Raw genomic sequence first — 108,656 nt, forward strand, 5'->3', positions numbered from 1 at the left:
CAGCCAGTCGGCCTCGGAACGCGAACGCGCCGCATCGGCCAGGCCCTGCATCTGGGCTTCGGAGCGCAGCGCGCCAAAGCCATCGCGGATGGCCTGCGGTGTCATCGACTGCAGCCAGAGACGGCGCACCGGTTTGGCCAGGGGTTTGGAGCCGCCCGCGTACTGCTCGATCAGGCGGAAGATCAGTTCACCCTCGCGGCCCGCATCGCAGGCGTTGATGATGTCGGTGACGTCCTTGCGCTTGGCCTGCTTGACCACCGCGTTCAGGCGGGTTTTGGTTTTATCGACGGGTTTGAGGTCGAAATACGGTGGGATGACGGGCAGATGGGCAAAACTCCACTTGCCGCGCTTAACGTCAAATTCCTCTGGCGCCTGGATTTCCACCAAATGGCCGACCGCGCTGGTGACCACGTATTTTTCGCTCTCGAAATACTCGTCGAACTTTTCGAATTTGCCTGCCGTCGGCGTGAGTGCGCGCACGATGTCTTGCGCCACCGACGGTTTTTCTGCAATCACCAAAGTTTTTGTCATAGTTTTTTCGCTAATTTTTGAATTCTGTGGGGGGCTTTGCGGGGCGGCGGCTCTTATATAGCCAGGGCCACTTCTACAATCCGGTTCAAGCTGTGTGCAATTGCACACACTTAGGTTCCCTTATTTAAGTTAACAGAGTTTTGCCCTTGACTTCCAAAACCCCCGTTAAAGCCGCTAGAAATACCGGGCGACGCATCCAGGTCCGACGCTCCGGCGTCCATGGCAAAGGCGTGTTCGCACTGCAGGACATCGCCGCTGGCGAGGTTGTGGCCGAGTACGTGGGCGAGATCATTTCCTGGCAAGAAGCCCAGGATCGGCACCCGCACGACCCCAGCCAGCCCAACCACACCTTCTACTTCCACGTGGACGAAGACCGGGTCATCGACGCCAACTACGGTGGCAATGCCTCGCGCTGGATCAACCATGCCTGCGAGCCGAATTGCGAAACCGACGAGCAGGACGGCCGCATCTTCATCGTGGCCCTGCAGGACATCGCGGCCGGCGAAGAGCTGAATTACGACTACGGCCTGATGCTGGAAGAGCGCTACACGCCCAAGCTGAAGGCCGAATACCCGTGCTGGTGCGGCGCGCCCAGCTGCCGCGGCACCCTGCTGGCGCCCAAGCGCCGGATCAGCCGGCTGCGCAAGCCATGAACTGGCCGGCCGAGGCGATCTGGGAGGCGGTGTACCCGCTGCTGCCCGACTTTACGGTCGAGGTGCTGCCACAGATCGATTCCAGCAGCAGCGAGCTGATGCGTCGGGTCCGCGCCGGTCGCAACGAGCCGACTCTGCTGGTGGCCGAGCAGCAGACCGCCGGCCGCGGCCGCCTGGGGCGCGACTGGCATAGCCAAGTCGGCGATTCCTTGACCTTTTCGCTGGCCCTGCCGCTGGCGCCGGCCGACTGGTCGGGCCTGTCGCTGGCCGTGGGGGTCAGCGTGGTGAACAGCCTGCATGCCGATCTGCAGCTCAAATGGCCGAACGATGTGTGGCTGCACGGCCGCAAGCTGGCCGGCATCTTGATCGAAACCGCCGGTGTGGGCGATCAGCGGGTGGCCGTGGTTGGCATCGGCATCAACATCGCGCCCCGCGCGGGGGATGGCCTGTCCACTGCGCCGGCCTGGCTGCAGGAAGTGCTGCCCGGCGTGGACGCGGGCCAGGCCTTGCTGCGCATCGCCGCGCCGCTGGTGCAGGCGCTCAAGGCCTTTGAGCTCGGCGGCTTTGCCCCGTTTCAGGCGCAGTTCGACCAGCGCGATCTGCTGCGCGACCGGGCGGTGAACCTGAGCAACGGCACGGTGGGCATGGCGCGCGGCGTCGATGCCCAGGGTGGCCTGCTGCTGCAAACGCCGGACGGCCTGCAGACCGTGACCAGCGCCGAAGTCAGCGTGCGCCCGGCCGCCACCCCGGCGGGCTAAGCACATGCTGCGCGCCGTGATCCTGTTCTTGCTGCTGGCCAATGGCCTGTACTACGCCTGGTCGCAAGGCCTTCTGGCCGCCTACGGCCTGGCGCCCACGGTGGAATCCGAGCCGCAGCGCCTGCAGCAGCAGATCCACCCCGAGATGGTGGAAGTGCTGCCGCCGAACAGCGCCGACGCCGCTCCGGCTCCCGCACCAGCCGAGGCCGCCAGCGCCTCCGTTGCCGCCGCCGAGCCCACCGAATGCCTGACCGCCGGCCCGTTTGACGCGGCCCGTGGCACGGCGCTGGCCCGGTCGCTGGCAGCCCTGCCGGCCGGTTCCTGGACCCTGGACGAAGCGGTTGAACCCGGTCGCTGGATCGTCTACATGGGCCGCTACCCGAACACCGACTGGGTGGACCGCAAGAAAGCCGAGCTGCGCGGCATGCGCGTCAAATACGAGGCCCCGCCCAAGGCGCTGGAGCCCGGCTTGTCGCTGGGCGGCTTCGACAGCGAAGCCGCCGCCAATAAATCGCTGGGCGACCTGACCCAGCGTGGCGTGCGCACCGCGCGGGTGGTGCTCGAGCATCCCGAAGTGCGCGGCGTGCAGCTGCGCCTGCCGGCGGTGGACGCAGCCATCAAAACCCAGCTGGACGGACTGAAGCCGGCGCTGGCGGGCCGGCCGCTGCGCGCCTGCTGAGAGTAACTTTTAGACCGCCGCGGCGAGCCGCCACAGCGAGGTGACTTCAGCCGCCCGCGCCGCATGCAGGGCGGCGGTGGCATCCGTCGCCTTGGGGTGCAGCGGCTTGGCGTCCAGCCGGCCCAGCACCTGCAAACCATTGCGTTCAAAGGCCGCCAGCAGCTCTTCGCGGCTGCGCAAGCCCAGGTGCTCAGCAAAGTCCGACAAGATCAGCCAGCCCTCGCCACCCGGTGCCAAGTGCGCCTTCAACCCGGCCAGAAAGCCCAGCAGCATGCTGCTGTTCTCGTCATACACGGCGTGTTCGATCGGCGATCCAGGCCGGGCCGGTAGCCAGGGCGGGTTGCACACGATCAGCGTGGCCTGGCCCTCGGGGAACAGGTCGGTCTGCACCACCTGCACCTGCTTGGCCACGCCCAGCTGCGCCAGGTTGTCCCGGGCGCATGCCAGGGCGCGCGGGTCGGTATCGGTGGCCACGATCTGGGCCACACCGCGCCGCGCCAGCACCGCCGCCAGCACGCCGCTGCCGGTGCCGATGTCGAACGCCGTCCCCGCCACCGGCAAGGGGGCTTTGGCCACCAGGTCGATGTACTCGCCGCGCACCGGCGAAAACACGCCGTAGTGCGGGTGGATGCGGTTCAGCGGCGGCTCGCCCAGCGCCGGGATCTCCAGGCCCTTGCGGCGCCATTCGTGGGTGCTGGTCAGGCCTTGCAGCTCGCGCAGAGTGATGACGGCCGGGCCTTCCGCGGCATTCGCCGGGCCCCAGGCCGCTAAACAAGCGGCATGCACATTGGGCGCGCGGCGCAGCGGGATGCTGTAGTCGGCGTTGATGGGTAGCAGCAGCATGTTCAGCACCCGCGCGCGTTGGGCCTGGGCCTGGCGGTACAGGTGGAAGGCCTCGGCCGGGGCGACGGCCTCCTTGGGCGCTTTGCGCTGCTTGCGCGCCGGGGTCTGGTCGACGCGCCGGGCGATGGCTTGCAGCAGCTGACGGGCGTTGTGGAAGTCGCCACGCCACAGCAGGGCCGTACCCTCGCAGGCCAGGCGGTAGGCGGTGTCGGCCGACAAAGTGTCGTCGGCCAGCACGACGCGCTTGGGCGCGGGCGCGCCGCGCTCGGAGCGCCAGCGGGCGGACTGGGGCTGGTCGGCCTCGGTCCAATGGATGGTGGGGTGGGTGGCGGAATCGTTGGTCGGCATGGCAGGCTTTGCGCGGTGGGTAACCGGGTCTTTTAACAGACGAGGCCGATCGTCCTCCAAGTTGCGGAAAACCGCGGTAAAACATCGGTGTGTAATAGTGCTATATTTTTAGTAGCTGTTACCGCTCGTACTACCTGCGATACCGCCCATTTTCTTGTAAATTTTCCGGGTATTCCGTCGAATGTATAGTGGCCAATTCCGCCACCCTGGGGACTTTGGACCATGCGACTCCTGCTGTTGACCGTGCTGATGGCCGCGCTGGCGCCGGCTGCCGATGCCGGTGTTTTCACCACCCGCTGCCTGTTCGCCGAAGGCGCTAAAAAACCGATCCTGCTGCAGTTCAGCACCGTGGGCGACGACGCGAGTGGCTGGAGCGGCGGCTTCGTGCGCTACGGCACCAACAGCCGGCCCATCAGCCTGGTGCGCGTGCGCGAATCGCATGTGGAAACAGCACCCGGCCGGCCGTTTGCGTTCACCACTGTCTGGCTGGAGATCGTCGGCGGCCAGACGCTGGGTAGCTACGAGGTGGAAACCCAGGGCGCGCGTATCAACCGCTTCGTCTACACCCACAAGCGCAGCGGCCTGGGCACCAGCTTCGTGGAAAACCCGGGTATCGATGTCGGTGCCGACGGCGCCTGCCGCTGGACGGCCACGGGCTAGTCCAGGTTACTATCGAATGCATAGCGGCTTGCGCAGGTACTGCATGCGCTAGCGGCCCATTTCATCAGGATTTTCAGCATGCACACCAGCAGCCAACGCGGCGCCTACCGCATCAGCACCGACCCGCAGCAGCTGGACCTGGCCGCTGTCCACGCCTACCTCGCGCAGAGCTACTGGTCGCCCGGCGTCGCCCGCGAACGGGTCGAGCGTGCGGCGGCGAATTCCCTGTGTTTTGGCCTGTTCCACGGCGCGCAGCAGGTGGGTTTTGCGCGGGTCGTCACCGACAAAACCACGTTCGCCTACCTGGCCGACGTCTACATCCTCGAAGCCTACCGCGGCCAGGGTTTGTCCAAGTGGCTGATGCAAACCATCCTCGCCCATCCCGACCTGCAAGGCCTGCGCCGCTTCATGCTGGCCACGCGGGATGCGCACAGCCTGTATGCGCAGTTCGGCTTCACCGCGCTGGCCAATCCGGGGCGGCTGATGGAGATGCATCGGCCGGCGGCTTAAGTTGCGTGGTCTTCCTTTTAACTTCACCAACACCATGAAAAATAGCCCTCGTTTGTTGCTCCTGGTGCTTCTTTGCGTAGGCCTGGGCGTTGGCGTGTTGAAGGCTTACACCTTCGGTCGTATCGCCTTTGACGCGGGCAACTACAAAGCTGCCCGGTGGTGGTATGGGGTGGCCGCCAATATGGGGGACGCGAATGCCCAAAACAACCTGGCCGGGCTGTACGCGGACGGGCTGGGCGGCCCGCAGAACAACCGCCTGGCGGCAGAGTGGTTCGAGAAGGCAGCCCGTAACGGGGTTGCATCGGCAAAGTTCAATTTGTCCAATTTTTATGAAGACGGCCGAGGCGGCACGCAGGACACGCGCAAAGCGGTTGCACTGTTGGAGAGCGCTGCGTCGGAGGGCGACGTGGTTGCTGCGTTCAATCTGGGCAGCATTTATGCCACCGGGCGGGATGACTTTCCCAAAGATGCCACACAGGCCATTGCCTGGTACCAAAAAGCGGCGGACCGCGGCTATGCATCGGCCCAGTACAACCTGGGCAGCCTGTACGCACAGGGTGTGGATGTACCCCAAGATTTGAGCCAAGCCGGAAAGTTCTTTTCTCAGGCTGCGCAGCTTGGCCATGCCAAAGCCCAGATGGATCTGGGGACCATGCATGCCTTCGGCATGGGCTATGCGCAGGACACTGTCCAAGGCATGCAGTGGCTGCGCAAGGCGGCCAGTCAAGCCGTAACCGCGGCCGAGGCGATGCGGCGGATAGAGACTGTTTGCAAAGGCACGATCGACGCAGCAACTAAAGCCTTATGCCAACAGCCGCTGAGCACGCCTGCGGGCTGACCAGACCGCCCCATGAAGCCACCTCCGCTGGCCCTCACGCCCGAAGAGCAGGCCGCATTCCTGCAGTCCGTCGACCAGGTGCAGCAGGCGGCGCTGCGCGGGCTGGAGGCGCAGCCTGGCGGCTGGGCGGTTGTGGCGTTTGTCCGGCATTTGCAGCGCGGGGTGGATAGTGTGGTGGCTACCGTCCGGGACCAGGGCGTGCGGCTGGACTGCGCGGCCGGTTGCAGCCATTGCTGCCACGCCCGGGTTGAGGCGATGGCGCCCGAGATATTCCAGATTGCCGGCGAACTGGCCGCGCGGCCGCCGCTAGAGCAGGCCGAGACTGTGGCGCGGCTTGAGGCCTACCTGGCGGTGCAGACCCAGGACGCCAGCCCGCAGGATGCGCCTTGGAGCTGCCGGCCGGCGTGCCCTTTCCTCATTGACCAGCTGTGTTCCATCTACGCGGTGCGCCCGGCAGCCTGCCGCAAGGCGCATTCGCGCGATGTGGCCGCCTGCGCGAGCGATGCCGCGCTGATTCCACAGAGCCTGGAGCTGGCTGTACACGCCGAGGCGCTGCAGCTGGGCACTGCGGCTGCCTACCGCCAGCGCGGCCTGGACGCCCAGCCGCACGAGCTGGTGCAGGCCGTGCTGCTGGCGCTGCGCGACCCGTCGGCACTCAGCCGTTGGCAAGATGGCGAGCCGGTGTTCGGCGTGGACCGCTAGGTAGCGGCCGGCTTGCCAGCCTTCCTCCATTTTTGCGTGCGGACCGAATGTGTGCGGTGGCTAAGATCGGCGCGTAGGTGCTGCGGTTTTCGCGGCACGCATGGCATTCACCACCAGGAGATCCACCTTGAAGATATCGGGCGTTTTCATACGTTTTGCGGCTGCCTACATTGGCCTGGTGGTGGTCGTGCTGGTGGGGTTTGGGCTTGCGGGCGTACAGCCCAACTCCGGTGTGAACGCCGGGGTACTGGTCGGCGCGGCGTGGTGGTCCTGCCTGGCGTTTGGTGAAAAGAATGCCCGCTACTTCAGCTCGGCTGAAAAGACGCGTGTGGTGTGGGGAATGATCACTATCGATTTGCTGATTCAGCTGGCCGTCGCCATTCCTCTGCTGGGTTCCGCGGGGGCTTTTCCGGTCGGGGCGCTGCTCGCGGGGGTCGCCTTTGTGATGGCACTGCACGCTATAGGCATCTACTTTACGGTTGGCTATGCGGGCAAGATATTTGCCAAGCAGCAAGCTAAAAAGTTGGCGAAGGCCGGCGCTTAGCCCTTCGCTCCAAGCGGCGTGCAACCGCAAACCGCAGAAGGCCGCTGGGCGGCATGTGCTGCATGCCATTCGGTTTCGGGTCCAGCGTATGGCCTACTGCACCCGGTACACCCGCCCGGTCTGTGCGCCTTCCACGCTGCGCTGGTAGGCCAGGGCCGCGCGCTCGCCGGAGACCGGTTCGAAGCCTGCAAAGTAGGCACCGTAGGCGGCCATGGACTCGGTCAGCACCGTGGGGCTGACGGCGTTGATGCGCAGGCCGCGTGGCAGCTCGAGGGCGGCGGCGGCGACGAAGGCCTCAATGGCGCCGTTCACTGCCGAGGCGCTGGCGCCATAGCGGATCGGATCGGTGGACAGGATGCCGCTGGTCAGCGTCACCGAGCCGCCGTCGTTCAGGTAGCGCTGGGCCAGCAGGGCCAGCTGCACCTGACCGAGCAGCTTGTCCTGCAGGCCGATGTTGAACTGCTCGGCCGTCATCTCGCCCAGCGGGCCGAAGTGCACATTGCCGGCGGCGCTGACGATGGCGTCGACCTTGCCGACTTTTTCAAACAGCGCCGCCAGGCTGGCCGGCTGGGCCAGGTCGGCCCGGTAGTCGCCGCTGTTGCGGCCTACGCTGACGATGCTGTGGCGGGCTGCCAGATTGGCCTGGACGGCTTGGCCGAGGGTGCCGTGGGCGCCGATCAAGAGGATTTTCATACGCTGTTCCTGGGTGAGAAGTGGTGAAGCTCCGATTGTTTTGCAAATTCAGAAGCGCATAAAGTAGTTGATACTTCTTTATCTACTAACCAATGGTTCTGAATAGCGATGGATAAATTCCGCAACATGGAGGTCATGGTGGCCGTGGTGGAGGGCGGCAGCTTTGCCGCTGCGGCGCGCCAGCTGAATATCTCGGCGGTGATGGTGGGCAAGCACATCCGCCTGCTGGAGGCGCACCTGGGCGCGCGGCTGGTGCAGCGCAGCACCCGCCAGCACAGCCTGACCGAGGTGGGCGCCGGGTTTTACGAGGACTGCAAGCGCGTGCTGGAGCAGGTGCGCTGGGCCGAGTCGGCGGTCGAGCGCAGCCGGGCCGCGCCGCAAGGCCTGCTGCGCGTCAGCGCGCCGACCACGCTGGGCAACCATGTGGTGGCGCCGCTGGTGGCCGACTTCCTACTGCACAACCCGCAGGTACGGGTCGAGCTGCAGCTCAGCGACAGCCTGGTGGATCTGGTCGGCGACGGGGTGGACGTGGCGGTGCGCATCGGCCCGGTGGTCGACCAGAGCCTGGTGGCGCGGCGAATGCAGCCCTACCGGATGGTGATTGCTGCCGCGCCCGCCTACCTGGAGCGGCAGGGCCGGCCGCTGCGCGCCAGCGACCTGGCGCAGCACACCTGCCTGCGCCACTCGGTCTGGAACGGGCGCACCGGGTGGCCGCTGCGCGAGGACGGCATCGCCGTGGATTGGCCCGAGCAGTCGCGCTTCACCTGCAACCTGGGCGATAGTTTGCGTACTGCCGCGCTGTGCGGCCTGGGCCTGGTGCTGCAGCCCCGGGTGCTGCTGGCCGACGACCTGGCCAGCGGCCGCCTGGTTGAGGTGTTGCAGGACTGCGCGCCCGCGCCCCGGCCGGTCAACCTGGTGTATGCGCCAGACCGGCGCCAGCTGCCCAAGCTCAGCCGCTTCGTCGCCCATGTGCTGCAGGCGCAAGGCTAAGATGCATTTCCCCCCAACCGAATAAGCCGCATGCAGACCACCATCCGCCACGCCGAACAGGACGACTACGCCGCCATCGCCCAGATCTACGCCCAGCCGCTGGCGGCGGCTGGCACCATGCAGATTCCGCTGCAGTCGCGCGAGGTGTGGAGGCAGCGGCTGGCTGGCATGGGAGCCCACGACCGCATGCTGGTGGCGGTGGTGCAGGGCGAGGTGGTCGGGCACCTGGGCATCCACCCGGTGCCGCACCCGCGCCGATCCCATGTGGCCGGCATCGGCATGGCGGTGCGCGACGACCGGCAGGGCCAGGGCCTGGGCACGGCCTTGCTGAAGGCCGCCATCGACCTGGCCGACAACTGGCTGAACCTGCTGCGCCTGGAACTCACCGTCTACGCCGACAACACCGCCGCCCAGCGCCTGTACCAGGGCCAGGGCTTTGTGCTGGAGGGCACGCACCGCGGCTACGCGCTGCGCCAGGGGCGTTATGTGGATGCGCTGGCCATGGCGCGCCTGCACCCTGTGCCGCCGGCGCTGGCATGAACAAGCATCTGCTAGCCCTGCTGCTGGCCCTGGGCTGCGGCCCGGCGCTGGCCGACTGGGTGCGCATATCCACCAGCGAGACTTCGGTGTTCTACATCGACTCGGCGATTCCGCCCAAGGTGGGTTCGAATGTGATGGTCTGGATACTGCGCGACCACAGTGCGCCGCAGGTGGGCGCGGGCGGGCCGTTTGCCTCGTCCAAGGACCAGATCGAGATCGACTGCGCGGGCAGGCGGGTGCGCCGCATCTATTCGTCCGACCACCCGCAAGCCATGGGCAAGGGCAAGATGGTGCATTCCGAGCACGGCCCCATGAGCTGGAACCTGGCCGGGCCGAACACCATCGTGAAACGCATCGTCGACATGGCCTGCCTGCAGTCCTGAGCCCGTGGCAGGCCCTACCGCATTGCTATGCAATTTGCAGCGTACCCCGCTCGTTCTGTCTGCGGTAGAGTGGCATTCTTTACAAAGCCGAAACAGACGCGCGCCGCGACTGGGAGGGCTGGCTTTTTTATCCGAGGGATGCCTATGTGGATGCGAACAAAAGTGGCGCTGGCCTGGCTGGGCCTGGTCGGGTGTGCGGCGCTGGCGCTGCCGGCCGCGGCGGCGGGCAGCACGGACCCGGCCAAGGCCGCCGCGGTGGACGACAGCCTGTTCCATCCCTGGATGTTCCCGCCGCCGCAGCGCAGCCCCAGTGCCTACTTCAGCAACCTGCAGGACGGCGCGCAGGTCGAGTCGCCGTTCGTGGCGCGCTTTGGCCTGTCGATGCGCGGCGTGGTGCCGGCCGGCCACAAGGTGGGCCTGGCCGGGCACCACCACCTGCTGCTGAACCAGGAGCTGCCGCTGGACTTCACCAAGCCCCTGCCTTTCACCGCCAACTACATCCACTTCGGCAAGGGCCAGATGGAGACGGTGCTGGACCTGCCGCCCGGCGTCTACACCCTGCGCCTGGTGCTGGCCGACCAGGGCCACATCCCGTACTTTGTCTACAGCAAGCCGCTCAAGCTCACGGTGACCCAACGCAAGCCGGGTGTGGCGCCGGCCGATGTGGTGGGGCTGCCGCGGGTGGAGATGCTGGGCGTGGCCGACGGCGCGCTGCAGCAGCCGCCGTTTCGCCTGGTGTTCCACGCCTCGGGCTTCAACATCGCGCCCGTGGCCGCGCAGCTGCCGGACACGCATTACTTCCGGCTGGTGCTGAACCGCCCGGGCGCCAAGCCCGAGGTGCTGAGCTTCAAGTCGGGCCAGACCGAGGCCTGGCTGAACCCGCCCAAGGGCGCGTACACGGCGCAACTGGAGCTGGTGCGCAACGCGACCAGCCCCGAGGCCGTGGTGGCCCGCACCCAGCCCACGGCGTTCACGGTGGGGCCTTGAAAATACCGTCAGCCGGCGAAGCGCCTTCGGTATTCCACCAGGCTCACCCCCAGCCGGCGGCCAAAGGCCCGCCTGAAGCCGTCCACATTCGCATAGCCCACCGCATCGGCCAGCCGCTTGGCGGGCAGGTCTGATTCTTCGGCCAGGCGGCGCGCTGCGTCGATGCGTGCGTTCTCGACAAACTCGGCCGGCGTTGTGCCGGCTTCGCTGCGGAAGATCCGCGCGAAGCTCCTCTCGCTCATGCCTGCGCGCGACGCCAGCGCGGGTATCGACAAATCGCCTTTCAGATTCGCCAGCACATAGTCCTGCACTTCGCGCACCTCCGAGCGCTCCGATGTCTGCGCCGCCAGGTGGGCACTGAACTGGCTTTGGCCGCCAGGGCGCTTCAGGAACATCACTAGTTCGCGCGCCACGCGCAGCGCGAGTTCGCGGCCGTGGTCTTCTTCCACCATCGCCAGGGCCAGGTCCATGCCGGCAGTCACGCCCGCGGAGGTGAACAGCTTGCCGTCTTGCACATAGATCGCGTCCGCTTCGACACAGGTACCGGGGTAGGCCGCCGCCAGGCGGGTGGCCGAATTCCAGTGGGTGGCCACCCGCTTGCCATCCAGCAGTCCGGTGGCCGCCAGCACGAAGGCGCCGGTGCATACCGAGCCATAGCGCCGAACGCTGTGCGCCTGCTTTCGGAGCCAGTCTTGCAGCTGCAGGTCGCTGGCCATGTCCTCGATGTTCGGGCTGCCTGCAATCAGCAAGGTGTCGATAGGCCCGCGCTGCGTGGCCACGGTGGCGTCGACGGCCAGGCGCAAGCCGCCGCTGCTCCTCAACATGCCTTCTTCGCTGCCGATCACCTGCACCTCGTAAGCTCGGGGCTTGCCGAGCTGGCGCGCGGCTTCGGCGAAAACGTCCGCCGGCCCGGCGACGTCCAGCAGTTGGAAACGGGGAAAAGCGAGTATGGCGATACGCATGGCAGACATTGCCCAATGATTGGCGGAAAACGCCGTAGGTTGGCAGAGACAGTGCTCGAAGTTTGGCAGAAACTACAAGATCATGCAAATCCAGCCAAAGGAGCTCGTTGTGCCAAGCCTGTCCATCAACCCGTCCGTTCCGGTTCTTTCTCCACCCAGCGTCAGCTCGGTACGCAACCTGCCCGTCAACCTGTTTGCTTCGGTCATGGGGCTGTCTGGGCTGGGCCTGGCCTGGCGGCTGGCGCACAGCAGCCTGGGAGCGCCCGCCTTGGTTGGCGAGGCCATCGGCGCGTTCGCTGTGGGTATCTTCCTTCTGCTTGCATGGGGCTATCTGGCGAAGCTCGTCAAGCATCCAGAGGTCGTGCAGGCAGAGTTTCGGCATCCTGTGGCTGGCAATTTTTTTGGCACCATCGCGATCTCGCTGCTGCTGTTGTCTGCGGTCCTCGGGCCTTACAGCCCGCCCGCTGCCCGCGCCCTCTGGTCGGTGGGTGTGCTGGCGACCTTCGTGCTCTGTTACGTCGTGGTCTCCCGCTTGCTCCAAGGCCAGGTCGACGCGTCGCATGCCGTGCCGGCCTGGATCGTCCCGTGCGTGGCCACGCTGGACATTCCGGTCACCGGCGCACAGATGCCCATGGCCTGGGTGGCGGAAATCAATCTGCTGGCCGGTGCGGTGGGTGCCGTGTTGGCGCTCGTGCTCTTCGCGATGATCGTCAGCCGGCTGGTGCACCGCGATCCGCTTTCTCCCGGCATGGCCCCGTCGCTGATGATTCTGGTGGCGCCCTTTGCGGTGGGGTGCCTCGCGTACAGCAATATCGTTGGCGGGATCGACCGCTTTGGCGCGCTGCTTTTTTACTTTGCGCTGTTCATGTTCGCGGTGGTCGCGCCGAAAGTCTTCCGCCCCAGCGTCCCGTTTTCTGCGGGCTGGTGGGCGATCAGCTTTCCGATGGCTGCGCTGGCCAATGTCGCGCTGAAGTACGCTGAGTTCCGGGCCACCGGGCTGCACTGGGTGCTGGCCATAGGACTGTTAGGCGCACTCAGCTTGGTAGTGGCGGTGTTGACGCTGCGCACCGTGCGGATCGCGCTGAACGGAGAGCTGTTGCAATCCACCAGGTAAGGCTAAGAATTTACCCGCTACACCGGTGTGGTTCAGCACGGGGCCGCACCTTTAAGCCTGCCCTAAGAAAAAGACCGGCGCGGCTGTTACAAGCTCTGCAGCGCCTGGCCACTCTCCGGCCGGCGACCCACAGAAAGCTTGTCATGGAACTGGACCCCTTGGATATCGTTGAATCCGCCAAACCCGCCCGTAAGCCCGCCAAGCGGCGCTGGCTGAACCCGGCGGTGGCCATTACCGTGGCCTTGCTGGCCACCTTTTTGGGGATCTGCAAGGTCAAGGACGACAACATCGTGCAAGCCATGCAGCAGGCCCAGGCCGACAAGCTGGACCACTGGCAGTTCTACCAGGCGCGCAATGTGCGCGAGGAAATCGCCAATGCCACCCTGGCCCAGCTGCGTCTGCAGGCCATGGCCGTGGTGGCGCCGGTCCAGCAGGCGGCCTACCAGGAACAGATCGGCAGCTATACCGCCCTGGCCCAGAAGGAAGGCCAGAAGAAGGCCGAACTCAAAACCCAGGCCGAGCAGGACCAGGCCAGCTACGACGCGCTGAACTTCCGCGACGACCAGTTTGACCTGTGCGACGCGCTGATTGCCATCGCCATTTCCATGCTGGCCGTGGCCTCGCTGACGCAGCTACCCGCCCTGTACATGCTGAGCCTGGTGCCGGCCGGCTTTGGCGTGCTGATGGGCGTGTCGGGCCTGGTGGGCCTGGGCATCCACCCGGACGCGCTGATCAAGCTGTTGAGCTGAGCTTACCCTCCGAACCACACCTCCACCCGCAGGCCGGGCGGCACCGCGGCGGTGTGCGCGTCTTCCAGCAGCACCCGTGCCTGGTGTTGCCGCGCGATCTCCTGCACGATGGACAAGCCCAGGCCTGAGCCATCGGCTTCCGTGCCCAGCGCCCGGTAGAACGGCTGGAACACCAGCTCCCGTTCGGCGGGGGGAATGCCGGGGCCGTTGTCCTCCACCTGCAGCAGCGTGCCCTGGCCGTCGGGGGCGGCCTGTATGCGCACGGTGATGATGCCCGGATGGGCGTCGGTGGACGGGGTGTAGTGCATGGCGTTTTCCACCAGATTGCGCACCAGCTCCTTCAGCAGCGTGGGGTTGCCCTGTATCTGCACGCCGGGGCTACCGGGCTCGGCGCCGTCGTAGCCCAGGTCGATGCGCTTTTCCAGCGCGCGCGGCACCGAGTCGCGCACCACCTCGATGGCCAGGCGCGCCAGGTCGCAGAGCTGCAGGCTCTGGCTGACGCCGCTGTTCTCGGCCCGGGCCAGCGCCAGCAGCTGGTTCACGGTATGGGTGGCGCGGATGCTGGAGCGGCCGATCTGCTGCAGCGAGCGCTTGAGTTCGGCGGTGTTGGTGCCCTCGCGCTGCGCCAGATCGGCCTGCATGCGCAGCCCGGCCAGCGGGGTTTTTAGCTGGTGGGCGGCGTCGGCCAGAAAGCGCTTTTGCGTGGCGATCGAATCCTTCAGCCGGGTCAGCAAGTCGTTCACCGACGACACCAGCGGCGCCACTTCCAGCGGCACGGCTTTTTCGTCCAGCGGGCTCAGGTCGTCAGGGGTGCGGGCGCGGATGCGCTCCTCCAGCTGCTTCAGCGGCTGGATGCCGCGTACCAGCGCCAGCCACACCAGCAGCACCGCCAGCGGCAGGATGACGAACTGGGGCAGCATCACGCCCTTGATAATTTCGGCCGCCAGCACCGAGCGCTTTTCGCGCGTTTCGGCCACCTGCACCAGGGCCAGCGGGTTGCCCGGCAGGTCCAGGCTGACCCACAGGTAGGCCACGCGCACGTCCAGGCCACGCATCTCGTCGTCGCGCAGGTGCACCGGGCCTTCGGCGGGTTTTTCGTCGGCCGGCGGCAGCGGCAGGTCGGTATCGCCGCTGAGCAATTCGCCATGCGCGCCACGCACCTGGTAGTAAACCTGGTCGGAGTCGTCGGCCCGCATGATTTCGCGCGCCGGCAGCGGCAGGCTGAACTGGGCCTGGTGCGGCTGCGACACCACCAGCAGCTGCGACAGCGCCTGGGCGTTGTACTCCAGCGCCCGGTCGAAGGGCTTGCCGGCGATGCCCTGAGCCACCAGCCAGGTCAGCGCCAGGCTCACCGGCCACAGCAGCAGCAGGGGCGTGAGCATCCAGTCCAGGATTTCGCCGAACAGGGAGCGTTGCTCGCGCTGGAAGATTTTCACGGTGGGTTCAGGGGCCTGTGCATGCGGCATCTTAGCCATACCACCTCCCGACTAACTTACGTGTTCACCCTGTGCCCACTCTATGCTTGAGCCAACGCATCAGGCCACCGACCATGGGTAGTTTCTCGTACAGCTCCTCGGCCGCGTCCCAGTAGTCGCGGTGCAGGGTGATGCGGCCCTGCGCGTCCAGCTGCAGGTGCGAGCCGCCGTGCACGGTTTGCGTGACACCGGGGTGGTAGTTCTTGAAGCGGAATTCGAAGTCCCAGGTCAGAAAGCACTGCGGGCCGCTGACGATACGCTCGTGCACCACAAAGCGCGGGTCGTGCAGGGCCGTGAACATGTGCTGGTAGATGCCCTGGATGGCCGGCAGGCCGCGCACATCGTTGAACGGGTCTTTGAAGCGCGCGTCGGGCGCATAGATCTCGCCGCAGCGGGCCAGGCTCTGCGGGGTCAGGGTTTCGAAGAACGAGACGATCTGTTCGACGGCTGGGGTCATAGTCCGGTCATTCTGCGGATGGCGGGGAAGTAGGCGCGGTAGGGCAGCAGCGCCAGGGCTTTCATCCACAGGGTGAAGCGCTTGGGGAAGTGGATCTCAAACTGGCCACGGCGCCAGCCGCGCAGTATGGCAAAAGCCGCTGCTTCGGGGGTGATCAGGGCCGGCATCTGGAAGTCGTTGTGCGCCGTTAGCGGGGTTTGCACAAAGCCCGGGCAGACCAGGCTGACGCCAAGGCCGCGGTCGTGCAGGTCCAGGTACAGGGTCTCGGCCAGGTTGATCAGCGCGGCCTTGGTCGGCCCGTAGGCCAGGCTCTGCGGCAGGCCGCTGTAGCCGGCCACGCTGGCCACCAGGCTGATGTGGCCATGGCCTTGCTGCAACAGCCGCGGCAGCACCGCGTCCAGCATGTGGAGCGCGCCCACGTAATTGACCTGCAGGTGCTGCTGCATCTCGGCCAGGCTGTAGGCGGTGGCGCGCTGCGGCCGGTAGTAGCCCGCGCAGTAAATCACCGCGTCCAGCCGCTCCAGCCCGTCGGCGGCGGCGCGCAGGGCTGCGGGGTCGGCGGCATCCAGCGGCAGGGCGCGCGCGCCCGGGTGCTCCGCCACAAAGCGTTCCAGCGCGTCGGCGTGGCGGGCCGACACCACCACCTGCGCGCCCTGGCCGTGCAGCAGCTGCGCCGTGGCACGGCCGATGCCGCTGGAGGCGCCGATCAGCCACACGGTCTTGCCGCGCCAGTCGGTGATGGGGGGATTCAGTGCCATGCTGTGTGCTCTGTTTTTAATAGCTGCTTGCGCTGTTGATATATGCGCCAGAGGCCGATTTGGCTTAACGTTTTGTAAAAGAGAGCGTGACTTCGCCCAGATGGATGCCCAGCTTGCTCATGCTGGCTTTGTTCAGCATCACCTTGTCGGTCACCAGGTACATCCAGTCGTCGAACTGCACGTGGTAGACCGTGCCATCGACCGGCAGCGCCAGCGTGTACTGCCAGTGGAAGGCGTTGCCGCTTTGCTCGCCCAGGGCCGCGCCCACCACGTCGTCGGCCCGGCCGCTGAAGCGGCCATCGGCGTCGCGGTGCAGCCGCCAGACGCGCTTTTGCGTCGTGCCATCGGAATAGGTAAACGACTCGTCGAGCACGCCGTCGTCGCCGCTCCAGCTGCAGACCATCAGCACGGTGAAGCGCTTGACCACCTTGCCGGACCGGTCGGTGAACACGCCGTACGCGTCCAGCGTGCCGTTGAAATAGCTGCGCAGGTCCAGCTTGGGCGTCTGGTTGGCGTAGTCGGCCACCTGGGGCCCGGCGCAGCCCACCAGCACAGCGCTGGTGGCGAGTAGGAGAAGACGGCGTTTCATAGGGAGTCCTTGGGGCGAATGATGAGCAGGTACAGCGCGCCGGCTGCAGCCAGCTTGAGCACGCAGGGCAGCAGGCAGTAGATGGCCGTCAGGGCGTGCAGCGCGGCCGCATCCTGGGCGCCGGGGGTGTAGCCCAGCCAGGCCAGCAGCGGCAGGGCCAGGCCGGCGGCCAGGGCCAGGTTCAGCTTGGTGGCGAAGTTCCACCAGCCAAAGTACAGGCCTGCGGTCTGGCTGTGGCTGCGCTGCACGATGCCGGCCAATAGCGCGCCGGGTAGGGCCAGGTCGGTGCCCAGCGCGATGCCGGACGCGGCGCAGACCAGCAGAAAGGCGACGCTGTCGCCCGCGCCCAGCAGCGCCGCACACACAAAAGCCGCCACCGCCACGCCCATGCCGACCAGCCAGGTGCGGGCCAAGCCCCAGCGCGGCACCAGCCGCAGCCAGAGCGGAATCGACACGGCGGCGCACACAAAGTAGGTGGCCAGGAACAGCGGCTGCAGCGCCTCGGCCGCCTGCAGCCGGTCTTGCACAAAGAACAGCACCAGGGTGGCGGGCACGGCGCTGGCAATGCCGTTCAGCAAAAACACCGCCAACAGCCGGCGGAACACCGGGTTGGCAAACGGCTGCCACAGCGCGGCGCGGTGCACGGCCTGGCGCTGCGGCTGCGGGCCGACGGCGCGGGTCCAGGCCAGCCAGCCCAGAGCCAGGCACAGCGCCAGCAGCAGCACGGTGGCCGGCAGGCCCAGCAGCACCGGCGCCACGCTGGCCACCACTACGCCGACCAGGCCCAGGCCTTCGCGCCAGCCGACCAGGCGGCTGCGCTGGCCCTCGTCGCCGCCCAGCAGCGCGGCCCAGGACTGGTGCAGCACGCCCAGGGTGCTGTAGGCGGTATAGGTCAGCACCAGCAGGGCGGCGGCCCATAGCAGCACATGCTGCTGGGTGGCAGGAAAGAACAGGCCCCAGAAGCCTAGCGCCATCAGCACCGCCGCCATGGCGGCCACCCCCAGCACGGCACGGGTGGAGCGAGCAAACAGCGCATCGCCCCAGCGGCCTAGCAGCGGGTCGATCAGGCCGTCGAACAGCCGCGCGCCCAGCAGAATCTGCCCCAGCACCGCCAGCGGCACGCCCAGGGTGGTGGCGTAGTGGTGCGGCAGCACCACGTACAGCGGCAGCGCCACAAAGGCCAGCGGCAGACCCATCAGGCCGTAGGCAAAGCCGTTGCGGGGGCTGAAGGCGGCAGAGCTCATGGATGGCCCGCCAGCAGCTGTTTGCGCATGGCCGGCTCCGATGTCTGGGGCGACAGCCAGATGCCGAAAAACAGGCGCGCGAAGTCTCCATCGCTGACCTCGCCGGTGGGCTGGCCGTTGGTCAGGAAGCGGGCCGTGCGGGTCTGTGGCAGGTAGATGCCCAGGATGCGGTCGTCCTTCTTCACGTCGGGAAAGGCCGATTCCAGCTTCTGCTGCCACGCCTGGGCCTGTGCGTCGGAAATCGGCGCGCTGCGGCGCATCTCGGCCAGCGAGCGGCGGGCGATGTCGGCGCGGCTGAAGTCGCGCAGATAGCGCAGCTCCAGCGCGAACGGCGTGTCGGCATAGCGCGCGGCCTGGAAGCCGGGCGCCACCCAGAGTTGGGCGTCGTAGATATCAAAGCCCCAGACCTTGAGCCGCGTGCTACCGCTGAGGCTGGCTTGCGGCACGGCAGTGGCGACTTCGCTGGGCAGCTCGGTGGCCCACAAATTCAAGCAAAACAGGCCGCTGGCGCACAGAGTACCTGCGCAGGCAGCTATTTTTTTAATAGCGTGTACTGCACAAGATTGATATTGCCCTTGTCGAAGGCGGCTTCGCAATAGGCCAGGTAGAACTCCCATAAGCGCATAAACCTTTCGTCAAAACCGAGCTGCAGCACCTGGGTGCGGGCGGCCAGAAACTTGTCGCGCCAGCGGCGCAGGGTTTCGGCGTAGTCGGGGCCGAAGGCGAACTCGTCCACCACTTCCAGCCCGGCCGCGGCGGCTTCGCGGCGGAACTCGCGCGGGCACGGCAGGCAGCCGCCGGGGAAGATGTACTGCTGGATGAAGTCGGTGCTGGTGATGTAGCGCTCGAACAGGCTGTCGTCGATCACGATGCTCTGGATGCAGGCGCGGCCGCCGGGCTTGAGCAGGCGCGCCACGGTCTGGAAGTAGGTAGGCCAGTATTCGCGGCCTACGGCTTCGACCATCTCGACCGAGCAGATCGCGTCAAACGGCGCGTCGGCGATGTCGCGGTAGTCCTGCAGGCGCAGGTCGGCGCGGCTGTCCATGCCCAGGCGCTGCATGCGGGTGTTGGCAAAGGCCAGCTGCTCGGTGCTCAGCGTCACGCCGGTCACGCTGGCCTTGAATTCGGTGGTGCCCATCTCGGCCAGCGCGCCCCAGCCGCAGCCGATCTCCAGCACCCGGTCGCCGGGCTGCACCTGGGCCATGGCCAGCGCGCGGCGCACCTTGGCGTTTTGCGCCTCGCGCAGCGGCCGGTCCAGGTCGCCCTCGAACCAGGCCGACGAGTAGTTCATGGTGTCGTCCAGCCACAGCGTGTAGAACGCGTTGCCCAGGTCGTAATGGGCGTGGATGTTCTTCTGGCTGTTGGCCTTGGTATTGCGGTTCAGCAAATGCTTGACGCGGTACCAGAGCCGGCCGATCCAGTGGCCGTAGACCACGTCTTCGATCTCCTGCCGGTTGCAGATGAACACGGTCAGCAGGTCGGTCAGATCCGGCGTGGTCCAGTCGCCGGCGATATAGGTTTCGGCCACGCCGATGTCGCCGGACTTGAGCGCGGCCGCGCAGATATTCCAGTTCTTCAGCGTCATGGCCGCGGTAGGCGCATCGCCGTGCTGCTGGTGGTTGCCGAAGACTTGCATGCTGCCGTCGGGCAGCTGCATGGTGATGCTGCCGTGGCGCAGGCGCTGCAGCAGCTTGAGCGCGGTGCGGGCCGCGGCGGGCGCGTCGGAAGGCACGCTGAAGCCGGGGGCGGTGGTGCTGGTGGTGGAGTTCATCGCGTCTCTTATCTCGTCACAAAATCTTTGGGGGGCAGCGGCTTGCGGAAGAAGCGCACGCGTTTGCGCCACAGCTGGAAGGCCTGCCAGTGGATGCGCGCGACCACGCCGAAGGTCATGGCCGGGTAGCGCCAGAGCGCGCGGCGGATGCTGGCGGCGGTGATCGGTTGCAGGCTGCCGCTGACGCTGGTGGCTATCAGCGCGCCCTGCGCGTCGTCATAGTCGACGCGGGCCACGGTCTTGTCGCCGGCGCGCATGAAGCGGAAGCGGTAGCCGCCCTCGACCGGGCAGAACGGCGACACGTGGAACACCTTGGCGGCGGTCAATTCCACGCCGTAGCGGGGCTGGTCTAGCACATAGCAATGCCGTTCGCCAAAAGTGTTGTTGACCTCGACCACGATGGCGCGCAACGATCCGTCGGCGCGCTCGCAGTACCAGAAGCTCACCGGCTTGAAGGTATGGCCGAAGACCCGCGGGTAGCAGTGCAGCCAGATCTCGCCGTCGGCGTCGGAAATGCCTTCGCGCGGCAGAAGGGCTTCTATCCAAGCCAGCGCGCTGCCCTGGCCGTCGCCGTGGTCGGCGTCATAAAAGCTCAAGGCGGCGCGGCGGTTGATAGCCAGCGGGGTGCCGGCCAGCGAGCGCATCGGCAGCATCAAGAAATACGTGGGGTAGGCAAACGCATGGCGCACCGGGCGAAGCCGCGTGTGGCGCACCTGGCCGAAGCCGATCTGTGCCCGGTTCATGCCGCGCCCTTCAGCAGCTCGGCCACGGCCAGCCCGGCTTTCAAGCCGTCTTCATGGAAGCCGTAGCCCATCCAGGCGCCGCAGAAATAGGTGTGCTGCTGGCCCTGCAGCGCGGGCATGCGCTTTTGCGCCGCGATGGCGGCCAGGTCCAGGACCGGGTGTGCGTAGTCGTAAGTGCCCATGACATGGGTACGCGCGATGTCGCGGATTGGATTCAAGGAGACGACCACCGGCTGGCTCCAGGGCAGCGGCTGCAGCTTGTTCAGCCAGTAGTGCAGGCAGACGCGGCTGGATTCGGTATCCGTGGCCGGTGCGCGCTCGTAGTTCCAGGCGGCCCAGGCGCTGGGATTGCGCGGCAGCTGCGAGGCGTCGGTGTGCAGCACGGCGCGGTTGGCGTGGTAGTGGATAGCGCCCAGGGTGGCCTGCTCGGCTGCGCTGGGGGCGGCGAGCAAGGCCAGGGCCTGGTCGGAATGGGTTGCCAGCACCACTTTGTCGAAGCGCTCGGTGCGGGCGAAGCCGTGGGTCTGGCTGGTGATCTGCACACCGTCGGCCAGACGCTCTATGCGCTGCACCGGGCTGTCCAGGCGCTTGTCGGCAATGGGGGCGGTGATCTTGTCCACATAGTGCCGCGCGCCGCCGGTGACCGTCCACCACTGGGGCCGGTTCAGTACCTGCAGCAGGCCGTGGTTGTGGCAGAAGCGCACCATGGTGGCGACCGGGAACTGCAGCATCTGCGCGGTCGGGCAGCTCCAGATGCAGCCCATCATCGGCAGAAAGTACCAGTCGCGGAAGGCGCTGCCGAAGCGGTGCTGGTCGAGGAATTCACCCAGCGGCTGGGCCAGGGCGGCATCGTGGTTGTCCAAAGCCAGCAGGGTGGTGATCCGGTTGAAGCGCAGCAGGTCGCGCAGCATGCCCCAAAAGCGTGGGCTCCACAGGTTGCTGCGCTGGGCGAAGACGCTGCCCAGCGTGCTGCCGCTCCATTCCACATAGCGCTGGTCCGGGGTGCTGGCGGGTATCTGCGCCGAGAACGACATATCGGTCTTGGCCGTGGCCACGTCCAGCTCGACCAGTAGCTGGATCAGCTGCGGGTAGGTGCGTTCGTTGAAGACCAGAAAGCCGGTGTCGACACCGTGCGTGACCAGGCCAGCGGGGGTGGGCAGGGTCAGGTCAACGGTATGGGTGTGGCCGCCAAAGTAGCTACCAGCTTCGAACAGGGTGATGTCGGCCTGGCCGCGCAGCCGGTGCGCGACCGCCAACCCGGAAATGCCCGAGCCGACGATGGCCAGTTTCAGTGGCCCGCCCATCAGGCCGCCTGGCGAAGGAAAGTGGCTGCGAAGCACCCCGATGCGAACGAGGGAGTGAGGGAGGAGGAGAACCGCCCCGGGGTATCGTGCCTGCACACAGTGTGCGGACGGCTTCGCTGCCAGAAAAAGGTGTGTACCGCAGATGCAGCAACCCGGCTATGGAGCGGCGCTGGCCGCAATAAGTTCCCGGGCCATGCCACCGCGGAGGGGTAAAGGAATGTGAAGCGGGTAGATCGCATGGGGTGATAATATACCAATCAGTCACTTTGTGACTAACAAGTTTTATTTACCGCGCCCCCCGATGTTTTCACCATCCTGCAATGTCACCCTGAACGCCTAGAATGAAGCCAGTTATGAAGGATTGCCATGCTCTACCCTGAACTTTTTAAGCAACTCGAAGCCGTGCGTTGGAATATGGAAAAAGATGTTCCATGGGCTGACTTCGATCCGAGCCTGTTGACCGACGAACAGGCGCAGACCATCAAGATGAACGCCATCACCGAATGGGCGGCTTTGCCGGCCACCGAGATGTTCTTGCGCGACAACCAGGACGACAGCGATTTCTCCGCCTTCATGTCGGTCTGGTTCTTTGAAGAGCAAAAGCATTCGCTGGTGTTGATGGAGTACCTGCGCCGCTTCCGCCCCGATCTCGTGCCCACCGAAGAAGAGCTGCACGACATCCGCTTCGAGTTTGACCCTGCGCCCGCGCTGGAGACGCTGATGCTGCATTTCTGCGGCGAGATCCGTTTGAACCATTGGTACCGCCGGGCCAGCGAGTGGCATTCCGAGCCGGTGATCAAGAACATCTACACCAAGCTCAGCCAGGACGAAGCCCGCCACGGCGGCGCCTACCTGCGCTACATGAAGCGCGCCATCAACAACGTGGGCAACGAAGCCCGCACCGCCTTCACCAAGGTTGGCGTGCTGATGGCCAGCGCCCGCCGCACGGCCCAGGCGCTGCACCCGACCAATCTGCACGTGAACGAGAGCCTGTTCCCGCGCGACACCATCCAGAGCCGCCTGCCCGACCCAGCCTGGCTGGAGCACTGGCTGGACACGCAGATCAAGTTCGACGCGGTGTGGGAGGGCAAGGTGGTCGATCGCATCCTGCACAACCTGAGCCTGCTGATGGACCGCAGCTTCAAGACCGTGCAAGAGCTGAACCGCTACCGCAAAGAGATCAGCAAAGAGCTGGCCGACAGCGCGGCCGCCACGCCGCCCACGCCAGCGGCAACCTGAGCTAGATCAGCGCCAGCAGGCGCTCCAGCTGCACCTGCACCTTGACGTCGCGGTGCGGCACGTGTGCGATGATCTTGTGGATGGCGGTATTGGTTTCGCGCACGATCATTTCGCCGGTGGGCATGCCTTCGCGGTTGATGATCACCGCCACCCGCGGCGCGGTGGTATTGGCGCTGCGGCGGATCACCACGGCGATTTCGCCATTCGCCAGCCGCACATACACCCCCGGTGAGTACACGCCCACGGCCTTGATCAGCGCCGCGCCGGCTTCGTCCACATGCCGTTTCTCGTCGAAATAGCAGGCCTGCATCGCCGCATTGGGCGGCATCGACAGGCGCCCCGCGCGCGGCGACAGCCGGGCGATAAAGGTGTCGGCCCGCTGGATCAGCCGCGCCAACCGCAATGCCACGGTCTTGCCGCCCAGTGGTCCGGGCGAGCGGTCGTGGTGGTGGCGCACCGCCAGCAGCCAGTCTTCGTTGTCCACCCCCATGGCCACCAGCATGCTGAAGGCGCGCTGCGCATGCTGCTCGACCATCTCGATCTGCTTGGCGGTCAACGCCTGGTTCTGCAGGGTCAGCTCGTCCTGCATTGCCGTCATGGCGATGTTCATGGTCAGCGCGGCCTTGCCCAGGGTGGCGTCCAGGTCGGCCGGCCAGTTCAGCACCTCGCGCGCCGCCAGGCTGCACACCACATAGACCAGCATGGCGTGGGTAGCGCTGTACATCTGCATCTCGGTGGCCGACAAATGCATCAGCGCGCACAGCGTGGCGTCCGGGTGCTGCTCGACCAGCTGGTTCAGTTCGGTGTAGAGCTTGTCCAGCCGCTGTAGAAACTGCTCGTTCTGCGGGTCGCGCAGCAGGCCGTTGGCGCGGATCTGCAGGGCGGTCCAGTCGGGGATGGCCGAGACCTCGCGCGCATCGCCTTTGTCCAGGTCGGCGGCGGCCAGCTGCATGTCGGCGATATCGCCCAGCGTGGTATCCGAGCGCACCATCTCGTACAGCTTGCCCACGTAGGCGCGGTGGTTGTCGGCGGCATCCACGTCCACGCACAGGGTCATGCCGCGGGAGGTCCAGTAGCTGATCTCTTCGCGGTCGTTGATCACATACCCCTTGTGGGCGAGCAGCACTCCATGCTCGTTACGCAGGGCAAACGGAAGCGGTTGGCCCAGGCGCAGGGTGGAAACGTTGACAGCAATAAGGTTCATGGTCGTAAAGGTTATCAGTTCAGTATCGACATATCTACTGCTTGCTTGAGCCTGCTAGCATTTATGGATGACCGACACCCTTGCCCCACCCGCTTTTCTCGCCAAAATCTGCCACCGCGAGGATGCCGCCGCCCAGCTGGCCCGCCTGCCCCGCCCCTGGGTGTTCACCAACGGAGTGTTCGACATCCTCCACCGCGGCCACGCCACCTACCTGGCCCAGGCCCGCGCGCTGGGTGGCAGCCTGGTGGTGGCGCTGAACAGCGACGCCTCGGCGCGCCGCCTGGGCAAGGGCCCGGACCGGCCGCTGAACGCCGAGACCGACCGCGCCGTGCTGATGGCCGCGCTTGAATCGGTCAGCCTGGTCACCTGGTTCGACGAAGACACGCCGCTGGAGCTGATCACCGCACTGCGCCCCGACATCCTGGTCAAGGGCGGCGATTACGACATGCAAAAGCTGGCCGAGACCGCCGTGGTGCAGGCCTATGGCGGCACTGCGCTGGCGATTCCGTTTGTCGACGGCTATTCGACCACTGCCCTCGTGCGCAAGATCAAGCAACCGCATGGCGTTTAAAACCCTGCTGGGCCGCGCCTGGCAAGGGCTGCGCAAAGACCGCTTTCTGCAAATTCTGCTGCTGGCCCTGGCCGGCCTGAGCTTGTTCAGCCGCACTCCGCTGTCCAGCTACCCGGCCCTGGTCGATTGGCCCACCATTGCCGCCCTCACCGGCTTGCTGGCCCTGACCCAGGGCGTGGAAACCAGCGGCGCGCTGCACCGTCTGGGCCACTGGCTGGTCGGCTACATGACCAGCGAACGCGCGGCCGCGCTGTGCCTGGTGACGGCCGCGGCCGTGCTGTCCACCGTGCTGACCAACGACGTGGCGCTGTTCGTCGTCGTGCCGTTGACCCTGGGCATCTGCCGCATCACCCCGCTGCCGACCACCCGGCTGGTGGTGTTCGAGGCGCTGGCGGTGAATGCCGGTTCGGCGCTGACGCCCATCGGCAACCCGCAAAACCTGTTCCTCTGGCAGCTGTCGGGCACGTCCTTTGCCCAGTTCGTCTGGCACATGCTGCCGCTGGTGGCGGTGCTGATGCTGTTGCTGTGGGCGGTGACCGCGCTGGCCTTTTCCGGCCGGCCACTGCAGGCGACCGACCCCGATGCGGACCACCCGCTTGACCGGCGCCTGCTCGTGGTGTCGCTGCTGCTGTACCCGGTATTCCTGGTGCTGACCGACCTGCACTACGCGCCCTGGGCCTTGCTGGCCGTGCTGCTGTGCCTGGGCGCCATCCGCTGGCGCGTGCTCGCCCACATCGACTGGGGGCTGCTGCTGGTGTTCGTGCTGATGTTCATCGACCTGCGCCTGCTGGTCGGCCTGGATGCCGTGCAGCATGCGCTGGCCGGCTGGGGCCTGGCCCAGCCCCTGCACCTGTTCTGGGCCGGCATCGCTACCTCGCAAATCGTCAGCAACGTGCCCGCGGCGATTGCGCTGGCCGAGTTTTCCAAGGACTGGAAAGTGCTGGCCTACGCCGTCAACATCGGCGGCTTCGGCCTGATGGTGGGCTCGCTGGCTAACCTGATCGCCCTGCGCATGGCGCCCGACAAACGCGCCTGGATCAGCTTCCACGTGTGGTCCGTGCCGTTTCTGGTGGCCGGGGCGGCCGTGGGGTGGGTGTTGCTGTTTGCTATGTAAAGAATAGCTCCTAGCGCAGGTGGAATATGCGCCAACTAACGTTTTAATGGCGCTTCCACGTCGGAATACACCAGCACGCTGTCCGGCAGGCGCGCACCCTGGATCTCTATCGCCGCAACGGCTGCATCGAGTTCGGCGAGTTCCTGCGGCGTGAAGCGCAGGGCTGCTGCGCCGATGTTTTCAAGCAGGTGCGGCATTTGTGTCGTGCCCGGAATCGGCACGATCCATGGCTTTTTGGCCATCAGCCAAGCCAGAGCGATCTGGCCCGGTGTGGCGGCCTTTCTCGCGGCCCAGCGTTTGAGCAGCTCCACCAGCGCCAGGTTGCGCGGCAGGTTCTCCGGCGCGAAGCGGGATTCGATCCTGCGGATGTCGCCATCGGCAAACCGCGTCCTTGCGTCGATAGCGCCCGTCAGGAAACCTACGCCGAGCGGGCTCCAGGGCACGAAGCCGATGCCCAGTTCCTCGCACAGGGGGAGCACCCATTTCTCGGGGCCGCGCCAGAGCATCGAATACTCGTTCTGCACGGCGGCCACAGGCAATTCCGCGTGGGCCCGGCGCAACGTGTAGGGGCCCATCTCGCACAAGCCCCAATGCAGCACCTTGCCCTGGGCCTTGAGGTCTTTGATGGCGCCGGCGACGTCCTCGATGGGCACCTGGGGGTCCACGCGGTGCTGGTACAGCAGATCGATGCGGTCGGTGCGCAAACGCTTGAGCATGCCTTCGACGGCGAGCTGGATGTGGTCGGGCCGGCTGATGAGTCCTGGAAGCCGCTGGCCGGTCTGCAGGTCGATGTTCCAGCCGAACTTCGACGTGATGGCGACCTGGTTGCGGAACGGGGCGATGCCCTCGCCAAGGATGCGCTCGACCTCGTGCGGGCCGTAGGCCTCGGCGGCGTCGAAGAAGGTCACGCCGCTATCGAAGGCGCGCCGGATGATGTTGAGCATCTCGGGCCGGCTTGGCACCGTGGTCTGGTAGGTGCGGCTCATGTTCTGCACGCCCAGGCCGATGCTGGAGACCTGGAGCGTGCCGAGCTTTCTCAACCCCAGGGGGTTGGCCGTGGCAGACGTACTGGCGCCCATGGTTTGCGCCGCAGCGGGTGTGGCCATACCGGTGGCCAACGAGCTTGCCGCGAGAGTGCCGGCCGACAGCAGAAAGCCTCGGCGGTCGGATGCGGGATGGATGTTCTTCGCCATGGCGGACGTTCTCCTGTTGTGGGGTTGGTGTGCTGGTGCCGGGTGCGCGTCAGATGTCCAGCCGCCGCTCGCTCATCCACTTGACCCTGGCCGGATCGCGGTGCGAGAAAAAGCTGCTGGTGCCGGTCTCCAAGGTGGCGATGTCGGCCATGTCCGCAGCCGACAGCGCAAAGTCGAAGACGTCCAGGTTCTCGGCCATGCGCTCCTTGCGCACCGACTTCGCCAGGGCCACGATGCCGCGCTGCACCAGCCAGCGCAGTACCACCTGCCCGACCGATTTGCCGTGCTTGTTGCCGATGGCCGTCAGCTTTTCGTGGTGGAACAGGTTGTTGCGCCCTTCGGCGAACGGTGCCCAGGCTTCGGCCTGCACGCCGTTGTCGTGCATGAAGGCGGCGCTCTCCATTTGCTGGTGGAAAGGATTGACCTCCACCTGGTTCACGGCCGGCTTGATGTCGTTGAAGGCCATGATGTCCATCAAGCGGTCGGGGTGGAAATTGCTGACGCCGATGGCCCGGAGCTTTCCGGCGCGGTAGGCCTCTTCCATCGCACGCCACGATCCGTGGACGTCGGCATACGGCTGGTGGATCAGGTAGAGATCGAGGTAATCGACCTGCAGGCGGCGCAGTGTCTTGTTAATGGCCTCACGGGTGCGCTCGAAGCCCGTGTCCTGCACCCAGAGCTTGCTGGTCACGAAAAGCTCTTCACGGGCTACGCCGCTGGCACGCAGGCCTTTGCCGACCGCTTCCTCGTTCATGTACGACGCCGCGGTGTCGATCAGGCGGTAGCCGCATGCGATGGCGTCGGCCACGCTGCGCTGGCATTCCTGGGCGTCGGGAATCTGGAAGACACCGTAGCCGAGGATGGGCATCTGCACGCCGTTGTTGAGTGTTACGTGTTGCATGTGGGTTCCTTTACCAATGGTTTGGGCCGGTTGTTCACCGAGCGCGGCATCCAGGCCAGCGTGTAGTGCGTGAGAAAGACATACAGCCCGACGATGGAGATCCAGTGAACGAAGAATCCGGCTGTCGAGGCCTCGAAGTCCCAGCCGTCCAGGCGCATCTGCATGGCCAGCCTGCCGCCCACGCCCATGACAAAAGAGCTCTTCAAGCCATAGGCAGCGATCACCACGGCAAGCAGTCGCAGCGCGAACCTGCGAAGTGGGCCGGCTTGGCGCAACTTCAGTGCGCCGCGCACGGCCAGCATCACCCGCTTCCAGCGTACACCCAGATGCACCGCCACCAGCACCACCACCCAGTAGGCGGCCAGCGTATGGATCTGCCGTGCGGTGAACCCGCCACCCAGCTGCAGGAAGGCGAAGACGCTTTGGGAAATCGAAACGCTGGTCAGCACCAGTGCCGCCATGCCGGCCAGCAGCAACAGCGTCCAAGCCCGGTCGAACCCGCCGCGCGTCTGGCGCAGCGGCTGCGCGACCTGGCCCCACCAGCGCCGGTTGAACAGGTTATGCGCCAGCAGCAGCACGAACATCGCTGTTCCAATCCACTCGTGCACCGCGTTGCCCAACCCGTAGTAGGCCAATCCAGCCACCATCAGACCGGCGGCCACGCCATCCAGCACCAGCCGCAGCAGAAAAGACTTCTTCACCACGCCCGGCCCTTTACTTGAAGCGCTTCATGTCGCTCAGCGTATACAGATGCTGATCGTCTTCGCGGCCTTGGTGGCAAGACTGGCAGCGCGCACTGTTCTCGCTCAGATTGACGGTCTTGTCCGCCTTGAAGTGCTGGAACTGCCAGTCGCCGGTGCGCCGGGCTGGGGCAAATTCCGCGCCCCAGCCGTCTTTTTTCTCCATCACGAAATACCGGAAAACCTTGTTGTCGCGGTAGTCGACCAGCACCACATGCGTGCCGCTGGGAATCAGCTTGCCCAGCTTGATGGCGTCGATGGCTTCCTGGGTGGTCAGCAGGTGCTCGGTGACCTCACCACGCTTGACGGTCGTGTAGTGCACCAGCTGGTCGAGGTTGGTGGGGAAGGTCACCCGGTTCACTTCTGCACGGGCGGCGAGGGCCGAAAGCAGGAAGGCGACCAGCGCCACCGCCCCCGCCACGGGCAAGAAAAAGGAGCGGAAGGCGGAGCGAAATGGTGCGAAAGCCTGCGGTTCTGTGTGCATGCGGACAAGTCTAGACACGCACTCATTCGATGACTAGACTACTTAATTTGCATACTCTTTTAAGCCTCATTAAACAATGACCCGTTTCGATGACCTGGCCGCATTTGCCGCCGTCGTGCGCGTCGGCAGCTTTACCCGCGCCGCCGCGCAGATGGGGTTGTCACCTTCGGCGCTCAGCCAGACGGTAAAGGCGCTCGAGTCCCGGCTCGACATGAAGTTGCTCAACCGCACGACACGCAGCGTGTCCACCACCGAGGCCGGCGAGCGCCTGTACCAGGCCGTGGGCCCGCGCTTCGCCGACATTGAAGGCGAACTCCAGATTCTGAGCGAGTTGCGTGGCAAGCCCGCAGGCCAGGTGCGTATCACCGGCACCGAGAACGCCATCAGCACAGTGGTGTGGCCCAAGCTCGAGCCCTGGCTTCCGCGGTACCCGGAGATCCAGCTCGAGATCAGCAGCGACAACCGCTTTGTGGACATCGTTGCCGAGCGCTTCGACATCGGCGTGCGCCTGGGCAACGACGTGGCCAAAGACATGATTGCCGTGCGCATCGCTCCCGATATGCGCATGGTCGTGGTCGGCGCGCCAGCCTATTTCGCCAAGCGCCCGCCCCCCGCAAAACCGCAAGACTTGCAAGCCCACGACTGCATAGGCCGCCGCCTGCCGACGCACAGCGGCCTGCTGAGTTGGGAATTCCACGAGGGCGGCAAAAGTTTCAACATCAGCGTTTCAGGCCGACTGGCCTTCAACGCCAATCAATTGATCGTTGCGGCCGCATTGGGTGGCCACGGACTGGCCTGGGTTCGCCACGACCAGGTGGACCACCATCTCGCAGATGGCAGCCTGGTGTCGGTGCTGGACGCCTGGTCGTCCACTTACAGCGGTTATCACCTGTACTACGCCACGCGGCGCTCCTCGCCAGCGCTGGCGCTGGTGGTCGATGCGCTGCGGTACGAAACCGGCAGCCGGTAGAACAGATCCGGGCCAGTGCCAAGGACGCCGTCAGGCGCCGGGCACGAACACCATCGCGATGCTGACCCACACGCCGAAGCTGAAGTACGGCGTCAGCCACAGCGCATCGGCCTTCCAGGCCGCCCAGTTGCCGCTGGGTACACGGCGCTGCCAGGCGTCGCGCGCGCCCTGGTCCAGTCGCATATAGGCCAGCCCGTGGGTGCGGCCATGCTGGTAGCGGCGCCAGTACATGGGCACGTCCACGCACAGCACATAGGCCACGAAGGAGATCGAGCCCAGGATGCCGGCGATGGCCAATGCGTACACCCAGCCATTGCTGTCCAGCGCGACGGCGCCCAGCAGCACCGCCATCCACGAGAAGCCTGCCGCCCACAGCGAGGATTCAACCGCCTGGGTGATGTGGTTCAGCGTCAGCACGCTGTGCCAGCAAAAACCTTGCGCCACGATCATGAACACCGGTATCGCCCACGCGGCCATTTGCACCCACGGCAGGCCGGCATGCACGCCCAGCTGGTGCACCAGCAGCCCCAGCTGCAGCGCGAAGCAGATCTCGGCCACCGTGGCGGCGGAGCGGCCCAGGAAGATGCTGGACAGCCGCGTGTCCACCACCACCAGCCGCTCCAGGTCTACCCGCGGCAGCACCGAGCGGTAGGCGCACACCAGCACGTAGACGCCCGACAAGGCCAGCTGCAGCCCCGCGTGGATGCCGCTGCCTGGCCCGAATTGCAGCACCGCCAGCCACAGGCCCACATTCAGCACGGCAATCGCGCACAGCGCCCGCCACCAGGACAGAACTCCCATATCTGCTTCGATGGGTACTAGCGAAAAATTGTGGCGGCTTGATGACATGGTCGACAAGCGTAACCGGGAGGCGGTTGGGGAGGCAAGCGCCTTTACAGCAGGCTGAGGTACCTCGACATCGACTACGGGATCGATCAGCGCGAGAAGTCCGCCACGACTTTGCCGATGCGAGGGCCGGTGCGGTTGCGCTCAATGGCAGCAGGAATGTCGTCGAAACCCACGACTTCGCTGAGCTTGGAGAGCAGCGAGCCTTGGGCAATCTCCGCAGCGAGCCTCGCCAGCAGCGTCGTGTCCGCCTTGTTTACGAACCACAGTCCGCGACGGCCGGCGGGGGTGCGCGCCAGGATGTCGGGCGCTGCTGCGGTGACGATGGCGCCGTTCTTGGTCAACACGTCCCAAGAGCGGTCGAGCACTTCGCCGCCGACGTAGTCGAGCACCAGGTCGATGTCCTGCGCAACCGACTCGAAGCGTTGGCGGCGGTAGTCGATGACGTGGTCCGCGCCCAGGCTGCGGACGTAATCCAGGCTGGCGGTTGACGCCGTCGCGAAGACTTCGGCACCCGCCTGCTTGGCGTATTGCACGGCATAGCCGCCCAGCCCTCCGGCTGCACCGTGGACCAGGATGCGCTGGCCTGCGGCGATGGGCCCCGCCTGGTGCAGGCTCAGCCAGCCTGCGACAGCCGCCACAGGGATGCCGGCGGCCTGCACATCGTCCAGGCCCTCGGGCGTGTGCACCAGGTTCGCCTCGGCGACCGCTACGAAATCGGCATAGGCGCCAAGTTGGCCCAACGGACCCATGACGCGGTCGCCTACCTGAAAGCGCGAAGCCCCAGGCCCTACCGCCTCGACGGTGCCTGCCAGCTCAATCCCCAGCACGGCGGGGAGTTGCACGGGGAAAGCCTTCTGCACGAGGCCTTCGCGGAATTTCCAGTCGATGCCGTTCACGCCGGCCGCGCGAACGCGGACCAGCACCTGGCCGTCGCCAGCGGAGGGTTTGGCAATCTCGGCGACCTCGGCGGCGGAAGCACCGCCATAGGCGCGGACCAGTACGGCGCGTTGAGTGGTTGTCATGTGAAGTTTCTCCTGTTCAGGCCGCCACGGCGACCAGGCTCGGGTAGTCGGTGTAGCCCTTGGCGTCACCGCCGTAGTAGGTGGCGTGGTCCGGTGGGTTCATCGGTGCGTTGGTCTTCAGGCGTTCCACAAAGTCGGGGTTGGCCAGCACCATTTGTCCGTAGGCTTCCAGCTCGGCCAGACCCGACGCCAGGTCGGTGCCGATCTGTTCGCGTGCGCGCCCCGGGCGGTTCACGATGAGCGTGCCGCTCCAGAGCTTGCGGATGTCAGCCACCAAGGCCTCGTCACCCACATGCATCACATGCACATAGGCCAGGCCCAACTTGGAGAGTTCAGTGATCACATGGCGGTACAGAGCTGGCGCCTCGGAACCTTCATCGATGCCCCCGAGCTTGGCGCCGGGAGAAAAGCGGATGGCGGTCCGGTCCGCGCCGATTTCTTCGGAAATAGCCGTGGCCACCTCGATCGCGAAGCGGGCGCGGTTCTCGACCGAGCCACCATATAAATCGGTGCGGGTGTTGGCGCTGGGGGCGAAGAACTGCTGGATCAGATAGGCATTCGCGCCGTGGATCTCGACCCCGTCTGCACCTGCTTCGATCGCCCGACGCGCGGCCAGGCGGAAGTCCGCCACGGTCTGGCGGATCTCTTCGGTGGTCAGCGCGCGTGGCTCGGGGATGGGCTGCATGCCCGTCATGGTGAACATCGGCGCGCCGGGAGCGATGGCCGAGGGCGCTACGGCCTGCCGGTGGTGCGGTGTGTTGTCGGGGTGGGACATGCGCCCCGCGTGCATGAGCTGGATGAACAGGCGTGAGCCCTTGTTATGCACGGCCTGCGTGATGGCCTTCCAGCCAGCGACCTGGGCATCGGTGTAGATGCCCGGGGTGCACAGATAGCCTTGCCCGTCGTCGGAAGGCTGCGTGCCCTCGGAGACGATCAGGCCGACGCTGGCGCGCTGCGCGTAGTAGGTGACGGCCAGGGCCTTGGGCGTGCCGTCGAATTCGGCGCGCGAGCGGGTCATCGGTGCCATCACGAGGCGGTTAGAGAGGGTGTAGCGGCCGACTTTGACGGGGTTGAAGAGTGGGGTCATGAGGATCTCCTGAAGGGGGTGAATGCCTCAGACGGACTGAGGTACTTGAACGCGTGCCACGAGGGCTTGCGATTCGGAAACAAAGGCTTTCTTGGATACGAGGCCGCATCTTCGATTAACCCACCAATAAGATAAAGATGGTTTAATGAGAATGATTGATCCATAGATGGCACTATCAAGATGGAATATCTGAACGACATGGCTCTGTTCGTGGAGGTCGTGAAGGCCAAAAGCTTTCGCGCAGCCGGCGACGCGACGGGGGTGCCCAACTCGACCTTGTCGCGCCGAATAGGGGCACTGGAAAAGTCGATAGGCCTGCGCCTGCTGCATCGCACGACCCGCAGGATCGAGCTGACCGAGGCGGGGCAGATCTACTACGATCGTTGCCGGCGTATCGTCGAAGAGGCGCGGCTCGCGCATGAGCAATTGGGCGAGATGCTGGCCCAGCCCAGTGGTGTGCTGCGTGCCTCGTTACCCGTGGACTTCGCAACCATTTACCTGGCGCCGCTGATCGCGGAGTTCGCCCGCCGCTATCCGGGCATCACCTTCGATTTGGATCTCACCCCGCGCAGGGTGGACCTGGTGGCCGAGCCCTTTGACGTCGCCATCCGCATGGGCGATCAACCAAGTTCCACGCTGATCGCGCGCCAACTTGCACGCATCACGCCCTACCTGTATGCCTCGCCCAGCTATCTGAAGATGGCAGGCGAGCCCACCGAGCCCGCCGAACTGCGGCACCACGAGTGCCTTGGCTTCTCGAAGTTTGGACCGTGGGTACTGCACAAGGACGATGCAATGGCCGAGGTAGATATCGGCCGGCGCTTTACGGTCAACAGCGTTGGCATGTACCGCAGCCTCGCAGTCCTTGACCAAGGGATCGCCCTGCTGGCCGAGGGAGTCGTCGCGGACGATGTGGCCGAGGGGCGCTTGCGTCGCGTCCTGCCTGGCTGGCATGGAAGCCCCATACCGGTGTACGCCTTGACCGAAACTCGGCTGTTGCCAGCCAAGACTCTGCGCTTCATCGAGTTCTTGCAGGAGCGACTGATCGCTCCATAAGGCGGACGCATCTCCGCCTGGGCTGGTGTACCGCTAAGTTGGCAATTGCAACGTCTCCCATTGGTGTAGCAACGCGACCTGTCGGCGGAGTTGGTCGGTCGGTATTGTTTGGGAACCCCAGACCGGAACGCGTCCTGCGTACTCTCCCAGCAACCAGAATTGCCGTACCGCCATAAAGCGTGCGATGGCGGCAAGGTCGGCATCTGCGACCGGGCGTTTATCTCGGTAGGCGGAGATGTAATGCTTCCACCGCATTTCCACTTTATCGGAAGCCTTGCCGTCCGGTACGCGCGGATATAGGTTCCATGGGTAGACCGCCAGCTCATACGCCAGATAGCCTGGGCCTGCCTCGTCGAAATCGAAAAATACGGCTTGGCGTTGTCCTTCGGTGTTGGTCATGACGAAATTGTTCTGACCGTGTGCGTCGCCGTGGCACAGCACGCGGCTCAGTTCGCCCAGGGCGCGTATTTCATCGTGTAGCCGCAAGCCCAGCTTCTCGAATTGCGGGCGCAATTCGCCAGTCATGGACGGTGCGCGAAGCAGGCCCTCCAGCGGCCTCAGGAGAAGGTAGTCCAAGTCAAGCACATAGGCGCTCGCGGGCCCCTGGTAGCTTTCGCCCCCTTGGTGCAAGGCAGCCAATCCGTGCGCAAAGGCCTGGATGTCAGCTGCTGATTCACCCGTGAACTCGCCGTCCAGATATTCGAAGAGCATCAACGTTCGGGCGCCTTCCGGCAGCGGCACCTGTATGGCGACCTCGCCGGCCGCCGTTGTCACGCAACGAGAAACCTGGCAACCGACGCGGGCCCAATGCTCCAGTGCCGCAGCTTCGAACGACACGTTCGGGCCACCCCGTGGTCGTTCGGCAGAGATTCTTGCCACAACGCGCCGCCCGTTGGCAAAGCCCAGTCGATAGACCTGGTTGAAGCTTCGCCGCAGGAATTCACTTTCGACTACCTCGCCGAGCCTATAGCGAGCCTGGACAAGGGCGGCGATGCTGCTTGCTGTTGGCGTTGATTGCGCGATTTCCAGTTGCATACTGCCCCGCAAGAAAAAGGACGCGATTATGGCGGGGCGACGCATCAGGCTCGAACGGCTGCTTCTGGCCGATACGCAAACCTAGCGCAGATGCCCCGGCACCCGTTTCTCCAACAGCGCAACCAGCTCTGGCTGCATGAACTGGTAGTTGTCCGGTATGTCCAGACACACCACCTTCTTTCCGGCTAGGTGCCGCTTGAACCGCTGGGCCAGTTGCGTACGGTGCCGCTTTTCCATGACGCAGATGATGTCGGCCCACTCGATCTGGTCCGCGCTCAGCGGGCAGTCTGCGTCGGGCGCCAGACCGGCGGAATCCGTTTCTATACCGGGTGCGGCGGAGAAGACCTGCTCGGCGGTGGGGCTGCGCAATCTGTTGCGGCTGCAGATGAAGAGTACGCGTGGCATGGCGGGAGCTATATCCAGGGTTTAAACAAAAAGAGCTGCCAGCGCAGATGGTACCTGCGCTGGCAGCTCTTTTTGCTATAGCAACTGGGTTTGCGGTGCTGGCTACGGTGTTCTGACTTTGCTACCCCTATTGCGGCACAAGCCCCGAAGCCTTCACCAGTTCGGCATGCAGCGCGATCTCCTGGGCGATGGTTTGCTGGAATTGCTCGGGGGTGGTGGGTGCCTGGTCCATGCCGATCTCGTAGAGTTGTTTCTTCACGTCCTCGCTTTGCAGGATGGCGTGCACCTGGCGGTTCAGCTGGTCCACGAGGGGGCGGGGCGTGCCCGCCGGAGCCAGTAGGCCTATCCAGGTCTGCATGACCATGTTCGGGATGCCTGCTTCGCGCATCGTGGGCACGTCGGCGATCAGCGCCGAGCGCTTGTCGCTCATCAGCGCCAGCGCCGTCAGCTTGCCGGACTTGAGGTAGGGCAGCGCCTCTGGCAGGGGCGCGAACAGCAGGTCCACGTTGCCACCCAGCAGGTCGGTGATGGCCAGTGCGCCCCCTTTGTAGGGTATGTGGGTCATGCGCACCTGTGCCCGCGTTTCGAACATCAACGCGGCCAGGTGTTGCGGGCTGCCGTCGCCCGAGCTGGCGTAGTTCAGACCACCGGGCTTGGCCTTGGCTGCGGCGAGAAGCGCCCCAGCGCTGGGGAACTTCTGCTTGTCATTGACCACCAGCACCATGGACTGGTTGGCCAGCTTGGTGATGGGTGCGAAATCCGTCTGCGGGTCGTAAGGCAGCTCTTTGAAGATGCTCTTGTTGGTGGTCAGGAACGAGGCGGGTGAAGCCATCAGCGTGTAGCCGTCCGGCGCGGCCTTGGCCACCACCGGCAGGCCGATGCGGCCGGAGGCTCCGGCCCGGTTGTCCACCACGAAGGGCTGGCCGGTGACAGCGGCCAGCTTCTGGCCGATCAGGCGCGCAATGATGTCCACTCCGCCGCCGGCAGGCAGCGCTACCAGCAGTTTCACCGGGTGGTCGGGATAGCTGCCCTGGGCGCTGGCGGGCATGGCCGCGGCCAGCAGGCCCAGCGCGCACGCCAGGAGGGAAATTTTGCGTCGAGTGTGCATGGATAACTCCGGTGGGTAGGTCAAGAAGGAATGGATTCGCCGTGGCAGGCAACATGGGAAACATCAGGCACCAGGTGGTCCAGCCGCAGGCGGGTGATGGCGGCGATTTCGCCGAGTGTGGTGACCAGCTCGGTGGTGCGGTCGTGCGCCAGGCGCTGCTCGAAGGCTTGCAGGGCCGATTCCCGCGTGTGGCGGCGGATGCACAGGATGAACGGGAAGCCGAAGCGCGCCCGGTAGGCCCGGTTGAGCGCGCTCCAGCGCTCGGCATCAACGGTGTCCAGCCGCGCCAGCGAAAGCGTGCCCTGCTCTGCAATCGACGCGTCGGTCATCAAACCCCGGCGAGCGTCGTCACCGGCCAGCTCCGGGTGTCCGGCATAGAAGGCGACGCGTGCGGGCTCGTCCAGAGCGGCCACCACATCCACCATTGCCGCGTGCAAGGCATCGACTGTCGCAAAAGGGCGCTGGTCGATGACGCCGTGTGCCACCCAGGGCGCATGCTCCCAGATGTCGGCCAGGGTGGCGCAAAAGACTTCGGGCGCGCAGGTGTTGAGGTGTTGCAGGGTAGATCGTGTGGTCATGAAACGGATCTTAGGGAGGCAAATCATTGCCGTCCATCACCATTTTTGCAGTGCTGCATACGCATAATTAGTACACTCTGCCTGCACTTCTCCTGACCCATCCATGCGCCATTCCCTCGTTCCCGCCGCACTGCGCTACGCCGACCAGGTCGCGCGCTCGGGCTCCATCCAGAAGGCCGCGCGCGAACTCCACGTGGCGGCTTCGGCCATCAACCGGCAGATCCTGCAGCTGGAGGAAGAGCTCGGCGTGCCCTTGTTCGAGCGGCTGCCGCGCGGCATGCGTTTGACGGCCTCGGGCGACGCACTCATCACGCTGGCGCGCCACTGGCTGCAGGACGAGCGTGGGGTGGTCGCCGAGATCCGGCGCCTGCAGGGCGTGCACCAGGGCCATGTGTCGCTGGTGGCCATGGACAGCCATGCCACCAGCGTCATGCCGGCCCTGGTGCGGGATCTGGGTGCGCAGCATCCGCTGGTCAGCCTGTCCATCGCGCTGGCCACCCCTGACGATGCCGAGGCTGCACTGCTGACCGGCCAGGCCGACCTGGCCGCCATCTTCAACCTGAAACCGCGCCGGGAACTGCTGGTGCTCTGGAAGAGCGCGCTGCCGCTGGGCTGCGTGGTGGCACCCGGCCACCCGCTGGCGCAGCGCGAGACGGTGAGTTTCCAGGAGGCCATGGCCCACCCGGTTGCGCTGCAGAGCAAGGCGCTGACGATACGGCGTTATCTCGAGGCGCAATACAGCTGGCTGTTCAAGGAACCGCGCCGCTATACCGAGACCAACTCGCTGCAGCTGGTCAAGCAGTTGGCGCTGGGCGGCAACCATGTGGTGTTCACGTCCGAGCTGGACGTGGCGTCGGAGCTGGCCACCGGACAGCTGGTCTTCATCCCCATCCGGGACCGGGGGGCCGAACCCCAGGAGATCAGCGTGGCCGTGGATGCCACCAAGCCGCCCGGCCCGATCGTGAAGCTGGTGTCCGAGCGGCTCATCCAAGCGCTGCAGGACTGCCTTGCAGCGGCACGTGCACAAGGCGCGCGCGCAGTCATGGCAGAAGCTGTATCCAAGGCTTAGACAAAAAAGGCTGCTAGCGTATATTCCATCAGCGCTAGCAGCTCTTATTACGATAGCGCTTTGGTCTGCGATTCCGGCAACAACTGCGCGGGTGCTGGGGTCGGTTTCCCCCGCAGCTTTGCACCCATGCGCCGGAACCAGTGCTCCAGGTCGTCGATATAGGTAAACACCGCCGGCACCACCAGCAAACTCAGCACCGTGGAGGTGATCAAACCGCCAATCACCGCCACCGACATAGGGCTGCGGAAGCTGCTGTCGGCCGCGCCCCAGCCCAGCGCAATCGGCAGCATGCCGGCGCCCATGGCCAAGGTGGTCATGACGATGGGGCGGGCGCGCTTGTGGCAGGCGTCTAGCAGGGCTTCGACCCGGGTCATGCCGTGGTCGCGGCGCGCCACGATGGCGTATTCGACCAGCAGGATGGAGTTCTTGGTGGCGATGCCCATCAGCATGATCAGGCCGATCAGCGAGGGCATGGAGAAGCTCTTTTGCGCGATCAGCAGGCCGACGAAGGCGCCGCCCAGCGACAGCGGCAGCGCGCACAGGATGGTGACAGGGTGCAGGAAGTCCTTGAACAGCAGCACCAGCACGATGTAGATGCACAGCACGCCGGTCAGCATGGCCAGGCCGAAGCTGGCGAACAGCTCGCCCATTACCTCGGCATCGCCGATTTCCACCACCTTCACGCCGGGCGGCAGCTGCTGGATGGCGGGCAGCTTTTGCACCAGGGCGGTCACGTCGCCCAGCGGCAGGCCGGACAGCTCGATTTCGAAGTTCACGTTGCGCGATCGGTCGTAGCGGCTGATCACGGCTGGGCCGCCATTGGTCTCCAGAGTCGCCACCTGGCCCAGCATCACCGGGCCCTTGCTGCCGGGTACGGCCAGGCGCTCCAGCACGCCCAGGTCCTTGCGCGCGCTGTCGTCGAGCTTGACCACGATGGGCACCTGGCGCTGCGACAGGTTGAGCTTGGGCAGCGACACATCGAAGTCGCCCACGGTGGCGATGCGCAGGGTTTCGCCGATGGCGTTGCTGGTCACGCCCAGGTCGGCGGCCTTGGCGAAGTCGGGCCGCACCGCGATCTCCGGGCGGATCAGGCTGGCGGTAGACGCCACGCTGCCCAGGCCGGGGATGGTGCGCAAATCCTTCTCTACCGCCAGCGCGGCGGCCTGCAGGGCCACCGGGTCTTCGCCGGTCAGCACCAGGATGTATTTCTCGCCCGAGCCACCCAGGCCGACCTTGCTGCGCACGCCAGGCAGGGCTTCGAGCGCGGCGCGGATATTGTTTTCAATGCCCTGCTTGCGCGGCCGTTCGCCGCGGTCGCTGAGCAGAATCGTCAGCGTGGCCTTGCGCGCCTCGGATGCGCCGGCCGGGGCAAACGGGTCGCCGCCTGCACTGCCGCCGCCGATGGTGGTGTAGATGCTCTTCACATGCTCCACCTTGGCGATCAGGCTGCGCGCCTGCTCGGCCGACACGCTGGTCTGGGCCAGCGTAGAGCCGGGCGGCAGTTCGATGTAGACCTGGGTTTGCGAGTTGTCGTCTGGCGGGATGAAGCCGGTGGGCAGCAGCGGAATCAGCGCGATCGAGCCGAAGAAGAACAGTGTGGCGCCCACCATGGTCAGCACCCGGTGCTTCAGGCACCAGGTGGCCCAGCGCATGTAGATGCGCATCCAGCCGGCTTCCTTCTCGGCGCCGACCAGGGGCTTGAGGATGTAGGCCGCCATCATCGGCGTCAGCACCCGCGCCACGATCAGCGATGCCACCACCGCCAGCGCCGCGGTCCAGCCGAACTGCTTGAAGAACTTGCCGGCAATCCCGCTCATGAAGGCGGTCGGCAAAAACACCGCCACCAGGGTGAAGGTGGTGGCAATCACCGCCAGGCCGATCTCGTCTGCCGCCTCCATCGCCGCCTGGTAGGGCGTCTTGCCCATGCGCAAGTGGCGCACGATGTTTTCCACCTCGACGATGGCGTCGTCGACCAGAATCCCGACCACCAGCGACAGCGCCAGCAAGGTGATCACGTTGACCGAAAAGCCCAGCCAATACATGCCGATGAAGGCCGGAATCACCGACAGCGGCAGTGCCACCGCTGACACAAAAGTCGCGCGCCAATCGCGCAGGAACAGCCACACCACCACCACTGCCAGGATCGCGCCCTCGTACAGCAGGTGCATGGAACCGGTGTATTCCTCTTCCACCGGCGCCACGAAGTTGAAGGACTCGGTGAGCTCCATGTCGGGGTATTGCAGCTTCATCTCGGCCAGCGCTTTTTGCACCGCCGTGCCCACCGCCACTTCGCTTTCGCCGCGGCTGCGGGAGACCTCGAAGCCGACCACCGGCTGGCCGTTCAGCAGGGCTGCGGAGCGCTGCTCGGCGGTGGTGTCGCTGACCGTTGCCACCTGGTCCAGCCGGATGCGCCGGCCGTCGCTCAGCGCCAGTTGCAGCTGGCCTAGCTCTTGGGCGGTTTGCACCGTGGCCAGGGTGCGCACCGGTTGTTCGCCGCTGCCTATGTCGGTGCGGCCACCGGCGCTGTCCAGCTGCACCTGGCGCAGCTGGCGGGAGATGTCGGCAGCGGTCGCGCCCAGGGCCTGCAGTTTCAGCGGGTCCAGCGCCACCTGTACTTCGCGCGTCACGCCGCCGACGCGGGTCACCGCGCCCACGCCGCGCACTGCCAGCAGCTTGCGCGTCACGTCGTTGTCGACAAACCAGGACAGGGCTTCGATGTCCAGCTTGGCGGACCGGATGGTGAAGGCCAGCACCGGCTGGGCCGCCATGTCCATCTTGTTGACGATGGGGTCGCGCACGTCCGCCGGCAGGTCGCTGCGGACCCGGGCCACGGCGGAGCGCACATCGTCCACCGCTTCCTGCACGGCTTTTTCAAGCCGGAACTCGGCCGTCACCGTGACGCTGCCGTCCTGCACCGAGGTGTAGATGTGCTTCAGGCCTTGCACCGTGGCAATCGAGTTCTCCAGCTTGCGCGCGACCTCGGTTTCCAGCTGGGCCGGCGCCGCGCCGGGCAGGCTGGCGGTGACGATGACCGTGGGCAGGTCGATGTCGGGGAAGTTCTGCACCTTCATGGCGTTGAAGGACAGCAGACCGGCAAAGGTCAGCAGCACAAACAGCATGACGGCCGGTATCGGGTTCTTGATGGACCAGGCGGAGACATTCATCTGGATGCTCCTTATTTACTAGCTGCTTGCGCAGGCTTTACCTGCGCTGGAGCCGTATTTGGCTTGGAAGCTTCAACAACCCGCACCAGATCGCCGTCGTTCAGGAAGCCCGCGCCGCTGGCCACCAGCAGCGCATTCGCGTCCAGCCCGCTGGTGATCTCCAGCCGGTCGCCGATCTGCCGCCCGGTCTGCACCTTGACCCGGGCCACGCGCTTGTCGGCGCCCACGCGGTAGACGTAGCTGAAGGCGTCGCGCACCACCACGGCGGTTTGCGGTACGGTCAGCGCGGCGCTCTGGCCCAACTCAAACGCGCCCTTGGCGAACATGCCGGGTTTCAGCAGATTGCTTTGCAGGTCCACATACACCAGGCCCATGCGGGTTTGCGGGTCGACTGTGGGCGCCACCATGCGCACCTTGCCTTTGACCGGCGTGCCGTTGGCGGTGTTGACCAGGGCTTGGGTGCCGACCTTGATGCGCTCCAGCTCGGCGGCGGTGACTTCGGCGCGCCATTCCAGTCGGCCCTGCCGCACCATGCGGAACAGCTCGGTGCCGCTGGCCAGCACCGCGCCCACGGTGGCGCTGCGGGCGCTGATGGTGCCGCTGTCGGGCGCCAGCACCTGGGTGTGCTTCAGGCGCTGCTGCTGCACTACCAGCGTGGCCTTGGCGGCCTCGACGCGGGCCTTGGCCACCTGTTCGGTGGTCAGGTACTGGTTGATCTGCTGCTCGCTCAAGGCGCCGGTGGTTTGCAGGGTGCGGGCGCGGCTGGCGTTGCCGGCGGCGTCCAGCGCATTGGCTTCGGCTTCCAGCAGATTGGCCTTGGCCTGGGCCACGTCGGCCTGCACGCTGTCGGCTGCAAAGGTGGCCAGCACCTGGCCGGCGCGCACCACGTCGCCCACATTGGCGCGCACTTCCAGCAGGCGCAGGCCATTGGCCTCGCTGCCGATGCTGGCCTCTTGCCAGGCGGCGACATTGCCGTTGGCGCTGAGCTGCACCGTCCACGGGCTTTGCTGCGGCTGCACGGTGGTGACGGTCAGCGCCGCCTTGGGCTGGGCGGCCTTGTCTTCGCCGGCTGCCTGCGTATATGTGGCAAACAGGCCGCCAGCGCAGGTGATGATTGCTAGAGCAGCTGCGAAAACAATAGCGTTGGGTTTGAAGGCGATGGGTGTCATGCGGAGTGTCCGTTAAATGTTTAGGGCAGGCTGGCGGTGCTGTCGGCGGGGCTGGTCCAGCCACCGCCGACGGCGCGGTACAGCGCCACCCAGGCCAGCAGGCGTTCGCGCTGCAGGGCAATCACATTGGTGTCGGCGGCCAGGGCGGTGCGGCGCGCGTCTTCCAGCTCGGGCAGGCTGGCCACGCCGGCCTGGTAGCGCGCCTGGGTGGCGGCAAACGAGGCCTGGTAGCCCTCGGCGGCGACCTGGGTGTCGGCCGCGCGGTCGGCGCTGCTGCGCAGGTTCACCAGGGCTTCCTCCACCTCGCGCACCGCCTGCCGCACCTTGCCGCGGTACACGGCCACGGCCTCGGTGTAGCGGGCCTGGGCGGCGTCCACATTGGCGCTGCGCTGGCCGCCGTCGAACAGCGGCAGCGACAACGCCAGCGGCCCAATCGACCAGGTGTTGAAGTTGTCGCTGACCCCGGCCGAGCGCACCTGCATGCCGCCGATGGCGCCGCTCAGGGTCAGCCGCGGGTAGCGCTGGCCCTGGGCGTTGCCCACGTCGAAGCTGGCGGCCGCCACATCGCGCTCGGCGCTGAAGATGTCGGGCCGCTGGGCCAGCGCCTGGGCGGGGATAGATGCTATGGAAAACAGAGCTATCTGCTCAGGTGGTATGGGCGCTGCAGCCAGTTTTTGTGCCAAATCGGCCTCGGGCAAGCCGGTCAGCGCGACCATGGCCTTCAGGTAGATGTCGCACTGGGTGAGCTGCTGCACCAGGCGGTTCTTGGCCTCGGCGGCGCTGGCGCGGGCCAGGGCGTCCACCGCCGGCGCGGTAAAGCCGGCGCGGGTGCTCAGGCCAGACAGGCGGGCGGTCTCCTGGCGCGACTGCGCGTCTTCGCCGGCCAGGCCGCGCAGCAGCGCGCAGGCGCGCACCGTCACGTACTGGCTGGCCACTTCGGCCGCCACCGCCACCCGGGCGTCATGCCACTGGGCTTGGGCGCCCTGCTGGCGGGCCTGGGCGGCGTTCAGCGCCGCGCGGTTGCTGCCGAACAGGTCGATCTCCCAGGCCGCCTGCAGCCCGGCTTGCGCGGTGGTGGCGATGGGCACATTGGGTTGCGACACGCCGCGGCTGGCGCTGGCGCTCGCATCCAGGCTGGGCAGCAGCGCGGCGCCTGCGCCTACCGCCGTGGCGCGGGCCTGGCCGATGCGCGACGCAGCCGAGGCCACCGAGGGGCTGACGCTCTGGGCTGCTTCTATCAACTGCACCAGCAGCGGGTCGTCCAACCGCTGCCACCAACTGGCCAGGTCGCCCAGCTGGCCCTGGTGCGGTAACGGGGCCTGCCACTGCGCGGGCGCCTGGGCCGGTGCGCTGGTCGGCGGCGCGGTGCTGGCGCAGGCGGACAGCCAGACGGCCGTGCCCACCAGGGTCCATCGGAGGTGTTTCATACGGATTTTTCCTTGCGCTTGCGCGGCGCTGCGGTGGCAGGGCTGCGGGGAGAGATCTCGGCACCGACCATGGCCAGCGCGTATTCGACCAGGGGGCAATTAGTGGGTTGGAGTGTACGGGTGTGCAATGCGCGTTGGGGCCGTGCTGCAGGGCCGGAGTTGGGGGTTATCGTAATGGCCTGCCGCCTTTGCCTGGTGGCAACGATCGGCGCTTTTCCCCCATTCGGGGGACGCTGGAACCAGTGCGCTATGGTGCCGGCGTTGGCGCCGCAGATCTGCGCAACTGCGTATCCATTTGTGTCGTTTTATGTCAGCCGCTTTGCTGCGCGGGTAGGTCAGGGTAGCGGCGGTGGCATACGCGGTTGCGCCCGCTGCGCTTGGCGCTGTACAGCGCTTCGTCGGCCTGCAGCAGCAGCGCGCTGGCCTCGCCGCGGTGGTCCGAGCCCCAGGTGGCGATGCCGATGCTGGCGGTAACCAGCGGGTCGGTCGGCGAGTGGTCGTGGGCGATGGCCAGGCCGTGCAGCGCCAGGCGTAGCTTGTCGGCCAGGGCGATGGCGCCGGCGGCATCGGTCTCGGGCAGCAGCAGGGCGAACTCCTCGCCGCCGATGCGCGCAGGCAAATCCTGCTGGCGGCAGAACTGCTGCAGCAAGCGGCCGATCTTTTGCAGCGCGATATCGCCCATGGGGTGGCCGTAGAGGTCGTTGTAGCGCTTGAAATGGTCGACATCCAGCAGCAGCAAGGACAGCGGCGCAGGGCGCCGCGCCAGGCGCACGAATTCGTAGGCCAGGCGCTCGTCAAACTGCCGGCGGTTGGCAATGCCGGTCAGCGCATCGGTGCTGGACAGGGTTTCCAGCGCCTCCACCTGCTCGCTGAGCACTTTCAGCAGCGCATTCACGCCCTGGGTCAGCGCGCCGATTTCATCCGGCCGGTCGTAGGCCAGCACGCTGTCCCAGCGCCGCGAAGCGGTCAGGGACGCCAGATCGGCATGCAGCCGGCGGATCGGCCGCACCAGCCACAGATGGACGGTCAGCAGCAGCACCAGGCCCGTCGCCAAGGCCACCACGGCCAGCTGCACGGCCACATCGCTGACGATGTGCTGGGCCTGTGCCGCCAGGTTCCGCTCCAGCCGCATGCGCACCCAGGCCAGGGGCCGGGCTTCCAGGTCCTGCAGCTGGTAGCGCAGCGTGATGCTGCTGGCGTCGTACTGCGCGGTCAGGCTGCGGTTGGCGAAATGCAGAAACTTCGGCAGCTCCCAGGTCAGCAGCGCGGGTGCGGCGGCCGCTGGTGGGCCGGTGTGGGGCTCGATGGAGAAGGCGGCACCGGCGTTCTGGGCGATGGCGGCCAGGGCACTGTCGTTCAGCTCGCGGGCCATCACCACCATGCCGACCGACGCACCCCGGCCATCGCTGTGGACGATGGGCGTCCAGCAGACGGACGCCAGCACTTTTTGCATGAAGGTGAGCCCGCACTGGGTGGATTGGGCGGGTACCGGCTTGCCGACCCAGCGGCGTTGCAGCGGCTCCAGGAGATCTTCCTGGCGCGGCATCAGGCCGTTGCCCAGTGCGCGGGCGCCAAAGCCGGCGGCCCGGCCCTTTCGGTCGATGAACAGAACGGCGTTCAGGTTCGATGTCGACATGGCGGGAGGGCCGATATTGCTGCTTTCAAACGCCTTGTTCGGGCGCAGCATGTGGCGGTACAGCTCGTCCCAGTAGGCCCAGTCGCGGTTCAGCACGCTCAGGCCGGACAGCTGTTCGTCGAAGCCGCTCAGCAGGCGTTTGGCGCTGTCTTGCGCGAAGCGCTTTTCGATGCTGTCGAAGGCTGGCAACAGGCTGTTTTTCATGACCAACAGCCCCAGACCGCCCATCAAACTAAATACCAGGGTGAACATGACCACGATCCGGGGGCCTATCCCCAGGGTCGCACGCGGGCCTTGCCTTAGCTGGCCCATGGCGGGAACGTAAGGGCAGTCATAGCGGTACAGCTTAGCGCCGGAACCGCGCAGCGGCAATGCGGGTAAAAATCCGCTGCCGCCGCCCACAACCCCCTAGTGGAAAACCGCCTTCCACAGCGCCAGTACGGCGTCGCGTTCCGCTTGCAGCAAGGGCGGCACGACCTGGGTGGGGGCCTCGTTCAGGCGCGCCTGGTGCTGTACCTTGCGCAGCGCACGGTAGGCTTTGGCGGCTGCTTCGCCCACGCCGGCCGGCAGCAGGCCGCAGAGCTCGGCGCGCTGCAGCAGTGCGATATTGCCCACGTTGTCTTGCAGCGCCGGGTGCTGTGCGGCATGGGCCAGCACCAGGAACTGCACCGCGAACTCGGCATCCACCATGGCGCCGTTGCTGTGCTTGACGTCGAAGTGGCCGCCGCGCACCGGGTGGGCGGAGCGGACCTTGTCGCGCATGGCGACGATCTCGGCCTTCAGGGCGGCGTGGTCGCGCGGCGCGGTGATCACGTTCTCGCGGATCGCATCAAAGCGCTGGTGCAGGTCGTTCGGCCCGAGCACGCAGCGGGCCCGGGTCATGGCCTGGTGTTCCCAGGTCCAGGCGACGTTGCTGCCGCGGCCTTCCTGGTAGCTGGCGTAGGCGTTCAAGGTGGTGACCAGCAGGCCCGAGTTGCCGTTCGGCCGCAGCGCGGTGTCGATCTCGAACAGGTCGCCTTCGGCGGTCTTGACGCTCAGCCAGTTGATCAGCTTGCGCACCAGGTTGGCATAGGCTTCGGGCGCGCGGTCGTCTTCGTCCTCGTAGACGAAGACGATGTCCAGGTCACTGCCGTAGCCGAGCTCTTTGCCGCCCAGCTTGCCGTAGCCGATGACGGCAAAGCGCGGTTCGTCCAGGTGGTGGTTCTTCAGGCGCTGCCAGCACCAGCGGGCGGTGACGCGCAGCACCACTTCGGCCAGGGCGCTCAAGTCGTCGGCCACCTGCTCGACGCTGATACGGCCTTCGACGTCGCGCGCCAGGGTGCGGAACAGCTCGGCATGGTGGGCGCGGCGCAGCAGATTCAGCAGGGTTTCGTCGTCGTCCTCTTGGGTGCGGGCCAGCGCGGTGCGGCGGGCTTCGAGTTCGGCTTCGAATTCGGCCGCAATAAAGCGCTCGGACAGCATGGTCTCGGCGGCCAGCTCATCGATCACACCCGGGTGCTGCAGCAGGTAGCGGGCCGGCCATTTGGCCGCGCCCAGCAGGCGCAGCAGGCGCTGGTGGATGGCCGGGCGCTCCAGCAGCAGGGCCAGGTAGCTTTCGCGGCGCAGCAGCGGCTCGATCCAGTCCATCCAGCGCAGCACGCCATCGAGGCTGGTCTGGCCTTCGCGCAGCCAGCCGGCAGTGCGCTGTACCAGGCGGGCCAGGCGGGCGCGCGAGACCTCGCGCAAAGCCAGCACGCGCGGGCTTTCGCTCCAGGCCAGCAGGCGTTCGCGCAGGGCCGGGTCGAGCTGCTCGGCCAGGCTGGCCAGGTCGGGGGCGCCACTGGCGTCGCCGACTGCCGGTTTGGCGCTCTTGCCGTTGCAGCCCTTGCATTCTTTTTTGCCGCCGAGCAGGGTGTCGAACTCTTGCGCCACGCGTTCGCGGTGGGTGTCCAGCGCGGTCAGGAACTCGCAGCAATCGGCGCAGCCCATGGTTTCGGCGATCCAGGCCAGATCGGCATCGACGGTGGGCAGCACATGGGTTTGCTGGTCGTCCAGGTACTGGATGCGGTGTTCGACCCGGCGCAAAAAGGTATAGGCCTCGGCCAGCGCATCGGCCGTGGCCTGCGACATCAGGCCGGCGCGGGCCAGGCGCTGCAGCGCGTCCAGCGTGGGGCGGGTGCGCAGTTCAGGGAACTGGCCGCCGCGCACCACCTGCAGCAGCTGCACGGTGAATTCGATCTCGCGGATGCCGCCGCGCGACAGCTTCACGTCGTTCGCGCGCTCGGGCCGGCCGGCGCTGCGCTTGGCCGCGTGTTCGCGGATCTGCTGGTGCAGGCTGCGCAGCGCATCGAACACGCCGTAGTCCAGGTAGCGGCGGAAAACGAACGGCAGCACCACGCCGCGCAGCGCACTGGCGTCGGTGATGCAGGCGCGCGGCGCCACCACCCGGCTTTTCAGCCAGGCAAAGCGTTCCCATTCGCGGCCTTGTACCTGCAGATAGTCTTCCAGCGCGTCCAGCGATACCGCCACCGGGCCGGAATTGCCATTGGGCCGCAGTGCCAGGTCGACCCGGAACACAAAGCCGTGCTCGGTGGTGTCGCCGACCAGGCTGTAGATGGTCTTGACCACCTTGCCAAAGTATTCGTGGTTGGAAATGCGGCCCCGGCCTTCGGCGGTGCCGGCGGTGTCGCCATCCTGGTTGTAGACATAGATCAGGTCAATGTCGCTGGACACGTTCAGCTCGCGCGCGCCCAGCTTGCCCATGCCCACCACCCACAGCTGGGCACGCTGGCCGTCGGTCGCCAGGGGGGCGCCGTGCTGGGCGTCCAGCGTCTGCTGGGCGTGCTCGCAGGCGGCGTCGAGGGCGATTTCGGCCAGTTCGGTGACGGCCCGGGTGATCACCTGCAGCGGCGCCTGTTCATCGCAGTCCAGCTGGACCAGGCGCTCCATCACCAGCTGGCGCAGGGTGCGCAGGGCGGCGCCGAGTTCCAGACCCTGGGACAGCAGGGTGGCCAGGGTGGATTCCATGCTGGCACGTACCGGCGCGCCTGCGGGCAGCAGATCGAGCTGGTCGGCATAGCGGCGGCGCAGGCGCTGCACAAAGCGTGAATGGAACGACAGGGCGGCAGGGGGAGTCTGGAGGTTTAACAAAACGTCACCGTAAAGCATTCAATGCCCGCTGGGGCGGGAGTCATAATTCCTGTTGCATCCATCTGTCCCATGACTGAATCCAAGCCCTTGCCCTCGCGTCTGCTCAAACTGGCTGCTACCGCAGCAACCTGGTCTCTTCGCGTGGTGCTGGCGGGCTGGCTGGTGCTCGCCATGGCTTGGGGGGCTTTGCACGGCTGGATTGTGCCGCGAATTGGCGAGTTTCGCCCGCAGCTGGAGAGAGAGGTCGGGCGGGCACTGGGCTTACCCGTGCGCATCGGCGCGATTTCTGCCGAATCGCTACACCTGATCCCCACCTTCGAGCTGCGCGATGTGGCTTTGCTCGACGCCCAGGGCCGCACCGCCTTGCAGCTGCCCAGGATCGTGGCGGCACTGTCGCCGGCCTCGCTGCTGAAGCTGGGCTTCGAGCAGCTGGTGATCGACCAACCCGAGCTGGACATCCGTCGCAGCGCCGACGGCAAGATCTTTATCGCCGGGCTGGACTTCTCGCAGACCGAAAAAAGCGACGGGCGCGCGGCCGACTGGCTATTTTCCCAAACCGAGCTGGTGGTGCGCGGCGGTACCGTGCGCTGGACCGACGAGCAGCGCGCCGCACCCACGCTGGCGCTCAGCGGGGTGGATTTTGTGATGCGCAACCGGGGGCTGCGGCACCACCTGCGCCTGGATGCTTCGCCGCCGGCCGAATGGGGCGAGCGCTTCAGCGTGCAGGCCCAGTTCCGCCAGCCCTTGCTCAGCACCCGGCGCGGCCGCTGGCAGGACTGGGATGGCCCTGCCTATGCCAGCCTGCCGCGGGTCGACATGGCCCAGCTGCGCCAGCATGCCGACCTGGGCTTTGATATCGGCCAGGGCGTGGGGGCTTTGCGGCTGTGGGCCGACATCCGCCACGGCAAGGTGCTGGCCAGCACGGCCGACGTGGCTTTGCAGGACATCCGCGTCACCCTGGCGCCCGAGCTGGAACCTTTGGCGCTGCAGTCCCTGCAAGGCCGGCTGGGCGTGAAGCCTTTGCCTGGCGGCATCGAGCTGTCGACCGAAGGCCTGCAGTTCACCACCGAAGCCGGCCTGCCCTGGTCGGGCGGCAATCTGTTTGTGCGCTCCCAGCCCGAAGGCGGCCAGCTGCGCGCCGACCGGCTGGACCTGGCCACGCTGTCGCGTATCGCCGGGCATCTGCCGCTGGGCGACGCGACCCACGCGGCCCTCGACACCTATGCGCCGCAAGGCCTGGTCGAGCAGGTGGATGCCAGCTGGCATGGCCCGCTGGAGGCGCCTACCCAGTACCAGGTGAAAGGCCGGGCCAGCGGGCTGGCGCTGGCTGCGGGCACGCTGGCAGAGGGCCGGCCCGGCGTGCGCGGTGCCACGCTGGAGTTCGACGCCAACCAGGCGGCCGGCAAAGCCACGCTGCGTATCGACAAAGGGGCGCTGGACCTGCCGGGCATCTTCGAGGAGCCGGTGGTACCGCTGGACCAGCTGTCTGCGTCGGTAAGCTGGCAGCACAGCGGCCAGGCCCTGGCGGTCAAGCTCAGCGATGTACGTTTTGCCAATGCCGATGCGGCCGGCGATCTGCAGCTGGCCTGGCGCACCAGCGATGCAGCGGTGTCGGCCAGCAAGTCGCGCTTCCCCGGTGTGCTGGATATGCAAGGCCAGCTGACGCGGGCAGACGGCACGCGGGTGCACCGCTATCTGCCGCTGGAGCTGGATGCCGAGGCACGCCACTACGTGCGCGACGCAGTGCGCGCGGGTTCGGCCAGCCGGGTCAAGTTCCGGGTCAAGGGCGATCTGTACGACTTTCCGTTCAACGTCAGCCGTCAGGGCGAATTCAAGGTCACGGCCGATGTGCAGAACGCCACCTACGCCTACGTGCCGCCCAGTCTGCGACCAGGCGAAGCCCTGCAGTGGCCGGCTTTGGAGCAGCTATCTGGCGAGCTGGTGATAGACCGTGCCTCGCTGCAGGTGAACCGGGCCACCGGCAAGCTCAGCGGTGCGGCGGGGTTCCAGATCACCCAGGCCCAGGCCTCGATTGCGGATCTGAACCGCTCGGTGGTGGTCTTCAACGGCCAGGCGCGCGGCCCAGTGAACGACATGCTGGGCCTGGTGGCGCGCTCGCCCCTGGCCTCCATGACATCGCATGCGCTGGACCAGGCGACCGGCAGCGGCGCGGCCGACCTGCGCTTGCGGCTGCAGCTGCCGATTGACGATATCGACCGCAGCAAGGTCCAGGGCAGTGTGACCCTGGCTGGTAACGACCTGGTGGTGGAGCCCGACACCTTGCCCATGGGCCGGGTCCGCGGCACGGTCAACTTCACCGAAACCGGCTTCACGCTGGCCGGCGTCCAGGCGCGGCTGCTGGGTGGCGATGCCAAGCTGGAGGGCGGTACCCGCCCGGTATTCGGGGCCACCAATCTGGGCGGCGATGCGCATGGCAGCCTGCTGTTCCGGGTCCAGGGCGTGGCCACGGCCGAAGGCCTGCGCCAGGCGCCGGTGCTGGGCCTGGTATCGCAGCTGGCGCGCCAGGCCACGGGCAGCGCGGCCTATTCGGCGGTGCTGGGCGTGCGCCAGGGGCTGCTGGAAACCAGCGTCACCAGCAGTCTGCAAGGCCTGGCCCTGGCGCTGCCGGCGCCTTTGAACAAGAGTGCCGAGGCCAGCCTGCCGCTGCGTTTCGAGAACACCTTGCTGCCGGCCACCCCAGGCCCGCAGCGCGACCGCCTGCTGCTGGAGCTCAAAGGCCTGGGCTCGGTCAGCTATGTGCGCGATGTGTCGGGCGCCGAGCCCCGGGTGCTGCGCGGCGCGATTGCGGTCGGCGTACCGCCGGCCGAAGCGGTACCGCTGCCCGAAGAAGGTGTCACCGCCAATGTGCAGCTGGGCGCGTTCAATGCCGATGCCTGGGATACGGCGCTGGCACAGGCGCCCGCAGCCCTGGGCGCGGCCAGCGTGGCGCCGGCCACCCATGTCGATGGCTACCTGCCCACCACCCTGGCGGTGCGCGCCAATACCCTGACGCTGGGCGGCCGCACCCTGCACCAGGTGGTGATGGGCGGCACCCGCGATGGCGCCAACTGGCGCGCCAATGTCAGCGCCCAGGAGCTGAATGGCTATGTGGAATACCGCCAGCCATCTGACGCCGGTTCCGGCCGGGTCTTCGCGCGGCTGGCCCGGTTGACGCTGGCGCCCAGCGCGGCGAGCGAGGTCGAAACCCTGCTGGACGAACCCTCCGAGACCGTGCCCGCGCTGGACATCGTGGTCGACGATCTGGAGCTCAAGGGCAAGAAGCTGGGTCGCGTCGAGATCGAGGCGGTGAACCGCGGCGTGCGCGAATGGCGGCTCAACAAGCTGACGATCACCAACCCCGAGGCCCAGCTCAGCGCTACCGGCAACTGGGTGTCGGTGGGGGCCCAGGCGGCGTTGGGCGGGCCGCGGCGTGAGACCAAGGCCGCACCGCGGCGTACCGTGCTGAACTTCAAGCTGGACATCGCCGATGCTGGCGGTCTGCTGACCCGCTTCGGCATGCCCGGTGTGATCCTGCGCGGCAAGGGGCCGATGGAGGGGCAGATCGCCTGGGTCGGGTCGCCGCTGGCGCTCGACTATTCGACGCTGTCGGGCCAGTTCAATCTGGGGGTGGAAAACGGCCAGTTCTTGAAGGCCGACCCCGGTCTGGCCAAGCTGCTTGGCGTGCTGAACCTGCAGGCCTTGCCGCGCCGGCTGGCGCTGGACTTCCGCGATGTGTTCAGCCAGGGTTTTGCCTTTGACTTCATCCGCGGCGACGTGCATATCGACCAGGGCAAGGCCGCGACCAACAACCTGCAGATGAAGGGTGTGAACGCCGCCGTGCTGATGGAGGGCAGTGCCGACATTGCGCGCGAAACCCAGGACCTGAAAGTGGTGGTGGTGCCCGAGATCAGCGCCGGAACGGCGGCGCTGGTGGCTACCGTCATCAACCCCGCGGTCGGCATAGGCACATTCTTGGCGCAGTGGTTTTTGCGCCGCCCCCTGACCGAGGCGGCCACCCAGGAGTTCCATATCGACGGCACCTGGGCCGACCCCAAGATCACCAAGGTGGCGCGCAAAGGCGTGCTGGGCCTGGAGCCCAAGGTCGAAGCCCAGGCACCGAACAGCAACCCAACCCTCGGAGCCACACCATGAAAGTCGCCGCCATCCAGATGGTCTCCAGCACCAGCCTGGCCAGCAACCTGGAGCGGGCTGCCGCGCTGCTGGCCGAGGCGGCGGCCTGGGGCGCCGAGCTGGTGGTGCTGCCCGAGTATTTTTGCCTGCTGGGCCAGCGCGATACCGACAAGCTGCAGATCCAGGAAGCTTTTGGCAGCGGCCCCATCCAGTACTTTCTGGCCGGCAGCGCGCGCCAGCTGGGCCTGTGGATTGTGGGCGGCACCCTGCCATTGACGGTTGGCGATGGCAGCCGGGTGCGCAACAGCAGCCTGGTGTTCGACCCTACGGGCGCCTGTGTGGCGCGCTACGACAAGATCCATTTGTTCCGCTTCGACAACGGGCAGGAGCGCTTTGACGAATCGCGGGTGCTGGAGCCCGGCACCGAGCCCGTGCTGTTCGAGCTGACCGCGCGCGACGGGCAGCGCTGGCGCATCGGCATGAGCGTCTGCTACGACCTGCGCTTTCCCGAGCTGTACCGCGGCTACGCCGCCCAGGGCGCGGACCTGCTGCTGGTGCCCAGCGCCTTTACCCACACCACCGGCCAGGCCCACTGGGAGCTGCTGCTGCGCACCCGGGCGGTGGAGAACCTGGCCTATGTGCTGGCCCCGGCCCAGGGTGGCCGGCACGAAAACGGTCGGCGCACCTGGGGCCACAGCCAGCTGGTCGACCCCTGGGGCGTGGTGCTGGCCGAGCATGCCGAAGGCGAGGCCGTGGTACGCGGCACCTTGGACGCCGCCCGGCTGGCCGTCTGCCGGGCCCAGCTGCCGGCGCTGCAACACCGCGTCTTGTGAAGCCGGTGCGGATGCTTTCGCAGGGCGGCCTGCTGCGCCTGTGGCAGCGCTGGTCGCTGTGGGGACTGATGCTGCTGCTGCTCGGGCTGGTGCTAGGCACCCTGGTCTGGCTGGCGGGCCGTTTTGAGGCCAGCCAGGTGCAGGACCATCTGGAGCGCGACACGGCGGCGGCGGTGGACGATGTGCGGCTGGGCCTGGCCCGCAATGTGCAAAGCCTGCAGGCGCTGCAGTACAACGACCCCACCCCCGGCTCCTGGACCGTCGACGCCATCGAATTTTTGCGCAACCACCGGGAGCTGCTGCGGGTCGAATGGCACCAACCGAATATGGCCTTGGTGGCCAAGGCGCACAGCCCGTTCCGGCCCCAGGCTTTCGAGTGGCAGGGCCAGGTACGGGCCGAACCCGACGCCCAGCTGGCCTGCACCCTGGCCAAGCGTGCCAATGGCCCGGCCTATTCGGGCAGTTATTTCCTGCCGCAGGTGACCGGGCTGGGGCTGGAGGTGCTGGAGCTGTGCATGCCGCTGATCAGCCATGGCGCGCTGAAGGGCTACTTGGTCGCCACCTATGCGCTGGGCGATGTGCTGGCCGACATGGTGGGCCGCCAGCTGACCCGCAGCCAGGAGGTGTCGTTCATCGAGCCCGACGGCACCCGCCTGGTGCTGCATGGCTCGGCCCGGCGCGGCACCCGCATGTTTACCGCGCAGCAGCTGGTCAACCTGCCGGGCAACACCATGGTCTTGCGCATGGACAGCTGGCACGGCGACCCCGGCGTGTACCCGAACCTGATGACGGCGCTGGTCACGCTGATGTCGATCGCCCTGGTATCGGTGACCGTGCTGCTGGTCAAGGACACCCGCTTGCGGCTTAGCGCCGAGCGCGACCTGGCGGATGCGCTGGCTTTTCGCAAAGCCATGGAGGACTCGCTGCTCACCGGCCTGCGCGCCCGCGACCTGGAGGGCCGCATCACCTATGTGAATCCGGCGTTTTGCCAGATGGTCGGGTTCAGCGCTGCCGAGCTGTCCGGCCACAGCATGCCGGCGCCCTACTGGCCGCCCGATCTGGCCGAGGAATACCAGCAGCGCCAGGACATTCGCCTGGCCGGCAACGCCCCGCCGCGCGAAGGCTTTACCTCGGTCTTCATGCGCAAGGACGGCGTGCGCTTCCCGGTGCTGGTGATCGAGGCTGCGCTGATCAATGCGCAGGGCCTGCAAACCGGCTGGATGAGCGCGGTGGTCGACATTACCGAGCAGCGCCGGGTGGAAGAGCTGTCGCGCACCAGCCAGGACCGGCTGCAGGCCACGGCCCGGCTGGCCACGGTGGGCGAAATGGCCTCGCTGCTCAGCCACGAGCTAAACCAGCCGCTGGCCGCGATCTCCAGCTACGCCACCGGCGCGCTGAACCTGATGCAGTTCGGCGAGCTCGAAGGTGCGGACCTGGACATGGCATTGCGCCGCATCGCCGAGCAGGCCGAGCGCGCTGGCAAGGTGATCAAGAGCGTGCACGACTTCGTGCGGCGCCGTGGCGACGCGCGCGAGATGGTTGCGCCCCAGGCGCTGCTGGACGCCATCATGCCGCTGGTGCAGCTACAGGCGCGCAAGCTGGGCGTGCAGGTGGTGACCCAGATGGCGCCAGAGCTGCCACCGGTGCTGTGCGACCGCACCATGGTTGAGCAGGTGCTGCTGAACCTGGCGCGCAACGCCATGCAGGCCATGGACCAGCCAGGCATTACCGAGCGCGTGCTGGTGCTGCGGGTGGCGGTGGCCGGGGCCAATTTCCGGGCTGCGCAGGCCACCGGCTGGCTGGAGTTTGTGGTGTCCGACCGCGGGCCGGGCATTCCGGCCGCGGTGGCCGAGCGCTTGTTCACCCCGTTCTTCACCACCAAGCTTGAGGGCATGGGCCTGGGCCTGAGCATGTGCCGCACGGTGGTCGAACAGCACGGCGGATTTTTGGGCTTTGAAGCCAACTATCCGCAAGGCACGGTGTTCCGGTTTACGCTGCCGACGGGGGGCGCTTGAAGCACCCCCTGGCTGGCGCAGCCGGTTCCATGGCATCCTTGGGCGTGGCTGTAAAACTGAATGGAATGTGAGACCGTGATGCAACCTGTACAAGACGCCACCGTATTCATCGTGGACGACGACGCCAGCGTGCGCGACGCGCTGTCCTGGCTGTTGCGCTCGCGCCGGCTGTTCAGCGAGGGTTTTGTCAGCGCCGAGGCCTTCGACGCGATGCTGGACGGCGGCTTCACGCCGCGCCAGGCCTGCTGCCTGTTGCTGGATGTGCGCATGCCCGGCATGAGCGGGCTGGCGCTGTTCGACAAGCTGGTGGCCCAGGGCCTGCACCTGGAAATGCCGGTGATCTTTTTGAGCGGCCATGCCGATGTGCCGACCGCGGTCGATGCGGTCAAGCGCGGGGCCTTCGATTTCTGCGAAAAACCCTTTTCCGACAACCTGCTGGTCGACCGCATCGAGCATGCGCTGGCCCAGTCGGCGCAGAGCCTGCAGGCCCGCGACACCCGTTTGCGGCTGCAGTCGCTGCTGGCCGAGCTGACCGAGCGCGAGCGCGATGTGATGCGCCTGGTAGTGCAAGGCCTGCCGAACAAGCTGATTGCCGACCAGCTGGACATCAGCGTGCGCACGGTGGAGGTGCACCGCGGCCGGGTATTCGACAAGATGGAAGTGAAGTCGGCCGTAGAATTGGCCAACTTGCTACAGAAAATGTAGCTGCTTGCGCAGGTGATACCTACGGCGGGGGCGTTTTTTCTTCAGATTTTTGAACGATTTCGCCGTTCTTGCGACCAGAGAACATGGTCCACCAGACAATCAGCACCAGCAATACCCCGGCCCCCAGCGCTTCCAGCAATAGCAACACCATGAACCGATCCCTCCCGTATGTCTTAGTAGCCGTGATTGTAGGAATCCTGGCCGGCTGTGCCACCCACGTGCCCGAGTACCCCGCACCCGAGGCGTCTCCCACGCCGACCCAGCCCAGCCCGACCGACCTGCCGCCGTATGTGGTCTCCGGTGACACCGGCCCGCTGCCCGGCCCCATCACCCAGGGCAAAAGCCGCTGGACCGCGGTGCGCTGGGCCGAGTTGCCCGGCTTCGGCCAGGACCCGTTGTTTGAAGCCTGGAACGCCTGGATCAAGAGCTGCGAACGCCCGGGCCCGGTCCACGCGCCGCTGTGCAAAGAGGTGCGCCGCCTCAGCATCGGCAGCGGCGACGAGCAACGCGCCTGGATGGTGTCGCGGCTGCAGCCCTACAAGGTCGAGCCGCTGCAAGGCAGTTCCGACGGCCTGCTGACCAGCTATTACGAGCCCATGCTGGACGCGACCCGCAATCCCACCAGCGCCTCCGCCGTGCCGCTGTACCGCCCGCCGGCCAACCTGGGCCAGCGCAAGCCCTGGTACACCCGGCAAGAGATGGAAACCCTGCCCGAAGCCAAGGCCCAGCTGGCCGGCCGGGCGATCGCCTGGCTGTCCGACCCGGTGGACGCGCTGGTGCTGCAGATCCAGGGTTCGGGCCGGCTGCGCATCACCGAGGCCGATGGCAGCCAGCGCCTGGTGCGCCTGGCCTATGCGGGCACCAACGACCAGCCGTACAAAAGCGTGGGCCGCTGGCTGCTCGACCAGGGCCTGATCCGCGACGCCACTTGGCCCGGCATCAAGGCCTGGATCGTGCAGAACCCGCAGCGGGTGAATGAACTGCTGTGGAGCAATCCGCGTACGGTGTTCTTCCGGGAAGAGGTTTTGTCGGAGCTGGATGCGGCGTTTGGCCCGCGCGGCGCGCAGGGCGTGCCTTTGACGCCGGGCCGCTCGATTGCGGTTGACCCCACCAGTATTCCGTACGGCACGCCGGTTTGGCTGGCCTCGCCCGGTCCGTTGGCGCAGCTGCAGAAGCTGGTGTTCGCCCAGGATACGGGCAGTGCCATCACCGGTGCGGTGCGGGCCGATTATTTCGCGGGCTGGGGCCCGGAAGCCGGCGAATTTGCCGGGCGGGTCAAGCAGCCGCTGAAGCTCTGGGTGCTGTGGCCCAAGTAAAAAAGCAGTAAGCGCTTAGCCGTTCAGGCGCACCACGCCGTTGCTGATCTTCACGCGGTCACCGGTGTTGACGCCGGCCAGATCGGCCTGGTGTACGGTGCGGGTGGAGCCGTCGTCGAGGCGCACCACGATCTCATAACTGCGCGTGGCCTTAACCTGGCCTTCGATGTGGTTGCCGGCGACTGCACCGCCAACGGCGCCCAGCACCGTCATCACGTCCTTGCCACGGCCACCGCCGACCTGGTGGCCGAGCACGCCGCCGAGTACGGCACCGCCGACTGCGCCGACGCCGCTGCCCTTGGCAGGCGTGCTGATTTCACGCATGGATTCCACCACGCCGCAGTCCAGGCAACGTGGCGCGGCAGCCACCACATGGCTGGGTTCGTTCACCACGGCAGGGCGTTTGACCGGGGCCGTGACGACCTTCTGCGGTGCCACGGGAGCGGCTTCCTTGACCGGTTCGGTTTGCGCCAGCTGGCTGGCTTCGGTATTGCGGGCGCTGGACGAAGGCAGCCAGCCCAGGATGGCGGCGGTGCCTACAGCGCACAGCAGAACGATGGCGGCGCAGGCCACGATGATCATCGGGTGGAGACCGGCGCGGGGAGTGGCTTGGGGCATGTTCATAAACAGATTCCGTAAATTGTTGTTCGGGCAGACTACCAGATCGGCAGTCCTGCGGAGGCATGTAGCCTGTACCTCCAACGCAGCGTTGTACCAACAAGTTGACATGTAACGGTTTCAGCACATGGTTTTGCGCCCCGCCGCTCCCTGCGACGGCTCTCTATGCCGGTGTCAGAACTTGTGCGTCACGCCCACGCCAAAACGCGAGGCGTCCAGCGAGACGCTGCCATCGGCGCGCTCGGTCTTGAGCTGGCGGAAGGCGGTGTAGAAGCGGGTGCGCTTTGACACGTCGTAGGTTGCCATCAGGCTCAGGCCGTGCGCATCGACCACCTTGGTGCCGGCGCTGTTTTCGGTGACCGCACTGGCGTAGCCGATGGCCACGGTGGCGGCGCCAAACGGAGCGTCCAGGCCCAGTTCCCACTCTTTCGAGGTCTGGTGACCGGCGATGCGCTCGTCGGTCTGCCGCTGGAACGCGCCGACCATGTTCATCGGGCCGAAGTTGTAGTTGCCCGCTACCAGGTGGAAGCGGTTCTTGCCGTTGGCGAAGTTTTCTGTCTGGTAGGAGTAGCCGATGCGGGCCGGGCCTTGCGCGTATTTGGCGTGGGCACTGACCATGCGCGGGTTGGCCGTGGCGGTGGACGCGCCTTCGCTGGCGCTGGTGCTGACCGAGCCGCTGAACGCGCCAAACACCGGGGTGATGTACATCACGGTGTTGTTGCCGCGGGCCAGGTAGTCGCTGCCGGTCACGGCGGCCAGGCCGTTGCCAGCGGTGGTGCCGGCACCCCAGACCTGGCCGGTCGATGCAAAACCTGACGAATCGTAGAGGTGGTTGGTCGAGCCGCGCAAGGCGTCGAACGCACCCAGCATGCGGCCTGCACGCAGCTCGCCGAAATCGCCCGATAAGCCCACGTAGGCCGCGCGGTTGAAGCCGATGTTCGAGTTGGAGACCGTGGACACCGTGCCGTTGTCGATGCTGATGCCTTGCTCCAGCACGAAATTGGTTTTCAGGCCGCCGCCCAGGTCTTCGGTGCCGCGCAGGCTCCAGCGGCTGGCTTGGGCGCCGCCGCTATCCACCACGAAACCGGTTCCAGGTGGTGTTACGCCCACCTTGTGGTGGGTCTGGCCGACCCAGGCATCAACGATGCCGGACAAGGTCACGCTGGATTGGGCCGAAGCGGCACCGGCAAAGGCACCGACAGCCAGCACGGCGAGTAGTTTGGATTGCATGGAAACGGGTCTCCTCAGGTAGTCATAGGGATTTATCTGTCATACGTCAGTCGTCAGACGAGATGGCGCATGGTAAGAAAGAGATCGCCGTCATGGCATCGGTGAAAACCCGAGGAAAAGCCGGTTTTTAAGCCGGATGGGGGCAGGGTCCGCGCTTTTGCCGCGGGCCGGGCTGACCGGTTGGCTGGCTATTGGCTGTGGTTGCCGCTGTCGTTGCTGGCGCGCATGCGCTCGCGGCTATTGCTCAGATGCATGAACATCGCGGCCCGCGCCGCGGCTGCGTCGCCGCGGTGGATGGCATCAAAAATCGCCTCGTGCTCGCGCTGGGTGATCGCCTTGCCACTCTCCAGCATGGGCTGGGCTTCGCCAAAGCGCGCGCCGGGCTTGCTGTCGCCGGTCGGGGTGTCGGGTGCGGTATCCGGGGCCGGCCGGGGAATCGTCGCATTGCCCAGGCTGCACAGCACTTCCTCGAAGTACTCGTTGCCGGTGGCAGCGGCGATCTGCACATGGAACTGGAAGTCGGGTTCGGTGGTGCTGCCGCCGGCGCGGCGCTGGGCGTCGAACGCGTCCAGCGCAGCGCGCATGGCCACCAGATGCTCTTCGCGGCGGCGCACCGCCGCCAGGCTGGCGGCCTCGGATTCGAGGCTGATGCGCAGCTCCAGCATGGCCAGTTTCTGGCGTACCTGCACATTGCGGGAGCCTATGGCCAGCAAGGGTTCGGGCGCGGCGGAGGCCAGTACAAAAGTGCCCACGCCCTGCCGGGTTTCGACCAGGCCGCTGGCCTGCAGTCGCGACATGGCTTCGCGCACCACCGTGCGGCTGACGCCGAATTCCTGCATCAGCCCGGGCTCGGACGGCACCCGGTCGCCGGGCTTCAGGGCGCCACTGTGGATGCGCTCGGAGACGCCGTCCACCACCCGCTGCGGCTGGCTTTTGGTCCGCGTAGGATGTTCTGGCAGCGTGGTGCTCATGGTGTGGTGGAGGCTGTGGGAGAGTCGGCAACTATAACGCGGTGGCCCCTCCCACCAGACGACTGATGCCAGTGTTTGCTGTGTTTGTAAAAAAGAGTTTGACAAGGGTTTATACCCATATAGCCCGTCTGACGTGTTGCATAAAATTCATTCCAGTCTGACGACCGATGACATAGAAAGAGTCTTATGAAAATTGCAAGCGTACGTGGCACCGAATTCACCTTTCCCACCCGCCGTTCGGTGGATGCCGCCGGCCATTCCCACCCCGGCCCCGAGGGTCTGGGCAAGATGGCCTTGCTGACCATCACCACCGACGAGGGGCACAACGGCTATGCGTTTGCACCGCCAGAAGTGATCCGTCCGCACGTGTTGGAAGCCTTTGTGCGCAAAGTGCTGGTGGGCCAGAACCCGTTCCAGCGCGAGCAGCTCTGGCATGGACTCGAACATTGGCAGCGCGGCAGTGCCGGCCAGCTGACCGACCGCGCGTTGGCCGCTGTCGACCAGGCCCTGTGGGACCTGGCTGGCCGCGCGCTGGGCCAGCCGGTGTACCGCCTGATCGGCGGCTACCGCGACAAGGTGCCGGCGTACGGCAGCACCATGTGCGGCGACGAGCTGCCCGGTGGCCTGTCGACACCCGAGGAATACGCGGCGTTTGCGGTCCAACTGGTGGAGCGCGGCTACAAGGCCATCAAGCTGCATACCTGGATGCCGCCGGTATCGTTCGCGCCCAGTGTGTCTATGGACATCAAGGCCTGCGCAGCGGTGCGCGAAGCGGTTGGCCCGAACATCCCGCTGATGCTGGACGGCTACCATAACTACAGCCGCATCGATGCGCTGACCATAGGCCGGGCGCTGGAGAAGCTGAGCTTCACCTGGTTCGAGGAAATGATGAACGAGCAGAGCATGGCCTCGTATGCCTGGCTGGCCGACCAGCTGGACATCCCCATCGTCGGCCCTGAAAGCCTGTCCGGCAAGCACCACAGCCGTGCCGACTGGGTCAAGGCCGGCGCTTGCGACATCCTGCGCGCCGGCGTGCCGGGTGTGGGCGGTATTTCGCCGACCCTGAAGGTGGCGCACCTGGCCGAGTCCTTTGGCATGCAGTGCGAGGTGCACGGCAACGGCGCTGCCAATCTGGCGGTCTGTGCAGCCATTAAGAACTGCCGCTGGTACGAGCGCGGCCTGCTGCACCCCTTCCTGGACTACGACGAAGTGCCGGCCTACCTGAACACCCTGGCCGACCCGATGGATGCCGACGGCTATGTGCATTTGTCGCAGCTGCCGGGCCTGGGCGAAGACATCAACTTCGGCTACATCGAAGCCCACACGCGCAACACCTACTAAGCCACTACCAAGCGGCCAAAGACTGCCGCGCGGCACCCTATCCACCTTGAGGAGACACCCATGAACCACACAAAGCGCTTGCGCCAATGCGCTGTAGCCCTGGCACTCGGCGCCCTCGGCGCGGTGGCGCAGGCCAAGACCCCGGACGACCAGCTGATCGTCGGCTTCAGCATGAACAACCTGCTGTCGCTGGACCCGGCCGCTGCCACCGGTAACGACGTGGTGGAAATTGCCGCCAATCTGTACGACTACCTGATCGAGCTCGACCCGCAAGCCACCAGCAAGATGCTGCCCGGCCTGGCCGAGAGCTGGAAGGTGTCTGCCGACGGCCGCAGCATCAGCTTTGTGCTGCGCAAGGGCGTGAAATTCCAGTCGGGCAATGCGCTGACGGCGGACGACGCGGCCTGGTCGCTGCAGCGCGTGCTCAAGCTGAACCTGGCCATGGCCTCGCCCTGGAAGAGCTATGGCTTCAGCGCGCAGAACGTCGACAAAGCCATCCGCGCCACCGACGCCAACACCTTGGTGATCGACCTGCCCGAAGCCACCGACCCGAAGATGGTGCTGTACACCCTGGCCACCTCGGTCAGCGCGGTGATCCTGGACCGCAAGAAGGTCATGGAAAACGAAAAGAACGGCGACCAGGGCGCCGCCTGGCTGACCACCCACGCCGCCGGCTCCGGCCCGTTTGCGCTGGCCGACTGGCGTGCCAAGGACGCGCTGCTGATGAACCGGTATGACGGCTACTGGCGCGGCCCGGCCAAGCTCAAGCGGGTCATCATGCGGCACATGACCGAATCCCAGTCGCTGCGCCTGATGCTGGAGCGCGGCGACCTGGACGTGGCCTCGGGCATGTCGGTGCCCGATGTCGAGTCCATGAAGAAGAACGCGGACGCCGTGGTGCAGCCGGTGCGCCGCGGCACGCTGTACTACGTGGCGGTCAGCATGAAGGACCCCAAGTTCGCCGACAAGCGCGTGCGTCTGGCCATCCGCAACCTGATCGACTACGACGGCATCAACACCACCGTGATGCCCAACTACGGCATACCGCAGCAGCGCCCGGTGCAGATGGGCCTGCCCGCCAGCCTGCCCAGCCCCGGCTACAAGCTGGATGTGGCTGCCGCCAAGAAGCTGCTGGCCGACGCCGGTTTCCCGAATGGCTTCAAGACCAGCATCCGCGTGCTGGCCGACCCGCCTTTCATCAACATCGCCACCAACCTGCAGGCCACGCTGGCCAAGGCTGGCATCGAGGCCAGCGTGCTGTCCGGCACCGGCAACCAGGTGTATGGCGCCATGCGCGACCGCAGCTTCGACATCATCGTTGGCCGTGGTGGCGGCGGGGTCGAGCCGCACCCGCATTCCAGCCTGCGCGCCCTGGTCTACAACCCGGACAACAGCGACGCCGCCAAGCTGACCAACTTCCAGGGCTGGCGCACCTCGTTCTTCAGCCCCGAGCTGAACCAGCTGATCGAAAAAGCCGAGGTCGAGCGCGACGAAGCCAAGCAGACCGCCGACTACCAGGAAGCCCAGAAGCTGTACGACAGCCAGGTTGGCGCGATCCAGCCGATCTCGCAGATGGTGGACACGGTGGTGCTGCGCAAGGACGTGCGCAACTACCTGGGCCACCCCTCGGCCACGACCCGCCTGCGCGAGGTGTACAAGCAGCGCTAAGGCGCCAGCTCTACATCCCAGGTTCGATTCCATGGAGATTTGCTCTTGACTACCTCTAACGTACGCGCTCTCGGCCACCGCTTGCTCAGCGTGCTGCTGACCCTGCTGGGCCTGCTGCTGCTGACCTTTGTGATCGGCCGCGTCATGCCGCTGGACCCGGTGCTGTCCATCGTTGGCCCGGATGCCGACCGCTCCACCTACGACCAGGTGTACCAGCAGCTGGGCCTGGACCGGCCGCTGCCAGTGCAGTTTGGCTACTATCTGCGCGACCTGCTGCAGGGCGACCTGGGCAACGCCTTGCTCACCGGCCACAAGGTCACCGACGACCTGGCGCGCGTGTTGCCGGCTACCGTGGAGCTGGCCACCATGGCCATCCTGCTGGGCACCGGCCTGGGCGTGCCGCTGGGTGTGTATGCGGCCACCCGGCGCGGCCGCCTGGCCGACCATGTGGTGCGCGTGATCAGCCTGTTTGGTTACTCGACCCCGGTGTTCTGGTTCGGCATGATGGGCCTGCTGGTGTTCTATGCCTGGCTGGGTTGGGCCGGCGGTGCTGGCCGGGTCGACCTGGCCTTTGACGGCCTGGTAGCGCCGCGCACCGGCCTGCTGCTGCTGGACGCGGCGCTGGCTGGCGAGTGGGAGGTGTTCCGCAGCGCGCTCAAGTTCCTGGTCCTGCCAGCCTGCATTTTGGGCCTGCACTCCATGGCCTATATCAGCCGCATGACGCGCAGCTTCATGCTGGCCCAGCTGTCGCAGGAGTACATCACCACGGCCCGCGTCAAGGGCTTGTCGGAGCGCGGCGTGGTCTGGGGCCATGCGTTCCGCAACATCCTGGTGCAGTTGCTGACTATCGTGGCCCTGGCCTACGGCGGCCTGCTCGAAGGCGCGGTGCTGATCGAAACCGTATTCGCCTGGCCCGGCTTTGGCCAGTACCTGACCAGCAGCCTGCTGCTGGGCGACATGAATGCCGTGATGGGCTGCGTGCTGGTGGTGGGGGTGATCTTCGTCACGCTGAACCTGCTGTCCGATGCCCTGTACCACGTGTTTGACCCGAGGACCCGCTGATGGCTGCCCTGACCATGACCCCTACATTCCCATCCACGCCCCAATCCACCGCCCAGGCGCTGCGCCAAAGCCTGCGCCGCGGCGCCCAGCGGCTGCTGCACAACCCGATGACGGTTGCCGGCCTGCTGGTCGTCGTAGCCCTGATGCTGGTGGCCTTGTTCGCCCCGCTGATCGCCACCCACAACCCGCTGGAGCAAGACCTGGCGCAGGCGCTCCAGGCGCCGTCCAGTGCCCACTGGTTCGGCACCGACGAATACGGCCGCGATGTGTTCAGCCGCCTGGTGCAGGGCTCGCGCATCTCGCTCTACATCATCGCCCTGGTGACGGTCATCGTCGGCCCGGTCGGGCTGGCGGTTGGCAGCATCTCGGGCTACTTTGGTGGCTGGGTGGACAACCTGTTCATGCGCGTCACCGACATCTTTATCTCCTTCCCCAGCCTGGTGTTGGCACTGGCCTTCGTGGCCGCCCTAGGCCCGGGACTGGACCACGCGGTGATCGCGATTGCGCTGACCGCCTGGCCGCCGATTGCGCGGCTGGCGCGGGCTGAAACCCTGTCGCTGCGCAATGCCGACTACGTGGTCGCCGCCCAGCTGCAGGGCGCATCCTCGGCCCGCATCCTGCTGCGCTACATCGCGCCCATGCTGTTGTCGTCGGTGGTGGTGCGTTTGACCATGAACATGGCCAGCGTGATCCTGACCGCCGCCGGCCTGGGCTTCCTGGGCCTGGGCGCACAGCCACCCATGCCCGAATGGGGCGCGATGATTTCCAGCGGCCGGCGCTACATGATGGAGTGCTGGTGGCTGGTCGCCACGCCCGGCGCCGCCATCATGCTGGTCAGCCTGGCCTTCAACCTGTTGGGCGACGGCTTGCGCGATGTGCTCGACCCCCGCAACGAGTAAACCACCATGCACAACGCTTCCTCTTCATCTTCACTTACGCACCAGCTGCAGGTTGAAGACCTGCACATCCGCTTCGCTACGCCCGACGGCCCTATGCATGCGGTGCGCGGTGTGTCCTTCAATATGTCGCGCGAAAAGCTGGCCATCGTCGGCGAGTCCGGTTCGGGCAAATCGACGGTCGGCCGGGCCCTGCTCAAGCTGCATCCGCGCAGCGCCAAGATCGAAGCCTGCAAGCTCGCCTTCGACGGCATCGACCTGCTGGACGCCAGCCCCAAGACCATGCAGGCCATCCGCGGCAAGCGCATGTCGATGATCATGCAGGACCCGAAGTATTCGCTGAACCCGGTGGTGCGGGTCGGCCAGCAGATCGCCGAAGCCTATCTGGCGCACAACAAGGTGCCGCGCGCCGAAGCCTATGAGCGCGCGCTGGCCATGCTGGAGTCGGTGCGCATCCGCGAGCCGCAGCGCGTGTTCAACCTGTACCCGCACGAGGTGTCGGGCGGCATGGGCCAGCGCATCATGATCGCCATGATGCTGATCACTGAACCCGAAATTTTGATCGCCGACGAGCCCACCTCCGCACTCGATGTATCGGTGCGCCTACAGGTGCTGGCCGTGCTGGACGACCTGGTCAGCCAGCGTGGCCTGGGCCTGGTCTTCATCAGCCACGACCTGAACCTGGTGCGCCATTTCTGCGACCGGGTGCTGGTCATGTACGCGGGCCGGGTGGTCGAAAGCATCGCTGCCGCCGACCTGGATAACGCCCAGCATCCGTATACCCGCGGCCTGCTCAGCGCCCTGCCCAGCCTGGACCAGCGGCGCGTGCGCCTGCCGGTGTTGCAGCGCGACCCCACCTGGCTGACTGCCTGATAACGCCAAAGGACACACCATGATCGATGTCAACGCACTGCACCTGGCCTTTGGCGCCGTCAAGGTGCTCAACAACGTGAACCTGCAGGTGCAGGCCGGCCAGTCCTTCGGGCTGGTGGGCGAGTCCGGTTCGGGCAAGACCACGGTGCTGCGCTGCCTGGCCGGCCAGTACATGCACTGGGACGGCCAGCTGCGGATTGCCGGCCACGCGCTGGGGCGCAAGCTGGACCGCGCGCGCTGCCGCGAGGTGCAAATGGTGTTCCAGGACCCCTATGGTTCACTGCACCCGCGCCACACCATCCACACCGTGCTGGCCGAGCCGCTGCGCATCCACGGCATGGACCGCGAGCGTGAACGCGTGGAGAGCATCCTGGCCAAGGTCGGGTTGAACAGCAGCTACCGTTTTCGCTACCCGCATCAGCTGTCGGGTGGCCAGCGCCAGCGCGTAGCGATTGCCCGGGCTTTGATCCTGGAGCCGCGCGTGCTGCTGCTGGACGAGCCGACCTCGGCCCTCGACGTGTCGGTGCAGGCTGAAATTTTGAACCTGCTGGCCGACCTGCGCGAGCGTGACGGCCTGACCTACCTGATGGTCACCCACGACCTGGGTGTGGTCGCGCATCTGTGCGACCAGGTGGCGGTAATGCAGCACGGCAGCATCGTCGAAACGTTGACGACCGAGGCGCTGTGCAACAACGCCGCGCAGCATCCCTATACCCGCATGCTGGTCGATTCCAGCCGCTCGTATAGCCGGGATATGGCCGAGGCCTAGGCGCCGACAGTGGTGGAGCGAAGGGTGCTGCCTGCTATTCATTAAATAGCGGGTGGTGCAGATAACATATGCGCTGCAGGCTGTGCAGCCATTGACCTTTAGCCTCTTATGCATCCACCTTCAAAATCTTGACCATGGTATTGACATCCGCCGGCCAGATCTTTCTCGCCAGCAGCGCGGCGTTCCTCGCCGCCGCCGTGTGGGTCGCGCGGCGCGTGTCGCAGCGCATGCGACCGGGGGAGGGCACCAGCAAGCTGCTGGTGCTCATCATCTTTGCCGTGATTGCCTTGTTCGTACCCTTCAGCTACTGGACCGGGCAAGCGCTGTACTCCCTGGCCACCAAGCCCAGTTACAGCGCTACCGTGGTGGGCCACACCTCGGAATACCGCGACTACGAGGAAAAGGATTCCAACGGCCGCACCGTGAGGGGCCAGCGCTTGATGCACACCGCCCAAGTGCGGTTTACCGGGCCGGCAGGTGAGCTGCTGGAGTTACCCAACTCGGTGGCGTCGGGCGACGTCCCGGTTGAAGGATCGCAGCTGACCGTGGTGTACACCCCGGGGGACCGGATTGCCACCGAACTCAGCGCCCGCAGCGTGGGCCTGTGGCTCGCGGCCGGCGTCATGCTGTTCATCCTCGGCTACTGTTTGTGGGCCATGGTGTGGTACGGACTCGGGCACCCGATGGAGGGGGTGCATGCCTTCGGCATGGCCTTCCTGTTCCGCTTTTTTCTGCCGGGCGTCACCTTGCTGATGGTGCTGGCTCTGGGTTACCCGGCGATCAAGTATTTCGTTTTGGGCAACCCGGACGACTATCCGCTGTGGGTGGCCTGTTTATGCACCCTGTTTACGTTGGCGCTGCTGCCACTGTTGGTGTTGCTGTTTACACGGGACAAAGGCCGGCGTGGGTAAGCGGAGGGCTTGCTTTTGGGCAGGCCGATGGGGCTTGAATCTTGGGGTTGGTTGGTGACACTGGCATGGTCGGCCGGGATATGCGCCCGGCAGCGCAGTGACTTTCTTTCGCGTCGCCGAAAGAAAGTCACCAAAGAAAGGGCGAGCCGAAGTCGTCGTCCCTGCGCTGCGCTCCGGGCACGCTGCGTTGCTCGGTCTGGTCGGGGTCCCGCTCGAACTCGGCCTACGGCCTCAGACAATCGCGGGCCCTGATCCGTGTAAACGCCCGCGATATTGGAGCATGAGGCCCACAATCGTGGAGCAAAACACATAACTTGTTGGCACCAAGTTATCCACAACTAGTTCACAAGCGTCAAAATTCCGCTTGAAAGTCAGTTTTAAGGGGCACCGGCAGGGGATAGGAAAGTGAATGTGACGGCAGCAAGAGTCCGCTATGGGCCCGAAGCGGAAGTTCATGCTGGCGAAATGCAGACCTTCGCTTAGCCCACATACTTTGGCCAATCGAGAGTGGGATGTTCAATGCAGTAACGAAGTGCCTTCGTCAGTCTCTCTAGCGTCAGACGTTGATTTCCGTCACCAGACAGCGAATCGTTGGATTGCTTCGCGAGCCAGTCGACAAAATCGCTTTCACTCTCCATTTTGATGCGCTCACCAGCAGAACGGCCAGGCCATTTCTCGTTCTCGTATGAAAAATCGCTTGGTGTCACAAGTTCGCCGTCTCTCACTTCACCATAGATGAAAAAGTTTTCGGCATATCTCAAACCAAGGCCGCAATACTCCTTGTGACTGAATCGAATCTGCAGACCTTGCTTTAAGTGCGATGCAATCGCCTGGGCAAGCGCACTACCAAACGGTTCAGTGGAGTTGGACACAACACCAACTCGCCGTGAGCGCCAAATGAAGTAAGCGACGACCGCCGCAATTATTGGCAGGGGGCAGAGGAATAGAACTAACTCCCACCAAGTTGGTTGCATCTACAGTCCTCAGAAAAGGTTCAAGTGAATGTCAGGTATTGGCCGACTGCCGTTGGTCAGACATTTGAGCCAAACCACTGATGACGCGCTCGGCGCAGGAATTCTTTCAAGTTCAGGCCGCTCGCTCCCAAGTCTCCGAGGTAGAGTATGTAGCCGGATTGTTTGGCCGCCAAGGTCAGAGGTCCGGCTTTACCCCTCTTCTCGTTCGTTAAAACGATGGCGTCGAAGGAGCGCACCCCAAGCGATGCATCCGCTTGGTTGTGGTGAAGGCCTGATTTGCGCTTGGGCTTGCCGTCTAGGTGAGCTCGTACGTCTTTATCGGCGTACCACTGGCGGTCCTTACTTGGTTGAAAACCACCTTGGCCGAAGCCGAGATTGACCTGGTGTTTTGAAGGCGTGCCATCACTTTCATATGTCCTGAACCCAAAGTTGCCGGTGGTGCGAACACCGCTTTGAGCAATGCTCTCATGGATGAATTGCTTCAGTGGTCGTTTATCGGAACCGTCTTTGCCATCATTTGGGGTTTCCGATAGCTCAATCTCAACCTCACGAGTGATGTAGAGCATATATTCATCCGGTGGGAACACGTCACGCATTACTACGTGAGTATCAAACAGGTAGTTCCAAGCGCAACTATCAATGTACACAGGGGTTGTCATGAAGTTCTCCCTTGCAGTTGTTCGTCACTCCAGTCTAGGCAAGCTTCCAACGGTATCAGAAGTTCCTGATCACCAGCTCCCCCGTCGCCTTCCGCGCCGCGCCCACCGTGTAGGTGATGGCCAGGCGCTTCATGGTCAGGCCGGCGAAGGCCTGGCGCATCTCGGGGATGTCGTTCACGCTGACGATGGCCTTGCCTTTCATGGTGCGCAGCAGCTCGGCCATGCGGGTGTACTCCTCGAGGCCGAACTCCACGCCGTAGCCTTCAGTACCGTAATACGGTGGGTCCAGGTAGGCCAGGGTGTGGGGGCGGTCGTAGCGCTGCAGGCAGGCGTGCCAGTCCAGGTGCTCGATGGTGACCTGGTGCAGCCGTAGGTGGACGGCGCTGAGCTCCTCTTCCATGCGCAGCAGGTTGAGGGGCGGCCTGGTCGTAGTGGCGGTGCCGAAGTTCTGGCCGTCGACCTTGCCGCCGAAGGCCAGGCGCTGCAGGTAGTAGAACCGGGCGGCGCGCTGGATATCGGTGAGCGTGGCGGGTGGGGTGGCCTTGAGCCAGGTGTACAGCTCCCGGCTGGCCAGCGCCCACCGAAAGTGTCGAATGAACTCGTCCAGGTGGTGCTGGACCACCCGGTAGAGGCGCACCAGGTCGCCATTCACGTCGTTCAGCACCTCCACCTTGGCCGGGGGCTTCAGAAAGAACAGCGCCGCAGCACCACAGAAGGGTTCCACATAGCAGCTGTGCTCCGGGAACAGCGGCAGGATGTGCGGCGCCAGGCGCCGCTTTCCACCTATCCATCGCACCATCGGCTGGGCCTGTAGGTCGTTCGAATTGTCAAAGAGCTTTAGCTCACCTTTTTTCGCCATTGTTGCTTTCAACATTTGACGCTCCAAGGCGTGCTGGTGGGGGGCTCTGGGCTCTCCACACGTTCAAAGTCCCGCAGCGCGGGCATTTGATTTCTAACCTCAAAAACTCGCCTACTGCCAGCTTTTTGCTGCAGTGGCCACATCGCATTTCTTCCATATCGGCATCGCATATGATCGCCCGGCCTGTACAGGTGGCAGGGTCTTCGGCTGATGCCGTGTGCATTCACGGCGGAGGCGGGTGGAGCGGGTGTTGACGCACCCAAACCACTCGCCCTGTTTTTTACGTTTTAGGGCCGTCCGCCCTGGCTGTAATCAACACCCAATTCAACAAGTGGCCACCTGTGCGGTTCTTGAACTGGAAGGCGACGTCGACCTTCGACAGCTTGCCGCGCATCAGGCGCAAATGCGCATCGGAAACCGATGCATAAACGTACTTCAAACCCTGTTGCTGGAAGGCCTCCAGGCCCTTCTCTGCCACGTTCTCATAGAAGCCGGGCCCGAGCAGGCTGAACAGCACCGCCACCTCGCCCATGCAGAAGATCTGCACGCCACCGGCCGGGTTGATCGTGCCCCGGCGGTCGAAGAACAGCGCGGATAGCAGGCGCGTGATGAAAACCGGGTCGTTGGTCTGTTCGGTCACGGGCGGGCCTATGCCTTGGTGATGGTGAACACTGGCACGGCCAGGAATGAGCTATCCAGCAACTTGTAGATGCGGTAGCCGGCTTTGAACTGCAGCCGCCCGCCTGCCAGCGGATAGCGCAGCCACCACAGGCCACCGCGTTGGTAGTAGCCGGGCTCACCTGGCCAGTATGCGGAGGTGGGCAAACCGAACTGCGCGGCGAAGCCGTGCCCACGGTTGCGCAGGCCAAGCCAGTACCAGGAGCAGAGAAACCGGCCGTAGCGCTGGTAGATAGTTTCGACGTTCGGCTCGTACAGGCCACCAGGTAGGCGCTCATCTGGCGTGTTGAGCCATGCAAAGCAGGCTGGCAAGTCGCCGCGCACGGCCAAGTGCAAACCATTTTGATCCAGAGTGGGCTTGCTGTCCCAGCGCGCGAACAATAGGCCGATAGGCACCAGGAACGGAGCGAGCAAGGCGAACAGGTGGATTAGTAGCGCAATGGCTATGGGCTTGAGGTACCTCACTGCGGAGCCTCCGGCAGCATGGCCAGCAGCTCGGCCGTGGTGGGCTCGGACAAGCTGCCCGCCTCCCATTGGGCCAACAGCTCATACGACTTCTGCCAGGTCAAATCCATCCAGGTAGCGAACGCTACGCCCTCGGCGTGGTACGGACCTGGATAGGCTGCCCGCAACGCTGCATTGACGATGTTGTCATAGCCCTTGGCCTTGGCCGCCGCATCCAAATATGCAGAGATGGCCGCTTTGAACGCCCCTATGCGCTGCTGTACCAGCTCGGCCTCGGTCGGCGCGATAGCCGCCAAAATCACCACCCTGCCATTGACCAGGTCTAGCGTTTCATCGGGCTTGCGCGCCAGGGCGGCCAGGTAGTCCTCCTCTGGCACTACCTGTACATCTTCGGGCAAGCCATCCCCATAGTTTTCGGACAGCGGGTAGAAGCAGCGGGTTGTTTTTGAGAAGCGGGTATCCATTTTTTTCCTTAAAAGCCAATCGCGATCCAGCCGGCAACGAATGCAACGCGACTGCTCACCGAGCTCCAGCCGGACAGATTGAAGCCACTTACCGAGGGCGTATTGAGGGCAGCCCAGGCGCCGTTGGCACTGGAGTTCTGCTCGGCGGGAATTACCAGGCGGCATGCATTAGGAAAGGCGATAGGGAAAGAAACTGCCGTATCGGCTGAGGCAGAGGTGGCGTTTGAGCCCCATTGCAGAATGAAGCCGCCGGGCAGTTTTTGGTAACCGGCCCCGGCCAGGGATGCGGCAAAAACCGATGCATAAGCAAGCTGAGCACTACCACCAATGCAGGCATAGCTAGAGCCGTTCCACTGCAAGATCAGCGTATCTCCAGCGTTCAGCGTCAGGCCCGCGACAGAGGTTGTCCCTAGGTTAATCGTGTTGCCGCCTTGGACGCCCAGTGCGACCCCGTTGACGGTAGACAAAAAGGCGAAGCAAACGCCCTTCACCAGCGTGCTGCCCACCGGCAACAAGCATCCTGTGGCACCTGCGTTGAAGCTGATCGCTTTGCCTGCGTCTAGGTTCGTCAGCGCAACGTTGAAACCCAGGATCAGGGCATCGGAAAAGCTACCGAGAGCGCGCTGAACGGCGGCCATCGTGGCCGCCTTGGCAGTTACGTCGAACTGCGCTGCCGTCTGAAAAACACCATCCGCACGCAACGCAGCGAGCAGTTGGTTCCTTATGCCAGCGGTTGGAACAATGCCAGCAGCCGAGATGATGGCGAGCAGCTCTTCTTGAACGTCGTTGAACCACTCCGCGTTCAAGTCAGTTGCAGCAATCCCAGCCCCCACGTTGGAATTTTTGAAACCGTGCTTTCCTGCTCCGAAGAGGTCGACGGCCTTGGTGGCAGTGCTGATGCGATCCATATGTGTTTACCTCATGCCGTGTAGGCAAAAATTACTTGGGTGTGTGCGGGCTTACGTTCCCGGATAGGGCACTCCGCCAGCGAAGGCAGATACATCTGCAAAGCAGCGTTGCAGTTGTCGTTGCAATTCATCTGCCGGGCATTGACGGCAGCGTGCGGAATGTTGACCCGCCAGGTATAAAGGTCGGCTGTGCTGTATAGAGCGTCGTTACAGTCGTCGTTGCACGTCATCGGCCGAAACTCGGTAACCGTGCAGCCTGGTTCACCCAGCCGGTCGGCCAGGTCGATGAAATAGGCTCTTGACTGCCCGCCCCGCTCGTGGAGTCGCTGCGATGCAATGCGCTGCCGGTCGAGCGTTGTCAACGATGCCGTGACCATGCAGTCATCGGGTAGGCCTAGCAGGCGCTCCCAATCCGGCAGCAGGCTGGTGGCAAGCAGCGGGTCGAACTCGGCGACGAGTGCAGCAACCCGAAGTTGCGCGGCTAGCAGCATGGCCGCGAACGCCTCCAGCAGGCGCGTCAACCATGCGCCAGGCTCACGCGTCAGCGCACGGCCAGGCGGCAGATACGCCTGCAGCACCTGGAGCCAGGCCGCCAGGGTCACAGCCATGTGATCACCCCCATCGTCGCGATCTGGCCGGTCGTCAGAACCACGTCGGCCGTGGGGAAGGTCAGGACGTGATTGTTCTCACCCGCGGCGATGCTGATTGCCTCGCGGCTGTGGGTAAGCAGAATGGTCCCGGCCGGCACCGCGTCGCGGTAGATCATCGCGGCAAGCTCGTCATACACGGCGGCCCGAACGGCGGGTGTGTTCGGGGTCACCGCGATGGTGTAGTTCTGCGGTACTTCAACCGGCGCCTGCACCGACAGATGCGCAGTCACCGGCCGCACTGCATCAATGTGGGCAAACATGGTGGCCACCTCGCCAGCGTCGGGAATCGGCGTAGGGTCGTTGTCGCGCATGAAGCGTACGGTCACCCAGCCTGGACCCGGCTCCAGCGGTGACACCCACACCCGCGTTACGCCAGGCACTTCCTTGGCCCAGCCCTCGTAGTCGAAGTCGGCACCGCCCTGTGGCGGCTTGCGGATCTTCGCCAGGATGCGGGCGCGGTAGGGTTCGTCTTCTTCAACCTCCGCACCACCCGCCAACGCGGTGGTGGCGACGGCCGAGCTGTTCACGCCGTCGATAGGGCTGGCCAGCGCAAGCGCGACGCCTGTGCTCGCATTGCCTGCCTGGCCCGCTACCACTGCCGTCACCGTTGCAGTGGCCTGACCAGCGGCTATCGTGACATCGGCAAACGTGGCGTACTGTGCGCCATCACTGCGCTGCACTACGGTGCCCGCTGGCACCACCTTGCCATCCGTTCCGATGAAGAGCACCGAGCCGCTGGCCTTGGCCGCTGCGGTCCGGGTAACGCCCCAGCGCGCGCCGTGGGCGTCCAAAAATTCTTTTTCAGCGGTGTCAGGCCAGGCCTGGCGAATGAGCCACTCGACATACTGGTACAAGGCCGACAAAGAACCCGCAAAAACACGGTTCAATACGCCGACCAGGCTGCGGCGCACACGCACCAGCACGCCAGGCAGTCGGCTTTCCAGCTCGGTAGCACCTTGCTCAATCAGCTGGGGCAGTGTGGGGCGTTCGAACGGCATCAGTTCACCGCCGTGGAGGTAGAAAAGCCTTCGCCCGCCAGGCGCCAGATCTGCGCCGCGTCTGACCATTCAAACCGGTACCGGCGGCTATCGCCAGGCAGCGAAAGCACCGCGTCGACCAGCAACCAGCCGGCGCGTGGAATGAATGCAGATACGGCCACATCAGTGGCCAGGCCATCGTCCAGCATCCACTGCAGCGCCTCGCGCACATAGCGGCGGGCGCGCTGCACGGTTTCTGGCAGCACCTTCTCGCGCTCCAGCAGCCAGAGCCGTGAGCCGAATTCGTCGCCAGGGTTGTCCGCAAAGACATCCGCCCACCAGCCGCGGCGGTCTATGCCGGTGGATACTTCATGCGACTGGGCGGTGCTGTCACACAACAGCGAGAGCATGATGGTGGTGCCCAGCGAGTAGTCGGCCGCCAGGTCGGCGCCGGCCAGACTGATGTCCAGGCCGCCGATATCGCTGTTGTAGGTGAGGGCTATATCCATGCGCGCAGTCTCGCGCGCGCGCGTCAAGCCGTCGTCTAAAACACTTTACTTGCGCTTAGATGGGATCGTCGCTGACGTCGGTGCCATGCAGCACGCCGCCATGCCTGTGGTGGTGGCCGATATCCGTGCCGCCGTGCTCCACGGTATCGCCCTCAAAACTCACATTTCCGGTAAACACCGTTTCAGGCGCGTCGAACGTGATCAACGGCGTGTCGGTGAACAGCATGGGCTTGCCGCCACCCTTGACCACGATGCCGTCGCGCGTCAGGTGCACGCTTTGGCCCTGATCATCGTACAGCGCGACCTCGCCGCTGGCCAGGCCCTTCATGCGGTAGCGGCGGTCGTCCACGTTGATGACAACCATATGGTTGGTGCTGCCGCCCACGGACAGGCCTATGCCTTCTGCGCCGGGGTGCGGAACGCTGGTGAAACCGTAGTTCTGGAAGTGCTCAGCCTGGTCGCGTACCACCTCGCCATAGGCTTGCACTTGCATCGCCTGCATTTTGGCCGCGTCGTTCACCAGGCCCACCACCACGCGCAGCACCATGAGGCGAAGTCTGCCGCCCAGGCGGCTTATACCGCTGTCGCTCATTCGCGGTAGCTCTTGGGTGCGTTGAGATCCCAGGGGGTGCTGAAGCCCTCGTCCTTCTTCTTTTTCTTCTCCTGCGGGGTCTTGTCGTTGAGGCGCTTGCTCAGCTTGCTGCGGCCGATACCTTCCACGAGCTCGAAGGCCTCCGGCCGGGCAAAGGTGATCTCGGTGAACTTGCCTGCCTCCGACAATAGGTATGTGCACCCCACTATCAGCATCGGCATGTCCAGCTTCATGCGCGGGCTGCGCACCGGCACGATGGTGTTCTTTTTCCACAGCGGGCCGCTCATACCGTCGCGGCCCGTGCGCCAGCCCACCACGGTGGTAGTGCCGCGCTTGCCGCGCCCCATGCGTACCTTGACTTCCCACGCGGCCCGGTCTTTCAGCGCGGCATTCGTCGTGCTGTGGTCGGCCATGACGATCAGCGGGCGATAGCGATTGATTTCGGCGTCGGTCGCCTGGGCCTTCATGTGGGCCACGGCCGCGCCGTTCTCGTCGTCATCGCCGGGCGCCTGGGCTTTCAGAATGATCAGCGAGTGCCGCTCTTTCCAGGTATGGGTGGCGCGTATGCGCTTGATGTTCTCGCCCTCAACCAGCGCCGCGCCGGCCTGCGCCGTGCCGGCGGTGGTCAGCAACACATTACCGTCCGCCGTGCTGGTGCACAGCACGGCGCGCAGGCGGCAGGCACGGTCGATGGCATCAAAGGCTTTCTCGCCGTCCTCCAGCGCAAAGCTCTTGAATGTGTCGCCCTGGTCCAGGCCGGGCGCAACGATGACGTCGATGCCAAAGGGCTTTGCGATGTCGCGCACGATGGCTTCCAGCTTCGCGCCGCGCCATTGGCCGGTTTTGTAGATGGCCGAGCAGTCGACCAGGTCGCCTGTTTTATCGCGGCCTTCAATCCGTATGAAGCTGGTGGTGTCCGTGAGCTCGGGTTCAAACATGTCGATGTAGCCGGTGATCACGGTGTCACCGTCCAGCAGTACCTCGCATGTCAGGCCCTCCCGGAGGCCCAGCAGCTGGTTTTCGCCAGGCCAACGGTGGGATGCCTCCAGCACGAAGCCGCCCGCAATCTGTTCGATGGACGTAGGCACGGACGCACGCGTCCAGCCGCCGAAGATCTTGCCGTCCACCTTGATCTCTACCGTCACAGCAGGATCTCCAAGGGCTGGGCAGGCACGAATGCAGGGTGGCGCACGCCATTGCGTTGCACCAGCTCGTCGGCGCGGCTGGCGTCCTGGTAGATGCGGTGGGCCAGCACCAGGCTGGGCAGCACGGCCAGCGGCGTGTAGGTGGAGCGTTGCTTCAGCAGCTCGGCACGCGTGGCCACGTCGCGCACGATGGCCGCACGCAGGGTGGACAGCGCCCGCGCTGTGCCGGCGTCGGGGTCGGCCTGCTCGAGCTCGACGTCGATTTGATCCACCACCTGGTCGCGCATAGCCGTGGCCTGTTGGGCCGTGGCCACTGTATCGTCGCTGATGGCCACGGCCAGGATGCGTGCCTGGGTGCTGATGGCCAGGCGGCGCGTCAGCTCGGCCCGTGCGGCTTCGTTCAGCAAGGTGCGGCTGGTTGTGGCCGGTGCCAGCGGGCTAGCTGCAGCGGCCTGGCGCGCAGCGGTCAGTGCGGCAAGGTTGGCCAGGGCGCCCTTGTTAACGTCGCGCATGGCGTTCAGCGCGCCGCCTGATGCGCTACCCACCCGGATGCTGGCGGCGAACTCGACATACAGGCCACGCAAGGCCGCCACCATCGTCAAAGGCTTGAGGAGCAGCGTGGCCACCTGGCCGATGGCCGAGCCGGCCATGTCCAGGATATCGCCGAGTGAACTGCTGTCTACATACAGGTCTGCGGCCGAGGTCAGCGTGTTGATGTCCAGCACGGTGGCGTCGGCCACCAGGTCGGTCAGGATCTGCGGGCCGGAAAGGCTCAGCGCATCGGCGTAGGCGACTCCCGCCGCATCGTCGCTGCCATCTGCTGCCCGCTCCAGATCGGCCGCGGTGTCCGTTTGGCCGGTGGGCTGGGTGTTGTCGGCATCCTCCACGAATGTGGCGGTAAAGCGCGACATGCGGCCTTCGCGGTGCGATTCGTCAAACTGCGCCTCGCCCAGCAGCGACACCCACACCACACCGTAGCGCGGGTGCACCAGCTCGCCAGGGCCACCCTCTTCAAAGGCGGCTTGCAGATCCTGGCGCTGCTGCAGGTAGTCGTCACCCAGGACGTAGCCCTTGACGTTGTACTTGCGGGCGCGGCGACCCAGATCGTCCACATATGGGGTGTCGCGCAGCGGGTATTCATTGAGCACATTGCGCCGGCCCACGCCCAGCCCGGTGTCTGTGGTGCGGAACTCGACGCCCCGAAACGATGCAATGATGGAAGGATCGCTCACCAGCTGCTCTCCGGGTTGGTTCTGCCTACGTCCGATCGCACGTTCATGCGGGTGCCGTTAAAGGGCTTTACTTCGTTTTGCACGGCTACGCTCGGGTCGCTCAGCACCCGAACCGTGATTTCACCGCCCACGCGGCTGTTCTTGAATGCGTCGGTCACCGCCACCGCTTGCGCGGCTTCCTGGTTGCCGAACACCGCCAGCGTGCGCGCGATCACTTCACCGATGGAATTGCTCACCGAGGTGCCTTCAATGCCGCTTGAAATCAGCGAGCCGGCACCGTAGCCAGCTGCACCCGCCAGGCCGACCAGGCCAGCCCTGCCAGCAGCGCCGCCAAACCTGGTGGCCATGCCGCCCAGCCTGCCGGCCATGCCAGCAGCACCTGCACCGCCCAGCAACCCCTGGGCCAGCGCGGCCGCACCCGCTGCCGCGGCCAGCGCCGTGACTGCGGTGGTGGCGCCTGCGATGGCCGTGGTGTAGCCGGGATAGGTCTGCATCAGGCCCACGACCTGGTCTGTAACGCCCTTGATGGCGGGCGTGAGGCCGTTCATCGCATTTTGATTGGCGATGTCGCGCTCGTTTTGCCACTGCTGGGCGCTGAAGGCCCCGGTGCCGCGGATCAAATCCATGTTCCTGCTGGCGGCATCTGTGTTGCCCAGGGCGCCCGCCGTGATTTCGCCCACGCGTTTGCGGTCTTGCATGAAGCCGTACAGGGCCATGAGCGCCTGGCGATCCTGGAACACCTTACCGATCACCGTGCCCTGGGCGATGTTGCCCACCGCTTCCAGGGCGGCTTGCCGGTCGCCGCCCTTGGCCGTGGCAAGTTGCTTCTGCACGGCTTGGTAGTTCTTGCTCTTACCGAGCTGGCTGTCCAGGAGGCCACCGACGACGTCGAAGGCATCCTGGCCCTTCATGCGGCCTTCTGCCAGCATGCGTGGCAGGTCGATGCCTTGCTTCTTGAAATCCTTGTTCGTGTCCTGCGAGCCCAGCTTAGCCAGCAGGTTGACCACGTTGTTGCCGGCCTCGTCGCGCGTGCCAGCAGTGTTGACCGCGGCCTGGTTGACGGCGGCCAGCTTGGCGAACCCGGCTTCACCGTACAGACCGACGGCTTTGGCTGCCGCCATTTGCTGCGGCAACCACTTGGCCATGTCGCGCACCTCGAAGCCACCGGCCTGGCCAGCGTAGGTGCCCATGCCAAAGATGCGGCCCATCTGCTCGGGCGCAATGCCCATTGTTTTGTTGGCCGTAATGGCCATCTGCGCAAAGGCGGTCGGGTCAGCGTTGTTGGCTGTGCCCGCCATCACCGCTTCGCGGAAGATCTTGGCGGTCTGGCCCGGGTTGAATGCACCCGATGCCAACAAGGCGTCCAGCGTGTCGGCCGCACCATCGCGGGTGCCGCCACCGTAGCGCACGGCATCCTGTACCTGCAGGTCCAGATCCTTCATACCGGCCTTGCGGCCTGCTGTGTCGCGTCCGCTGAATGCGGTGTTGGCCATGTTGGCCATGCGCAGCTCGTAGTCCATCGCCACCCGCACCTTGGGTGCCAGTACCGCGCCGCCTGCAGCTACGCCTGCAGCGACCAGGCCGAGGCTACGGCCGCCCGCCGCCAGCTTCTGCCGCCCGGTCAGCCGGCCCATTTCATTGTTCAGGTCGCGCACCTGTTTGTGCATGGCGGCCGCGGCGCGGCGCTGTTCGTTCCAGCTCATGGTGCCAGACTCGGCCAGGCGGCGGTAGGCGGCCTGGGTTTGCAGGATCTCCTGTTGAACGCGCCGCTCGGAACGAATGCCGAGCGCCTCGCGGGCCTGGGCCATGCGCTGGTACTCTGACCGCATGGACGCCGCGGCCGAGGCCGTGGCTTTGGCTGTGGACTTGGCACCCGCTGCGCCCGCCATGTTAAGGCTGTTTAGCGCCTTCATTGCCTCGGCCGCAGCCTTGGCCAGGCCAGCACTGTTGCCAAAAAGTCGAACGCCGACAGCGAAGTCCATCAGGTTTTCTCGGTCAGTTTTTTGATGTAGAAATTGAACTCAGCGGTCGGCAGCGCAAGAATCTCGGACCGAGACCAGTGCAGCCGCGTGGCCAGCAGCAACACCTTTGTCAGGAAGTTTTCTCGCTGGCCGGCACGTCTTCCCCCAGCGCGTTGGCCTCCGACATGGTTTCGCGCACAACGGCGAAGTTCGTCGCTGGCATTTTGTTGAACAGCGCTGGCCCAAATGGCCCGGTATAGGTGCCGGCCCGCACGATGGTCAAGGCAGCCAGTGCCGCGGTGTAGGCGTTGGGTGACAGATTGGGGTTTGCATCCTGCTCGGCAGCGATCAGGTCTTCCACCAGCGCTTCGCGGAATTCGACGTCGGTGGCCACGGTGCCACCGACTGTCCATTTCTTCTTCAGCGGATTGGTTGCGGTAAGAGCGGTCATGGTTAAAACACTTTCAAACGGGGTTGAGGGGATAAAAAAGGCCACCTGTGGCAGCCTGGGTGGGAAACCTGTTCAGGTCGGCTAGCCTTCGATGCACTCGACGGCTTCAAAGCGGCAAGACACTTCGCCCTTGGTCATCTTTGGCGGCGTGGCCGACCAGGCTTGGCGCAAGGTGAAGACACTGCCGCTATCGGTTTCGTAAAGCAAAGTGCCGTTTGTGATCGCATGGATTTCGGTAAGGCTGATGTCTGGCCGATGGTTGAAGGTGAAATCAACCGATGCCTCGCCGATGGCCTCGGTGTGGCCATCGACGCCGGCATCGCTTCTAGCCGCAGCGCGTGTAGCACCGCCCGTGTCGAGCGTCGCGCCTTCTTTGCTGCGGATGCGCTTGCCGTCGATGGTGATGAACACGCGGCCGGTGTATTGGGTCATGGATTAGCTCCTGTGCAATGTGGGTCAGAGAATGAATTGCACGCTGGCAGCGAACACGCGGAACTGGTTCACCACGTCCGGCGGCAGAATGGCGTTGACGCGGTTGCGGTCGCTGATGCTGCGCACCACGATCAGGTCTTTCTTGAACTGCTCGAAGCCTTCCAGGATGCCCGCCAGCTCCAGCTCGCGCGCCACGTCGATCAGCTCGCCGCGGATCATGAGCGGCGTCACGATGGCCTGGCCAGGCGCAAACTGCGTACCGTCGTCGGCCAGCTTGTGGCGCGGGAAGCGCAGCGCGATGCGTGCCCGGAAGGCGTAGCGCATGTAGTCCACAGTCCACTTGGTCTCCAGGTCCAGGTAGCTCACGTCGTCAATGCCGTAGGCATTGGTCTGGTAGGTGGTGACCACGCGCTCCAGCAGCACGTTGCCGCCCTGGTCGACGGTGATGGTGCTGATGCCGTCACGCAGCAGCAGGTTGCGCTCCTGTTGCGTGAAGCGATCGGACAGCGCTGGCGGCAGTACGCCAGGCAGCACCAGGGTTTGAAATGGCCGCGCGGGGTCGATTGCGCCGTTGAATTCACACACGGCGGCGGTGATCGCACCCAAGCAGTAGATAGGGGTTGGCAGACTGCGCACGCCGACAAAGCTGTCGTGTGGGCTGTTGCGGGCTGCGCCCAGGGTGGCCAGGGCCGATTGGGTACCGCGCAGCGCGCCGAACAGGTGGCCGGTGCGCATGTCCATACCGCCCCAGCGACTGGCCAGCTCGGTTTCCACCTTGACGATGTTGGCCGTGTCGGTATATGGCGTGACGATTGTGTAGAAGCTCTCTAGCGATATCGCGGCCAGGGCCGGGGCCACGTCGGGGTTACCGGCGCCGGCTACGCCTGCGGCTACCGTCACGGTGACGCCAGCGGGCAGCACGTCGTCGGAGTAGTAGTTCACGCGCACGTCGATATCGTTGCCGAAGACGCCCTTGTGCCGGGCCGTCACCGTTGCCACGGCCGCGGCGGCGGTGGAAGTTACCGGGCCGTCCAGGAAGGCATTCACCGTGGCAGCAATCGCGGTGGCGATGGTTGCGGCGGCATCGCCACTGGTTACGCCCACCTGCAGGCGCTGCCCATTCACATACAGGGCAATCACGCCGCTGCCGGTGGCAGGGCCCGTAACTGTCAGGGTCTGGGTGGCCGCCACGCCAGCGCCCAGGTCATCCAGGCCGATGGCCATGATGTCCGATTCTTTGTTGGCATTGCGGGCTGCCACCAGCATTTCGTGCAACACCGAGCCGCGGCCGAAGTAGCCTGCGGCTTCGCTGCCGGCATTGATGCGGCGCAGCTGACCGGCTGGCGCGCTGCCTGCGGGCAGCTTGTTGCCGATCACCAGGATGCGGCGATTCATCGAAGGCAGGCCGCGCACGGCCTTGCTGTTGTCGATCTCTACATACTGCCCCGGCGTGCGGATGTCGATGGGGATGGTGTTGAACGTGATGTTGTCAGGCATAGATGCTCCAGGGTGTGGTGGTGTGGCTTACGCCTTGGGTTTCTTGAGGGCGACTTCAACGCTGGACGAAAGCACCTCGGCTTCGCGTACCACCTCCACCTCCCCGGCCTGCACCTTGCGCAGCCAGTAGGTGTCGAAGTTCACTTCTTCTCCCTCGGCGGCCAAGTAGGTGCCGATGGGTTTGCGCACCTTGCGCGGCACCAGCGCACCTTCAGTTTCGAAGGGTGCAGGCTTGAGGAAAACGCGTTCGGTCATGTGGAGGCTCCGGGTAACTGCACGTCTAGCTGTGCGTCGGGGTTGGAAGAAGAAAAGTCGGCCGGGTCGGCCAGCCATTTGCCGTGCTCGGCGCAGCCAGCTCCGCCCGCGATATCGATGTCACCGTGAAAGGTTTTGAAGTCGTCCAGGTCTTCCAAGGCCCAGTCGGCGTCCATCTCTATCAAGCTGCTTTCAAACAGCATTTCAAGGGCGGTGATGCCAGCGGCGTCGAAGATCTCGTCGTCGACCATTTCGCCGCGACGCATGAACCAGGTGGCGTCGCCGATCCGGTGCTCGTGCAGGGCGCGCGTGGCCAGCAGCATCAGTTGGTCGATGCCGATGTCCACGCCGTCGCCCTTGCGGGCTTGCGCCTGGCCAGCCACGTTGCGCACTACGGCTGCCACAGTGAAGGTCAGCACCAGGCCGGTGTCGCGCACTTCAAAGCGGCCGGGCACCAGGTACAGGGCCGGCGCATCCGCCGCATATTTCTTGAGCAGTGCCTCGCCGATCAACTTGGGCAGCGTGTCAACCGTGCGCACCAGGCGCTTGATGTCGCGGTGCTCGCGCGCGGCCTGGAGTAAAGCGTTTTCGTTACGGCCTAGCATCAGAGGCCTCCGCCGCGGATGACTTCGCCCACCACCTCGCCGCCGATGCGACGCATCTCGCGCACGTCTTCGGCGTTCACACCCAGGAAGGGGCGGGCCGGCATGGTGATGGTGTGGGCGCCCACGGTGTAGCGGCGCTCCACCGCACGTTTGTGTGTGGCCTTGGCGAACACGGACAGGTGGGCGTGGTCCTTCTGGCGCAGCAAGGCGCCGCTTGCCGTGGTGCGCAAGCGCAGGGTGCTGGAGAAGGCCAGCTTGTTGATCTTGCCGCCGAGCTGATGGATGCGGGCGTACACCACGTTGCTGCCCCACTCGGTACCGGAATTGTTGGCGTTGTGGGTGATGCTGCGCAGCAGGCGGGCTTTGAGCACCAGGGTCTGGCCGCCATGCTTGCGCACCCGCTTGCTTACCTTCCAGGGTGTGCCGTCTGGCCCGGCCTGGTTCTTGAAGCGCAGGCGTGTGCTGGTTTCGCCGTACTGGCCGAAAGCCTTCCACAGTGGGCGGGGCGACAAGCCGAGCTGCAGCAGGCGCTGTATCGCGCGCTGCGGCTTTTCCAGCCCGTCGACCTTGATTTCTACGCCGACGGTCACAGGAACCCCGTGGAGTTGCCGCGCGCCCACACCCGGCCGGCGCTGACCACCTCGGGTGCGCCGCCGCTGGCCGGCTCGTCGCCGGTTTCGCCGTCTGCGCCCAGCTTTACCTTGCCGGCCTGCACGTTGGACAGCAACTTGATGCAGTCGTCGTAGCGCTGCTTGATCACGTCGGTGACCTGGTCGTCGTAAAGGAAGTAGCGCGCAAGCTCGCAAGCCACGCGCTCCAGCACCGGCGGTACCGGCGAGAGTGGCAGGATGTAGCGGCTGCTGATGTAACTGTCGATGGTGTCGGCCGCATCCTTGAGGGCTGTGTCCACCTTGATCATGGCCACGGCGGCCTGGGCGGCTTCTTCGTTGGTGTAGTCCGACAGGTCGGCCGCGGCGGCCACCGCCGCCAGCAGCTCGCCGGTCACCAGGCGCGGGATTTCGCGGGCGACGCGCTGGGCGATCTCCTGGGCGTCGTAGCGGGTGAGCAGAACTGTGGCGGTGGCGTATTGCATGGGTAAAGTGGTTTCTTTCTTGTATGTGCCGCGCGCGGCGCATACAGCAAAGGCCGGGGCTTGTGCCTAAACCTGTCCCCTGCGTATCCAGCCCCGGCGTGAGGTTGGTAGGGTGAGTCATTCGCGGGGCTCCCCCGGCGCCTGGATGACAAGGCGCAGGGATCAATGCCCGCTCGGGGGTGGGTATTACTTCTTGGCGGCGGGGTCGGCGGCGGGCTCTTTCTTGGGCTCGATGTCGACCTCTTGCACGACCAACAGGCGCTCACCCTTGAGCAGGTCCACCTGGTCGTCTGTCAGGTCTGCCAGGGAGATCGTCTTTGCGTCTGCACCAAAGCTGTGGCCTGCGCGGCGGAAGCTCTCGCACCGCGCAATGATCTTGAGACCCTTGGTTGCCGGCCCCGCGGCCTGGTCTTTACTTTTCGTTGCCATGTCGGTATTTCCTTGAGTTGCGAGTTACAGCCAGGCGCAGACAACGACACGGGCGGTGTTGCGCATCGTGTTGTCCTGCCCGTTGGCCAGGCGCTCTGCCTGCACCAGGTCGAGAGCCGTCTTTTCCAGGGCAGGAGGCACCAACAGCACGTTGGGCTTCACGGCCAGTGGCTTGCCGCTGTCGCTCTTCAGGCTCATTTGGGCAGCACGGGCGGCTGCGTAGTTCGTCACGTCCAGCGTTTGCTTGCTGGCGTAGGCCAGTTGCCACAGACCGAAACCGACATTGCTGCGCGCATTGGCACCGAACACGAACTCATTGCGGTCGAAGACGTTGTCGTCGTCCCAAGACGTCTTGGACTTGAACTGGTAGGGCTCGCGGTTCTGGTAGATGATCGGTTTCATCACGTTGCTGGTGTCCAGCAGATACCAGGCTGTACCGCTGCCGCCCTGGAAGTTGCTTACGCTGACAGGGTTTTCGTTCGGGCCGACCGGGTGGTCGGTGTCGAAGAAGTACTGGCCGTCGTAGCAGGTGCTGCTGAAACCGGCGGCGATCAGGCCAAACACCAGCTCGTCAGGATGCAGCGCGGCGTCTTGGCCTAGTTGCATCATCAGCGGGTTGTAGACGCCATATTGGTCGTCCATGATCGCGTTGCGCTTCACACTGACGGTGTCTTCCCAGTCCTTGTTGCGGATGGTGTAGTCGTGTTGCTTCAGGTTTTGGTACACCCGGTCGCCGATCCATTCGCGGAACTTGGTGGTCATGCCCAGCCACGCGTACTTCTCTTCGCTGGTCGTGCTGGGCACTTCCATCGCGATCTCATTCCACATCGGCTTCTTCAAGGCCATGCCGGTTTTGAACGCGCCGTTGAATGCCTGGGTCAACATCTGCATGTTGCCGCGGTTCAGGATCAGACCGCCAAAGCCGACCATTGCCAGGCCGGAGTCCGGCGTGGCCATATCGGGCATCAACGACAGCACTTGAGCGTGCGGCATCGCAATGGCGGCCAGCGCCACGCATGCCAACAGGCCCAGCACGGCACCAATTCGGAAAGTACTTTTCATTTCAGGGTTCTCCAGTAGTTGAGGTTTCAGATCAGTTGAATTCGATCCAGACGCCCACGGCGTCCACATCGCGCACCTTGCCAGCAATGCTGCGAGTCGCACTGCCACTGGTCTTCGCAACCGTGGCGTCGTCCACGATGTAGCAATCGGCACCCACGTCAGCCAACGTGATCAGATCGCCCGCGGAGCTGTTGGCAAAGCGGAAGCAACCGTCCCGGCGAATCGGAGCATTGACGGCGCCAGCTGCTCCAGCACTGTTGTCGACCGTTTCTTCAAAAACACCGACGCCGCGCAAGGTGGTGGCGGTCGCGCCCTTGGTTGCAAAGCCGGTTGCTGTGGAAATACACGCAAGGCCGCCCGCAAACACTTTGATGGCGGAAAGGGGAAGCGACAGCAGGTCGCCGTTGCGGCGCTGGGTATCGCGGTCAGAGGTCAAAGGCATGTTCTAGTGCTCCGGTGGGTAATGGATAGGATCAGGCCGAGCCGCCGGCCAAGTACTGCTCGGGAGTAAGGTTCATCCGCTTGCAGATGGCCAACTGTTCATCGTTGAGCTCGGTGCCGGTGCCGCCTGGCTGTTTGCCGCTGGTCTGCTGTTTGCCAGCCAGCGCTGGATTGGCCGGAGTGGCGTCCAGCATCCGCTTGAGCTGGGCGATGTCGCTTTGGCCAATGGCACGGAATTCAGTTTCCAGGCTGGGGGTGACCTTGCCCAGAGCCTTGGCCTGGTTGATCACTTCATCGACTTCGTGCTTCACCTTCTCGGCCTTGAGCTGCACGATCTCGGTGTTGAGCTCGGCGAGCTTTTCGACCGGCACGTACTTGGCAGCATCAGGCGGCGCGGCCTTCAGCGTGACGATCTGCGTGGTGAGCTGGTCGACGCTTTCCGACTTGGCCTTCAAAGCCGCAACGGCTGACACGGCTTCGACCTCCGTGGTGGCCTCGGTCGCGGGCAAGCCAAGAGCTTTCAGCAGGGCGAGCAAAACTGGATTCATGGTGGTGGTTTCCTGGGGAGGTTGATCGCCAGCCGACTGGCTGACCTGGTTGAACCTGGCCGTCAGCGCGGCCAGGGTGACTTCGTCCATGCCGTGCAGGCCTGGATCGTTGGTAAGTGCCACGCTCACGATGCGCTGCACTTCACCGGTTTTCTTGTCGAACGCGAAGACCGGGGAGATGTATTTGTATTCATCGCCCGCCAGGTAGCCCTTGGCGCGCGCCGTCCAGTCCACGTCCGGGGCGTAGAGGCCCGCGCCTGGCCGGAACTCCAGCGACTTGAACCAGCCGGCAGCCGGCGCTGGCTGGCCATTGGTTTCTGCGAGCTGGGTCTGGTGCTCGTAGTCGATCACATACTTGTTGGGGCGGGCATTGGCCTCGGCCACCAGGCGGGCGGCTATTTCTGGGGTGAGCTTCCAGGAGCCCCAGGGCTGGGGTCGGCCATCTGCCGCGCGGAATTCACCGGCGGGCATGAGCTGCACCGCGCCATCTCCTGCACCGACTTCAAAGGTCAGCGCGGCAATCGCGAAGCGTGGATGCGGTTTGTTTTGGGCGGTCTTCATATTGAAGACCCAATGGTCGCGCGATGACCGCCGTGCGTAGCTTAAAACGCTTTACTTCGTTAAAATCCCGCCGTGCTGTAGAGGTTCGGGAAAAACGGCTTCCGATTCAATACACCGCCCCTTTGCCGGGCGACTGGATGACATGTGAGGGTGCTGCACTTCGATGCAGGCGTCGTCTCACCGCAGCACACCTTATTTCAAAGGCGATGACCACGTTGTTAATTTGCTTTGCAAGTAGTCTGAGAAGTTTGTCAGAAGATTGTCTCCACCCCAGGACCAAACGCCCCAAGCCAATAGCGCAAACATAAAAGCCAACGCGAATCGCTTCGTCGCCCTAAAGATTGGCTCGCCCAGCCTTACTTTGCCCCATTCCTGTTTCAGGAATAGCTTGGACGCTTCGATAATTTCGTTTTCACAGGTCTGGCATTCGCTCATATCCATCGGACTTTTCCCTAGCGCGTCATCCAATTGATCCATCGCTTTTAAGATACTTTGACAAAGGGCTTCTTCAGAATTTAGGCGCAAGCGGATAGATGAACCCGCCGTTTTGTAGCCCGCGAAATGGGGATGTGCCTCCTTGTATAGGTCTATTGGAGAGCCAAACTTAGCAGTTCTAGCGCCGGCTACCAGCTCCGCATAAGCGAGAAAGTCAGCAAGTTCAGCGCGTAATCCGTCAATCCATGCTTGTCTAAACTCAGAAATCTTGTTCTCTTTTGCGATTACAAGTCCCAGGAACGCAATCACTCCGCCGATCAGCGCGGCAGCAACCGCACCGACAGCGGCGTCTGGAATGGAGGGAATATTCAAGCGTGATCTCTCTTGCGAGGTGGGGGCATCAGCGACTGCAGGCTTCTTTCGAAGTTGATTCACTGGTCAAGCCGCGCAAGCCCTTTGCGTTTGAAGCTGCGCGGGTCGATCAGATCCATCGAGGTTACCGCATTGCCGCGCTCGGCACGGTGCACCGTCTCATTCAAGGCCACCACCACCTTTGCTACCTTGCCGGTTTCGACCGAGGTGCACAGCAACACTACGCGGGGCTCAGCACCACGCTGGTCGCGCCGCTTGGGTTCTTCCTGGTCGGATGCCTCTAGCCACACCTCGCCGGCCTGGCTCAGCAGCTCAGGCAAGGAAGCGACGAAGGTTTCGCCGCTGCCCTTGGCCTGGCGCTTCTGGCTGCGCTCCAGGCCGAGCAGGTGTCGCAGCCGCGGCATATCGACGAACAGCGTGGCCTTCTCCGGCGCCAGGCCTGCCGCCTGCAGCGACGCAACCACCTGGGGTGCGAACGCCCCCACCACGCGCCGGGCGCCAACCTCGCGCCGCTCGCCCTCTACGTAGCGACCCACGAACTCTCCGAACTCGGTTTGCACCAGCGGGGCCCAGGTTGTCACACCGTCGGCCAGCACCTTGGCTGCGGTCGCAGAGGTGGCGGCATCGGCCTTGTCCATCATCATGCGGCCCAGGTTCGGGCGGCGGCCACCTGGTGGGTAGTGGAAGGCTGGGTCCACGCCCACCGGCACTTCCATTGTTTCCCCGGTGCGCTGGTTGGTGAGGGTGCGCATTTGCTCGGCGGGCGCGGTGCCCAACTTCAACCCCCCGCGCTCAAGCGTGCGCGCATTGTGTTGATAGACGGGGCACTTACAGCCCCATTTCTTTACAGGCATGTGGACCTGCCACCAGGGATCATCGGCGCGCAGCACCGTGCCGGCATAGGCTTTGTGTTCCAGGCGCGGATGTTCCGAGGCGCTGTGTCCATACTCAAGAAACGGAAACAACCCCTTGCCGCGCTGAATGCGCTCCCACTGGCCCTCGCTGTAGGCGGTAGCCAGGTTGGCATCGAAGATCACCTCCATGCGGCGCGCGCTACCGAGTTGGGCGCGTACCGTGTCGCCGCTCACCGGGTCCACCACGTCCTGCTTGCCCCACCAGCCACGGGCCTGCAGCTTGGGGCTGAGCTCGCGCTGGAAGGTGCCGAAGCTGGTGCCTTCGGTGATCGCCTTGTCGACCTGGCCGCGGATGTCGCGCAACAGATCCATGTGCATGGCCTTGGCCACGGTGAATGCAGCCTGGTGTTCCTGCCGCCAAACATCGCGGTGGTCAAAGCCGATCCGGTAGCCTTTCTGCCGAAAATACGCGACAGATTCTTCCGGCTGCACCGGTTTTAGGGCGATTGCGCTCATTTCATGCACCAATCAGGAGCAATTGGCGGGATTACCTCGGCACTCAACAGCCGAATGGAGCCATTGAAGACCCATTGAAGAGCCGCGATCACAGCCAGGGTGCGGGGGTGGTAGCCAAATTCCAGCCGGAGCGCCCCAAAGCCCGATTTCCGGCCTTGGTGCCGAAAATCCAGAGCCCGTGCGGCTTTGCGGCCAGTTTGTTGCTGCATTTTTAAGCAGCTGGTTTTTTTTGAGCGTTGAGCTGGCCCCACATCCGGGCCGCAAAACTGCCCCGCGCCAGCAGGTCGACGAGCTGCTCGGTCGGGATCGTGGTCAGGCCGGATTCCAGCGCCTGGCTGAAGTCTTCAAAACTGGCCGCGGTGGCCAGCGCCGTCTCCACGGCATTGCGCATGGGGTCGGCGGCGTCCACCCATTCGCCAAGCATTTCTGCGGCCAGGGCGTCGAGCTCGTCGGGTTCGGCCGTGGGTACAGCCTTGAGCTTGGCCAGCGCCTGGGGGCCTTTGGCTACGCCCGCTGCCGGTTTGGCCGGATCAGCCTGTTCCTCTGGTGGCAGGATTTCCTGCGGCCGCGCTACCTCCAGAACATCTTCTGTGCCCTGGGCCTCGGGTATTTTGAGTTTGTCATGCGCCCAGCTCTTGCGGATACGCATGCCCATGCCCACCAGCTTGGGTACGGCTTCGCTGTAGAGCTTCAGGTCTTCCGCCTCCTGGGTGTCGAACACCAGGCGCGGGCAGCGGCGCTTTTCCGTCAGGCCCTTGTTCACGGCCAGGATGGGATACACGAGCTGGTCGCTTAGCGCCGCACCGAGTTGGCGCGCATCCGCGCTCTTGAGCTCGTGCCGCACCTCGTTGTGCACATTGCCCAGCGCCTGGCTGCCGTGCGAACCTTCGCCGCTGGTCAGCGTGCCGCCCAGGATGGCCTTGCTCATCATGGCTTCCATGTGGCTGATCATTGCGCTGAAGGGACCGTCCATGCCTTCGGCTGCCTTCTGGAAGTCGATGGCCATACCTTCGGGGATGATGGCCGCAGCATCGTGGCCGATGTTCACCACCGCGCGCAGCAGCGCGGCCTTGTCTTCCTTGGTGGCGCTGGGGTTGTAGGTGCCCAGGCGCAGCGGCAGGCCGTAGATTTCCAGGAACTCGGCCAGGTCGCGTACCGCGTAGTTCTTGAACAGGAACGGCCAGGCCAGCACACGGAACAAGCCCGATCGGCTCACATAGCCCGAGCGCGATTTGTGTTTGTGCAGCAGCCAGCCAAAGGGCCAAAGCTGCTCGCCATCGGCCGAGTTGTCGCGCAGGCGCAGCTCGTTGCGGTCCACGCCAGGCGTCTGTGGCAGGCGAAACCAGCCCTGCGGGCGGTGCGTGGCACACACGGGCAGCAGGTTCTTTTCTACCTGGCGCCATTCGAGCTCGAGCGCGGCGAAACCGTGGCCCACAGCGTCGGACATGTCAAACACCACGTCTTCGAAGTCGGCCATCTCCGAGGCCATTTCCTTGGCGTAGGCGGCCAGGCTCTTCTCGGCTGCGCTGGCATTGGGCGGCGGCACGACATCCCAGTCCAGCGTTTGCAGGGCCAGGCGGCGCTTCTGGAGCTCGCTGAAGAGGTGGGCATCCTTCTCTTCCATATCGGCAAACAGCTCGTGCTGGCTGGTCAGGTCGCCTTGCTCGGCACGCTGCAGGATGGCCGCCAGCTTGGGCGGCGTGAGGCCGCGGCTGGGGTGGGTCTCGTACTCGGAGTGCAGTTGCGCCATGCGCGCGGTCTGCGGCTCGGCGATCTGGGCACGTTCGAAGGGCTGGCCCCGGTGGTCAAGGATGGTGGTCATGGTGTTTGGAAAAGTGGTTTACCAGGCGCCGGACCCGGCGTATCGGTTGTCGTCGTCGCTGGTCATACCGTCCCAGGCGTTCACGCTGGGAGGCGCACCCTGGTAGTCGTAGACCGTGCAGCCTTCCAGCGTGCGGGATGCATGCCAGGCTAGCGAGCCGGCGATGAAGGTGTCGCCGTGGCGTTTGAGCTTCTGGGCGTCCTGCGTGCGCACGTCGGGGATCAGCGGTATGCCCTTGATGATGCGCGGCACGCGGTGGTCGGCCAGCACGTCGGCGTCCATCGGGATCTGTATCAAGCGGTCTTCAAAGGCCGCTTTGTAGGGGGGCAGGTTCTCCAAATACCATTTCTGGGTGGCCTGGATCATCAGGATGCGGCTTTGCCCGTATCGCTGCGCCGTCTGCTCAGCCATCTGCATGCCCAGGCCACGGGAGTCGAGCGCGGCGCCCACAAACCTGGGCAGATGGTCCATGATGTACCAGAGTACCTGCAGCTGCTGCGTGAACGGCATGCCGCGCAGCTCCACCAGGAACGGGATACGCCGCACCAACGAGCGGAACTGGATCATGGGTGCGAACGCAGACAGGTCGCCGATCCGCGCAACGTCACCGCCCACAAAGCTGATTACATCCCGCAACTCGCGCAGCGCGTCGAGCTCGGGCTTCAGGAACTCCTCGCACCAGTCCAATATGGCCAACTGACGAGTGCGCTCGGGTTTGAATGTGAAGTCGGGTTCGCGCTTGTCGCGCAGCACCGCCCAGCCCTTGACCATGCAGTTTTCGATCAGTTCGCGCGTGAGAAAGCTGCCTGCGCCGTTCTTGGGCACGCAATCCAGTTCTTCCTCGGCGTCGTCGCCGTAGAAGGCGCGTATGTCATCGGCCCAAACCTTCTCGTTGTCCTTGTCATAGGCAATGCCGAGCCGTAGGCAGACACGCACATACAGGCCCTCGGCCAGCGCGTCATCGAAGGTGGTCCTGTGGAGCTTGTAGGGCTTCCGCCCCGCGCGAATGTCCTTGATGACCGTGTTGAACTCGTTGTCGTCGCCGAAATGCGTGGACAGGATACGCAGGCGTCCACCCCAGATCAGCAGCGCCAGTGCAGCCTTGAGTAGACCTGCCGGGTCATCGTGGAACGCGAATTCGTCCAGCACGACGTCACCCTGCTTACTGCGCAGGTTACGTGGCCTGGAGCTGAGCGCCGTGATGCGATGCCCGCTGGCAAACTTGATGCTGAAGACGAAGACGCTCTTCTTCTCATCGCCTTCGACCCAGATCTCTTCGGACGCCTCGATAGCCTCCGCAACGCTCTGGAACTGCCCCGCCCATTGCGCCGCATCCAAGATGAACTCGACGGCCATGTCTTTGGTGTACCCGATGTACCACTGGTCGCGACCGGAGGCGGCCGCAGCGATCAAGACGCTTTCGCAGGCGCAGGTCCAGCTCATGCCGACACGTCGGCTTTTTTCGTCAACCTTGACTTGGGATTCGTCGGCTATCCATCGCTTTTGATAGCCGAGCAACACGCTGGGTGCGCGCCCGCTGAAGTCATACTTGACCTCCTCGGCCAAGCGCTGCATTTCCGGCGTGATGATTTCGCTCATGCCTTCTTGGCCTCCGGGATGCCGAGGATTTCAGCGCGGATCACATTGATAGTGTCGTCGCTCAACCCCGCCTTCTTCACCGTCTTGACCACACTGGCGGCGACCTCGGCCGCACGCACTGCGATCAGCTTGCGCACGTTGATCGCCTTGTCGACGGCCAGTTTGTCGGCGCCTGCAAAGTCCTTTAGGGCCTTGCCCAGGAACATCAGGTCTTCGGGGCTGGCTGTCTCCAGGTCGCCAATGGTCTTGAAAGCCACCACGCGCAGCATTTCCAGCAGCATGCGGCCCACGTCGCCCTCGGGTTCCTTGCCCAGCTTGTCCACCCACACGGCGGCGATCTGGGTGGCCTGGCGGTAATCCTCCATGCGCTCGTTTGCGTTCTTGACGTAGCGGCCCACGGCCGAGCGGCTGGCATCGCCGCCCATGCCCTTGACCAGGCCGACGATCTCGTTGATCGTGGCCCGGCCCTCGCGCACGGCGGTGTCCACCGCTTCCTTGATGGACGGATGGAGCTGGGTGATGCTGCTCGGCCGCGAGGGCCGGCGTTTGCTGGTGGTGTCGGCCATGATGGTGGCCTTAGCGCGGCGTTGGCCGTTTGACGCCTGGCACCGTAGCCCGGCCGGCGGCAGTGTCGGCGCCGCGGGCGGTCAGCGTGGCCAGGGTCACAGCACCAGCCTGGCGCTGGGTGACCAAGCCCACCTCGGCAAGCCAGGCGATATCGCCCTTCACCTGGTCGGCGCTGGCACTGTGGCCGTAGATAGCGTCAATGGCGTCGCGCACCAGGAATGCGTTGGCGCTATAGCCCGGCGTCTCCTGTAGCACCAGCAGGATGGACAAGCGCCGATCTTCGGTCATGGCAGTTTGAAAGCTCATTTATTGCTCATTAGGTGGGTTTGAATAATCGACGTCTGGTGCTCGATGCGCTTGAGCATTTCGCTCAAGCCATCAACGCGTGCATCTAGGTTCGACACCTGCGAGCTGATCTTCCCGATCTCTTCATCGGTGGGAACATGCTTTACTACCTCTTCCAGCACCGACAGCCGGGTGTTCTGGTTTTCATTGGCTTTGGTGCTCTCGCTGATGAATACGGTCAACTCGCCGTGCAGCTTGGTCAGTGCCTTGGCGTTGTCGTCGTCTTTGGTGCGCAGGTACACCCACACGCCCATCAAGCCCATCGCTATCCACTGTGCGGCAGCCATGTAAAAACCCATCGCCTGGTAGTTCAAATCGGGCATCCAATGCCACCTTTCAAAGAGATTGCACCGGCAGCACACCCGCCAGCAAAAGAATGTCGTTCTGCACCGTGGTGGCACGGCACAGCACCTTGTAGGTACAGCCAGGCACACCGCCGCCCAGTTTCTGGAGTACGCGCCCGCCCTTGATCACAGGCACGCCAAAGCGCAGCGCAGCCGGCGTAGGGTCGGTGCCGCGCATTACCGTGACGACCATGTCAACGGTGGCGATCTTGTCGCCGTAGGTGAGGTCTTTGGTGAAGTCGAATTTGGCGGTGATGCGCTCTTCGGAGAACTTCACCGGCCACAGCCAGCCGTTCGCCTTCCAGGAAGCGAACCAGGCGCGGCCGGTGGCATCGCAGTCGTAGTCGGGGGTGGGATTGCCCGTGCCGGCATCGACCACGTAGAACGCGGACGAGAAAGCGGCAGCGTTGAAAGCGCTCATGAGAGCATCAGCTTTCCGCCTGGGAGTTGGGGCATCGGGTCACCTTGAACTAAGTAAGGTGGCACTATGCCGCGCGCGCGCGAGGTGGGGCTACTAAAGCGTTTTACATTGAGTAGCGGGGCGGCGGAGGGACCATAGAAAAGGCCACCCGAGGGTGGCGCTTAGATCGTCGGGTTCACCGGCAGCGGGTGGGAACTAGAAAGTTCATCCCTGCACGGAACCGCCAGGAAGCGTCAGGGCCTGAACATCTGAGGAACTTAGGTTCACTCCCTTAAGGAGATCTTCCAGGGGGCGGCCACTGCTTGGCCATAACGGAGTGGTAGGAAGGCGCGCTCCACTCAGCCCTACTGCCATAGTAGCCATTTGTAGCATGCCATTACTGATAGAGCTACGCGCATGAAACACTGCTCTATCGATACAAAAGTAGGCATTATTTATGTGCAGCGGAGTGTTTTCCGTACCCATGCCCAGAGGAACGCCGATCGATTGAACATAACTCCTACGCCACGAATCGCGCAGATTTCCAAAACTAACCTGCCACCCATCAAGTGGGTGACCATTCATGAGGGCAGTTCTCTGGTGTTGCGTAGTTTTCAGAATGCGACCGTGGCACTCCAGATTAATCGCGACCATCGCAACCCACCGAGAAAGTGCAATGCACTCTTCATGTGAGTGGACCTGCCAGCCACCTTTCACCAATTGCAAAACCAGAGGTTGAGCGATCTTGTGAATATCACTCATCCATGTGGTGTTGCACCTCTCGCAGACATTTCGCACCGTCGAATCAAGAAGATCGCCGACAGCTGACAGAGGGTCACTTCTATGAAAATCGACTGGCTCCCAAAATACAAGCCGCTCGGGACGGCCAACAGAATGAAACCTGTATTGGCTAACTCTACCTAGAGCTTTTATCAACCATTTGCCAAAAATATGCTCGTCTGTGAGCTTTTCAACCTGTTGGCAGTAGATACACTGCCCAGAAGTTGGCACCTTGACCACACCATATTTGAGGTCGAAACCACAGTTTTCACAAAACGGATTGTCGCAGTCGAACACCTCAGTCTTGCATCGTCGGCATATTTGAGTAGGCGTGGATTGTTCAACTGGGGCCATCGACGAAGGAGTCCGTAAGCTAGTGATGCAGCATTATGAATTGACAGAATACCGAACGAACCTCCGTTATTCCTATTTTTAGCAAGAGGGATAAAGTCCAAGCATCCCTATTTGCCTGCCTGATTCGGAACAAGCCGCCCTTCAGCCATCAGCAGCAGCGCCCTTTCGGAGCCATGCAGATCACCATCGCCGTCGGTGCCGATCAACAAAAACGCTCACGGAACGGCGTTACGCGTGAAAAAGTGCATACGATCAAATGTCACGAAATGCATCCCCTCTGTTACAGTCTTTGTAACAACTAACAGAGGTAGGCATGTCAGACGAATCGATACTGGGCGGCACCATCATCTTGATGGTCCTGGCATTTGCCATCGCGGTCTACCTCCGTAAAAAGCGCCCAGAGCACCCTGACGCAGCCAAGGAACTGGAAGATCAGCAGTGGTGATCTAAGAAAACCTAGATCACCAACTGGATCAACTCAAGATGATGTTGTCCATATAGACACCGTTGGCCACGCCACCAAACCCAGAGAGATACTGGACCGGCGCGTTGCTTGTTGGGTAGTTGGTGTCCGTAACCGACACTGCACTAGTCCATGCAACACCATCAGCTGAATAACTCAAGCTGATGGTGTTGCCGATTGCCGAAACACGATAGTGCTCATAGTCTCCTGTGACCAAAGATAGCGATCCGAGCAAGACCAGTCCGGTCGATGCGACCCGGTATAGCCGGAGTTGCCCGCTGGTCGCGTGCATCATCCCTAGGTAGCCCTGCAAGGCGCTCGGATACCCTGTGACAGTCGTACCCGCCTGAGGACGAATAAGGAAGCCATCACGCGCAGAGCCGGAGATTTGCTTGCGGTCCCAGGTGACCGTTTGGTCGGCCGTCGGGTTGAACAAGCTCATGTTGAATACATCAACTACTGGCTGAGAGCCCGTAGCGCCAATGCTGTATTTGCCGCTCCAGCCCGTTGCGCCGGTATTCTTCACGACCAAGGAGCCAACGAGTGCTGCAATGTTGGCTGGCGCTCCGTCCACAGTGTCAGCTTCAAACGTATAGCTACTGCCGCCAGATGCCGCTGCTGTGGAACCGGTTGCCGTGGGCGATGGTGCACCAGCGCCGCCAGAATTGGCGGGCGTCACACGGTAGTCATAACTGCTCGAAGCAGCGAGACCGGTAACGGTCGCCGCTAGAGTCGTGCTGACGCCATCAGCAAAGGTCAACCAAGTTCCGCTGCTGGCGAGCTTGTACTCCACCGTGTAATCGGTGGGCGCGCCGCCCGAGCCAGGCGCAGACCAGGACAAAGGTTGCGTGGATGCCGTCGCCGTGCCAAGGGACAAGCCCGTGACTTGACCAGGTGGCAAGGACGCTGCGGATGTAGTAACGCTGACCGTGCTTGACACCGGCCCCGTCCCAGCGCTGTTGCTCGCTGACACTCGAAAGTCGTATCCTGTGGACGCGGACAGCACGGTTACGGTTGCAGAGCGTGTGATGGATACGCCATCCGAGAAGGTGGCCCAGCTGCCGCCGCTTGTAAGCTTGAACTCGACGATGTAGTCGGTCGGCGCGTCGCCAGTGGCCGGCAGGTTCCAAGTCAGCGCCTGGCTTGTGGCGGTGGTGGCTCCTGCAGCAAGCCCGGTCACCTGGCCCGGGGCGACAATAACAATGGAACCATTGCCAAGGTTTGCTATGGCAGCAGGCACGGCAGAGGCCAAGCGCACACCCATGATGCGTGCGCCGGGAGCCGTGTCGAAATGCAGGTTATCTGAAGAATAGCCAGATGGGCCTTGAACGTAGGTAACGCCGGGGGTGCTGGCCGCAACGGCCAATTGCGCGTCACGAATCGAAGCCCAGCTAGGGTTAGCCGTAAGCGCTTCGGGAACCATGCTACCAATGATGAACCAACTATTCGCAGCCCCAGTAATGCGCGCGCGAAAACCCGCGATAAGCGCACGTTGTGCGGCGTCATACGCCGCCTGTGTGACGCCGCCTGCACCATCGCTTTCGCCTTGCATCCATATCGTGCCCACAAAACGTGAATTCGGAAATACGAGCAGTGCAGCCGCAATCGCTGCATTGGCTTTAGCGATTGCATTTTCGTAGTTAGACCCACCTGGGCTACCCGGCCCCCAAGTGGGCGGCGCCGCGACCATAGACGTCCCACCTACACTTACCGGAACAATCAGCACTCGGCGGCTCGGGCGGATCTGACGAGCGTATGCCCGCCCAAACCAAGAGGCAGGCCCCGTGCGGCCGCCTGCCGTAGTTGCATCTGGATGCTTGAGAGGGTCAGCGCCTAATCCGATTTTTTGGTAAGACGCGGTATCTGAGGGGTAGCAGGCGTATTGCCATACGGCGCCATCAGTAGGGTCCGCAAACGTATCCATCGGTTCACGCCCGGCCATACCTGACTGACCAGCTGCAAGGACAATATCGAAACCGAAATCCGAAGTCAGTGCATTCCCATCCCAATCCACCCAGGATACCCCATTGCTCGTGTAGATCTTATAAGGCGCGGCGGAGCCGACAAGCCCTGTCTTGCCTGCATGGGTTGCGGCTGGCTTCGCCGTTTGCAGCGCGGCAACTGTTGGGAATATGTTTTCTGGAGCAAGCCGCAGCCCGTCTTCATCCAGCACAAGGCCGTCACCGACAGTGATCTCCTGCGCTTCTGCGTCGGTGCCATCTTTGCGGCCCAGCAGCGCCGGGCCTTGAAGCTGCACCGTGTGCTCGGCATTCCAGTGGCTGGGCTGCACCTGCGTCGGGTCGTCACCATCCGGCTTCGTGCTGGTGAAGGGGTGGGTTACGCGCACCGTCATGGGGTACCTTTCTTCTGCAGGATGAAATCGATCAACTTGTCGTGCCGGACGCGGTCTTCGGCGCAGAGCTGGGCGTTTGCGGCCTGGTTGCGGGCGGCGAGGTCGAAGGTGATGCCGGTTCCAGCAGCACAGGCGGCCTCGGACGTATCAGCAAGGCCGCAGGTACCTGCAGGTCGGTCTGCGCCGGCAAGGGAGCTGTTCCACATCCAGACAGCACCAGCGCTGAGCTGTAGCTCAAACTGACCAGGCTGCGACGGCACCAGGTCGACGAGCCTCGGCGTCTGCGCGGGGTCAAGGGCCTGCGCACCAGTCGGCGCAGCTCCCAATTGAGCGCCAGGTACAGGTACACGAACAACAAGAGGAGCACGGCGGCGTTGTAGCTCATTGAAAGCACTTTCAAGTTGGGAATAACGGGTGTCTTGGTCGCGCAGCGCCTGGCCCAGGTCGACCTGGGCGGCGTCGCCGCGTTCGAACTCGCGGAACTTTGCGCCTGCTGCAGTGCGCTCGGTTTCGAGCTGGTCGGCGGCGTGGCGGTTGTCGGCGGCGGAGCCGCCCCACCAGTAGCCGCTGCCTACCAGGCCAGCAGCTGCGAGCACCAAGGCGAGCAGGCGCCAGGCGAGCGTCATGGTTCGTCTCCGGCGCTTGGCGGGGTTTCGTCCAGGCTGGCCTGGCGCAGGATGCGCAGCCCGACAATGGTGATGCCGAAGGCGGCGGTCACGTAGGGCCAGTACTGGGCGGGAAAGATGGGCTGGATATACGGCAGCATGTCGGCCTGGATGGCGGACAGCACCGTCAGCACGGCAGTAGCCTGGATGGTCAGGAAGCGCCAGGCCTTGCGCCAGTCGGCGATCAGGGCGGGCTTTTTCATAGCAGGCCCGGAAGGTAGCGGGTCTTTTTGCCAGGCGTGAAGACGGCCGTCAGAACCTGTTTGCGTGGCTGGGCACCGTAGACGGCAATGCCCAGGTGCACCCAGCTGCCCTCATAGATCAACTGGTCTGCAACTACGCCTGCAGTCATCAGCGCTCGGCAGATGTCCTTTGGGGAGCCGAAGCGCGGGGCGATGAAGTCGGCAGCGCGGCCATCCGGGTGTGCGCTGGTGCTGTCGCTACCCACCAGCGTATTGAGTTTGGGGCAGCGAAAGCCGCTGCTGATGATGATGGGCGCACCGTTCAGTGTGGAGCGCACCACCTCCAGCACGCCGGCCAGGCGACGCAGGTTTTCAATCTCGGAGGTATTGGGCTGGTTGGCGATTCCGAAGCGCTCGGCTTTGTCCGAGATCGTGAATTCGCTAAGCCAGAAGTTGGTGGTGAGCTGGGTGTCTTTAGGCATGCACGGCAGTTTGCCGCGCACGCGCGAGGGCGTCGTTTAAAGAGTTTTACTTCGCGCGCCGTCTATTTCTTCGTCTTGCCAACGAGGGCCACAGAATAACTCAGAGCTTCGTCGAAGTCTGTGGGCGATAGCTTCTGGCAGTACAGCGACACATTTCCGGAGTCACCCGCATGGAACTTCTTCGGGTTCAGATAGGGAATAGCGAGGTACCAAGCACAAGCCGCTTTGGGCGCCTTCTTCCCGTCCAGGCCCTGCCCTGTGGCGTAGGTATAGGCCAAGTTGCGCTGCGCGTTGTAGTCGCCTTGGCTAGCATTGCGGCGGAGCTGCTCCACCTCGGTGGGCAGAGAGGCTGGTTCAATTGTCTGAGCAAATGTATGCGCACTGAACGACGCCGCCACCAGCGCAAGCGTGCTCGATAGTGTTCCGATTTTCATAGCTCCCCCGATTTAAAACTCGCCCGCGTGCCAAACCACTTTGCCGCTGATGCGCAACGCGGCAGCCTGTTCTGCGCTCAACGATTGCGGCTTGTAATCCTTGTTGTAGCTGATCACCTGTACGCCGCCGGTTGAGAAATCGCGCTGTATCAGCTTCACATAGTCCAGGCCGTCCAGCTCAATGACGTAAATACCGTCAGGGCCCAGACTGGTGATCTCGGTGTTGACCAACAGAATGTCGCCATTGTTGATGCGATCAGCCATCGAATCACCACGGGCTCGAACGATCTTGGCCTTGTCAGGCGAAATGCCTTTTCTCGCAAGCCATGATTGTTTGAAAGCAAAGCGTCCGATCACTTCGCTATGGCCGTTGAAAGCTCCTCCACCAGCACTGACGTGGATGTCGATCATGTCTACCAGCGCGAAATCTTGATCGCCTAAGGCCGCGCCACTTCCCCCATCTCCGGCCTCAGAAGTCCCTGAAAAGTGCATCAGCTTGGCCGGCGCTACACCTAAAGCCCGGGCAATCAACAAAAGTTGCTCCGTATTGGCTTCGCTGTCACCTCGTTCGATGCGACCGATGGTGTTTGAGTGCAATTCGGTCTTTTGCGACAGATCCTGAATTGTCAACTTGGCCTGAGTGCGCAGGTTCCGAATGCGCAGACCTTGCGCTTTGATCAGTGCACCCGCTTCCGTTGCCGTGTAGTCGAAAGAGGGTTCCTGCACCCGTACGACATCCCGAGCGCCGAGCGCCCCTTTTGAAGGGTTATTTCTTGGGTTCACGTGCTTTGGCTTTATGTGCGAATGCACACAGTTTAAACCTGAGCCAGTTGTAGAACCAACACTAGTTTGTAAATGAGGTCTGGCAAACCTTAATTTGTGTGCATTAGTTGTTGCAAGCACCTGATTTGTGTGGATAATCTCGCTTATGAACACAAATCAGGTTTTAGTCAAAGATTGGCACCCAGCTCAGGTTAAAGCCGCGCTTGAAATGGCGGGAACCAACCTGAGCCAGTTGGCGAGACAACACAAATACAAACATATCAACGAAGTTTTAAACCGCCCCTGGGCTGCAGCTGAGTTGATTGTTGCCAAAGCGCTCCATAAAAAGCCCGAGGAAATTTGGCCCAGCCGGTACGAACGATCACGTGATCGCGCCAAGGCAATGACGCGCAATCCCCAGGTCCTGCGGACAAACAAGGCCTTTGGGTCTGCATACGCCAAGGGGTGATCATGAGCATGTGGATATCAGCTCCCGATCTGGCAGGCCTGCCAGGCATGCCCTCGGATAAGACGACCGTGCTTCGCCGGGCCAAAGCCGAACGTTGGACCGCCCGGCCCCGCACCGGTCGCGGCCGCACAGGTTGCGAATACCTGATAACCAACCTGCCCGAAGCCACCCAGCAAGCCCTAGCCGCAGGCGCAGCCGGTGCGGTCAAGCCAACAGTCCGCGCTATCGAAGCCGGCAAGCAGGCCTGCCACGTCGCACAGGTGTAAGCCCATGCCAGCGCAATGGCGCGGCTCGGTGTCACCCTGGAAGCGGCGGGCGCATTCAACCCAGCCAGCAATCCACGCCTGGACCTGTTCCAGCGCTTCGAGAGCTACCACCTGGCACGCGGCGGCGCGGTGTGGCCCGCCATTACTGAATTCTGTGCCCTATGGCAGGCCGGTCAGATCCAGGCCTTGCCCAAGACGGTAGAAGCCTACCCCGCGCTGCCGGCCAAGACCCTGGACAAATGGTACCGGTCCTGGCGCATGAACGGCGTGGAAGCTCTGCTGGAACGCAAGCCCCGTAAAGACAAGGGCAGTTCCCAACTGGTGGAAGACGAGGAACTGCACCGGGTCTTCGTGGCAGCACTGGTCGAGATGCACGATCCGACAGCCCGCCAGGTGCAGCGCGTTATCTCCAATCACCTGGGCGAGGAACGCACCCCGGCCATCACCACTTTGAAACGCTGGTTGGGCGAATACAAGGAAACCAACAAGGTCGCTTTGCTCAAGCTGAAGAACCCCGACGGCTGGCGCAATAAATACATGCCTGCCTTCGGCAGCCGTAGCGAGCACATCACAACGCCGAATGAAGAATGGCAGCTCGACTCCACCATCGCCGACGCGCAGCAGCGGGTGGAAATGGCTTTCAACCTGACCGATGGCGATACCGGCGAGATCCGCCGCCATGCGCTGGTTGCGGTGATCGACGTTTTCACGCGCAAGGCCAAGGTACTGGTGTCCCGCACCAGCAGCTCCAACGCGGTAAAGGCTGTTACCCGCACCGCGATGCTGGCCTGGGGTCACCCCGAGCGCGTCAAGACCGACAACGGCAAGGATTACACCGCGGTCGACTATGACTTCGCCCTGAAGTCGCTGAGCGTGCAGCACTTGCTGTGTACCCCATTCAGCCCGGACCAAAAGCCCTTTATCGAGCGCTTCCTGGGCACGCTGCTGCACGACCTGTTCCCAATGGTGCACGGCTTCGTCGGCCATGACGTCACGACCCGCAAGGCTATTGAATCCGGCCGCAGCTTCGCCCAACGCTTCGGCCACGACGGCTATGACCTGCACATGACGCCCGAGCAGTTGCAAGGTGCCATCAACGGCTGGCTGGATGAATACCACGGTCGCCGCCACAGCGAACTGGGCTGCTCGCCCAACGAAATGGCCGAGCGCCACAGCACCCACGTGGTCCGCGTAGACGAGCGCGCCCTGGACTTGTTCATGATGCCCGTCGCTGGCAATGGCCTGCGCACAGTGGGCAAACGCGGCATCAGCATGCCGCTACACGACGCTGTCGGCACCGCCTGGTACCGGGCGCCCGAGCTGGCCGGCGTCAACGTGATGGGCCAGCAGGTGTACTGCCGCATCGACGAAGCCGACGTCGGCGCGATGCACGTGTTCCAGCTGGATGGCACCTATATATGCCGCGCCATCGACCACTCCCGCCTGGGCATCAACCGCGCAGAGCTGGCCGCCAAGACCCGCGCCCTGGAGTCGGCCACGGTCAAGCCCCTGGTGGACGAGCTGCGCAAGGCCAAACGCAAGGGGCTGGTTGCCAAGGCCGTGCAGGCCATCTACCAGGAACGCGAGGCCGAGGCGGTCGACACCGCCCCCAACGTCACCCGCCTGGCCCCGCGCGAAGTGCAGCACAGCACGCCGGCCATTGCCTCGGTGCTGGCCGGCCCTACGAACCACGAAGCCGCACGTGCCGAAGCCCGCGCCGCCCTGTTCGATGAAACCCCGGTGGTCCGCATGGACACCGCCAAGCAGCGCTACAGCGCCTGGGTGCGGCTCAGCGCCCGCGCCAATGCCGGCGAACAGCTATCCAGCCGCGATGTGGATTGGCTGCGCAGCTACCAGGACAGCAGCGAACACGACGCCTGGCACGCATTGCACGAAGGAAACGACCCGTTGGCGGAAGCGGCGGGCTAAAGGAAAAACCCCCAAGCGTTTGCGGCGCTTGAGGGTTCTGTGAAGTGGGCTTGAAGCCCGGTTTTTGATAACGAGAAGGAAATTTTATGACAAGCAAGGCAACAGAGCAAATTAGCACCGGCGTCGCCAAACTGACAAACGTCGGCCTGGCGCTGGGCGCTATGAGACAGATCCAGGGCGCCACTTCACAGATGCCCCGCATGGCGGTGCTGTCAGGGCCGGCCGGTTTCGGCAAGACCCAGGCCGCCATCCACCTGGCGCACCCGATGGGCGGAAACGCAGTGTTCATCCAGCTGCGCCCCTTCGAAACCATGAAGAGCCTGGCCCAGCTGATGCTGACAGAAATGGATGTGCGCTGGAAGAACAGCTGGTCGATCAACATGATGTTCGAAGCCATCTGCGACCGGCTGGGCATGCTGAACCGCCCGCTGGTGATCGACGAGCTCGACCACATTGCCGAGAGCAAGTGCATCGACTTCATCCGCGCAATCCACGACAAATGCGCCACCCCCATCTTGATGATCGGCGAAGAGCGCCTGCAGCAAAAGCTGCTGAGCCGCCACGAACGCTTCCACGACCGCGTGCTGGTATGGGCGAATGCCGTGCCCTGCGACCTGGACGATGCAGCCGCCCTGGCCCGCCATTACGCCCCAGCGCTGGCTTGGGACTCCAGCGCCTATGCCGCCCTGGTTGCCCGCGCAAACGGCGTCGCCCGCAAGATCACCACCGAGATTGAACGCATCAAGGAAGACTGCAAGCGCAAGGGCCTGGACACCGTGACCGCCGAAGTGGTGGGCACCGCCACGAAAGGTGGCCGCCGGTGAGCAAGATGGACGTCAAATCCCTGCAGACACCACGCGAGCGCGTGTGGTCTGCCATCCTCAAGATCGGCAAGGCCGGCGGCACGTTCACCGTGTTCGATGTGCAGGATGCCTGCGCACCGATGGTGCTGTTCAGCACAGTTTCTGCTTGCGTGCGCGGATTCGCCAGGGGCGGTTTCCTGAAAGAAGTGCAGCCCACAAAGGTGCTGAGCCAGCATGGTGCACGCCACTCCTCTGTGCTGTACCGCCTGGTCATAGTGCAGTTCAACACGCCCCGCATCGATGCAGACGGCAAATCTACCGTCCAGGGCCTGGGCATATTGGCCATGTGGCGCTCCATGCGGGTGCTGCCATCGTTTGACTTCCGCGACATCGCCCGAGCCGCCACGCTGGAGCCCCTCACCGTGTCGCAGACCACGGCGCGCCTGTATGTCAACAGCCTGTTCCATGCCGGCTATCTGAAGCAACTGCGCGAGCCCACACGGCAGAAGCCTGGCCTCTACAAGCTGGTGCGCAATACCGGCCCCAACGCCCCGGCCATCACACGCCGCAAGGTGGTTTTTGACCGCAATAACGGCACCTTCTCGAATCTGGAAACAGCCCAGGAGGTCTGCGATGGCCTCGAATAAGTTGCCTCAGTCTCTGCCCCTTGATGTGCTGGCAGCGCTGGAAGATGCCGTAAAGCGCTTTGGCTCGCAAAGCAAGGTTGCCCAAGATCTCGGCGTCAGCGGCGCGGTGGTCAACCACCTGCTGAAAAACCGCTACCCCGGCGACGTGGCCACGATGGCCGAGCGCATCCGCGGCCAGTACATGGCCGAGACGGTGGCCTGCCCGGTGATGGGCGACCTCGGCCGCCGCCACTGCCTGGACAACCAAACCAGGCCACTGGCCCACACAAACCCGGTGCGCGTGCGCCTGTTCCATGCCTGCAAGACCTGCCCCAACAGAAAGGATATGTCATGACACTGATGCAAACGTACCGTGTGACCATCGTCATGGAAGACGGCTCTATGGGCATGCACGAAGGCCTGTATGCCGATGGATTCTGGGCCATCTGCGTGGCGATGGAGGCCTTTCCCACCGCCCGCCGCATCAGCGCAAAGTGGCTGCCATGAAGCGCGCGTTGAAGCATTTGGCCCTGTGGCTAGTCTGGGCGGTGTTCTGCATCGCCCTGGTCGCGTATATAGCGCTGGGAGCGCCCGTATGAGCGCGGCGCACTACACCCACCGCGGCAACAACGTGCCTCGCTTTTCCACCACCTACGCCCGCGTTCTCGCCTATGTGGCGGCTTACCAGCCCTGCAGCTTCGAAACGTTGTTCGTCCTATTTGCCGACAAGGGTGTGCATCCGCGGCCGCGGCGGGCATTTCGCAGCCGCCTGGTGCAGTTGGAGCAAAAAGAGCTACTGGTGTCCACCGGCAGGCAAGCAATGCGCCTGTGGAGCCTGGCACCCGGTGCAGTGGTGCCCGCGGCGGAGCCAGAGCAGCCAGCAGCCACCCCACAGCCGGTCGAGTCTGGCTATCGCGTGCCGCCTCGCCAGCACAACGTAATTGCGGGCACCTATGTGCCCACCGCCGCCCCGGTGTTGCGTCGCGGCGCACTGGATTTCAAGCAGTTGCCCAGCGTGGGCCATGCGTGCTGAAGGAGTAATAAATGCCATTTCAAGAAACTCTACCCCCCGAACTGCAAGGGCAACTGGACGCGTCGATGTCGTTGGCCGAACAGTTGTTGCAGTTGCCCATTCTGAGCAATGTGCACCATCACATTGCGATGGATGCGTTGCTGATTCTGTACTCCAGCTACGCCAGGGCGCATACCTGCTGCACGGCCAGTTCGGTCGGTGCCCTGATGAATGTTGCCCGCGACCTTTCTGCGGTGGTCGGTAACGCGCCTGGCGGCGCAGCCATCCACTAGACCGGATCAACCATGCACACCACCATCCAGATCACGGCCGACCAGGTGCTGGCCGCGCTGCAGCAGCACCGGGGCAAGAACGCGGGCATCCACGTGCGCGCCCTGGTGCAGGCCATCACCGGCCGCGAATCCAACCCTGCCGCACAGGAGCGCCGCGTGCGCACCCTGATCACCGAGCTGCGCCTGGCCGGTAACGAGATTTGCGGCAAGCCCGAGAGCGGCTACTTCCTGGCCCAGAACCCGGGCGAGCTGGAAGACACCTGCAAGTACCTGCGCAGTCGAGCCATGTCCAGCCTGATGCAAGAGAGCCGTATGCGCCGCATGTCGCTCCCCGAGCTGGCGGGCCAGCTGCTGCTGGAACGAGATTTCCCCAAAGCCACTACCCACAACCAGGAACCCCTATGAGTAACGACTTCGACCCCATTGAAAAGGCCGCCAAGGCCCTGCGTATCGCCCGCGATCTTGTGACCGAGCGCGCCACCGCGCTGCAAGAAGAGATCGACTCGGCTACCAAACGCAAGCTTCCAGGTCTGCGCAGTGCAGTGGCCGCAGTGGCCCAGGCCGATGCGGACCTCAAGGCCGCAATACAGACAGCCCCGAAGCTCTTCGTCAAGCCACGGAGCGTGGTGCTGCATGGCCTCAAGCTGGGGTTTCAAAAGGGCAAGGGAAAGATCGACTGGGAAGACGACGCCCAGGTGGTCAAGCTGATCCGTCGCCACTTTCCTGAACAGTTCGACGTGCTGTGCAAGACCACCGAGAAGCCCATCAAGGCCGCGCTGGACGGCCTCAGCACGGCCGAGCTCAAGAAGCTGGGCATCAGCGTGGAAGACACCGGCGATGTGGTGTTTGTCAAAGACTCGACCGCCAGTGTTGACAAGCTGGTAAAGGCTTTACTCAAGGGCGTGGAAGAAGAGGAAGACGCCGAGGCCTCTGTATGAGCGCCACCCGCACCAAACCCGTGAAGCTCCAGGTCAACGACAGCGGTTCCTGGCGCAACGTGATCCGCTTCGATGCTGCCGACGATGCGCAGTGCGTCGCAATCACGGAAGCCGCGGCGACTCTGGGAAGAGCAGCTTCCCGAGCCACGTTCCGCATAGCGATGGACGACGCACTCCAATTGCCCCTGCTGCACTGGACGCGCGAGAAAGGCTGGGTGGAATCATGAGCAGCTACCAGGTCGCACAAATATCCGCCAACGTGGCGAAGACCAACCAGGGCTTCATTCCGGCCAACATGCGCCAGTCCTGCAGTAACTGCACCCACGGGCGCGAGCGCCGTGAAGACCGCATGCCGCCCTACGATTCGTCGAGTTGGCATTGCAAGCTTGGCGGATTCCGTACTACGGCCAAGGCTATCTGTGATCGCTACGTGGCAGAACAAAAGAGCGAGGTTCCCCATGCCCACGGATGACACTCTGGCCATCATCTTCTGCACGCTAACCGTCGTCAGCGCCGTGGGCATCCTGCTGATGTTCGCGCCCCTGGTGCAGTACATCGCCGCATTGTTCGGCCTGCTTGCCCTATCTCTGTTGGCCGCGCCATACGCGCCTGGCTGGGGCTTCGGTGCCGCCGTCATCAGCAGCTTCGGGTGGACCCTGTTCGGGCTCCAGCACCGGATGTATGGGCTGATCACGCAGATGTCCGCCTTGCTGCTGTTTTCACTGGTCGGCTTGTGGAACTGGTGGCTTGGGCCGCTGGTGCTGGGGTAGCGCATGGCCACTAACCGCAACACCAAGCCTGTATCCCTGTGCATCGTCACGATCAGCCAT

Annotated in this window: 123 protein-coding genes (2 of these 123 running past the window's edge); 48 read left to right on the plus strand and 75 right to left on the minus strand. The window is 64.5% G+C overall.

Annotation, left to right across the window (positions count from 1 at the left end; all coding sequences use genetic code 11):
- Nucleotides 1-531, minus strand: the 5' portion of a protein-coding gene (locus tag BLT66_RS08450; protein WP_092757252.1) for a DNA topoisomerase III. The gene continues 2,403 nt to the left of window position 1, outside the view; the window shows 531 of its 2,934 coding nt (coding positions 1-531); its start codon is at nt 529-531; its stop codon lies beyond the left edge, outside the window.
- A gap of 146 nt (nt 532-677) precedes the next feature.
- On the opposite strand from BLT66_RS08450, the gene BLT66_RS08455 reads away from it, so the two are divergent.
- The 3 genes from BLT66_RS08455 to BLT66_RS08465 are packed head-to-tail and all read left to right on the plus strand — an operon-like array spanning nt 678 to nt 2,621.
- Nucleotides 678-1,184 carry an SET domain-containing protein gene (locus tag BLT66_RS08455; RefSeq protein ID WP_092757836.1) on the plus strand — a complete coding sequence of 169 codons (507 nt, stop codon included), beginning with the start codon at nt 678-680 and terminating at the stop codon, nt 1,182-1,184.
- Nucleotides 1,181-1,942 carry a biotin--[acetyl-CoA-carboxylase] ligase gene (locus BLT66_RS08460; RefSeq protein WP_092757253.1) on the plus strand — a complete coding sequence of 254 codons (762 nt, stop codon included), beginning with the start codon at nt 1,181-1,183 and terminating at the stop codon, nt 1,940-1,942. Before BLT66_RS08455 ends, BLT66_RS08460 begins: the two co-directional genes overlap by 4 nt.
- A gap of 4 nt (nt 1,943-1,946) precedes the next feature.
- Nucleotides 1,947-2,621: a hypothetical protein gene (locus tag BLT66_RS08465; RefSeq protein WP_092757254.1), complete on the plus strand. Its 675-nt coding sequence runs from the start codon at nt 1,947-1,949 to the stop codon at nt 2,619-2,621.
- Nucleotides 2,622-2,630: 9 nt separating this feature from the next.
- Here the strand turns inward: BLT66_RS08465 and BLT66_RS08470 are convergent, their stop codons facing one another.
- Nucleotides 2,631-3,812 (minus strand): methyltransferase, encoded by a 1,182-nt coding sequence (locus BLT66_RS08470; RefSeq protein WP_092757255.1) that lies wholly within the window; start codon nt 3,810-3,812, stop codon nt 2,631-2,633.
- A gap of 222 nt (nt 3,813-4,034) precedes the next feature.
- Here BLT66_RS08470 and BLT66_RS08475 point away from each other — a divergent pair, with 222 nt between their 5' ends.
- The 5 genes from BLT66_RS08475 (at nt 4,035) to BLT66_RS08495 (ending at nt 7,066) form a co-directional block, all read left to right on the plus strand.
- Nucleotides 4,035-4,472, plus strand: a complete 438-nt coding sequence (locus BLT66_RS08475) for a hypothetical protein (RefSeq protein ID WP_143029169.1) — start codon at nt 4,035-4,037, stop codon at nt 4,470-4,472.
- Between the two features lie 78 nt (nt 4,473-4,550).
- The gene (locus tag BLT66_RS08480) at nt 4,551-4,982 is read left to right on the plus strand and encodes a GNAT family N-acetyltransferase (protein ID WP_092757257.1); all 432 of its coding nucleotides are present in this window, start codon (nt 4,551-4,553) and stop codon (nt 4,980-4,982) included.
- A 1-nt stretch (nt 4,983) separates the two neighbouring features.
- Entirely contained in the window at nt 4,984-5,820 is an 837-nt protein-coding gene (locus tag BLT66_RS08485; RefSeq protein WP_092757258.1) for a tetratricopeptide repeat protein, read from the plus strand.
- 12 nt (nt 5,821-5,832) lie between these two features.
- Nucleotides 5,833-6,522, plus strand: a complete 690-nt coding sequence (locus tag BLT66_RS08490) for a YkgJ family cysteine cluster protein (RefSeq protein WP_092757259.1) — start codon at nt 5,833-5,835, stop codon at nt 6,520-6,522.
- A 127-nt stretch (nt 6,523-6,649) separates the two neighbouring features.
- Nucleotides 6,650-7,066 (plus strand): ABZJ_00895 family protein, encoded by a 417-nt coding sequence (locus BLT66_RS08495; RefSeq protein WP_092757260.1) that lies wholly within the window; start codon nt 6,650-6,652, stop codon nt 7,064-7,066.
- A 93-nt stretch (nt 7,067-7,159) separates the two neighbouring features.
- Here the strand turns inward: BLT66_RS08495 and BLT66_RS08500 are convergent, their stop codons facing one another.
- A complete protein-coding gene (locus BLT66_RS08500; RefSeq protein WP_092757261.1) occupies nt 7,160-7,759 on the minus strand; it encodes a short chain dehydrogenase in 600 nt (199 codons plus the stop codon).
- A 108-nt stretch (nt 7,760-7,867) separates the two neighbouring features.
- Here BLT66_RS08500 and BLT66_RS08505 point away from each other — a divergent pair, with 108 nt between their 5' ends.
- The 4 genes from BLT66_RS08505 to BLT66_RS08520 all read left to right on the plus strand — a co-directional run bounded on the left by BLT66_RS08505 (nt 7,868) and on the right by BLT66_RS08520 (nt 10,659).
- The gene (locus tag BLT66_RS08505; RefSeq protein ID WP_092757262.1) at nt 7,868-8,749 is read left to right on the plus strand and encodes a LysR family transcriptional regulator; all 882 of its coding nucleotides are present in this window, start codon (nt 7,868-7,870) and stop codon (nt 8,747-8,749) included.
- 30 nt (nt 8,750-8,779) lie between these two features.
- On the plus strand, nt 8,780-9,289 hold the full coding sequence (locus BLT66_RS08510) for a GNAT family N-acetyltransferase (RefSeq protein ID WP_092757263.1): 510 nt from the start codon (nt 8,780-8,782) through the stop codon (nt 9,287-9,289).
- The gene (locus BLT66_RS08515) at nt 9,286-9,672 is read left to right on the plus strand and encodes a surface-adhesin E family protein (protein WP_092757264.1); all 387 of its coding nucleotides are present in this window, start codon (nt 9,286-9,288) and stop codon (nt 9,670-9,672) included. The genes BLT66_RS08510 and BLT66_RS08515 overlap by 4 nt, the downstream gene beginning before the upstream one ends.
- Nucleotides 9,673-9,816: 144 nt before the next feature.
- Nucleotides 9,817-10,659: a DUF4399 domain-containing protein gene (locus tag BLT66_RS08520; protein WP_092757265.1), complete on the plus strand. Its 843-nt coding sequence runs from the start codon at nt 9,817-9,819 to the stop codon at nt 10,657-10,659.
- Nucleotides 10,660-10,667: 8 nt separating this feature from the next.
- On the opposite strand, the gene BLT66_RS08525 is transcribed toward BLT66_RS08520, so the two are convergent.
- Nucleotides 10,668-11,621 carry a GlxA family transcriptional regulator gene (locus tag BLT66_RS08525; protein ID WP_092757837.1) on the minus strand — a complete coding sequence of 318 codons (954 nt, stop codon included), beginning with the start codon at nt 11,619-11,621 and terminating at the stop codon, nt 10,668-10,670.
- A gap of 82 nt (nt 11,622-11,703) precedes the next feature.
- On the opposite strand from BLT66_RS08525, the gene BLT66_RS08530 reads away from it, so the two are divergent.
- Together BLT66_RS08530 and BLT66_RS08535 are read left to right on the plus strand one after the other, a co-directional pair.
- On the plus strand, nt 11,704-12,735 hold the full coding sequence (locus tag BLT66_RS08530; protein ID WP_092757266.1) for an SLAC1 anion channel family protein: 1,032 nt from the start codon (nt 11,704-11,706) through the stop codon (nt 12,733-12,735).
- Between the two features lie 143 nt (nt 12,736-12,878).
- Entirely contained in the window at nt 12,879-13,484 is a 606-nt protein-coding gene (locus tag BLT66_RS08535; protein WP_176955017.1) for a DUF4337 domain-containing protein, read from the plus strand.
- 2 nt (nt 13,485-13,486) lie between these two features.
- Here BLT66_RS08535 and BLT66_RS08540 read toward each other — a convergent pair whose 3' ends face one another.
- The 9 genes from BLT66_RS08540 to BLT66_RS08580 all read right to left on the minus strand — a co-directional run bounded on the left by BLT66_RS08540 (nt 13,487) and on the right by BLT66_RS08580 (nt 21,825).
- Entirely contained in the window at nt 13,487-14,920 is a 1,434-nt protein-coding gene (locus BLT66_RS08540; protein WP_092757839.1) for a sensor histidine kinase, read from the minus strand.
- Nucleotides 14,921-14,984: 64 nt separating this feature from the next.
- Nucleotides 14,985-15,416: a nuclear transport factor 2 family protein gene (locus BLT66_RS08545; RefSeq protein WP_092757267.1), complete on the minus strand. Its 432-nt coding sequence runs from the start codon at nt 15,414-15,416 to the stop codon at nt 14,985-14,987.
- Complete coding sequence (locus tag BLT66_RS08550) at nt 15,413-16,174, minus strand: SDR family NAD(P)-dependent oxidoreductase (RefSeq protein ID WP_092757268.1); 762 nt, start codon at nt 16,172-16,174, stop codon at nt 15,413-15,415. The genes BLT66_RS08545 and BLT66_RS08550 overlap by 4 nt, the downstream gene beginning before the upstream one ends.
- Nucleotides 16,175-16,238: 64 nt before the next feature.
- Nucleotides 16,239-16,763, minus strand: coding sequence for a DUF3833 domain-containing protein (locus tag BLT66_RS08555; protein WP_092757269.1), 525 nt, complete (start codon nt 16,761-16,763; stop codon nt 16,239-16,241).
- On the minus strand, nt 16,760-18,007 hold the full coding sequence (locus BLT66_RS08560; RefSeq protein ID WP_092757270.1) for an MFS transporter: 1,248 nt from the start codon (nt 18,005-18,007) through the stop codon (nt 16,760-16,762). The genes BLT66_RS08555 and BLT66_RS08560 overlap by 4 nt, the downstream gene beginning before the upstream one ends.
- Complete coding sequence (locus tag BLT66_RS08565) at nt 18,004-18,498, minus strand: chalcone isomerase family protein (protein ID WP_255406838.1); 495 nt, start codon at nt 18,496-18,498, stop codon at nt 18,004-18,006. Before BLT66_RS08565 ends, BLT66_RS08560 begins: the two co-directional genes overlap by 4 nt.
- 41 nt (nt 18,499-18,539) lie before the next feature.
- Nucleotides 18,540-19,778, minus strand: coding sequence for an SAM-dependent methyltransferase (locus BLT66_RS08570; RefSeq protein WP_092757272.1), 1,239 nt, complete (start codon nt 19,776-19,778; stop codon nt 18,540-18,542).
- Nucleotides 19,779-19,786: 8 nt separating this feature from the next.
- On the minus strand, nt 19,787-20,521 hold the full coding sequence (locus BLT66_RS08575; RefSeq protein WP_092757273.1) for a DUF1365 domain-containing protein: 735 nt from the start codon (nt 20,519-20,521) through the stop codon (nt 19,787-19,789).
- Complete coding sequence (locus tag BLT66_RS08580) at nt 20,518-21,825, minus strand: NAD(P)/FAD-dependent oxidoreductase (RefSeq protein ID WP_255406839.1); 1,308 nt, start codon at nt 21,823-21,825, stop codon at nt 20,518-20,520. Before BLT66_RS08580 ends, BLT66_RS08575 begins: the two co-directional genes overlap by 4 nt.
- Nucleotides 21,826-22,191: 366 nt before the next feature.
- Between BLT66_RS08580 and BLT66_RS08585 the strand changes: the two genes are divergently transcribed.
- Complete coding sequence (locus BLT66_RS08585; RefSeq protein WP_092757274.1) at nt 22,192-23,064, plus strand: ferritin family protein; 873 nt, start codon at nt 22,192-22,194, stop codon at nt 23,062-23,064.
- A gap of 1 nt (nt 23,065) precedes the next feature.
- Here BLT66_RS08585 and BLT66_RS08590 read toward each other — a convergent pair whose 3' ends face one another.
- Nucleotides 23,066-24,268 (minus strand): HD-GYP domain-containing protein, encoded by a 1,203-nt coding sequence (locus BLT66_RS08590; RefSeq protein ID WP_092757275.1) that lies wholly within the window; start codon nt 24,266-24,268, stop codon nt 23,066-23,068.
- A 67-nt stretch (nt 24,269-24,335) separates the two neighbouring features.
- Here BLT66_RS08590 and rfaE2 point away from each other — a divergent pair, with 67 nt between their 5' ends.
- Both rfaE2 and BLT66_RS08600 read left to right on the plus strand, forming a co-directional pair.
- The gene (gene rfaE2, locus BLT66_RS08595; RefSeq protein ID WP_092757276.1) at nt 24,336-24,839 is read left to right on the plus strand and encodes a D-glycero-beta-D-manno-heptose 1-phosphate adenylyltransferase; all 504 of its coding nucleotides are present in this window, start codon (nt 24,336-24,338) and stop codon (nt 24,837-24,839) included.
- The gene (locus BLT66_RS08600) at nt 24,829-25,953 is read left to right on the plus strand and encodes an SLC13 family permease (RefSeq protein WP_092757277.1); all 1,125 of its coding nucleotides are present in this window, start codon (nt 24,829-24,831) and stop codon (nt 25,951-25,953) included. Before rfaE2 ends, BLT66_RS08600 begins: the two co-directional genes overlap by 11 nt.
- A gap of 35 nt (nt 25,954-25,988) precedes the next feature.
- Here BLT66_RS08600 and BLT66_RS08605 read toward each other — a convergent pair whose 3' ends face one another.
- Genes BLT66_RS08605 through BLT66_RS08620 form a run of 4 tightly spaced genes read right to left on the minus strand, consistent with a single transcriptional unit; the run spans nt 25,989 to nt 29,271 of the window.
- Complete coding sequence (locus BLT66_RS08605) at nt 25,989-27,146, minus strand: aldo/keto reductase (RefSeq protein WP_092757278.1); 1,158 nt, start codon at nt 27,144-27,146, stop codon at nt 25,989-25,991.
- Between the two features lie 49 nt (nt 27,147-27,195).
- Nucleotides 27,196-28,047 (minus strand): aldo/keto reductase, encoded by an 852-nt coding sequence (locus BLT66_RS08610; RefSeq protein WP_092757279.1) that lies wholly within the window; start codon nt 28,045-28,047, stop codon nt 27,196-27,198.
- Nucleotides 28,035-28,748 (minus strand): DUF4405 domain-containing protein, encoded by a 714-nt coding sequence (locus tag BLT66_RS08615; RefSeq protein WP_143029170.1) that lies wholly within the window; start codon nt 28,746-28,748, stop codon nt 28,035-28,037. Before BLT66_RS08615 ends, BLT66_RS08610 begins: the two co-directional genes overlap by 13 nt.
- A gap of 13 nt (nt 28,749-28,761) precedes the next feature.
- Nucleotides 28,762-29,271 carry a cytochrome P460 family protein gene (locus BLT66_RS08620; protein WP_092757281.1) on the minus strand — a complete coding sequence of 170 codons (510 nt, stop codon included), beginning with the start codon at nt 29,269-29,271 and terminating at the stop codon, nt 28,762-28,764.
- A 76-nt stretch (nt 29,272-29,347) separates the two neighbouring features.
- On the opposite strand from BLT66_RS08620, the gene BLT66_RS08625 reads away from it, so the two are divergent.
- On the plus strand, nt 29,348-30,241 hold the full coding sequence (locus BLT66_RS08625; protein WP_092757282.1) for a LysR family transcriptional regulator: 894 nt from the start codon (nt 29,348-29,350) through the stop codon (nt 30,239-30,241).
- A gap of 30 nt (nt 30,242-30,271) precedes the next feature.
- On the opposite strand, the gene BLT66_RS08630 is transcribed toward BLT66_RS08625, so the two are convergent.
- The 3 genes from BLT66_RS08630 to BLT66_RS08640 all read right to left on the minus strand — a co-directional run bounded on the left by BLT66_RS08630 (nt 30,272) and on the right by BLT66_RS08640 (nt 33,199).
- Nucleotides 30,272-31,042, minus strand: a complete 771-nt coding sequence (locus BLT66_RS08630; protein ID WP_092757283.1) for a hypothetical protein — start codon at nt 31,040-31,042, stop codon at nt 30,272-30,274.
- A gap of 134 nt (nt 31,043-31,176) precedes the next feature.
- Nucleotides 31,177-32,112, minus strand: a complete 936-nt coding sequence (locus BLT66_RS08635) for an NADP-dependent oxidoreductase (RefSeq protein WP_092757284.1) — start codon at nt 32,110-32,112, stop codon at nt 31,177-31,179.
- 16 nt (nt 32,113-32,128) lie between these two features.
- A complete protein-coding gene (locus tag BLT66_RS08640; protein ID WP_092757285.1) occupies nt 32,129-33,199 on the minus strand; it encodes an alkene reductase in 1,071 nt (356 codons plus the stop codon).
- 180 nt (nt 33,200-33,379) lie between these two features.
- Here BLT66_RS08640 and BLT66_RS08645 point away from each other — a divergent pair, with 180 nt between their 5' ends.
- Entirely contained in the window at nt 33,380-34,255 is an 876-nt protein-coding gene (locus BLT66_RS08645) for a LysR family transcriptional regulator (protein WP_092757286.1), read from the plus strand.
- A 33-nt stretch (nt 34,256-34,288) separates the two neighbouring features.
- On the opposite strand, the gene BLT66_RS08650 is transcribed toward BLT66_RS08645, so the two are convergent.
- The 4 genes from BLT66_RS08650 to uraD all read right to left on the minus strand — a co-directional run bounded on the left by BLT66_RS08650 (nt 34,289) and on the right by uraD (nt 37,381).
- Nucleotides 34,289-35,290 carry a phosphotransferase enzyme family protein gene (locus BLT66_RS08650; RefSeq protein WP_255406840.1) on the minus strand — a complete coding sequence of 334 codons (1,002 nt, stop codon included), beginning with the start codon at nt 35,288-35,290 and terminating at the stop codon, nt 34,289-34,291.
- 81 nt (nt 35,291-35,371) lie between these two features.
- On the minus strand, nt 35,372-35,695 hold the full coding sequence (locus BLT66_RS08655) for a low molecular weight protein tyrosine phosphatase family protein (protein WP_092757288.1): 324 nt from the start codon (nt 35,693-35,695) through the stop codon (nt 35,372-35,374).
- Nucleotides 35,696-35,822: 127 nt separating this feature from the next.
- Entirely contained in the window at nt 35,823-36,803 is a 981-nt protein-coding gene (locus BLT66_RS08660; RefSeq protein ID WP_092757289.1) for a Bug family tripartite tricarboxylate transporter substrate binding protein, read from the minus strand.
- A gap of 20 nt (nt 36,804-36,823) precedes the next feature.
- Complete coding sequence (gene uraD, locus BLT66_RS08665; protein WP_176955018.1) at nt 36,824-37,381, minus strand: 2-oxo-4-hydroxy-4-carboxy-5-ureidoimidazoline decarboxylase; 558 nt, start codon at nt 37,379-37,381, stop codon at nt 36,824-36,826.
- A 103-nt stretch (nt 37,382-37,484) separates the two neighbouring features.
- Here uraD and BLT66_RS08670 point away from each other — a divergent pair, with 103 nt between their 5' ends.
- Nucleotides 37,485-38,450, plus strand: coding sequence for a LysR family transcriptional regulator (locus BLT66_RS08670; RefSeq protein ID WP_092757291.1), 966 nt, complete (start codon nt 37,485-37,487; stop codon nt 38,448-38,450).
- A gap of 47 nt (nt 38,451-38,497) precedes the next feature.
- On the opposite strand, the gene BLT66_RS08675 is transcribed toward BLT66_RS08670, so the two are convergent.
- From BLT66_RS08675 to glnE, 6 genes are all read right to left on the minus strand, one after another.
- Nucleotides 38,498-41,614 carry an efflux RND transporter permease subunit gene (locus tag BLT66_RS08675; protein ID WP_092757292.1) on the minus strand — a complete coding sequence of 1,039 codons (3,117 nt, stop codon included), beginning with the start codon at nt 41,612-41,614 and terminating at the stop codon, nt 38,498-38,500.
- 11 nt (nt 41,615-41,625) lie between these two features.
- A complete protein-coding gene (locus tag BLT66_RS08680; RefSeq protein ID WP_092757293.1) occupies nt 41,626-42,783 on the minus strand; it encodes an efflux RND transporter periplasmic adaptor subunit in 1,158 nt (385 codons plus the stop codon).
- A 20-nt stretch (nt 42,784-42,803) separates the two neighbouring features.
- Nucleotides 42,804-44,210 carry an efflux transporter outer membrane subunit gene (locus BLT66_RS08685; protein WP_092757294.1) on the minus strand — a complete coding sequence of 469 codons (1,407 nt, stop codon included), beginning with the start codon at nt 44,208-44,210 and terminating at the stop codon, nt 42,804-42,806.
- Entirely contained in the window at nt 44,207-44,338 is a 132-nt protein-coding gene (locus BLT66_RS27115; RefSeq protein ID WP_255406843.1) for a hypothetical protein, read from the minus strand. Before BLT66_RS27115 ends, BLT66_RS08685 begins: the two co-directional genes overlap by 4 nt.
- Before the next feature lie 182 nt (nt 44,339-44,520).
- Nucleotides 44,521-46,098 (minus strand): sensor domain-containing diguanylate cyclase, encoded by a 1,578-nt coding sequence (locus BLT66_RS08690; RefSeq protein ID WP_176955019.1) that lies wholly within the window; start codon nt 46,096-46,098, stop codon nt 44,521-44,523.
- A 156-nt stretch (nt 46,099-46,254) separates the two neighbouring features.
- Nucleotides 46,255-48,975 carry a bifunctional [glutamate--ammonia ligase]-adenylyl-L-tyrosine phosphorylase/[glutamate--ammonia-ligase] adenylyltransferase gene (glnE, locus tag BLT66_RS08695; protein ID WP_255406844.1) on the minus strand — a complete coding sequence of 907 codons (2,721 nt, stop codon included), beginning with the start codon at nt 48,973-48,975 and terminating at the stop codon, nt 46,255-46,257.
- A 69-nt stretch (nt 48,976-49,044) separates the two neighbouring features.
- On the opposite strand from glnE, the gene BLT66_RS08700 reads away from it, so the two are divergent.
- The 5 genes from BLT66_RS08700 to BLT66_RS08720 all read left to right on the plus strand — a co-directional run bounded on the left by BLT66_RS08700 (nt 49,045) and on the right by BLT66_RS08720 (nt 57,975).
- Nucleotides 49,045-53,127 (plus strand): YhdP family protein, encoded by a 4,083-nt coding sequence (locus BLT66_RS08700; protein WP_092757297.1) that lies wholly within the window; start codon nt 49,045-49,047, stop codon nt 53,125-53,127.
- The gene (locus BLT66_RS08705) at nt 53,124-53,939 is read left to right on the plus strand and encodes a carbon-nitrogen hydrolase family protein (protein ID WP_092757298.1); all 816 of its coding nucleotides are present in this window, start codon (nt 53,124-53,126) and stop codon (nt 53,937-53,939) included. Before BLT66_RS08700 ends, BLT66_RS08705 begins: the two co-directional genes overlap by 4 nt.
- Nucleotides 53,940-53,950: 11 nt before the next feature.
- Complete coding sequence (locus BLT66_RS08710) at nt 53,951-55,954, plus strand: two-component system sensor histidine kinase NtrB (protein ID WP_092757841.1); 2,004 nt, start codon at nt 53,951-53,953, stop codon at nt 55,952-55,954.
- A 78-nt stretch (nt 55,955-56,032) separates the two neighbouring features.
- Nucleotides 56,033-56,659, plus strand: coding sequence for a response regulator transcription factor (locus BLT66_RS08715; protein ID WP_092757299.1), 627 nt, complete (start codon nt 56,033-56,035; stop codon nt 56,657-56,659).
- An 83-nt stretch (nt 56,660-56,742) separates the two neighbouring features.
- Nucleotides 56,743-57,975 carry a murein transglycosylase A gene (locus tag BLT66_RS08720; RefSeq protein WP_092757300.1) on the plus strand — a complete coding sequence of 411 codons (1,233 nt, stop codon included), beginning with the start codon at nt 56,743-56,745 and terminating at the stop codon, nt 57,973-57,975.
- A 15-nt stretch (nt 57,976-57,990) separates the two neighbouring features.
- On the opposite strand, the gene BLT66_RS08725 is transcribed toward BLT66_RS08720, so the two are convergent.
- The 3 genes from BLT66_RS08725 to BLT66_RS08735 form a co-directional block, all read right to left on the minus strand.
- Nucleotides 57,991-58,599: an outer membrane lipoprotein gene (locus tag BLT66_RS08725; protein WP_092757301.1), complete on the minus strand. Its 609-nt coding sequence runs from the start codon at nt 58,597-58,599 to the stop codon at nt 57,991-57,993.
- Nucleotides 58,600-58,767: 168 nt separating this feature from the next.
- On the minus strand, nt 58,768-59,823 hold the full coding sequence (locus BLT66_RS08730; protein WP_092757302.1) for a porin: 1,056 nt from the start codon (nt 59,821-59,823) through the stop codon (nt 58,768-58,770).
- Nucleotides 59,824-60,011: 188 nt separating this feature from the next.
- Nucleotides 60,012-60,794: a FadR/GntR family transcriptional regulator gene (locus BLT66_RS08735; RefSeq protein ID WP_092757303.1), complete on the minus strand. Its 783-nt coding sequence runs from the start codon at nt 60,792-60,794 to the stop codon at nt 60,012-60,014.
- A gap of 186 nt (nt 60,795-60,980) precedes the next feature.
- Between BLT66_RS08735 and BLT66_RS08740 the strand changes: the two genes are divergently transcribed.
- The 7 genes from BLT66_RS08740 to BLT66_RS08770 all read left to right on the plus strand — a co-directional run bounded on the left by BLT66_RS08740 (nt 60,981) and on the right by BLT66_RS08770 (nt 68,314).
- The gene (locus BLT66_RS08740) at nt 60,981-62,135 is read left to right on the plus strand and encodes a mandelate racemase family protein (protein ID WP_092757304.1); all 1,155 of its coding nucleotides are present in this window, start codon (nt 60,981-60,983) and stop codon (nt 62,133-62,135) included.
- Between the two features lie 60 nt (nt 62,136-62,195).
- The gene (locus BLT66_RS08745) at nt 62,196-63,803 is read left to right on the plus strand and encodes an ABC transporter substrate-binding protein (RefSeq protein WP_092757305.1); all 1,608 of its coding nucleotides are present in this window, start codon (nt 62,196-62,198) and stop codon (nt 63,801-63,803) included.
- Between the two features lie 45 nt (nt 63,804-63,848).
- Nucleotides 63,849-64,865 (plus strand): ABC transporter permease, encoded by a 1,017-nt coding sequence (locus tag BLT66_RS08750; RefSeq protein ID WP_255406847.1) that lies wholly within the window; start codon nt 63,849-63,851, stop codon nt 64,863-64,865.
- A gap of 14 nt (nt 64,866-64,879) precedes the next feature.
- The gene (locus BLT66_RS08755; protein ID WP_255406848.1) at nt 64,880-65,764 is read left to right on the plus strand and encodes an ABC transporter permease; all 885 of its coding nucleotides are present in this window, start codon (nt 64,880-64,882) and stop codon (nt 65,762-65,764) included.
- Nucleotides 65,765-65,770: 6 nt separating this feature from the next.
- Nucleotides 65,771-66,634: an ABC transporter ATP-binding protein gene (locus BLT66_RS08760; RefSeq protein WP_092757307.1), complete on the plus strand. Its 864-nt coding sequence runs from the start codon at nt 65,771-65,773 to the stop codon at nt 66,632-66,634.
- A 19-nt stretch (nt 66,635-66,653) separates the two neighbouring features.
- Nucleotides 66,654-67,403, plus strand: coding sequence for an ABC transporter ATP-binding protein (locus tag BLT66_RS08765; RefSeq protein ID WP_092757308.1), 750 nt, complete (start codon nt 66,654-66,656; stop codon nt 67,401-67,403).
- A 134-nt stretch (nt 67,404-67,537) separates the two neighbouring features.
- On the plus strand, nt 67,538-68,314 hold the full coding sequence (locus BLT66_RS08770; protein ID WP_092757309.1) for a hypothetical protein: 777 nt from the start codon (nt 67,538-67,540) through the stop codon (nt 68,312-68,314).
- 479 nt (nt 68,315-68,793) lie between these two features.
- On the opposite strand, the gene BLT66_RS08775 is transcribed toward BLT66_RS08770, so the two are convergent.
- The 35 genes from BLT66_RS08775 to BLT66_RS26420 form a co-directional block, all read right to left on the minus strand.
- Complete coding sequence (locus BLT66_RS08775; RefSeq protein ID WP_092757310.1) at nt 68,794-69,288, minus strand: hypothetical protein; 495 nt, start codon at nt 69,286-69,288, stop codon at nt 68,794-68,796.
- A 56-nt stretch (nt 69,289-69,344) separates the two neighbouring features.
- Entirely contained in the window at nt 69,345-69,947 is a 603-nt protein-coding gene (locus BLT66_RS08780; protein WP_092757311.1) for a hypothetical protein, read from the minus strand.
- A gap of 55 nt (nt 69,948-70,002) precedes the next feature.
- Nucleotides 70,003-70,806 carry a DNA adenine methylase gene (locus BLT66_RS08785; RefSeq protein ID WP_092757312.1) on the minus strand — a complete coding sequence of 268 codons (804 nt, stop codon included), beginning with the start codon at nt 70,804-70,806 and terminating at the stop codon, nt 70,003-70,005.
- Entirely contained in the window at nt 70,790-71,029 is a 240-nt protein-coding gene (locus tag BLT66_RS08790) for a Com family DNA-binding transcriptional regulator (RefSeq protein WP_369821587.1), read from the minus strand. The genes BLT66_RS08785 and BLT66_RS08790 overlap by 17 nt, the downstream gene beginning before the upstream one ends.
- Nucleotides 71,030-71,086: 57 nt before the next feature.
- A complete protein-coding gene (locus BLT66_RS08795; RefSeq protein WP_092757314.1) occupies nt 71,087-71,446 on the minus strand; it encodes a hypothetical protein in 360 nt (119 codons plus the stop codon).
- An 8-nt stretch (nt 71,447-71,454) separates the two neighbouring features.
- Nucleotides 71,455-71,898: a DUF7338 family protein gene (locus BLT66_RS08800; protein ID WP_092757315.1), complete on the minus strand. Its 444-nt coding sequence runs from the start codon at nt 71,896-71,898 to the stop codon at nt 71,455-71,457.
- Nucleotides 71,899-71,945: 47 nt separating this feature from the next.
- On the minus strand, nt 71,946-72,413 hold the full coding sequence (locus BLT66_RS08805) for a hypothetical protein (protein ID WP_092757316.1): 468 nt from the start codon (nt 72,411-72,413) through the stop codon (nt 71,946-71,948).
- Nucleotides 72,414-72,421: 8 nt separating this feature from the next.
- Entirely contained in the window at nt 72,422-73,321 is a 900-nt protein-coding gene (locus tag BLT66_RS08810; RefSeq protein ID WP_092757317.1) for a gp53-like domain-containing protein, read from the minus strand.
- Nucleotides 73,322-73,332: 11 nt separating this feature from the next.
- Nucleotides 73,333-73,929: a YmfQ family protein gene (locus BLT66_RS08815; protein WP_092757318.1), complete on the minus strand. Its 597-nt coding sequence runs from the start codon at nt 73,927-73,929 to the stop codon at nt 73,333-73,335.
- Nucleotides 73,920-74,969: a baseplate J/gp47 family protein gene (locus BLT66_RS08820; RefSeq protein WP_092757319.1), complete on the minus strand. Its 1,050-nt coding sequence runs from the start codon at nt 74,967-74,969 to the stop codon at nt 73,920-73,922. The genes BLT66_RS08815 and BLT66_RS08820 overlap by 10 nt, the downstream gene beginning before the upstream one ends.
- Entirely contained in the window at nt 74,969-75,457 is a 489-nt protein-coding gene (locus BLT66_RS08825; protein WP_143029172.1) for a phage GP46 family protein, read from the minus strand. The genes BLT66_RS08820 and BLT66_RS08825 overlap by 1 nt, the downstream gene beginning before the upstream one ends.
- A 55-nt stretch (nt 75,458-75,512) precedes the next feature.
- The gene (locus tag BLT66_RS08830; RefSeq protein WP_218922584.1) at nt 75,513-76,049 is read right to left on the minus strand and encodes a phage baseplate assembly protein V; all 537 of its coding nucleotides are present in this window, start codon (nt 76,047-76,049) and stop codon (nt 75,513-75,515) included.
- Complete coding sequence (locus tag BLT66_RS08835; protein ID WP_092757322.1) at nt 76,046-77,194, minus strand: phage baseplate assembly protein; 1,149 nt, start codon at nt 77,192-77,194, stop codon at nt 76,046-76,048. The genes BLT66_RS08830 and BLT66_RS08835 overlap by 4 nt, the downstream gene beginning before the upstream one ends.
- Nucleotides 77,191-78,426: a DNA circularization protein gene (locus BLT66_RS08840; RefSeq protein ID WP_176955020.1), complete on the minus strand. Its 1,236-nt coding sequence runs from the start codon at nt 78,424-78,426 to the stop codon at nt 77,191-77,193. Before BLT66_RS08840 ends, BLT66_RS08835 begins: the two co-directional genes overlap by 4 nt.
- Nucleotides 78,423-80,408, minus strand: coding sequence for a phage tail tape measure protein (locus BLT66_RS08845; protein WP_092757324.1), 1,986 nt, complete (start codon nt 80,406-80,408; stop codon nt 78,423-78,425). The genes BLT66_RS08840 and BLT66_RS08845 overlap by 4 nt, the downstream gene beginning before the upstream one ends.
- Before the next feature lie 109 nt (nt 80,409-80,517).
- Nucleotides 80,518-80,838: a phage tail assembly protein gene (locus BLT66_RS08850; protein WP_092757325.1), complete on the minus strand. Its 321-nt coding sequence runs from the start codon at nt 80,836-80,838 to the stop codon at nt 80,518-80,520.
- 81 nt (nt 80,839-80,919) lie between these two features.
- The gene (locus BLT66_RS08855) at nt 80,920-81,270 is read right to left on the minus strand and encodes a phage tail tube protein (RefSeq protein WP_092757326.1); all 351 of its coding nucleotides are present in this window, start codon (nt 81,268-81,270) and stop codon (nt 80,920-80,922) included.
- A gap of 24 nt (nt 81,271-81,294) precedes the next feature.
- Complete coding sequence (locus tag BLT66_RS08860; protein ID WP_092757327.1) at nt 81,295-82,767, minus strand: phage tail sheath subtilisin-like domain-containing protein; 1,473 nt, start codon at nt 82,765-82,767, stop codon at nt 81,295-81,297.
- 27 nt (nt 82,768-82,794) lie between these two features.
- Nucleotides 82,795-83,022, minus strand: a complete 228-nt coding sequence (locus BLT66_RS08865) for a DUF2635 domain-containing protein (RefSeq protein ID WP_143029174.1) — start codon at nt 83,020-83,022, stop codon at nt 82,795-82,797.
- Nucleotides 83,019-83,627 (minus strand): hypothetical protein, encoded by a 609-nt coding sequence (locus tag BLT66_RS08870; protein ID WP_092757329.1) that lies wholly within the window; start codon nt 83,625-83,627, stop codon nt 83,019-83,021. The genes BLT66_RS08865 and BLT66_RS08870 overlap by 4 nt, the downstream gene beginning before the upstream one ends.
- Entirely contained in the window at nt 83,627-84,217 is a 591-nt protein-coding gene (locus tag BLT66_RS08875; protein ID WP_176955021.1) for a phage virion morphogenesis protein, read from the minus strand. The genes BLT66_RS08870 and BLT66_RS08875 overlap by 1 nt, the downstream gene beginning before the upstream one ends.
- Entirely contained in the window at nt 84,214-84,720 is a 507-nt protein-coding gene (locus BLT66_RS08880; RefSeq protein ID WP_092757331.1) for a gp436 family protein, read from the minus strand. Before BLT66_RS08880 ends, BLT66_RS08875 begins: the two co-directional genes overlap by 4 nt.
- Before the next feature lie 186 nt (nt 84,721-84,906).
- On the minus strand, nt 84,907-85,149 hold the full coding sequence (locus BLT66_RS08885) for a hypothetical protein (RefSeq protein ID WP_092757332.1): 243 nt from the start codon (nt 85,147-85,149) through the stop codon (nt 84,907-84,909).
- A 24-nt stretch (nt 85,150-85,173) separates the two neighbouring features.
- Complete coding sequence (locus BLT66_RS08890; RefSeq protein ID WP_255406849.1) at nt 85,174-86,211, minus strand: Mu-like prophage major head subunit gpT family protein; 1,038 nt, start codon at nt 86,209-86,211, stop codon at nt 85,174-85,176.
- A gap of 31 nt (nt 86,212-86,242) precedes the next feature.
- Complete coding sequence (locus tag BLT66_RS08895) at nt 86,243-86,653, minus strand: hypothetical protein (RefSeq protein ID WP_092757333.1); 411 nt, start codon at nt 86,651-86,653, stop codon at nt 86,243-86,245.
- A gap of 31 nt (nt 86,654-86,684) precedes the next feature.
- Complete coding sequence (locus tag BLT66_RS08900) at nt 86,685-87,761, minus strand: phage protease (protein WP_092757334.1); 1,077 nt, start codon at nt 87,759-87,761, stop codon at nt 86,685-86,687.
- A 192-nt stretch (nt 87,762-87,953) separates the two neighbouring features.
- Nucleotides 87,954-88,568, minus strand: coding sequence for a hypothetical protein (locus BLT66_RS08905; protein ID WP_143029175.1), 615 nt, complete (start codon nt 88,566-88,568; stop codon nt 87,954-87,956).
- A 59-nt stretch (nt 88,569-88,627) separates the two neighbouring features.
- On the minus strand, nt 88,628-89,938 hold the full coding sequence (locus BLT66_RS08910; protein WP_143029176.1) for a phage head morphogenesis protein: 1,311 nt from the start codon (nt 89,936-89,938) through the stop codon (nt 88,628-88,630).
- 211 nt (nt 89,939-90,149) lie between these two features.
- Nucleotides 90,150-91,760 (minus strand): DUF935 domain-containing protein, encoded by a 1,611-nt coding sequence (locus tag BLT66_RS08915; protein ID WP_092757337.1) that lies wholly within the window; start codon nt 91,758-91,760, stop codon nt 90,150-90,152.
- An 18-nt stretch (nt 91,761-91,778) separates the two neighbouring features.
- Complete coding sequence (locus BLT66_RS08920; protein WP_092757338.1) at nt 91,779-93,359, minus strand: terminase large subunit domain-containing protein; 1,581 nt, start codon at nt 93,357-93,359, stop codon at nt 91,779-91,781.
- A complete protein-coding gene (locus tag BLT66_RS08925) occupies nt 93,356-93,925 on the minus strand; it encodes a DUF3486 family protein (RefSeq protein WP_092757339.1) in 570 nt (189 codons plus the stop codon). Before BLT66_RS08925 ends, BLT66_RS08920 begins: the two co-directional genes overlap by 4 nt.
- Before the next feature lie 10 nt (nt 93,926-93,935).
- The gene (locus tag BLT66_RS08930; RefSeq protein ID WP_092757340.1) at nt 93,936-94,232 is read right to left on the minus strand and encodes a VpaChn25_0724 family phage protein; all 297 of its coding nucleotides are present in this window, start codon (nt 94,230-94,232) and stop codon (nt 93,936-93,938) included.
- Complete coding sequence (locus tag BLT66_RS08935; protein WP_092757341.1) at nt 94,229-94,594, minus strand: DUF2730 family protein; 366 nt, start codon at nt 94,592-94,594, stop codon at nt 94,229-94,231. The genes BLT66_RS08930 and BLT66_RS08935 overlap by 4 nt, the downstream gene beginning before the upstream one ends.
- Nucleotides 94,595-94,607: 13 nt before the next feature.
- Entirely contained in the window at nt 94,608-95,036 is a 429-nt protein-coding gene (locus BLT66_RS08940) for a phage fiber-tail adaptor protein (RefSeq protein WP_092757342.1), read from the minus strand.
- Between the two features lie 204 nt (nt 95,037-95,240).
- Nucleotides 95,241-96,092, minus strand: coding sequence for a hypothetical protein (locus tag BLT66_RS26420; RefSeq protein ID WP_143029177.1), 852 nt, complete (start codon nt 96,090-96,092; stop codon nt 95,241-95,243).
- A gap of 370 nt (nt 96,093-96,462) precedes the next feature.
- On the opposite strand from BLT66_RS26420, the gene BLT66_RS27125 reads away from it, so the two are divergent.
- Nucleotides 96,463-96,594, plus strand: a complete 132-nt coding sequence (locus BLT66_RS27125) for a hypothetical protein (protein ID WP_255406850.1) — start codon at nt 96,463-96,465, stop codon at nt 96,592-96,594.
- Nucleotides 96,595-96,622: 28 nt separating this feature from the next.
- On the opposite strand, the gene BLT66_RS08945 is transcribed toward BLT66_RS27125, so the two are convergent.
- The 6 genes from BLT66_RS08945 to BLT66_RS26760 form a co-directional block, all read right to left on the minus strand.
- Entirely contained in the window at nt 96,623-98,965 is a 2,343-nt protein-coding gene (locus BLT66_RS08945; protein WP_092757343.1) for a sialate O-acetylesterase, read from the minus strand.
- Nucleotides 98,962-99,591 carry a hypothetical protein gene (locus BLT66_RS08950; protein ID WP_092757344.1) on the minus strand — a complete coding sequence of 210 codons (630 nt, stop codon included), beginning with the start codon at nt 99,589-99,591 and terminating at the stop codon, nt 98,962-98,964. The genes BLT66_RS08945 and BLT66_RS08950 overlap by 4 nt, the downstream gene beginning before the upstream one ends.
- A complete protein-coding gene (locus BLT66_RS08955; RefSeq protein ID WP_092757345.1) occupies nt 99,588-99,833 on the minus strand; it encodes a DUF7940 domain-containing protein in 246 nt (81 codons plus the stop codon). Before BLT66_RS08955 ends, BLT66_RS08950 begins: the two co-directional genes overlap by 4 nt.
- A complete protein-coding gene (locus BLT66_RS08960) occupies nt 99,830-100,294 on the minus strand; it encodes a D-Ala-D-Ala carboxypeptidase family metallohydrolase (RefSeq protein ID WP_092757346.1) in 465 nt (154 codons plus the stop codon). Before BLT66_RS08960 ends, BLT66_RS08955 begins: the two co-directional genes overlap by 4 nt.
- Before the next feature lie 62 nt (nt 100,295-100,356).
- Complete coding sequence (locus BLT66_RS08965; protein ID WP_218922585.1) at nt 100,357-100,728, minus strand: hypothetical protein; 372 nt, start codon at nt 100,726-100,728, stop codon at nt 100,357-100,359.
- A gap of 12 nt (nt 100,729-100,740) precedes the next feature.
- Nucleotides 100,741-101,511 (minus strand): XRE family transcriptional regulator, encoded by a 771-nt coding sequence (locus BLT66_RS26760; protein ID WP_176955022.1) that lies wholly within the window; start codon nt 101,509-101,511, stop codon nt 100,741-100,743.
- Between the two features lie 145 nt (nt 101,512-101,656).
- Here BLT66_RS26760 and BLT66_RS08975 point away from each other — a divergent pair, with 145 nt between their 5' ends.
- The 15 genes from BLT66_RS08975 to BLT66_RS09040 all read left to right on the plus strand — a co-directional run.
- Nucleotides 101,657-101,959: a helix-turn-helix domain-containing protein gene (locus BLT66_RS08975; protein ID WP_092757348.1), complete on the plus strand. Its 303-nt coding sequence runs from the start codon at nt 101,657-101,659 to the stop codon at nt 101,957-101,959.
- Between the two features lie 2 nt (nt 101,960-101,961).
- Nucleotides 101,962-102,225, plus strand: a complete 264-nt coding sequence (locus tag BLT66_RS08980; protein ID WP_092757349.1) for a DNA-binding protein — start codon at nt 101,962-101,964, stop codon at nt 102,223-102,225.
- Nucleotides 102,226-102,240: 15 nt separating this feature from the next.
- On the plus strand, nt 102,241-104,154 hold the full coding sequence (locus BLT66_RS08985; protein ID WP_092757350.1) for a DDE-type integrase/transposase/recombinase: 1,914 nt from the start codon (nt 102,241-102,243) through the stop codon (nt 104,152-104,154).
- 86 nt (nt 104,155-104,240) lie between these two features.
- Nucleotides 104,241-104,978, plus strand: a complete 738-nt coding sequence (locus tag BLT66_RS08990) for an AAA family ATPase (protein WP_092757351.1) — start codon at nt 104,241-104,243, stop codon at nt 104,976-104,978.
- A 5-nt stretch (nt 104,979-104,983) separates the two neighbouring features.
- On the plus strand, nt 104,984-105,604 hold the full coding sequence (locus BLT66_RS08995) for a hypothetical protein (protein WP_143029178.1): 621 nt from the start codon (nt 104,984-104,986) through the stop codon (nt 105,602-105,604).
- Nucleotides 105,591-105,938, plus strand: coding sequence for an XRE family transcriptional regulator (locus tag BLT66_RS09000; protein WP_143029179.1), 348 nt, complete (start codon nt 105,591-105,593; stop codon nt 105,936-105,938). Before BLT66_RS08995 ends, BLT66_RS09000 begins: the two co-directional genes overlap by 14 nt.
- The gene (locus BLT66_RS26765; RefSeq protein ID WP_176955023.1) at nt 105,935-106,090 is read left to right on the plus strand and encodes a hypothetical protein; all 156 of its coding nucleotides are present in this window, start codon (nt 105,935-105,937) and stop codon (nt 106,088-106,090) included. Before BLT66_RS09000 ends, BLT66_RS26765 begins: the two co-directional genes overlap by 4 nt.
- Nucleotides 106,091-106,178: 88 nt before the next feature.
- Complete coding sequence (locus tag BLT66_RS09005; protein WP_092757354.1) at nt 106,179-106,616, plus strand: hypothetical protein; 438 nt, start codon at nt 106,179-106,181, stop codon at nt 106,614-106,616.
- Between the two features lie 11 nt (nt 106,617-106,627).
- Nucleotides 106,628-106,888: a hypothetical protein gene (locus tag BLT66_RS09010; protein ID WP_143029180.1), complete on the plus strand. Its 261-nt coding sequence runs from the start codon at nt 106,628-106,630 to the stop codon at nt 106,886-106,888.
- A 12-nt stretch (nt 106,889-106,900) separates the two neighbouring features.
- Nucleotides 106,901-107,293, plus strand: coding sequence for a hypothetical protein (locus BLT66_RS09015; RefSeq protein ID WP_092757356.1), 393 nt, complete (start codon nt 106,901-106,903; stop codon nt 107,291-107,293).
- Nucleotides 107,290-107,826, plus strand: a complete 537-nt coding sequence (locus BLT66_RS09020; RefSeq protein ID WP_092757357.1) for a hypothetical protein — start codon at nt 107,290-107,292, stop codon at nt 107,824-107,826. The genes BLT66_RS09015 and BLT66_RS09020 overlap by 4 nt, the downstream gene beginning before the upstream one ends.
- On the plus strand, nt 107,823-108,053 hold the full coding sequence (locus BLT66_RS09025; RefSeq protein ID WP_092757358.1) for a hypothetical protein: 231 nt from the start codon (nt 107,823-107,825) through the stop codon (nt 108,051-108,053). The genes BLT66_RS09020 and BLT66_RS09025 overlap by 4 nt, the downstream gene beginning before the upstream one ends.
- On the plus strand, nt 108,050-108,298 hold the full coding sequence (locus tag BLT66_RS09030; RefSeq protein WP_092757359.1) for a hypothetical protein: 249 nt from the start codon (nt 108,050-108,052) through the stop codon (nt 108,296-108,298). Before BLT66_RS09025 ends, BLT66_RS09030 begins: the two co-directional genes overlap by 4 nt.
- Nucleotides 108,285-108,596, plus strand: a complete 312-nt coding sequence (locus BLT66_RS09035) for a hypothetical protein (protein WP_255406851.1) — start codon at nt 108,285-108,287, stop codon at nt 108,594-108,596. The genes BLT66_RS09030 and BLT66_RS09035 overlap by 14 nt, the downstream gene beginning before the upstream one ends.
- 3 nt (nt 108,597-108,599) lie before the next feature.
- Nucleotides 108,600-108,656, plus strand: partial view of a hypothetical protein gene (locus tag BLT66_RS09040; RefSeq protein WP_092757360.1) — the beginning only. Its footprint extends 234 nt past the window's final position; only the first 57 of its 291 coding nucleotides appear in the window; its start codon is at nt 108,600-108,602; its stop codon lies off the right edge, out of view.

The sequence above is a fragment of the Rhodoferax sp. OV413 genome (assembly GCF_900104385.1).
GTDB lineage: Bacteria > Pseudomonadota > Gammaproteobacteria > Burkholderiales > Burkholderiaceae_C > Rhodoferax_B.

Coding starts and splice junctions, on each gene's coding strand:
- BLT66_RS08535 (WP_176955017.1), top strand. CDS start 12,879: ATGGAACTGGACCCCTTGGATATCGTTGAATCCGCCAAACCCGCCCGT.
- BLT66_RS08990 (WP_092757351.1), top strand. CDS start 104,241: ATGACAAGCAAGGCAACAGAGCAAATTAGCACCGGCGTCGCCAAACTG.
- BLT66_RS08885 (WP_092757332.1), bottom strand. CDS start 85,149: ATGGCAACGAAAAGTAAAGACCAGGCCGCGGGGCCGGCAACCAAGGGT.
- BLT66_RS08690 (WP_176955019.1), bottom strand. CDS start 46,098: ATGTTCACCCTGGTATTTAGTTTGATGGGCGGTCTGGGGCTGTTGGTC.
- BLT66_RS08785 (WP_092757312.1), bottom strand. CDS start 70,806: ATGGCGAAAAAAGGTGAGCTAAAGCTCTTTGACAATTCGAACGACCTA.
- BLT66_RS08930 (WP_092757340.1), bottom strand. CDS start 94,232: ATGAGCTTTCAAACTGCCATGACCGAAGATCGGCGCTTGTCCATCCTG.
- BLT66_RS08995 (WP_143029178.1), top strand. CDS start 104,984: ATGGACGTCAAATCCCTGCAGACACCACGCGAGCGCGTGTGGTCTGCC.
- BLT66_RS08965 (WP_218922585.1), bottom strand. CDS start 100,728: ATGAAAATCGGAACACTATCGAGCACGCTTGCGCTGGTGGCGGCGTCG.
- BLT66_RS08920 (WP_092757338.1), bottom strand. CDS start 93,359: ATGAGCGAAATCATCACGCCGGAAATGCAGCGCTTGGCCGAGGAGGTC.
- BLT66_RS08985 (WP_092757350.1), top strand. CDS start 102,241: ATGGCGCGGCTCGGTGTCACCCTGGAAGCGGCGGGCGCATTCAACCCA.
- BLT66_RS08725 (WP_092757301.1), bottom strand. CDS start 58,599: ATGAACATGCCCCAAGCCACTCCCCGCGCCGGTCTCCACCCGATGATC.
- rfaE2 (WP_092757276.1), top strand. CDS start 24,336: ATGACCGACACCCTTGCCCCACCCGCTTTTCTCGCCAAAATCTGCCAC.
- BLT66_RS08605 (WP_092757278.1), bottom strand. CDS start 27,146: ATGGCGAAGAACATCCATCCCGCATCCGACCGCCGAGGCTTTCTGCTG.
- BLT66_RS09000 (WP_143029179.1), top strand. CDS start 105,591: ATGGCCTCGAATAAGTTGCCTCAGTCTCTGCCCCTTGATGTGCTGGCA.
- BLT66_RS08950 (WP_092757344.1), bottom strand. CDS start 99,591: ATGACGCTCGCCTGGCGCCTGCTCGCCTTGGTGCTCGCAGCTGCTGGC.
- BLT66_RS08620 (WP_092757281.1), bottom strand. CDS start 29,271: ATGCACACAGAACCGCAGGCTTTCGCACCATTTCGCTCCGCCTTCCGC.
- BLT66_RS08955 (WP_092757345.1), bottom strand. CDS start 99,833: ATGAAAAAGCCCGCCCTGATCGCCGACTGGCGCAAGGCCTGGCGCTTC.
- BLT66_RS08490 (WP_092757259.1), top strand. CDS start 5,833: ATGAAGCCACCTCCGCTGGCCCTCACGCCCGAAGAGCAGGCCGCATTC.
- BLT66_RS08825 (WP_143029172.1), bottom strand. CDS start 75,457: ATGGATATAGCCCTCACCTACAACAGCGATATCGGCGGCCTGGACATC.
- BLT66_RS08790 (WP_369821587.1), bottom strand. CDS start 71,029: ATGCACACGGCATCAGCCGAAGACCCTGCCACCTGTACAGGCCGGGCG.
- BLT66_RS08975 (WP_092757348.1), top strand. CDS start 101,657: ATGAACACAAATCAGGTTTTAGTCAAAGATTGGCACCCAGCTCAGGTT.
- BLT66_RS08780 (WP_092757311.1), bottom strand. CDS start 69,947: ATGACAACCCCTGTGTACATTGATAGTTGCGCTTGGAACTACCTGTTT.
- BLT66_RS08515 (WP_092757264.1), top strand. CDS start 9,286: ATGAACAAGCATCTGCTAGCCCTGCTGCTGGCCCTGGGCTGCGGCCCG.
- BLT66_RS08600 (WP_092757277.1), top strand. CDS start 24,829: ATGGCGTTTAAAACCCTGCTGGGCCGCGCCTGGCAAGGGCTGCGCAAA.
- BLT66_RS08960 (WP_092757346.1), bottom strand. CDS start 100,294: ATGCCTAAAGACACCCAGCTCACCACCAACTTCTGGCTTAGCGAATTC.
- BLT66_RS08890 (WP_255406849.1), bottom strand. CDS start 86,211: ATGAAAAGTACTTTCCGAATTGGTGCCGTGCTGGGCCTGTTGGCATGC.
- BLT66_RS08590 (WP_092757275.1), bottom strand. CDS start 24,268: ATGAACCTTATTGCTGTCAACGTTTCCACCCTGCGCCTGGGCCAACCG.
- BLT66_RS08550 (WP_092757268.1), bottom strand. CDS start 16,174: ATGGCACTGAATCCCCCCATCACCGACTGGCGCGGCAAGACCGTGTGG.
- BLT66_RS08630 (WP_092757283.1), bottom strand. CDS start 31,042: ATGGGAGTTCTGTCCTGGTGGCGGGCGCTGTGCGCGATTGCCGTGCTG.
- BLT66_RS08855 (WP_092757326.1), bottom strand. CDS start 81,270: ATGACCCAATACACCGGCCGCGTGTTCATCACCATCGACGGCAAGCGC.
- BLT66_RS08755 (WP_255406848.1), top strand. CDS start 64,880: ATGACCCCTACATTCCCATCCACGCCCCAATCCACCGCCCAGGCGCTG.
- BLT66_RS08465 (WP_092757254.1), top strand. CDS start 1,947: ATGCTGCGCGCCGTGATCCTGTTCTTGCTGCTGGCCAATGGCCTGTAC.
- BLT66_RS08555 (WP_092757269.1), bottom strand. CDS start 16,763: ATGAAACGCCGTCTTCTCCTACTCGCCACCAGCGCTGTGCTGGTGGGC.
- BLT66_RS08730 (WP_092757302.1), bottom strand. CDS start 59,823: ATGCAATCCAAACTACTCGCCGTGCTGGCTGTCGGTGCCTTTGCCGGT.
- BLT66_RS08585 (WP_092757274.1), top strand. CDS start 22,192: ATGCTCTACCCTGAACTTTTTAAGCAACTCGAAGCCGTGCGTTGGAAT.
- BLT66_RS09025 (WP_092757358.1), top strand. CDS start 107,823: ATGAGCGCCACCCGCACCAAACCCGTGAAGCTCCAGGTCAACGACAGC.
- BLT66_RS26765 (WP_176955023.1), top strand. CDS start 105,935: ATGACACTGATGCAAACGTACCGTGTGACCATCGTCATGGAAGACGGC.
- BLT66_RS08935 (WP_092757341.1), bottom strand. CDS start 94,594: ATGCCCGATTTGAACTACCAGGCGATGGGTTTTTACATGGCTGCCGCA.
- BLT66_RS08910 (WP_143029176.1), bottom strand. CDS start 89,938: ATGAGCGCAATCGCCCTAAAACCGGTGCAGCCGGAAGAATCTGTCGCG.
- BLT66_RS08560 (WP_092757270.1), bottom strand. CDS start 18,007: ATGAGCTCTGCCGCCTTCAGCCCCCGCAACGGCTTTGCCTACGGCCTG.
- BLT66_RS08640 (WP_092757285.1), bottom strand. CDS start 33,199: ATGACCCCACTCTTCAACCCCGTCAAAGTCGGCCGCTACACCCTCTCT.
- BLT66_RS08895 (WP_092757333.1), bottom strand. CDS start 86,653: ATGCCTTTGACCTCTGACCGCGATACCCAGCGCCGCAACGGCGACCTG.
- BLT66_RS08830 (WP_218922584.1), bottom strand. CDS start 76,049: ATGAGCGACAGCGGTATAAGCCGCCTGGGCGGCAGACTTCGCCTCATG.
- BLT66_RS08460 (WP_092757253.1), top strand. CDS start 1,181: ATGAACTGGCCGGCCGAGGCGATCTGGGAGGCGGTGTACCCGCTGCTG.
- BLT66_RS08720 (WP_092757300.1), top strand. CDS start 56,743: ATGGTCCACCAGACAATCAGCACCAGCAATACCCCGGCCCCCAGCGCT.
- BLT66_RS08735 (WP_092757303.1), bottom strand. CDS start 60,794: ATGAGCACCACGCTGCCAGAACATCCTACGCGGACCAAAAGCCAGCCG.
- BLT66_RS09035 (WP_255406851.1), top strand. CDS start 108,285: ATGCCCACGGATGACACTCTGGCCATCATCTTCTGCACGCTAACCGTC.
- BLT66_RS08820 (WP_092757319.1), bottom strand. CDS start 74,969: ATGCCGTTCGAACGCCCCACACTGCCCCAGCTGATTGAGCAAGGTGCT.
- BLT66_RS08680 (WP_092757293.1), bottom strand. CDS start 42,783: ATGACACCCATCGCCTTCAAACCCAACGCTATTGTTTTCGCAGCTGCT.
- BLT66_RS08505 (WP_092757262.1), top strand. CDS start 7,868: ATGGATAAATTCCGCAACATGGAGGTCATGGTGGCCGTGGTGGAGGGC.
- BLT66_RS08660 (WP_092757289.1), bottom strand. CDS start 36,803: ATGCACACTCGACGCAAAATTTCCCTCCTGGCGTGCGCGCTGGGCCTG.
- BLT66_RS08530 (WP_092757266.1), top strand. CDS start 11,704: ATGCAAATCCAGCCAAAGGAGCTCGTTGTGCCAAGCCTGTCCATCAAC.
- BLT66_RS08650 (WP_255406840.1), bottom strand. CDS start 35,290: ATGCAACTGGAAATCGCGCAATCAACGCCAACAGCAAGCAGCATCGCC.
- BLT66_RS08925 (WP_092757339.1), bottom strand. CDS start 93,925: ATGGCCGACACCACCAGCAAACGCCGGCCCTCGCGGCCGAGCAGCATC.
- BLT66_RS09015 (WP_092757356.1), top strand. CDS start 106,901: ATGCACACCACCATCCAGATCACGGCCGACCAGGTGCTGGCCGCGCTG.
- uraD (WP_176955018.1), bottom strand. CDS start 37,381: ATGACCACACGATCTACCCTGCAACACCTCAACACCTGCGCGCCCGAA.
- BLT66_RS08710 (WP_092757841.1), top strand. CDS start 53,951: ATGCTTTCGCAGGGCGGCCTGCTGCGCCTGTGGCAGCGCTGGTCGCTG.
- BLT66_RS08480 (WP_092757257.1), top strand. CDS start 4,551: ATGCACACCAGCAGCCAACGCGGCGCCTACCGCATCAGCACCGACCCG.
- BLT66_RS08810 (WP_092757317.1), bottom strand. CDS start 73,321: ATGGATCGCATCAGCACTGCCACCAAGGCCGTCGACCTCTTCGGAGCA.
- BLT66_RS08685 (WP_092757294.1), bottom strand. CDS start 44,210: ATGAAACACCTCCGATGGACCCTGGTGGGCACGGCCGTCTGGCTGTCC.
- BLT66_RS08705 (WP_092757298.1), top strand. CDS start 53,124: ATGAAAGTCGCCGCCATCCAGATGGTCTCCAGCACCAGCCTGGCCAGC.
- BLT66_RS08525 (WP_092757837.1), bottom strand. CDS start 11,621: ATGCGTATCGCCATACTCGCTTTTCCCCGTTTCCAACTGCTGGACGTC.
- BLT66_RS08805 (WP_092757316.1), bottom strand. CDS start 72,413: ATGGATACCCGCTTCTCAAAAACAACCCGCTGCTTCTACCCGCTGTCC.
- BLT66_RS08670 (WP_092757291.1), top strand. CDS start 37,485: ATGCGCCATTCCCTCGTTCCCGCCGCACTGCGCTACGCCGACCAGGTC.
- BLT66_RS08635 (WP_092757284.1), bottom strand. CDS start 32,112: ATGACAACCACTCAACGCGCCGTACTGGTCCGCGCCTATGGCGGTGCT.
- BLT66_RS08655 (WP_092757288.1), bottom strand. CDS start 35,695: ATGCCACGCGTACTCTTCATCTGCAGCCGCAACAGATTGCGCAGCCCC.
- BLT66_RS08745 (WP_092757305.1), top strand. CDS start 62,196: ATGAACCACACAAAGCGCTTGCGCCAATGCGCTGTAGCCCTGGCACTC.
- BLT66_RS08775 (WP_092757310.1), bottom strand. CDS start 69,288: ATGCAACCAACTTGGTGGGAGTTAGTTCTATTCCTCTGCCCCCTGCCA.
- BLT66_RS08940 (WP_092757342.1), bottom strand. CDS start 95,036: ATGAGCGCTTTCAACGCTGCCGCTTTCTCGTCCGCGTTCTACGTGGTC.
- BLT66_RS08675 (WP_092757292.1), bottom strand. CDS start 41,614: ATGAATGTCTCCGCCTGGTCCATCAAGAACCCGATACCGGCCGTCATG.
- BLT66_RS08980 (WP_092757349.1), top strand. CDS start 101,962: ATGAGCATGTGGATATCAGCTCCCGATCTGGCAGGCCTGCCAGGCATG.
- BLT66_RS08545 (WP_092757267.1), bottom strand. CDS start 15,416: ATGACCCCAGCCGTCGAACAGATCGTCTCGTTCTTCGAAACCCTGACC.
- BLT66_RS08500 (WP_092757261.1), bottom strand. CDS start 7,759: ATGAAAATCCTCTTGATCGGCGCCCACGGCACCCTCGGCCAAGCCGTC.
- BLT66_RS08845 (WP_092757324.1), bottom strand. CDS start 80,408: ATGGACTTCGCTGTCGGCGTTCGACTTTTTGGCAACAGTGCTGGCCTG.
- BLT66_RS08880 (WP_092757331.1), bottom strand. CDS start 84,720: ATGCAATACGCCACCGCCACAGTTCTGCTCACCCGCTACGACGCCCAG.
- BLT66_RS08475 (WP_143029169.1), top strand. CDS start 4,035: ATGCGACTCCTGCTGTTGACCGTGCTGATGGCCGCGCTGGCGCCGGCT.
- BLT66_RS08900 (WP_092757334.1), bottom strand. CDS start 87,761: ATGAAGACCGCCCAAAACAAACCGCATCCACGCTTCGCGATTGCCGCG.
- BLT66_RS08915 (WP_092757337.1), bottom strand. CDS start 91,760: ATGACCACCATCCTTGACCACCGGGGCCAGCCCTTCGAACGTGCCCAG.
- BLT66_RS08570 (WP_092757272.1), bottom strand. CDS start 19,778: ATGAACTCCACCACCAGCACCACCGCCCCCGGCTTCAGCGTGCCTTCC.
- BLT66_RS08715 (WP_092757299.1), top strand. CDS start 56,033: ATGCAACCTGTACAAGACGCCACCGTATTCATCGTGGACGACGACGCC.
- BLT66_RS08770 (WP_092757309.1), top strand. CDS start 67,538: ATGGTATTGACATCCGCCGGCCAGATCTTTCTCGCCAGCAGCGCGGCG.
- BLT66_RS08575 (WP_092757273.1), bottom strand. CDS start 20,521: ATGAACCGGGCACAGATCGGCTTCGGCCAGGTGCGCCACACGCGGCTT.
- BLT66_RS08765 (WP_092757308.1), top strand. CDS start 66,654: ATGATCGATGTCAACGCACTGCACCTGGCCTTTGGCGCCGTCAAGGTG.
- BLT66_RS08645 (WP_092757286.1), top strand. CDS start 33,380: ATGGAATATCTGAACGACATGGCTCTGTTCGTGGAGGTCGTGAAGGCC.
- BLT66_RS08580 (WP_255406839.1), bottom strand. CDS start 21,825: ATGGGCGGGCCACTGAAACTGGCCATCGTCGGCTCGGGCATTTCCGGG.
- BLT66_RS08850 (WP_092757325.1), bottom strand. CDS start 80,838: ATGACCGCTCTTACCGCAACCAATCCGCTGAAGAAGAAATGGACAGTC.
- BLT66_RS27125 (WP_255406850.1), top strand. CDS start 96,463: ATGTCAGACGAATCGATACTGGGCGGCACCATCATCTTGATGGTCCTG.
- BLT66_RS08860 (WP_092757327.1), bottom strand. CDS start 82,767: ATGCCTGACAACATCACGTTCAACACCATCCCCATCGACATCCGCACG.
- BLT66_RS09010 (WP_143029180.1), top strand. CDS start 106,628: ATGCCATTTCAAGAAACTCTACCCCCCGAACTGCAAGGGCAACTGGAC.
- BLT66_RS08510 (WP_092757263.1), top strand. CDS start 8,780: ATGCAGACCACCATCCGCCACGCCGAACAGGACGACTACGCCGCCATC.
- BLT66_RS08760 (WP_092757307.1), top strand. CDS start 65,771: ATGCACAACGCTTCCTCTTCATCTTCACTTACGCACCAGCTGCAGGTT.
- BLT66_RS08740 (WP_092757304.1), top strand. CDS start 60,981: ATGAAAATTGCAAGCGTACGTGGCACCGAATTCACCTTTCCCACCCGC.
- BLT66_RS08625 (WP_092757282.1), top strand. CDS start 29,348: ATGACCCGTTTCGATGACCTGGCCGCATTTGCCGCCGTCGTGCGCGTC.
- BLT66_RS08700 (WP_092757297.1), top strand. CDS start 49,045: ATGACTGAATCCAAGCCCTTGCCCTCGCGTCTGCTCAAACTGGCTGCT.
- BLT66_RS09020 (WP_092757357.1), top strand. CDS start 107,290: ATGAGTAACGACTTCGACCCCATTGAAAAGGCCGCCAAGGCCCTGCGT.
- BLT66_RS08945 (WP_092757343.1), bottom strand. CDS start 98,965: ATGACGGTGCGCGTAACCCACCCCTTCACCAGCACGAAGCCGGATGGT.
- BLT66_RS08610 (WP_092757279.1), bottom strand. CDS start 28,047: ATGCAACACGTAACACTCAACAACGGCGTGCAGATGCCCATCCTCGGC.
- BLT66_RS09005 (WP_092757354.1), top strand. CDS start 106,179: ATGAGCGCGGCGCACTACACCCACCGCGGCAACAACGTGCCTCGCTTT.
- BLT66_RS08865 (WP_143029174.1), bottom strand. CDS start 83,022: ATGACCGAACGCGTTTTCCTCAAGCCTGCACCCTTCGAAACTGAAGGT.
- BLT66_RS09030 (WP_092757359.1), top strand. CDS start 108,050: ATGAGCAGCTACCAGGTCGCACAAATATCCGCCAACGTGGCGAAGACC.
- BLT66_RS08870 (WP_092757329.1), bottom strand. CDS start 83,627: ATGCTAGGCCGTAACGAAAACGCTTTACTCCAGGCCGCGCGCGAGCAC.
- BLT66_RS08520 (WP_092757265.1), top strand. CDS start 9,817: ATGTGGATGCGAACAAAAGTGGCGCTGGCCTGGCTGGGCCTGGTCGGG.
- BLT66_RS08470 (WP_092757255.1), bottom strand. CDS start 3,812: ATGCCGACCAACGATTCCGCCACCCACCCCACCATCCATTGGACCGAG.
- BLT66_RS08815 (WP_092757318.1), bottom strand. CDS start 73,929: ATGGCTGTGACCCTGGCGGCCTGGCTCCAGGTGCTGCAGGCGTATCTG.